Origin of the sequence: Phenylobacterium immobile (ATCC 35973) (genome assembly GCF_001375595.1) — a bacterium.
Classification (GTDB): Bacteria; Pseudomonadota; Alphaproteobacteria; order Caulobacterales; family Caulobacteraceae; genus Phenylobacterium; species Phenylobacterium immobile.
The window spans coordinates 932,642-1,044,758 of the sequence record NZ_CVJQ01000001.1; the positions used below are offsets into that span (position 1 = coordinate 932,642).

General features: G+C 67.2%; 105 protein-coding genes, 1 tRNA gene, 1 other RNA gene and 1 riboswitch (2 of these 108 cut by a window edge). Of the genes, 51 read left to right on the top strand and 56 right to left on the bottom strand.

Going from position 1 to position 112,117, the window contains the following annotated elements; genetic code table 11:
- A protein-coding gene (gene groL, locus BN1313_RS04730) for a chaperonin GroEL (RefSeq protein WP_091737152.1) crosses the window boundary here: on the top strand, positions 1–900 show its 3' portion. It extends 744 nt beyond the left edge of the window; the window shows 900 of its 1,644 coding nt (coding positions 745–1,644); its start codon lies off the left edge, out of view; it ends in the stop codon at positions 898–900.
- A 56-nt stretch (positions 901–956) separates the two neighbouring features.
- On the opposite strand, the gene BN1313_RS04735 is transcribed toward groL, so the two are convergent.
- The 5 genes from BN1313_RS04735 to ssrS form a co-directional block, all read right to left on the bottom strand.
- On the bottom strand, positions 957–1,460 hold the full coding sequence (locus BN1313_RS04735) for a hypothetical protein (protein ID WP_091737155.1): 504 nt from the start codon (positions 1,458–1,460) through the stop codon (positions 957–959).
- Positions 1,460–1,813 (bottom strand): phage holin family protein, encoded by a 354-nt coding sequence (locus tag BN1313_RS04740; RefSeq protein WP_091742336.1) that lies wholly within the window; start codon positions 1,811–1,813, stop codon positions 1,460–1,462. The genes BN1313_RS04735 and BN1313_RS04740 overlap by 1 nt, the downstream gene beginning before the upstream one ends.
- Positions 1,814–1,994: 181 nt before the next feature.
- Complete coding sequence (locus BN1313_RS04745) at positions 1,995–2,825, bottom strand: TIGR00282 family metallophosphoesterase (protein ID WP_091737158.1); 831 nt, start codon at positions 2,823–2,825, stop codon at positions 1,995–1,997.
- Positions 2,826–2,834: 9 nt separating this feature from the next.
- On the bottom strand, positions 2,835–3,398 hold the full coding sequence (locus tag BN1313_RS04750; protein ID WP_245620092.1) for a 5-formyltetrahydrofolate cyclo-ligase: 564 nt from the start codon (positions 3,396–3,398) through the stop codon (positions 2,835–2,837).
- A gap of 25 nt (positions 3,399–3,423) precedes the next feature.
- A non-coding RNA gene (gene ssrS / locus BN1313_RS17065) (6S RNA) lies at positions 3,424–3,585 on the bottom strand.
- A gap of 83 nt (positions 3,586–3,668) precedes the next feature.
- On the opposite strand from ssrS, the gene BN1313_RS04755 reads away from it, so the two are divergent.
- The 3 genes from BN1313_RS04755 to BN1313_RS04765 all read left to right on the top strand — a co-directional run bounded on the left by BN1313_RS04755 (position 3,669) and on the right by BN1313_RS04765 (position 7,378).
- Positions 3,669–4,709: a fatty acid desaturase family protein gene (locus BN1313_RS04755; protein ID WP_245620093.1), complete on the top strand. Its 1,041-nt coding sequence runs from the start codon at positions 3,669–3,671 to the stop codon at positions 4,707–4,709.
- Positions 4,706–5,260, top strand: coding sequence for a sugar O-acetyltransferase (locus BN1313_RS04760; RefSeq protein WP_281176466.1), 555 nt, complete (start codon positions 4,706–4,708; stop codon positions 5,258–5,260). The genes BN1313_RS04755 and BN1313_RS04760 overlap by 4 nt, the downstream gene beginning before the upstream one ends.
- A 69-nt stretch (positions 5,261–5,329) precedes the next feature.
- Positions 5,330–7,378 (top strand): right-handed parallel beta-helix repeat-containing protein, encoded by a 2,049-nt coding sequence (locus BN1313_RS04765; RefSeq protein WP_091737161.1) that lies wholly within the window; start codon positions 5,330–5,332, stop codon positions 7,376–7,378.
- A 28-nt stretch (positions 7,379–7,406) separates the two neighbouring features.
- On the opposite strand, the gene BN1313_RS04770 is transcribed toward BN1313_RS04765, so the two are convergent.
- Positions 7,407–7,637 carry a DUF4287 domain-containing protein gene (locus tag BN1313_RS04770; RefSeq protein ID WP_091737164.1) on the bottom strand — a complete coding sequence of 77 codons (231 nt, stop codon included), beginning with the start codon at positions 7,635–7,637 and terminating at the stop codon, positions 7,407–7,409.
- A 76-nt stretch (positions 7,638–7,713) separates the two neighbouring features.
- Here BN1313_RS04770 and BN1313_RS04775 point away from each other — a divergent pair, with 76 nt between their 5' ends.
- Together BN1313_RS04775 and BN1313_RS04780 are read left to right on the top strand one after the other, a co-directional pair.
- Positions 7,714–8,331 (top strand): peptidylprolyl isomerase, encoded by a 618-nt coding sequence (locus tag BN1313_RS04775; protein WP_091737167.1) that lies wholly within the window; start codon positions 7,714–7,716, stop codon positions 8,329–8,331.
- Entirely contained in the window at positions 8,331–9,020 is a 690-nt protein-coding gene (locus BN1313_RS04780) for a TonB family protein (RefSeq protein WP_141653070.1), read from the top strand. The genes BN1313_RS04775 and BN1313_RS04780 overlap by 1 nt, the downstream gene beginning before the upstream one ends.
- On the opposite strand, the gene BN1313_RS04785 is transcribed toward BN1313_RS04780, so the two are convergent.
- From BN1313_RS04785 to BN1313_RS04795, 3 genes are read right to left on the bottom strand one after another with little or no spacing between them, the layout of a single operon-like run.
- A complete protein-coding gene (locus tag BN1313_RS04785) occupies positions 9,021–9,368 on the bottom strand; it encodes an iron chaperone (protein ID WP_091737173.1) in 348 nt (115 codons plus the stop codon).
- Positions 9,365–9,694, bottom strand: a complete 330-nt coding sequence (locus BN1313_RS04790) for a cell division protein ZapA (RefSeq protein ID WP_091737176.1) — start codon at positions 9,692–9,694, stop codon at positions 9,365–9,367. The genes BN1313_RS04785 and BN1313_RS04790 overlap by 4 nt, the downstream gene beginning before the upstream one ends.
- Positions 9,691–10,113 (bottom strand): DUF4164 family protein, encoded by a 423-nt coding sequence (locus tag BN1313_RS04795; protein WP_091737179.1) that lies wholly within the window; start codon positions 10,111–10,113, stop codon positions 9,691–9,693. The genes BN1313_RS04790 and BN1313_RS04795 overlap by 4 nt, the downstream gene beginning before the upstream one ends.
- A 39-nt stretch (positions 10,114–10,152) precedes the next feature.
- Between BN1313_RS04795 and tkt the strand changes: the two genes are divergently transcribed.
- Complete coding sequence (gene tkt, locus BN1313_RS04800; protein WP_091737182.1) at positions 10,153–12,123, top strand: transketolase; 1,971 nt, start codon at positions 10,153–10,155, stop codon at positions 12,121–12,123.
- Between the two features lie 50 nt (positions 12,124–12,173).
- On the opposite strand, the gene BN1313_RS04805 is transcribed toward tkt, so the two are convergent.
- Entirely contained in the window at positions 12,174–13,163 is a 990-nt protein-coding gene (locus tag BN1313_RS04805; protein ID WP_091737185.1) for a glycosyltransferase family 9 protein, read from the bottom strand.
- A 61-nt stretch (positions 13,164–13,224) separates the two neighbouring features.
- On the opposite strand from BN1313_RS04805, the gene ygfZ reads away from it, so the two are divergent.
- From ygfZ to BN1313_RS04825, 4 genes are all read left to right on the top strand, one after another.
- Positions 13,225–14,058 (top strand): CAF17-like 4Fe-4S cluster assembly/insertion protein YgfZ, encoded by an 834-nt coding sequence (gene ygfZ, locus BN1313_RS04810; RefSeq protein WP_091737188.1) that lies wholly within the window; start codon positions 13,225–13,227, stop codon positions 14,056–14,058.
- A gap of 39 nt (positions 14,059–14,097) precedes the next feature.
- Positions 14,098–14,685 carry a DNA-3-methyladenine glycosylase I gene (locus tag BN1313_RS04815; protein ID WP_091737191.1) on the top strand — a complete coding sequence of 196 codons (588 nt, stop codon included), beginning with the start codon at positions 14,098–14,100 and terminating at the stop codon, positions 14,683–14,685.
- Entirely contained in the window at positions 14,682–15,350 is a 669-nt protein-coding gene (locus BN1313_RS04820; RefSeq protein WP_245620094.1) for a ribonuclease HII, read from the top strand. Before BN1313_RS04815 ends, BN1313_RS04820 begins: the two co-directional genes overlap by 4 nt.
- A 98-nt stretch (positions 15,351–15,448) precedes the next feature.
- Positions 15,449–16,522 (top strand): site-specific DNA-methyltransferase, encoded by a 1,074-nt coding sequence (locus tag BN1313_RS04825; protein ID WP_091737194.1) that lies wholly within the window; start codon positions 15,449–15,451, stop codon positions 16,520–16,522.
- Here BN1313_RS04825 and mutY read toward each other — a convergent pair.
- Positions 16,519–17,565: an A/G-specific adenine glycosylase gene (mutY, locus tag BN1313_RS04830; protein ID WP_091737197.1), complete on the bottom strand. Its 1,047-nt coding sequence runs from the start codon at positions 17,563–17,565 to the stop codon at positions 16,519–16,521. The two genes, BN1313_RS04825 and mutY, sit on opposite strands and share 4 nt — an antisense overlap.
- 49 nt (positions 17,566–17,614) lie before the next feature.
- Between mutY and BN1313_RS04835 the strand changes: the two genes are divergently transcribed.
- The 8 genes from BN1313_RS04835 (at position 17,615) to BN1313_RS04870 (ending at position 25,144) form a co-directional block, all read left to right on the top strand.
- A complete protein-coding gene (locus tag BN1313_RS04835) occupies positions 17,615–18,151 on the top strand; it encodes a DUF721 domain-containing protein (protein WP_091737200.1) in 537 nt (178 codons plus the stop codon).
- An 83-nt stretch (positions 18,152–18,234) separates the two neighbouring features.
- On the top strand, positions 18,235–18,852 hold the full coding sequence (locus BN1313_RS04840) for a DsbA family protein (protein ID WP_091737203.1): 618 nt from the start codon (positions 18,235–18,237) through the stop codon (positions 18,850–18,852).
- Positions 18,853–18,872: 20 nt separating this feature from the next.
- Entirely contained in the window at positions 18,873–22,316 is a 3,444-nt protein-coding gene (gene smc / locus BN1313_RS04845) for a chromosome segregation protein SMC (RefSeq protein ID WP_091737206.1), read from the top strand.
- A 179-nt stretch (positions 22,317–22,495) separates the two neighbouring features.
- The gene (locus BN1313_RS04850; protein ID WP_091737209.1) at positions 22,496–22,855 is read left to right on the top strand and encodes an AtpZ/AtpI family protein; all 360 of its coding nucleotides are present in this window, start codon (positions 22,496–22,498) and stop codon (positions 22,853–22,855) included.
- Positions 22,856–22,860: 5 nt separating this feature from the next.
- Positions 22,861–23,652 carry a F0F1 ATP synthase subunit A gene (locus BN1313_RS04855; protein WP_091737212.1) on the top strand — a complete coding sequence of 264 codons (792 nt, stop codon included), beginning with the start codon at positions 22,861–22,863 and terminating at the stop codon, positions 23,650–23,652.
- A gap of 42 nt (positions 23,653–23,694) precedes the next feature.
- Positions 23,695–23,919 (top strand): F0F1 ATP synthase subunit C, encoded by a 225-nt coding sequence (locus tag BN1313_RS04860; protein ID WP_091737215.1) that lies wholly within the window; start codon positions 23,695–23,697, stop codon positions 23,917–23,919.
- A gap of 94 nt (positions 23,920–24,013) precedes the next feature.
- Positions 24,014–24,625: a F0F1 ATP synthase subunit B family protein gene (locus BN1313_RS04865; protein ID WP_091737218.1), complete on the top strand. Its 612-nt coding sequence runs from the start codon at positions 24,014–24,016 to the stop codon at positions 24,623–24,625.
- Between the two features lie 3 nt (positions 24,626–24,628).
- Positions 24,629–25,144 (top strand): F0F1 ATP synthase subunit B family protein, encoded by a 516-nt coding sequence (locus tag BN1313_RS04870; protein ID WP_091737221.1) that lies wholly within the window; start codon positions 24,629–24,631, stop codon positions 25,142–25,144.
- Between the two features lie 175 nt (positions 25,145–25,319).
- Here BN1313_RS04870 and BN1313_RS04875 read toward each other — a convergent pair whose 3' ends face one another.
- The 7 genes from BN1313_RS04875 to BN1313_RS16485 form a co-directional block, all read right to left on the bottom strand.
- Positions 25,320–25,718, bottom strand: coding sequence for a hypothetical protein (locus BN1313_RS04875; RefSeq protein ID WP_245620095.1), 399 nt, complete (start codon positions 25,716–25,718; stop codon positions 25,320–25,322).
- Between the two features lie 59 nt (positions 25,719–25,777).
- A complete protein-coding gene (gene gcvPB / locus BN1313_RS04880) occupies positions 25,778–27,349 on the bottom strand; it encodes an aminomethyl-transferring glycine dehydrogenase subunit GcvPB (protein WP_091737225.1) in 1,572 nt (523 codons plus the stop codon).
- The gene (gcvPA, locus tag BN1313_RS04885; protein WP_091737229.1) at positions 27,349–28,692 is read right to left on the bottom strand and encodes an aminomethyl-transferring glycine dehydrogenase subunit GcvPA; all 1,344 of its coding nucleotides are present in this window, start codon (positions 28,690–28,692) and stop codon (positions 27,349–27,351) included. Before gcvPA ends, gcvPB begins: the two co-directional genes overlap by 1 nt.
- Positions 28,693–28,703: 11 nt before the next feature.
- A complete protein-coding gene (gene gcvH, locus BN1313_RS04890; RefSeq protein WP_091737232.1) occupies positions 28,704–29,069 on the bottom strand; it encodes a glycine cleavage system protein GcvH in 366 nt (121 codons plus the stop codon).
- Positions 29,070–29,080: 11 nt separating this feature from the next.
- Entirely contained in the window at positions 29,081–30,193 is a 1,113-nt protein-coding gene (gene gcvT / locus BN1313_RS04895; RefSeq protein ID WP_091737235.1) for a glycine cleavage system aminomethyltransferase GcvT, read from the bottom strand.
- Between the two features lie 148 nt (positions 30,194–30,341).
- Positions 30,342–30,429, bottom strand: a riboswitch (glycine riboswitch).
- An 85-nt stretch (positions 30,430–30,514) separates the two neighbouring features.
- On the bottom strand, positions 30,515–30,856 hold the full coding sequence (gene pth2 / locus BN1313_RS04900) for an aminoacyl-tRNA hydrolase (protein ID WP_091737239.1): 342 nt from the start codon (positions 30,854–30,856) through the stop codon (positions 30,515–30,517).
- Complete coding sequence (locus tag BN1313_RS16485) at positions 30,853–31,017, bottom strand: hypothetical protein (protein WP_176695891.1); 165 nt, start codon at positions 31,015–31,017, stop codon at positions 30,853–30,855. Before BN1313_RS16485 ends, pth2 begins: the two co-directional genes overlap by 4 nt.
- A gap of 104 nt (positions 31,018–31,121) precedes the next feature.
- Between BN1313_RS16485 and BN1313_RS04905 the strand changes: the two genes are divergently transcribed.
- On the top strand, positions 31,122–32,120 hold the full coding sequence (locus BN1313_RS04905) for a DUF898 family protein (RefSeq protein WP_091737242.1): 999 nt from the start codon (positions 31,122–31,124) through the stop codon (positions 32,118–32,120).
- Here the strand turns inward: BN1313_RS04905 and argS are convergent, their stop codons facing one another.
- Positions 32,121–33,905, bottom strand: coding sequence for an arginine--tRNA ligase (gene argS, locus BN1313_RS04910; protein ID WP_091737245.1), 1,785 nt, complete (start codon positions 33,903–33,905; stop codon positions 32,121–32,123).
- A complete protein-coding gene (locus BN1313_RS04915; protein ID WP_091737248.1) occupies positions 33,902–34,591 on the bottom strand; it encodes a Tat pathway signal sequence domain protein in 690 nt (229 codons plus the stop codon). Before BN1313_RS04915 ends, argS begins: the two co-directional genes overlap by 4 nt.
- Before the next feature lie 105 nt (positions 34,592–34,696).
- Here BN1313_RS04915 and ispH point away from each other — a divergent pair, with 105 nt between their 5' ends.
- The gene (gene ispH, locus BN1313_RS04920; RefSeq protein ID WP_091737251.1) at positions 34,697–35,650 is read left to right on the top strand and encodes a 4-hydroxy-3-methylbut-2-enyl diphosphate reductase; all 954 of its coding nucleotides are present in this window, start codon (positions 34,697–34,699) and stop codon (positions 35,648–35,650) included.
- 3 nt (positions 35,651–35,653) lie between these two features.
- Here the strand turns inward: ispH and BN1313_RS04925 are convergent, their stop codons facing one another.
- From BN1313_RS04925 to gcrA, 3 genes are all read right to left on the bottom strand, one after another.
- Entirely contained in the window at positions 35,654–35,872 is a 219-nt protein-coding gene (locus tag BN1313_RS04925) for a DUF2093 domain-containing protein (protein ID WP_091737254.1), read from the bottom strand.
- 27 nt (positions 35,873–35,899) lie between these two features.
- Positions 35,900–37,345: an exodeoxyribonuclease VII large subunit gene (gene xseA, locus BN1313_RS04930; protein ID WP_091737260.1), complete on the bottom strand. Its 1,446-nt coding sequence runs from the start codon at positions 37,343–37,345 to the stop codon at positions 35,900–35,902.
- A 90-nt stretch (positions 37,346–37,435) separates the two neighbouring features.
- Positions 37,436–37,942 carry a cell cycle sigma 70 cofactor GcrA gene (gcrA, locus tag BN1313_RS04935; RefSeq protein WP_091742354.1) on the bottom strand — a complete coding sequence of 169 codons (507 nt, stop codon included), beginning with the start codon at positions 37,940–37,942 and terminating at the stop codon, positions 37,436–37,438.
- A gap of 229 nt (positions 37,943–38,171) precedes the next feature.
- On the opposite strand from gcrA, the gene BN1313_RS04940 reads away from it, so the two are divergent.
- The 4 genes from BN1313_RS04940 to BN1313_RS04955 all read left to right on the top strand — a co-directional run bounded on the left by BN1313_RS04940 (position 38,172) and on the right by BN1313_RS04955 (position 42,281).
- Entirely contained in the window at positions 38,172–39,002 is an 831-nt protein-coding gene (locus BN1313_RS04940; RefSeq protein WP_091737262.1) for an ABC transporter permease, read from the top strand.
- 113 nt (positions 39,003–39,115) lie between these two features.
- Entirely contained in the window at positions 39,116–40,345 is a 1,230-nt protein-coding gene (locus BN1313_RS04945; RefSeq protein WP_245620096.1) for an aspartate aminotransferase family protein, read from the top strand.
- Complete coding sequence (gene argF / locus BN1313_RS04950) at positions 40,342–41,289, top strand: ornithine carbamoyltransferase (RefSeq protein ID WP_091737265.1); 948 nt, start codon at positions 40,342–40,344, stop codon at positions 41,287–41,289. Before BN1313_RS04945 ends, argF begins: the two co-directional genes overlap by 4 nt.
- A gap of 38 nt (positions 41,290–41,327) precedes the next feature.
- A complete protein-coding gene (locus BN1313_RS04955) occupies positions 41,328–42,281 on the top strand; it encodes an Hsp33 family molecular chaperone (protein ID WP_091742360.1) in 954 nt (317 codons plus the stop codon).
- Between the two features lie 29 nt (positions 42,282–42,310).
- On the opposite strand, the gene metZ is transcribed toward BN1313_RS04955, so the two are convergent.
- Complete coding sequence (gene metZ / locus BN1313_RS04960) at positions 42,311–43,495, bottom strand: O-succinylhomoserine sulfhydrylase (RefSeq protein WP_091737268.1); 1,185 nt, start codon at positions 43,493–43,495, stop codon at positions 42,311–42,313.
- Between the two features lie 101 nt (positions 43,496–43,596).
- Between metZ and BN1313_RS04965 the strand changes: the two genes are divergently transcribed.
- Positions 43,597–44,628, top strand: coding sequence for a 2'-deoxycytidine 5'-triphosphate deaminase (locus tag BN1313_RS04965; protein ID WP_091737271.1), 1,032 nt, complete (start codon positions 43,597–43,599; stop codon positions 44,626–44,628).
- Here the strand turns inward: BN1313_RS04965 and BN1313_RS04970 are convergent.
- Entirely contained in the window at positions 44,625–45,131 is a 507-nt protein-coding gene (locus BN1313_RS04970; protein WP_091737274.1) for an SRPBCC family protein, read from the bottom strand. The genes BN1313_RS04965 and BN1313_RS04970 overlap by 4 nt on opposite strands.
- Positions 45,128–45,460: an ArsR/SmtB family transcription factor gene (locus BN1313_RS04975; RefSeq protein ID WP_245620097.1), complete on the bottom strand. Its 333-nt coding sequence runs from the start codon at positions 45,458–45,460 to the stop codon at positions 45,128–45,130. The genes BN1313_RS04970 and BN1313_RS04975 overlap by 4 nt, the downstream gene beginning before the upstream one ends.
- 139 nt (positions 45,461–45,599) lie before the next feature.
- Here BN1313_RS04975 and BN1313_RS04980 point away from each other — a divergent pair, with 139 nt between their 5' ends.
- Both BN1313_RS04980 and BN1313_RS04985 read left to right on the top strand, forming a co-directional pair.
- Positions 45,600–46,568 carry a quinone oxidoreductase family protein gene (locus tag BN1313_RS04980; protein WP_091737277.1) on the top strand — a complete coding sequence of 323 codons (969 nt, stop codon included), beginning with the start codon at positions 45,600–45,602 and terminating at the stop codon, positions 46,566–46,568.
- Positions 46,569–46,644: 76 nt separating this feature from the next.
- Entirely contained in the window at positions 46,645–47,484 is an 840-nt protein-coding gene (locus tag BN1313_RS04985; RefSeq protein ID WP_091737279.1) for an alpha/beta fold hydrolase, read from the top strand.
- Positions 47,485–47,557: 73 nt separating this feature from the next.
- Here the strand turns inward: BN1313_RS04985 and BN1313_RS04990 are convergent, their stop codons facing one another.
- The 3 genes from BN1313_RS04990 to arsH form a co-directional block, all read right to left on the bottom strand.
- A complete protein-coding gene (locus tag BN1313_RS04990) occupies positions 47,558–47,911 on the bottom strand; it encodes an ArsR/SmtB family transcription factor (protein ID WP_091737282.1) in 354 nt (117 codons plus the stop codon).
- Between the two features lie 56 nt (positions 47,912–47,967).
- A complete protein-coding gene (locus tag BN1313_RS04995; RefSeq protein ID WP_176695892.1) occupies positions 47,968–48,303 on the bottom strand; it encodes a hypothetical protein in 336 nt (111 codons plus the stop codon).
- A 121-nt stretch (positions 48,304–48,424) separates the two neighbouring features.
- The gene (gene arsH, locus BN1313_RS05000; RefSeq protein ID WP_091737287.1) at positions 48,425–49,153 is read right to left on the bottom strand and encodes an arsenical resistance protein ArsH; all 729 of its coding nucleotides are present in this window, start codon (positions 49,151–49,153) and stop codon (positions 48,425–48,427) included.
- Positions 49,154–49,298: 145 nt separating this feature from the next.
- Between arsH and BN1313_RS05005 the strand changes: the two genes are divergently transcribed.
- The 4 genes from BN1313_RS05005 to BN1313_RS05020 all read left to right on the top strand — a co-directional run bounded on the left by BN1313_RS05005 (position 49,299) and on the right by BN1313_RS05020 (position 51,201).
- A complete protein-coding gene (locus BN1313_RS05005; protein ID WP_091737290.1) occupies positions 49,299–49,811 on the top strand; it encodes an arsenate reductase ArsC in 513 nt (170 codons plus the stop codon).
- The gene (locus tag BN1313_RS05010; protein ID WP_091737293.1) at positions 49,808–50,512 is read left to right on the top strand and encodes an aquaporin; all 705 of its coding nucleotides are present in this window, start codon (positions 49,808–49,810) and stop codon (positions 50,510–50,512) included. The genes BN1313_RS05005 and BN1313_RS05010 overlap by 4 nt, the downstream gene beginning before the upstream one ends.
- Positions 50,509–50,925, top strand: a complete 417-nt coding sequence (gene arsC / locus BN1313_RS05015) for an arsenate reductase (glutaredoxin) (protein WP_091737296.1) — start codon at positions 50,509–50,511, stop codon at positions 50,923–50,925. Before BN1313_RS05010 ends, arsC begins: the two co-directional genes overlap by 4 nt.
- Before the next feature lie 201 nt (positions 50,926–51,126).
- Positions 51,127–51,201, top strand: a tRNA-Gly gene (locus BN1313_RS05020).
- Positions 51,202–51,217: 16 nt separating this feature from the next.
- Here BN1313_RS05020 and BN1313_RS05025 read toward each other — a convergent pair.
- Positions 51,218–51,913, bottom strand: coding sequence for a Crp/Fnr family transcriptional regulator (locus tag BN1313_RS05025; protein ID WP_245620099.1), 696 nt, complete (start codon positions 51,911–51,913; stop codon positions 51,218–51,220).
- Positions 51,914–52,352: 439 nt separating this feature from the next.
- On the opposite strand from BN1313_RS05025, the gene BN1313_RS05030 reads away from it, so the two are divergent.
- Positions 52,353–54,431 carry a prolyl oligopeptidase family serine peptidase gene (locus tag BN1313_RS05030; RefSeq protein ID WP_091737302.1) on the top strand — a complete coding sequence of 693 codons (2,079 nt, stop codon included), beginning with the start codon at positions 52,353–52,355 and terminating at the stop codon, positions 54,429–54,431.
- Here BN1313_RS05030 and putA read toward each other — a convergent pair.
- Positions 54,428–57,511, bottom strand: a complete 3,084-nt coding sequence (gene putA, locus BN1313_RS05035) for a bifunctional proline dehydrogenase/L-glutamate gamma-semialdehyde dehydrogenase PutA (protein ID WP_091737305.1) — start codon at positions 57,509–57,511, stop codon at positions 54,428–54,430. The two genes, BN1313_RS05030 and putA, sit on opposite strands and share 4 nt — an antisense overlap.
- A 91-nt stretch (positions 57,512–57,602) precedes the next feature.
- Between putA and BN1313_RS05040 the strand changes: the two genes are divergently transcribed.
- The gene (locus BN1313_RS05040) at positions 57,603–58,895 is read left to right on the top strand and encodes an MFS transporter (protein WP_176695893.1); all 1,293 of its coding nucleotides are present in this window, start codon (positions 57,603–57,605) and stop codon (positions 58,893–58,895) included.
- Here BN1313_RS05040 and BN1313_RS05045 read toward each other — a convergent pair.
- The gene (locus BN1313_RS05045) at positions 58,888–60,510 is read right to left on the bottom strand and encodes an ATP-binding protein (RefSeq protein WP_091737310.1); all 1,623 of its coding nucleotides are present in this window, start codon (positions 60,508–60,510) and stop codon (positions 58,888–58,890) included. The genes BN1313_RS05040 and BN1313_RS05045 overlap by 8 nt on opposite strands.
- A gap of 189 nt (positions 60,511–60,699) precedes the next feature.
- Here BN1313_RS05045 and BN1313_RS05050 point away from each other — a divergent pair, with 189 nt between their 5' ends.
- Positions 60,700–61,638: an IS481 family transposase gene (locus BN1313_RS05050; protein ID WP_091737313.1), complete on the top strand. Its 939-nt coding sequence runs from the start codon at positions 60,700–60,702 to the stop codon at positions 61,636–61,638.
- Here BN1313_RS05050 and BN1313_RS05055 read toward each other — a convergent pair.
- From BN1313_RS05055 to BN1313_RS05070, 4 genes are read right to left on the bottom strand one after another with little or no spacing between them, the layout of a single operon-like run.
- Positions 61,594–62,913, bottom strand: coding sequence for an adenylate/guanylate cyclase domain-containing protein (locus BN1313_RS05055; RefSeq protein ID WP_176695894.1), 1,320 nt, complete (start codon positions 62,911–62,913; stop codon positions 61,594–61,596). The two genes, BN1313_RS05050 and BN1313_RS05055, sit on opposite strands and share 45 nt — an antisense overlap.
- Complete coding sequence (locus BN1313_RS05060; protein WP_218054309.1) at positions 62,910–64,232, bottom strand: cytochrome P450; 1,323 nt, start codon at positions 64,230–64,232, stop codon at positions 62,910–62,912. Before BN1313_RS05060 ends, BN1313_RS05055 begins: the two co-directional genes overlap by 4 nt.
- 11 nt (positions 64,233–64,243) lie before the next feature.
- Entirely contained in the window at positions 64,244–65,893 is a 1,650-nt protein-coding gene (locus BN1313_RS05065) for a peroxidase family protein (RefSeq protein ID WP_091737319.1), read from the bottom strand.
- A complete protein-coding gene (locus BN1313_RS05070) occupies positions 65,887–66,579 on the bottom strand; it encodes a Crp/Fnr family transcriptional regulator (protein WP_176695895.1) in 693 nt (230 codons plus the stop codon). Before BN1313_RS05070 ends, BN1313_RS05065 begins: the two co-directional genes overlap by 7 nt.
- A 227-nt stretch (positions 66,580–66,806) precedes the next feature.
- Here BN1313_RS05070 and BN1313_RS05075 point away from each other — a divergent pair, with 227 nt between their 5' ends.
- Entirely contained in the window at positions 66,807–67,724 is a 918-nt protein-coding gene (locus BN1313_RS05075) for a C1 family peptidase (RefSeq protein ID WP_091737323.1), read from the top strand.
- A gap of 60 nt (positions 67,725–67,784) precedes the next feature.
- A complete protein-coding gene (locus BN1313_RS05080) occupies positions 67,785–68,204 on the top strand; it encodes a DDE-type integrase/transposase/recombinase (protein WP_091737326.1) in 420 nt (139 codons plus the stop codon).
- A 25-nt stretch (positions 68,205–68,229) separates the two neighbouring features.
- Here the strand turns inward: BN1313_RS05080 and BN1313_RS05085 are convergent, their stop codons facing one another.
- The 8 genes from BN1313_RS05085 to BN1313_RS05120 all read right to left on the bottom strand — a co-directional run bounded on the left by BN1313_RS05085 (position 68,230) and on the right by BN1313_RS05120 (position 79,076).
- Positions 68,230–70,107 (bottom strand): response regulator, encoded by a 1,878-nt coding sequence (locus tag BN1313_RS05085; RefSeq protein WP_091737329.1) that lies wholly within the window; start codon positions 70,105–70,107, stop codon positions 68,230–68,232.
- A complete protein-coding gene (locus BN1313_RS05090) occupies positions 70,104–71,711 on the bottom strand; it encodes a response regulator (protein WP_091737332.1) in 1,608 nt (535 codons plus the stop codon). The genes BN1313_RS05085 and BN1313_RS05090 overlap by 4 nt, the downstream gene beginning before the upstream one ends.
- Positions 71,708–72,784 (bottom strand): chemotaxis-specific protein-glutamate methyltransferase CheB, encoded by a 1,077-nt coding sequence (gene cheB, locus BN1313_RS05095; RefSeq protein WP_091737334.1) that lies wholly within the window; start codon positions 72,782–72,784, stop codon positions 71,708–71,710. The genes BN1313_RS05090 and cheB overlap by 4 nt, the downstream gene beginning before the upstream one ends.
- A 2-nt stretch (positions 72,785–72,786) precedes the next feature.
- Positions 72,787–74,904, bottom strand: coding sequence for a hybrid sensor histidine kinase/response regulator (locus BN1313_RS05100; protein WP_091737338.1), 2,118 nt, complete (start codon positions 74,902–74,904; stop codon positions 72,787–72,789).
- Between the two features lie 7 nt (positions 74,905–74,911).
- Positions 74,912–76,579, bottom strand: a complete 1,668-nt coding sequence (locus BN1313_RS05105; protein ID WP_218054310.1) for a methyl-accepting chemotaxis protein — start codon at positions 76,577–76,579, stop codon at positions 74,912–74,914.
- A 33-nt stretch (positions 76,580–76,612) separates the two neighbouring features.
- On the bottom strand, positions 76,613–77,101 hold the full coding sequence (locus BN1313_RS05110) for a chemotaxis protein CheW (protein WP_091737340.1): 489 nt from the start codon (positions 77,099–77,101) through the stop codon (positions 76,613–76,615).
- Positions 77,102–77,169: 68 nt separating this feature from the next.
- Positions 77,170–78,585, bottom strand: coding sequence for a CheR family methyltransferase (locus BN1313_RS05115; protein ID WP_245620100.1), 1,416 nt, complete (start codon positions 78,583–78,585; stop codon positions 77,170–77,172).
- Positions 78,582–79,076 carry a chemotaxis protein CheW gene (locus BN1313_RS05120; RefSeq protein WP_091737343.1) on the bottom strand — a complete coding sequence of 165 codons (495 nt, stop codon included), beginning with the start codon at positions 79,074–79,076 and terminating at the stop codon, positions 78,582–78,584. The genes BN1313_RS05115 and BN1313_RS05120 overlap by 4 nt, the downstream gene beginning before the upstream one ends.
- Positions 79,077–79,206: 130 nt before the next feature.
- On the opposite strand from BN1313_RS05120, the gene BN1313_RS05125 reads away from it, so the two are divergent.
- The gene (locus tag BN1313_RS05125; protein ID WP_091737347.1) at positions 79,207–79,689 is read left to right on the top strand and encodes a low affinity iron permease family protein; all 483 of its coding nucleotides are present in this window, start codon (positions 79,207–79,209) and stop codon (positions 79,687–79,689) included.
- A gap of 338 nt (positions 79,690–80,027) precedes the next feature.
- Here the strand turns inward: BN1313_RS05125 and BN1313_RS16700 are convergent, their stop codons facing one another.
- The gene (locus BN1313_RS16700) at positions 80,028–80,285 is read right to left on the bottom strand and encodes a thioredoxin domain-containing protein (protein WP_218054311.1); all 258 of its coding nucleotides are present in this window, start codon (positions 80,283–80,285) and stop codon (positions 80,028–80,030) included.
- Positions 80,282–81,034 (bottom strand): IclR family transcriptional regulator, encoded by a 753-nt coding sequence (locus BN1313_RS05135; RefSeq protein WP_091737353.1) that lies wholly within the window; start codon positions 81,032–81,034, stop codon positions 80,282–80,284. The genes BN1313_RS16700 and BN1313_RS05135 overlap by 4 nt, the downstream gene beginning before the upstream one ends.
- Positions 81,035–81,169: 135 nt before the next feature.
- On the opposite strand from BN1313_RS05135, the gene BN1313_RS05140 reads away from it, so the two are divergent.
- The 6 genes from BN1313_RS05140 to BN1313_RS05165 all read left to right on the top strand — a co-directional run bounded on the left by BN1313_RS05140 (position 81,170) and on the right by BN1313_RS05165 (position 89,367).
- Positions 81,170–81,955, top strand: coding sequence for a 2-keto-4-pentenoate hydratase (locus BN1313_RS05140; RefSeq protein ID WP_091737356.1), 786 nt, complete (start codon positions 81,170–81,172; stop codon positions 81,953–81,955).
- 2 nt (positions 81,956–81,957) lie between these two features.
- The gene (locus tag BN1313_RS05145) at positions 81,958–82,902 is read left to right on the top strand and encodes an acetaldehyde dehydrogenase (acetylating) (protein ID WP_091737359.1); all 945 of its coding nucleotides are present in this window, start codon (positions 81,958–81,960) and stop codon (positions 82,900–82,902) included.
- Positions 82,899–83,933 (top strand): 4-hydroxy-2-oxovalerate aldolase, encoded by a 1,035-nt coding sequence (dmpG, locus tag BN1313_RS05150; protein ID WP_091737362.1) that lies wholly within the window; start codon positions 82,899–82,901, stop codon positions 83,931–83,933. Before BN1313_RS05145 ends, dmpG begins: the two co-directional genes overlap by 4 nt.
- Before the next feature lie 279 nt (positions 83,934–84,212).
- The gene (locus BN1313_RS05155) at positions 84,213–87,662 is read left to right on the top strand and encodes a pyruvate carboxylase (protein ID WP_091737365.1); all 3,450 of its coding nucleotides are present in this window, start codon (positions 84,213–84,215) and stop codon (positions 87,660–87,662) included.
- A gap of 91 nt (positions 87,663–87,753) precedes the next feature.
- A complete protein-coding gene (locus BN1313_RS05160) occupies positions 87,754–88,512 on the top strand; it encodes an antibiotic biosynthesis monooxygenase (RefSeq protein WP_141653071.1) in 759 nt (252 codons plus the stop codon).
- An 87-nt stretch (positions 88,513–88,599) separates the two neighbouring features.
- Positions 88,600–89,367, top strand: a complete 768-nt coding sequence (locus tag BN1313_RS05165) for a putative quinol monooxygenase (protein WP_176695896.1) — start codon at positions 88,600–88,602, stop codon at positions 89,365–89,367.
- 4 nt (positions 89,368–89,371) lie between these two features.
- On the opposite strand, the gene BN1313_RS05170 is transcribed toward BN1313_RS05165, so the two are convergent.
- Complete coding sequence (locus BN1313_RS05170) at positions 89,372–90,466, bottom strand: NADH:flavin oxidoreductase/NADH oxidase (protein WP_091737374.1); 1,095 nt, start codon at positions 90,464–90,466, stop codon at positions 89,372–89,374.
- Positions 90,467–90,470: 4 nt separating this feature from the next.
- Positions 90,471–92,324, bottom strand: a complete 1,854-nt coding sequence (gene ilvD, locus BN1313_RS05175; RefSeq protein WP_091737378.1) for a dihydroxy-acid dehydratase — start codon at positions 92,322–92,324, stop codon at positions 90,471–90,473.
- A gap of 97 nt (positions 92,325–92,421) precedes the next feature.
- Here ilvD and BN1313_RS05180 point away from each other — a divergent pair, with 97 nt between their 5' ends.
- Entirely contained in the window at positions 92,422–93,321 is a 900-nt protein-coding gene (locus BN1313_RS05180) for a LysR family transcriptional regulator (protein WP_091737381.1), read from the top strand.
- Here BN1313_RS05180 and BN1313_RS05185 read toward each other — a convergent pair.
- The 3 genes from BN1313_RS05185 to BN1313_RS05195 form a co-directional block, all read right to left on the bottom strand.
- Positions 93,278–94,798 carry an MDR family MFS transporter gene (locus BN1313_RS05185; RefSeq protein ID WP_091737384.1) on the bottom strand — a complete coding sequence of 507 codons (1,521 nt, stop codon included), beginning with the start codon at positions 94,796–94,798 and terminating at the stop codon, positions 93,278–93,280. The two genes, BN1313_RS05180 and BN1313_RS05185, sit on opposite strands and share 44 nt — an antisense overlap.
- A gap of 138 nt (positions 94,799–94,936) precedes the next feature.
- Positions 94,937–95,869, bottom strand: a complete 933-nt coding sequence (locus tag BN1313_RS05190) for an alpha/beta fold hydrolase (protein WP_091737387.1) — start codon at positions 95,867–95,869, stop codon at positions 94,937–94,939.
- Between the two features lie 278 nt (positions 95,870–96,147).
- Positions 96,148–96,723, bottom strand: coding sequence for a TetR/AcrR family transcriptional regulator (locus BN1313_RS05195; RefSeq protein ID WP_091737390.1), 576 nt, complete (start codon positions 96,721–96,723; stop codon positions 96,148–96,150).
- A gap of 681 nt (positions 96,724–97,404) precedes the next feature.
- Here BN1313_RS05195 and BN1313_RS05200 point away from each other — a divergent pair.
- From BN1313_RS05200 to BN1313_RS05220, 5 genes are all read left to right on the top strand, one after another.
- Complete coding sequence (locus BN1313_RS05200) at positions 97,405–100,257, top strand: TonB-dependent receptor domain-containing protein (RefSeq protein ID WP_141653072.1); 2,853 nt, start codon at positions 97,405–97,407, stop codon at positions 100,255–100,257.
- Between the two features lie 236 nt (positions 100,258–100,493).
- Entirely contained in the window at positions 100,494–102,248 is a 1,755-nt protein-coding gene (locus tag BN1313_RS05205; protein ID WP_176695897.1) for a TonB-dependent receptor plug domain-containing protein, read from the top strand.
- The gene (locus BN1313_RS05210; protein ID WP_176695898.1) at positions 102,230–103,093 is read left to right on the top strand and encodes a TonB-dependent receptor domain-containing protein; all 864 of its coding nucleotides are present in this window, start codon (positions 102,230–102,232) and stop codon (positions 103,091–103,093) included. Before BN1313_RS05205 ends, BN1313_RS05210 begins: the two co-directional genes overlap by 19 nt.
- Positions 103,094–103,273: 180 nt before the next feature.
- On the top strand, positions 103,274–104,206 hold the full coding sequence (locus BN1313_RS05215; RefSeq protein ID WP_091737403.1) for a DODA-type extradiol aromatic ring-opening family dioxygenase: 933 nt from the start codon (positions 103,274–103,276) through the stop codon (positions 104,204–104,206).
- A 61-nt stretch (positions 104,207–104,267) separates the two neighbouring features.
- Positions 104,268–105,251, top strand: coding sequence for a DODA-type extradiol aromatic ring-opening family dioxygenase (locus BN1313_RS05220; RefSeq protein WP_091737406.1), 984 nt, complete (start codon positions 104,268–104,270; stop codon positions 105,249–105,251).
- Between the two features lie 63 nt (positions 105,252–105,314).
- On the opposite strand, the gene BN1313_RS05225 is transcribed toward BN1313_RS05220, so the two are convergent.
- From BN1313_RS05225 to BN1313_RS05235, 3 genes are read right to left on the bottom strand one after another with little or no spacing between them, the layout of a single operon-like run.
- Positions 105,315–106,763, bottom strand: coding sequence for an efflux transporter outer membrane subunit (locus BN1313_RS05225; RefSeq protein WP_091737409.1), 1,449 nt, complete (start codon positions 106,761–106,763; stop codon positions 105,315–105,317).
- The gene (locus BN1313_RS05230) at positions 106,747–108,288 is read right to left on the bottom strand and encodes a DHA2 family efflux MFS transporter permease subunit (protein WP_281176469.1); all 1,542 of its coding nucleotides are present in this window, start codon (positions 108,286–108,288) and stop codon (positions 106,747–106,749) included. Before BN1313_RS05230 ends, BN1313_RS05225 begins: the two co-directional genes overlap by 17 nt.
- A 9-nt stretch (positions 108,289–108,297) precedes the next feature.
- Positions 108,298–109,341: an HlyD family secretion protein gene (locus BN1313_RS05235; RefSeq protein ID WP_176695899.1), complete on the bottom strand. Its 1,044-nt coding sequence runs from the start codon at positions 109,339–109,341 to the stop codon at positions 108,298–108,300.
- A gap of 97 nt (positions 109,342–109,438) precedes the next feature.
- Between BN1313_RS05235 and BN1313_RS05240 the strand changes: the two genes are divergently transcribed.
- The gene (locus BN1313_RS05240; RefSeq protein ID WP_176695900.1) at positions 109,439–110,380 is read left to right on the top strand and encodes a LysR family transcriptional regulator; all 942 of its coding nucleotides are present in this window, start codon (positions 109,439–109,441) and stop codon (positions 110,378–110,380) included.
- A gap of 1 nt (position 110,381) precedes the next feature.
- Here the strand turns inward: BN1313_RS05240 and BN1313_RS05245 are convergent, their stop codons facing one another.
- Both BN1313_RS05245 and BN1313_RS05250 read right to left on the bottom strand, forming a co-directional pair.
- Positions 110,382–111,728: an alginate export family protein gene (locus BN1313_RS05245; RefSeq protein WP_218054312.1), complete on the bottom strand. Its 1,347-nt coding sequence runs from the start codon at positions 111,726–111,728 to the stop codon at positions 110,382–110,384.
- Between the two features lie 121 nt (positions 111,729–111,849).
- Positions 111,850–112,117 carry the 3' end of an alginate export family protein gene (locus tag BN1313_RS05250; RefSeq protein WP_176695901.1) on the bottom strand. The gene runs 1,109 nt beyond the window's last position, so only the last 268 of its 1,377 coding nucleotides appear in the window; its start codon lies off the right edge, out of view; its stop codon occupies positions 111,850–111,852.

The window sequence follows — 112,117 nt, forward strand, 5'->3', positions numbered from 1 at the left end:
ATCATCGCTGAAGACGTCGAAGGCGAAGCCCTGGCCACCCTGGTGGTCAACAAGCTGCGCGGCGGCCTGCGGGTCGCGGCTGTCAAGGCGCCGGGCTTCGGTGATCGCCGCAAGGCGATGCTGGAAGACATCGCGATCCTGACCGGCGGTCAGCTGATCAGCGAAGACCTCGGCATCAAGCTTGAGAACGTCAGCCTCGACATGCTCGGCAAGGCCAAGAAGGTCACCATCGACAAGGACAACACCGTCATCGTCGATGGTGCGGGCGACAAGGACGGCATCGAAGGCCGCATTTCGCAGATCAAGCGTCAGATCGAGGACACCACCTCGGACTACGACAAGGAAAAGCTGCAAGAGCGTCTGGCCAAGCTGGCCGGCGGCGTGGCCGTGATCCGCGTCGGCGGCGCGACCGAAGTCGAAGTTAAGGAAAAGAAGGACCGCGTCGACGACGCCCTCAACGCGACCCGCGCGGCCGTCGAGGAAGGCATCGTTCCCGGCGGCGGCGTGGCCCTGCTGAAGGCCTCCAAGGTCCTCGACGGCCTGAAGGGCGACAACGACGACCAGGACGCGGGCATCGCCATCGTCCGTCGCGCGCTGCAGGCTCCGATCCGTCAGATCTCGGAAAACGCAGGCGTCGAAGGTTCGATCGTCGTCAGCAAGGTGCTTGAAAACGCCTCGCCGACCTTCGGCTTCAACGCCCAGACGGAAGAGTATGTCGACCTGATCCAGGCCGGCGTGATCGACCCGGCCAAGGTGGTTCGCACCGCCCTGCAGGACGCCGCCTCTGTGTCTGGCCTGCTGATCACGACGGAAGCGGCCATTGTCGAAGCGCCCAAGAAGGGCGGCGGCGCGGCCGGCGGCATGCCCGACATGGGCGGCATGGGCGGCATGGACTTCTAAGTCCGATCCACTCGAGCGAAATGAAGGGGGCGGGGCCGCGAGGTCCCGCCCTTTTTCTATGGCGCGCGCAGCTGGACGATGACCGCAGGCCAAGTGAGGACACCTTGCAGGGCGCGCAGGTCGCCGGCCTGGCGGGTGAGTTCCAGCGCCTGCTCATCGCGGGCGGCGGCTGCGTTCAAGGCGCACTCCGACGCCCAGGGCGCAAAGCGGCGATGGCCGCTCAGCGCCGCGCGCGCGGCGTGGACAACGGCGGCGAGGGCTGCGTCATAGGCGGTCTCGAAGGCGGGATCGTTGTCGCGCAGGATCCGGTCTGAGACCGCCTGCACGCGCGCCGGACCGAGGCGGTGCGGCTCGCCGACAAGCGAAGCCCAGACATCATCCAGCAGATGGGACGCCTCTGACAGGCTCTCGTGCGGCGCGGCGGCGATCAGGCGTTGGGCGCAGGCCGCGGCGAAGGCCGCCCGCCCCGCGCGGTTGAGCCGCATGGACTGGCCCTGAATGCGCCGCGCCTCGGCCTTGGGCGTCCGGGGCCGCCGGCCAAGCCGAAGAGTCCAGTGCATCAGCGGCGGCCGCCGTCCTTCAGCAGGGCTGCGGCGATCCAGCTCGCGATGCCGGTGACGATGGCGGCGCCGATACCAGCCAGCAGACCATCGACGTAGAAGCCGCTCAGGAGGACGGCGACCAGACCGATCATGGCGGCGTTCACGACCAGCAGGAACAGGCCAAGCGTCAGCAGGGTAAGCGGCAGGGTCAGAAAGAAGACCACGGGCCTCACGAACGCGTTGACCACGCCAAGCAGGAGCGCGGCCGCCGCCAACGATGGGAACGAGGAATAACCCACGCCGGGGACGATCTTGGCGGCGACCCAAAGGCCGACAGCGGCGAAGATCGCGCGAACGAAAAATCTCATCAGCATGACGGCGGGCTCCTGCTCAAGCTTCGCCCCCTTTGTCCTCGCCTATTGTGCCGACTTCAAGCCGCTCGGCGCGCCCGCCGGGCTGACTTGACCCCGGGAAGGGTCGATCTCCGTCGCGGCTGCCGCGTCAATCGAAGCGCGGGCGAAGCGCGGCGTTCGCGGCGCTATGCCGCTGACATCAGGCGCCCTGCGGCAGGGGCACGGTTTGCGAGAGGCGCCCGCCCATGCGGATCGGCTCGACCCGGCGGGCGAGGCCGGTTTTCGGGTCGGTCTCGACATACACGCCGCAAATGGTCGCCGGTCCCTCGGCGGGTCTGTAACGGCCGCCGGAGATGCGGGTGGTGAACCGACGTAGCGGTTCTTCCTTCTGGTTGCCGATGACGCTGTCGTAGTCGGCGCAGGCGCCGGCGTCGGTCTGGTAGGCGGTGCCGCCCGTCAGGATCTGGCAGTCGGCGGTCGGCACATGGGTGTGGGTGCCGACAACCAGACTGGCGCGGCCGTCGCAGAAGTGACCCATGGCCATCTTCTCGGACGTGGCTTCAGCGTGCATGTCGACGATGATCGCGTCGGACACCATGCCCAGCGGCGAGGCCTCAAGCGCCTTGTCCACGGCGGCGAAGGGATCGTCCAGGGCGTCCATGTGCACGCGGCCCAGCAGATTGATGACCACGACGCGATGGCCAGCCTGGGTCTCAAACAGCTGCACGCCGCGGCCGGGCGCCGAGGCCAGGACCGGATAGTTAAGGGGCCGGATCAGACGCGGCTCGCGGACGATGTAGGTCAGGGCTTCCTTCTGGTCCCAGGAGTGGTTGCCGAGCGTTAGGCAATCCGCTCCGGCGTCAAAAAGCTCCCGCGCGGTGGATTCGGTGATGCCGAAACCGGCGGCGGCGTTCTCGGCGTTGACGATCACAAAGTCGAGGCCAAGGTCGCGCTTCAGCCCAGGCAGGTGCTCCGCCACGCCGTCGCGGCCGGACCGGCCAACCACATCACCGAAGAACGCAAATTTCATGAGGCTTCCTTACCCGACGACGATGTAGCCCGTCTCGGTCAGGATGGCGTCGAGGCGCTGGTCGTGGGCCTCCAGCGCAAGTTCCTCGACTTCCTGGCCCGCGTAAGCCAGGCCCAGCACGAAAACAGGGCCCGTCGCGCGCAAGGCCGCCAGGGCTCGATCATAGTGGCCGCCGCCCTGGCCCAACCGCCCGCCTGCGCGGTCGAAAGCGAGGAGCGGGCAGATCACCAGCTGGGGGACGACGAGCGTGGCGTTCTCGAGCGGCGCAGGCACGCCGAAGCTGTCGGGCGCCAAGGCTTCGCCCGGTCGCCAAGCGCGAAAGGCCAGAGGCGCGCCTCGGGTCGCGACGGGCAGGGTGCTGACCGCCCCCGTTTCCAGGAGGCGGGTCATCAGCGGCTGGGGATCCATTTCCGATCCGGCCGCGCGATAGCCGCTGAAAGTGGAATAGGCCGGCAGACGATCGAGGGGCATTCGCTCCGCCGCGCGGTCGCTGGCGCTGGGATCGGCGGCGGCGAGGGCGGCGCGCACCTTGCGCATCCGGGCGCGCAACAAGCGCTTGTCGTCAGGGTTCACCCGTCCGCCCTCAACGGGAAAGGGTGGCGGCGCCGCAGAGACCGTGAAGGACAGTTCAATTCCCTCGACCTGGCTAACCAGGTGGGCGCCGTGTGCCCAAGACCACGGTCCGGGGCAGGGACAGCTCCCTTTGAGTGAATTAAGGTCGCTGGAATTAGTTTGCCTTCGACGTGAGCCGCAGCAGGACCCGCCGACGAAGAAGATAGGGATTGGCGAAGCGCATCTCAACCCGCGCTTTCATCCGACGGCGCGCCAGCCTATCTGTCAGGCGTGCTTTCCGAACCGCCGCTCCCGACCCTGAGCCTTTCGCGCCAGGCCGCCGACCTCGCCGCTGACCTGATGCGGCCAAAGGCGTGGATCTATTGGCTGGACCTCTGTGTCACCGCGACGGTGCTCTACGCCGCCCTTTGGCTGGCGATGACCCTGGCCGCGCCGTTCGCTTGGCCCGCGGGCCTCGTCGCTGCGCTCGCGCTCTACCGCGCGATCAGCTTCATACATGAACTAACCCATCAGCGCCGTGACCAGTTGCCAGGCTTCCACGCCGGCTGGAACCTCCTGATCGGCGTTCCTTTTTTGACGCCGTCGTTTCTTTACGAAGGCGTTCACCAGTTGCACCACGCCAAGGATCGCTACGGCACGGCGCGCGACCCGGAGTACCATCCCTTGGCCCGCCGGCCGCTGGGCGAGTTGGCGGCTTTCCTTGGCGTCGCTCTGCTGGCGCCGCTGGGTGTTTTCCTGCGCTTCGGAGTGCTGGCGCCGCTCGGGTTCGTCATTCCGCCGGTGCGTCGCTTCGCTATCGCCAAGGCCTCTGGCATGGTCATCAACACCGGCTTCGCCCGCGAGGACTTCGATCGAGCCGCCCGAGCGCCCTGGCTTGCCCAGGAGATCGCCTGCTGGCTCTGGAGTTGGACGTTGATCGCGATGGTGGCCGCCGGCGTCATGCCAGTGCGGGCCTTCCTGATCGCGCTCGCGGTCTTCGCGGCCATGACGTTCATCAACCAGCTGCGCACGGCGGTGGCCCACTACTGGGAGAATGACGGAGAGCCTATGAGCTTCGAGGCTCAGTTCGCCGACACGGTGAACGTGCCGCCGCCAGCGCTCTTGCCGGTGATCTGGGCGCCGGTCGGGTTGCGCTACCACGCCCTGCACCACCTGTTGCCGCGGACGCCCTATCACAACCTGGGCGAGGCCCATCGCCGGCTGGTCGCCGCCCTGCCGCCGGGCGGCCTTTACGATCAAGTGGCCCAGCCCGAACTTGCGCCGGCCCTCGGCCGGTTGATCCGACGCGCGCGCGCATCCCAGGGCGCGTGAGCGAGCGCACCGAAAAGCAGAAGATGCTGGCCGGCGAGCTCTACTACGCCGGTGATCCTGAGTTGCAGGCCGATATGGTCGCGACCCACGTTTGGCTCGCGCGCTTCAACGCGAGCCTCGCCCAGTCGGTCGCCGCGCGCCGCGAAATCCTTGCCGAACGGCTCGCCGTTGTGGGCGAGGGAGTCGATCTGCGCCCGCCGTTCCACTGCGACTATGGCTTCAACATCCGCCTGGGCGACGGCGTCTTCATGAACTTCAACTGCGTGATCCTCGATGTGGCGCCGGTGACCATCGGTGATCGCACCGCGGTGGGTCCGGGCGTGCAGATCCTCACCGCCGATCATCCGCGCGATCCGGAGACTCGCCGCATGGGCCTGGAGTTCGGCCGGCCGGTGCGCATTGGCGCCGACGTCTGGATCGGTGGCGGCGCGTTGATCCTGCCTGGCGTGACCATCGGCGACGGAGCAGTGATCGGCGCGGGCGCTGTCGTCACCCGTGATGTGCCCGCGGGCGCGACGGCGGTCGGCAACCCGGCGCGCGTCAAGGCTTGACCGCAACGCCCCCGGGCCAACGAATGGCTGAAGGCGCCGCCAGAGCGCCGCAGAGCCTTGGGGGATGGAATGGGTCGCTTCTTCACCACGCTGGCCATGACGGCTGGCCTTTCAGCGCCGGCTCTGGCCGCCGACGGATTGTCTCTGGGCAAGCTGGCGCTGGAACCGCCGACGCTACGGGCGCTCGCCGTCGAATGGACCATCGAGGGCGACGACAATCGCAACGCCGCCGTCCGTGTGCAGTATCGCGCGAAGGGCGCTTCGGCCTGGAAGGATGGCGCCCCGCTGTTTCGGCTGCAGGGCGAGCGGGTCCTCCCCGAGATGGGCCTGGCGCCGGACCTTGCGCAGTTCGATTACACCGCGCCCAATATGTTTACTGGCAGCATCTTCGACCTGACGCCGGGGCTGGACTACGAAATCCGCCTGACTGCGGGTGATCCGGACGGCGTCGCCGGCGTCGCCATCCAGACGCTGTCGGCGCGCACACGACCCGTGCCCGCGGCCTCGACGGACGGCCGGGTCTTCCACGTCTATCCGGCGGGTTACGCCGGGCCGAAGCAGGAGCCCGCCTTCGAAGGCCTGCTCCGGGCCTATAACACCTGGTCCGAGCACGCCGACTGGAACCACGTCTACAATCCGCGGGTGCGGCCGGGCGACGTGATCCTGGTGCACGCCGGGGTCTATAGGGGCGACCGGCTCGAATATGGCAACTATAGCGTCGGCGGCCTGAAGCCCGGCGTGAAGGGGCCAGGCGTCGGCGGGCCGGGCTATGGAATTCCCTTCGACGGCATGTACCTGCTGCAGGGCAAGGGCACGGCGGAGCGGCCGATCACGATCAAGGCCGCCGGCGACGGCGAGGTCTGGTTCGACGGGGCCGGGGCGCACGAGCTGTTCAATGTCATGGGCGCCGAGTTCAACATCTTCGATGGGATCAACATCAGGAACATCGACATCGCCTATCGCGCCGGGCTGAAGCGGCTTGCCGGCGCCAAGGGCCTGACGATCGTGAATTCCAAGATCGTCGATGTCGGCTCAGCGGTGATCACCGACTACGAGGGCTCGACCGACTTCTACATCGCCGACAACACCATCATCGGCCGCGCCAGCGCCGACCATCTGGTCGGCTGGGACGCGAGCATGATCTGGAAGGACACGCCCGGCTGGCCCGCGCCGCTGACCTCGTTCCGCGCCATCGAGCTCTATGGCCCGGGCCATGTGGTGGAATTCAACCGCATCGAGCGCTTCCACGACGGGATCACGCTGGCCACCTATGGCGAGCCCGACACCCTGGCCGAGATGACCTATCCGGGCGACCGCGCACGGCTTGGCCTGAACCCCACCTATGCGCCGGGGCCGAACGCCGTCGACATCATGAACAACAACATCTCCAACATCGCCGACATCTGCGTTGAGCCGGATGGCGGGGCGCGCAACATCCGGGTGATGCGCAACCGCTGCTTCAACATCGCCGGCAGCCATGGGCTGCGCTCGCAACCGTCCTTCGGCGGGCCGCACTACTTCATCCGCAATGTCGTCTACGGCGCGATCGGCGCCGGCGGCGGGCCAGCCGCCGACGGCTCGGGCGTGGTGTTCTGGAACAACACGGTGTTCGCAGGCTCAGGCTTCGGCGGCGGACGCGGGGCGAACCTGCATCTCGCCAACAACCTGCTGGTGGGGACGTCGGCCAACACACCCGTCCTGAACATGGCGACCTTCACCGCCTATTCGACCAGCGACCACAACGGCTTCGTCGCGGCGGCTGGCGCCGCCAAGCCCTTCGCCTGGACCGCCCCCGCCACAGGCGCCGCCTATGCATCGTCGGCCCTGGTGGCCAGGAACTTCCCCGACCTCGCCGCCTACCAGAAAGCGACCGGCCAGGACCGTCACAGCCGGATGGCGGGGCTGGAAGTCTTCCGCCGCGCGGCGGCGCCCGATCCGGCAGATCCGGGTCGCCTCTATGACCCCGCCGCCCTCGACCTGCGCCTCAGGCCGCGGTCCGCCGCGGTGGACGCCGGCGCCCGCATCCCGGGCGTCACGGACGATGCGACCGGCACGGCGCCGGATCTCGGGGCCTATGAGCTGGGCGTGGAGCCGCCGCACTATGGCCCGCGGCCCTAGAGAGGCGGCTTACCGGGAGATGGAAAGGCTAAGCGTCGCCCACCTGCTTCATGCCCTTCAACAAAGCGTAGATCGCCATGGCGTGGCCGCGGCCGAGATCGAAGTCCTTGGCCATCCAATCGACGATCTGGTCCGCCTTTACGCCCTTGGCGAGGGTCGAACCCTCGGTGAAACCCTTCTCGGCGGCGAGCGCTCGAAAATCGTCCGGCGTTTTGCCCGTCTTGGCTTCGATGTTGTCGAGATAGGCTTGGAAAGACATTGTCTCGTCTCCGGCGGTGGTTCGCTCTGCAAGACGTCCGACGCCGGCCCACGCCGACAGCCGACCACGAGGAATTATGACCCACCGTCCGATCGATCGCCGCCACCTAATGCTGGGCGCGGGCGCTGGCCTTGCGCTGCCGGGAGTCGCCCTGGCGGCCGCCAAGCCGCGCGTCGTGATCCGGACGGCGCTCGGCAGCATCATCTGCGAGCTTGAAAACCAGAGGGCGCCGCTGACCACGGCCAACTTCCTCAAGTACGTCGACGCGAAGTCCTTCGACGGTGGCAGCTTCTATCGCGCGGCGCGCTCCGCCGGTCGCTTGGACAAGGACGGCACCATCGTCGGCCAGCCGCCGCCCAATGTTCGTCCCTTCCCGCCGATCCGCCACGAGAGCACGACCCGGACGGGGCTCAAGCACCTGAACGGGACGATTTCGCTGGGCCGGTTCGCGCCTGGCACAGCGACCAACAATTTCTTCATCTGCGTCGGCGACCAGCCCTATCTCGATGCCCACCCGGAAGACAAAAGCGGCGACGACAACCTGGGTTACGCCGCCTTCGGCCAGGTCGTCTCCGGCATGCCGCTAGTGGAACGCATCCTCGCCATGCCCACCGCCGGCGCCACCAAGTTCAAGGACCAGCGCGGCCAGTGGCTGACCAAGCCGGTGATCTTCACGAGCGTTAGGCGGGGCTGATGAAGGTTTTGGATGAGGGACTGGTCCGCCTCGTCGCGTTGATAACGACATCGGTGCTATTCGCGGGATCTCACCCACCATCGGCGGTCGCGCAATTTCGCTACAACTATAGGACAGTGCCGAGCCGCGGCTCGATCGATGCTGTTTGGCCAATCGAAGCCCGTCGCGCCGGATTAACTGGCTCCGCTGCGATGGTCTGCGACATCGAACGTGATAAGCCGGCAAACTGCAAAATTATTAGCGAGCATCCCGCCGGACAGGGTTTCGGCGACGGACTCCTTCGTCTGGGCGTCGTGATGAGCCTCTGGCCCATGACGCCACGCGGGTGCATGGCTTACTTCAACCACATGGTCTTCTCTGTGGACTGGCCGTTGAATCCCGAGGCGCCCAGGGCGACGCGGTGGCCAAACGAGCGTGAGATGGGCGCCGCCTTTCCCGCTGCGGCGTGGAAAGCGCAGCAAAAGGGCGAGGCCGTCTTGGACTGCGCCGTATCTGAAAGCGGTGCGCTGGCCGACTGTCGCATCGCTCATGAGGCGCCGGAGGGCTACGGCTTTGGCGCCGCGTTACTTTCGCTAACGCCGAAGATGGTGCTCCAACCGGCGAAGCCTGGAGCCGCGTTGCCCAAACGCATGGTTGTCCCCATGAACTTCGTGCCAACGATTGGCCCCTCGTTGAATTGCCGCCGGTGACTAGGCGGGCCTTAGCGCACGCTTGATCTCAGCCTTCGGCAGCGCCTGCTCGAAGCCGATCTGCAGGGTTTGTTTGCCGGTCTTGTAGCCCTTGGCTTTCAACGCCGCGCGATCCTCGGCGCTAAGTGCGCCGAGGGGAAAGCCGAAGGTGACGTGGGCCTTGGCGACGGAGAGGCCGGTGAGTTCGCGACCATCCACCCAGTAGAAGGGCACGCGATACCAGATGCGCTCCTCCGCGTGGGGCAGGGTCGCGCGGATGAAGTCGCGCAGTTCGGCGAGCTTGGCCTGGGCGGCCTGCGGCGCGGCGGCGATGTAGGCGTCCACATTGGCGGGCGCCTTGTCGCTCATTCTTCGCTCGCCAGCTTCTCGATGCGCTTGGCGGCGGTCTCGAGAGCCTGGACGGCGCGCGTCTCGGCGCGGCTGCGGTCGGCCTGGAGGCGGGTGACCTCTGCCTGCAGACTGGCAAGTCGGGCCTTCGCCTCGGCCAGCTCGTCGGCCAACATCAGCGCGCCCATCAGGAAGAGGCGCGTCTCACCGAGTTGACCCATGGCCTCGGAGACGGATCGGACGTGCTTGTCGAGGATGGCCGAGAGTTCGATCAGGTGCTGTTCCTGGCCGTCCTCGCAGCCCACAGCGTAGGGCCGGCCGTTCACACTGACGGTGACCTGGCTCATTCCGACTTCCCTTCGTCGTTCGCCAGCGCGGCGCGAATCTCATCCATGGCGCGCGACAGCGCGGCCGAAGCCTCGGCGCCGGCGGCCTCCAGCTCCTTCTCGCGCGCGCGGGACTGGTCGAGCTCGGCGGCCAGGCGGTTGCGGTCGAAGTCGAACAGGCCGCCGGCCTCAGCTCGGGCTTCGCCGACCCGGTGGGTCAGGCGCTGCTCGAGGCCCAGGACGGCGCGTTCGAGGCGCTTGGCGGCGATCTCAAGGGCGCTTTCGCTGGCTGGCGAAAGGGTGGGCGGGGTGTTGGCGGTGGTCAGGGCGCGGCCTCCTGCGCGGGCTATCGGTGTGGCCGAAAAGCTTTGGCGCCATCTTAGCCCTGCGTCGGCCCGGTTGCGAAGGTCCGAACGCGGTTGACCCCTGCGGCATCGCATGCGAGGCGGGCCTCGACTTTCTGAAAGCTTAAGAAGCCGATGCCCGCGCTCCAGACCACCATGGCCAATGCGATCCGAGTTCTGTCGATGGACGCCGTCGAACAGGCTAATTCCGGTCACCCTGGCATGCCCATGGGCATGGCCGACGTCGCCACCGTGCTCTGGACCAAGTTCCTGAAGTACGACGCCAGCCAGCCCGCCTGGGCTGACCGCGACCGCTTCGTCCTGTCGGCGGGCCACGGCTCGATGCTGCTCTACAGCCTGCTGGCGCTCACCGGCTTCAAGGGCTTCGGCCTGGATGACGTGCGGGCCTTCCGCCAGATGGGCTCCAAGACCCCGGGTCACCCGGAATATGGCCACACCCCCGGTGTCGAGACCACGACGGGCCCGCTGGGTCAGGGCCTGGCTACGGCCGTCGGCATGGCCATGGCCGAGCGCCGCATGGCCGCCCGCTTCGGCAAAGACCTGGTGGATCACCGCACCTGGGTGGTCGCCGGCGACGGCTGCCTGATGGAGGGGATCAGCCAGGAGGCGATCGCGCTCGCCGGCCGCCTGAAGCTCTCGCGCCTGACCGTGCTGTGGGACGACAACGAGATCACGATCGACGGTTCGGTCGCCCTGTCGGACGCCACCAACCAGCTCGCGCGCTTCAAGGCCGCGGGCTGGTCGGTCAAGGCTGTCGATGGCCATGACGTGGGCAAGATCAAGAGCGCGCTGGCCTGGGCGACCCGCCAGTCGCAGCCGACGCTGATCGCCTGCAAGACTAAGATCGGCAAGGGCTCGGCCACGCTCGAGGGCCACCACGACACCCACGGCAAGGCGCTCGGCAAGGCCGAGATCGCCGCCACCCGTGAGAAGCTGGGCTGGCCGCACGAGCCCTTCGTCATCCCTGACGACGTCGCTCGCGCCTGGAAGTCCGCCGGTCGCCGCGGCGTCAAGACCCGCAAGGCCTGGGAGGAGCACCTCGCCGCCTCGCCGGCCCGCGCCGAATTCGAACGCGCCGTCGCCGGCGAACTGCCGCCCCACGCCTTCGCCCAATTGGACGCCTTCATCGCCGAGGCGGAGGAAAAGGCGCCGGCCGCGGCCACCCGCCAGCACTCCGGTTCGGTGCTGGAGCGAATCTTCGGTGATATCGGCGATCTGGTGGGCGGCTCGGCTGACCTCACCGGCTCCAACAACACCTTCGTCAAGAACACCGCCGTGTTCGACGCCCCGGACTACGCCGGCCGTTATGTGAACTACGGCGTGCGTGAATTCGGCATGGCCGCGGCGATGAACGGCATGGCGCTGCACGGCGGGGTCATCCCCTACGGCGGCACCTTCCTGGTGTTCTCCGACTACGCCCGGCCGGCGATCCGCCTGGCGGCCCTGATGGGGATCCGGGTCATCCACGTCGGCACCCATGATTCCATCGGCCTCGGCGAAGACGGCCCGACCCACCAGCCGGTGGAGCACCTGGCCTCGCTGCGGGCCATGCCGAACCTGCACGTCCTGCGCCCGGCCGACGCGGTCGAGACCGCCGAATGCTGGAAGCTGGCCCTGGACGCCAAGACGACGCCATCGGTCCTGGCCCTGTCGCGGCAGAAGACGCCCGCCGTCCGCGTCACCGTGGCCGGCGAGAACCTCTCGGCTCGCGGCGCTTACCAGCTGGCGGGCGCCGGCGCGCCCGCCCAGGTGACGATCTTCGCCACCGGCACTGAAGTCGCCATCGCGCTCGCCGCTCGCGACCTGCTGGAAGCCGATGGCGTCGGAACGCGCGTCGTCTCCGTCCCGTCCTGGTCGCACTTCGCCGCCCAGTCGAGCGATTACCAGGCTCAGGTCATCGGGGAGACCGCCGTCCGCGTAGCGGTGGAAGCCGGCGTACGCATGGGCTGGGATCGCTTCATCGGCCCCGACGGCGTGTTCGTCGGCATGACCGGCTTCGGCGCCAGCGCGCCCGCCGAACAGCTCTACGAACACTTCGGCATCACGCCCGCGGCGGTCGCCGCGGCCGCCAAGGCGAAGCTTTAAGCTTCACTTTCTGATCGTCATTGCCGGGACGAGCCCGGCGATGACGTGATTTACTGAACGCCAGAGGGCGGCGCCTGCGTCGCAGCCAACAACGCCTCGGCGGCGGCGACCACGCGGTCGACGCTCAGGTCCATCATGTGGCACATCGCCTGGTCGAGGCCCGGATCGATGCGCCGGATGTCGTCCAGGCTGCGCGCGCCGCGAACGGCGCGGGCGGCGGCGCCCCAGGGCCCGTATTGACGCTCATCCGACGGGCCGAACAGGCCGAGAGTCGGCGCTCCGGCGGCGGCCGAGAGGTGCATGGCGCCGGAATCGTTGCCGATGAACAGCCGGGCGCGCTTGAGGCAGGCGTAGGAGGTCAAAAGGTCCGCCTCGCCGGCCAGGTTGATGAACCGCGCGCGGGCCGTGATATCGCGGAACGAGGCGGCCAGTTCGCGGTCGCCGGGGCCGCCCAGGATCATCAGCCGGCCGCCTTCCAGCGCCCCGCCTGAACCCAGCAGCCGCATGGCCGTGCGGCTGAACCGCTCGACAGGCCAGGTCTTGCCGATCCAATTCGCCGCCGGGGCGAGCGCCAGGATGGGCGCGGAGCCGGCCGTCAGCTTGGCCGCGCGGGCTTCGGCCTCGGGGCCGGCGAACAACCAGGGCGGCGCCGGATCGTCTTCGATGCGCAGGGTCCGGGCGGCCTCGAGCACCTTGTGGCCCGGCTCGCCGTGCGGCCGGTGGAAGATCGCGCGCCGTCGCGTCGACAGGAACCGCGTGATGGCCGAGCCGCGCATGTCGACCACCAGGCCCCAGCGACGCTTTCGCACCTTGCGCCACAGGTCGAACCAGTGGCCGCCGTCGCGCGACTTGGCGAAGGGGATGAGGGCGTCGAGGTTCGGCAGGTCGGCGAACAGCGGCGCGGCTTCGGGCCCGGCCACCACGGTGAAACGCGCGTGCGGAATCTCATCGCTCAGGCGTTTGATCAGCCCCGACGACAGCACGGCGTCGCCGATCCGCGTGGCGGTGATGAACAGAATGGGGAAGGACCCGGGCGGCATCCCTAGGGTTATAGGCGCCACACGACTGGCGCTCCAACCGCAGACGCCCCAAATTGACGCCATGACCGCAAGCTTCGCCTTCGCATCCCTCGAAAGTCGCGCCCTCATCGCCGTGTCCGGCCCGGATTGGCGCAGCTTCCTGCAAGGCCTCCTGACCCAGGACGTCGAGACGCTTGGGCCGGGCGAGGCCCGCTTCGCCGCGCTTCTGACCCCCCAGGGCCGGCTGCTCTACGACATGTTCGTGGTGGCCTGGCCGGACGGGATGGGCGTCTGGCTCGATGTGGCGGCCGAGCATCGCGCGGCGATCGCCTTCAAGCTCACCCTCTATCGGCTCCGCGCCAAGGTGGAGATCGCGGAGGCGGGAGAACTGGTCGCCGCCGCGCCTGCGCCTGGCGCAGACGGGCTATGGGTCGCCGACCCGCGCCTGCCGTCGCTCGGCTTCCGCGGCTATGGGGCGAGCGTGCCGGCCGAGACGCAAGGCGAGGACGCCTATGAGGCCCACCGCATGGCGCTGGGCGTGCCGGGCCCCGCCGACTGGGGTTCGGACAAGGCCTATCCCATCGAGGCCGATTTCGATCTCCTGAACGGCATCGATTTCAAGAAGGGCTGTTTCGTCGGCCAGGAGACGACCTCGCGGATGAAGCGCCGTGGCACGCTGAAGAACCGCATGGCGCCCCTGGAGTTCGACGGCCCGGCGCCCCGGCCCGGCGCCATGTTGATGGCCGGCGAGCTTCGGGCCGGCGAGGTGTTGTCCGGCCGAGAGGGTCGCGCCATGGCCCTGGTGCGCCTGGATCGCCTCGACGGTGACCTGAGTGTCGAGGGCAGGCCGGTGCGGGTCATTTTCCCCGAATGGCTGGAAGACGCCGCCAAGCTTGTGGAAAAGCCGCAAGGCTGAGCTTGCGCCGGCGGCCCGGCGCGGCCGAAACTGCCGACCATGAGCGACCCGCTTTCCCGCTGCGCCTGGTACGGCATGGCGGGCTCCCCCGTCTACGAGGCCTACCACGACACCGAATGGGGCGTGCCGGAGTACGATTCGCGCGCTCTATGGGAAAAGCTGGTGCTCGACGGCTTCCAAGCCGGACTCTCCTGGATCACTATCCTGAAGAAGCGCGAGGCCTTCCGCGCCGCCTTCGCCGGCTTCGACCCGGAGAAGGTGGCTGCCTTCGACGAAGAGGATCGCGCCCGGCTGATGGCTGACGCGGGCATCGTCCGCTCCGGCGCCAAGATCGACGCGGCCATCAACAGCGCTCGCATCTACCTGGCCATGCGCGACTGCGGCGAGGACTTCTCGGACTTCTGCTGGGGCTTCGTCGGCGGCCAGCCGATCCAGAACAGCTTCCGCGCCGGCGAGGTGCCGGCCCAGACGCCCCTGGCGGTCGAAGTCTCCAAGGCTCTGAAGGCGCGCGGGTTCAAGTTCGTGGGGCCCGTGATCGTCTACGCCTGGATGCAGGCGACGGGCTTGGTCAACGACCATCTCAGCGACTGCTTCCGGCATCAGCCCGTCAAGGCGATGGCGCGATGACCGCTAAGGGCCCGGACATGATGCTGGAGCGCGCCTTCATCGGCGGCCTGGTCTGCGGCGTCGACGAGGCGGGCCGCGGGCCCTGGGCCGGTCCCGTCTCGGCCGCGGCCGTGATCCTGAATCCCCGGAAGATTCCCAAGGGTCTCGACGATTCCAAGAAGCTGACCGCCAAGGCGCGCGAGGCCCTGGAGGTCGAGATCATGGACAAGGCGGCCGCCTTCGCCGTCGCCTTCGCCACGGTCGACGAGATCGCCGAGCTCAACATCCTGCACGCCACCGGCCTGGCCATGCGCCGGGCGGTCGAGGCTCTGACGCCCCAGGCGACCTACGCCCTGGTCGACGGCAACTACGCCTTCAAGCTGCCTTGCGAGGTCAAGACGGTGGTCGGCGGCGACGGCAAGTCCAAGTCCATCGCCGCGGCCTCGATCCTGGCCAAGGTCGCCCGCGACCGGCTGATGGTCGAGATGGACGACCTGCACCCCGGCTATGGCTTCGCCCGCCACAAGGGCTACGGCGCCCCTGTCCACATCGAGGCGCTCAGCCGCCTCGGCCCCTCGCCGATCCACCGGATGGCCTGGGCGCCGGTGAAACTCGCCCTGACGGGCGGGGATCTGACGGGGTTGCTTGTGGAAGCCGATGGTCTGGCCGAGGGCGAGCGGCTTTAAGGCCCTGTTATCCATAGCCGTTAGCGCGCCCTTCATGGCGCAGCGTCCAGATTCCGGCTCCAATCGCGGAGTTCCGAATGAGCCCCCTTGCCGGCAAAATGGCGCTCGATAAAATCATTCACGGCGAATGCCTGGAGGAGCTGCGCAAGCTCCCCGACCGTTCGGTCGACCTGGTCTTCGCCGACCCGCCCTATAATCTGCAGCTGGGCGGCGACCTGCTGCGCCCGGACAACTCCAAGGTCGACGCCGTCGACGACCACTGGGACCAGTTCGAGAGCTTCGCGGCCTATGACGCGTTCACGCGCGCCTGGCTGGGCGAGTGCCGCCGCATCCTGAAGGACGACGGGGCGCTGTGGGTGATCGGCAGCTACCACAACATCTTCCGCGTAGGCTCGGCCCTGCAGGACCTGGGCTTCTGGCTGTTGAACGACATCATCTGGCGCAAGGCCAACCCGATGCCGAACTTCAAGGGCACCCGGTTCACCAATGCACACGAGACTCTGATCTGGGCCGCCAAGTCGCGCGGCGGCCGGCGCTATACGTTCAACTATGACGCCATGAAGATGGCCAACGACGAGCTGCAGATGCGCTCGGACTGGAACCTGCCGCTATGCACGGGCGACGAGCGCCTGAAGAACGACGCGGGGACCAAGGCTCATCCGACCCAAAAGCCCGAGGCCCTGCTGCACCGCCTGATCCTGGCGACGACGCGGCCGGGCGATGTGATCCTCGATCCCTTCTTTGGCACGGGCACGACGGGCGCCGCGGCCAAGCGGTTGGGCCGTCGCTATGTCGGCATCGAGCGCGAGGCCGAGTATGTCGCCCTCGCCGAAAAGCGCTTGGCGCAGGTGATCCCGGCGACCGCCGACGAGGTGGTCGTCACGGGCTCAAAGAAATCCGAGCCGCGCATTCCCTTCGGCCAGATTGTCGAGGCTGGCCTGCTGCGCGCCGGCGACACCCTCTATGACGGCAAGGGCCGCATCGCAGCCCGGGTCCGCGCCGATGGCAGCCTGATGGCTGGCGATCTGACCGGCTCGATCCACAAGGTCGGCGCCATGGTGCAGTCGCAGCCCGCCTGCAACGGCTGGACCTACTGGCACTTCAAGACGGATGCGGGCCTGGCGCCGATCGATGTCCTGCGCGCGAAGGTTCGAGGGCAGCTCGTCTCCTAAAGCCCGAGCGCCGTCAGCCCCGCGCGGGCGGCCTTGAGGAAGACGCTGGGGAGGGCGCTGAGGTCGCGCCTTGGCGACCAGATCACGCCGTTCGCCTCGCCTTCCGCGCGATAGACTGCGAGGCCGAGCGAGAAGTGCGTGAAGACGTGCTCGATCTCGCCGACGCGCCGCCAGTCGGCCGGAGCAGGGGCCGCCGCGATCGCTTCAGCGTCCGAGAAGGGCGCGCTACGCCAATCCGTGGTCGGCAGGGCCAGCATGCCGCCCAGCAATCCCTTGGGCTCGCGCCGCACCAGCGCCACCTGGTCGTCCCGCGTCAGGATGAACGCCACGCCGTGACGATGTGGTCGGGCGGCCTTGGCGGTCTTGCGCGGAAAGGTTTCCGGTGCGCCGGTGGCCAGACCCGCGCAGTGATCCGCGATCGGGCAGAGCTCGCAGAGCGGCGCCTTCGGTCGGCAGACCGTAGCGCCCAGGTCCATCAGCGCCTGGGCCCAGTCGCCGGGGCGGTCATCACGGACAAGGCTGGCGGCCAGGGCCTTGAGCTCGGGCTTTCCGGCCGGCAGCGGGGCTTCGACCGCGAAGAGCCGCGCCATCACCCGCTCGACGTTGCCGTCGACGACATTGGCGGTCTGGCCAAAGGCGATCGCCGAGACCGCCGCTGTCGTATAGTCGCCGAGGCCGGGCAGGGCGCGCAGCGCTGCAGGGTCGTTCGGAAAGACGCCAGCATGGCGGCTGGCGACGGCTCGGGCGCAGGCCAGCAGATTGCGGGCGCGGGCGTAGTAGCCGAGGCCCGCCCAGGCGGCCATCACCTCCTCGTCCGCTGCGGCGGCGAGGTCGGCGACGGTGGGCCAGCGCTCAGTGAACCTCAGGAAGTAGGGCGCCGCATGCGGCACGGTGGTCTGTTGCAGCATCACTTCTGATAGCCAGACCCGGTAGGGATCGGCGACCAGGCCGGCGGCCCGCGCCGCCGGCCTGACCCGCCAGGGCAGGTCGCGGGCGTTGGCGTCGTACCAGGCGAGGAGAAGGCGGCGCAGTTCTTCGGTCACGTTCGCGTCTTAGCTTCGCGCGCGCCGACACGGCAGCTATAAATGCGCCATGTCCCGCCGCCTGCCCACGATGGAGGAGGCCGCCCAGATTCTGGCGGCGCGCCGCACGCGGCCGCCGGCCCGTCCGCCGCCCCCGGCGGGACGCAAGCTGGCCGGCCTTATGCGCGAGCTTGACGCCCGCTTCGGCAAGGGCCCCGGCGCGCTCATCGCCCGCTGGCGTGAGATCGTCGGCCCCGACATCGCCCGGCGTACGGAGCCCGTGAAGCTGACCAAGGGCCGAGGCGATGCGCCGACGATCCTGGAGATCCGTGTCGCCGGTGCGGCGGCCGCGATTATCCAGCACCAGGGCCAGGAGATCCTCGAACGGGTGAACCTGTTCCTGGGCGCGGGTTCGGTGGGGAAGCTGCGCATCGTCCAGGGACCCTTGCGTCGCGCGCCGGAGGCGCGGTCGATCGTCCGCCGCAGCCCGCCCCTCGACGCCGCCGCCGAGGCGGAGCTGGCGGCCAGCCTGGCGAACCAGCCGGATGGTCCCCTCAAGGAAAGGCTGGCCGCACTGGGCCGTGGGGTGCTGCGCCGACAGCGCTGACGAAACGCCCTTGCGGCCGGGGCCTCGTCTGCGGCAGGAATCGCGCTTTACTGCCTCGTTCGTACGAAGAAGGTCGAAACGCCATGTTCAGCCGCCGTCACATCGCCGCCGTCGCCGCCCTCGGCCTGGGTCTTGCGCTCGCAGGCTGCAACCAGGCCGGCGCCAAGGGCGGTCCCGCCGATGGCGACATGACCCTGGGCAATATGAAGGCCAAGGTTCAGCTCGTCGAATACGCCTCGGCCTCTTGCGTCCACTGCGCGACGTTCAACAACGAGGTCTTCCCAGCCTTCAAGGCTAAGTACATCGACACCGGCAAGGTCGGCTACACGATGAAGGAGTTCCTGACGCCACCCGCCGAAGTGGCCGCCGCAGGCTTCCTGATCTCGCGTTGCGCCGGCAAGGACAAGTATTTCACTGTCCTGGACTCCGTCTACAAGAACCAGCAGGAGATGTTCACCACGGGCGACTTCCGCGGCGTGTTGCTGCGCATCGCCCAGTCGGCGGGCATGACCGAGCCGCAGTTCAACGCCTGCGTCTCCGATGAAAAGGCGCTGACCGCCCTGCAGAGCCGCGTCGACCGCGCCGTAAAGCAGGACAAGATCAACTCCACGCCGACCTTTGTGATGAACGGCAAGAAGATCGCCGAGGGCGAGATCAGTATGCAGCAACTGGATGCGGCCTTCGCCGCAGCCTCGAAGTAGGAGGCCCCTGAAGGAGCACCGTGCGCTTCCAGCGACTTCGCCTTTCGGGCTTCAAGTCCTTCGTCGATCCGACCGAGTTCCGGATCGAACCTGGAATCACGGGCATCGTCGGGCCCAACGGCTGCGGCAAGTCGAACCTCCTGGAGGCGCTGCGCTGGGTGATGGGCGCCAATTCCGCTAAGGCCATGCGGGCCGGCGGCATGGACGATGTCATCTTCGCGGGCTCCGGCGACCGGCCGCAGCGCAGCCACGCCGAGGTCACTTTGACCATCGACAACGCCGAGCGACGCGCGCCGCCCGCTTTCAATGACACCGCGATCATCGAGGTGGTCCGCCGCATCGATCGCGGCGAGGGCTCGACCTATCGCGTCAATGGCCGTGAGGTCCGTGCGCGCGACGTGCAGCTGCTGTTCGCCGACGCTTCAACCGGGTCCAACTCGCCGGCCCTTGTCCGCCAGGGCCAGATTTCCGAACTGATCGCGGCGCGGCCGCAGAACCGCCGGATGATTCTCGAGGAGGCGGCCGGCGTGTCCGGCCTGCACACGCGCCGGCACGAGGCGGATTTGCGCCTGCGCGCCGCCGAGCAGAACCTCGAGCGCCTCGACGACGTGGCGCGCGAGCTTGAGAGCCAGCTGGGCAAGCTGCGGCGCGAGGCCCGCTCGGCGGAACGCTATAGGCGCCTATCGGCTGAGATTCGCGCCCTGCAGGGGGCTGTTCTTTATGCGCGCTGGGGGGAGGCCAAGGTCAGCGCCGAGCGGATCGCGAGCGAGGCCGCCGCCGCCGGTCGCGCTGTTGAGGAAACCGCGCGGCAAGCCGCCCACGCCACGACGCAGGCCGCGGCGGCCGACGCGGCCCTTGCCCCTTTGCGCGAAGCCGCCGCGGTGGCGACGGCGATCCTGCATCGCCTGGCTATCGAAAAGGATCGCCTCGACCGTGAGGCCGAGGCGCAGGCCGCCGAGACCGCCCGGCTCGTCGCCGACCTCGGGCGGATCGACGGCGACCGCGCCCGTGAGAGCCAGATGGTGGAGGACGCCGAGGCGGCGCTGTCCGGCCTCGCCGCTGAGCTTGAAGGCCTTGAGGTCGAGGTCGCCGCCGCGCCCGAACGCGCGCCGGAGCTTGAGGCCGCTGTGCTGGCCTCGGACGCGGCGCGTGCTCAGGCCGACGCCGCCGTCGAGATGCTGGCCGGCGAGGCCGCAGCCGAAGAGGCCGGGCGCCGCGCCGCAAGCCAGCGGTTGGAAGACGCCAGGAGCCGGATGTCACGCTCGACCCGGGCCCTCGACCAGGCGCGGCAGGAACGCGCGGCGCTGACGGTCGCGCCCAGCGGCGAGGCGGCCGACGCCGAGGCTGAGGCGATCGCCGCCGAGGTCGGTCTGGCGGCGGCGCGGTCCGCGCTGGAAGTCGCCGAAGAGGCGCGCCACGCGATCCAGGAGCAGGAGCGCGCTACGCGCGCCGCCGCGCGCGGCGCCGACGATGCGCTCAGCCGCCTGACGGCTGAGGCCAGGGCGCTAACCAACCTGGTCGCCCAGGCCAAGCGCGGCGGCTTCTCGCCGGCCTTGGAGGCCGTGCGGCCCGCGCGGGGGTTTGAGACGGCCCTGGCCGCCGCGCTCGGCGACGATCTCGATGCGGCCCTCGACTCCGCCGCGCCGGCCTTCTGGCGTGGGGCGGACGCGCAGTCGCCGCAGTGGCCGGAGGGCGTCACGCCGCTGGGCGACGCCGTCGAGGCGCCGGCCGCGCTCTCCGCGCGCCTGGCGATGACGGGCCTGGTCGCCAGGGCGGATGGCGACCGCCTGCAGTCGGCCCTGGTCCCTGGCATGCGGCTGGTGTCGAAGGAGGGTGATCTCTGGCGCTGGGATGGTTTCACTGCCCGCGCCGATGCGCCCAAGCCGGCGGCCGTGCGACTGGAACAGCGGACACGGTTGGCTGAGCTGGAGGCCGAGATCGCCGCGCAGGAACCGGCCGCCAGGGCTTTGCGCGAGGCTGTGGCTGAGGCGACCCGCGCTTTGGCCTCGGCCGAAGAGGCCGCCCGCGCGGCTCGTCGCGCCCCGCCCGCCGCCGAGCAGCGGTTGGCCCAAGCCCGTGCGGCGCTTGAGCGCTTCGCGCGCGAGGCCGCCCGCCGCGAGGCCCACGCCGCCTCGCTGAACGATGTCATCGCCCGCTTTGATGTTGAGGCCGCCGAACACGCCGCGGCCCTGGCCGACGCGCAGGCGGCCTTTGAGGCTCTGCCGGCAGCGGGTGACCTGGCCCAGCGCCTCGCCGCAGCGCGCGCCGCCGCGGGGCCCGCCCGCGAGGCCGCCGCGGCCACTCGCGCCGCCCGCGACGCCGAGGCTCGCGAGCGGGAAGGGCGCGCCCGTCGCCTCGAGACCTTGCGGCGGGAGGCGGACGACTGGAAGCGCCGTGCGGCGGCGGCGGCGGCCCGGCTGGAGAGCCTGGCGGCTTCGCGCGAGGTTGCGCGGACCGCGCTCTCCATGGCCGAGGCTGCGCCCCTGGCGTTGGAGCAGCGGCGCGTGGCGCACGCCGGCGAGCTTCAGGCGGCCCAGGCGCGGCAAGCCGAAGCCGGTGACGCGCTATCCGGCGCCGAGCGCATTCGCGCCGAGGCCGATCGCGCCGCCCGCGCCGCGGACGCCCGCGCAGGCGAAGCCCGGGAGCTGCGCGCCACCTTCGCCGCCCAGGCCGAGGCCGCGGTCCAACGTCTGGCCGAGACCGCTCAGCAGATTCGCGAGACCGCCCGTGTTGAGCCGGAAGAGCTCGCCCAGAGCCTCGCTGACCAGGCCGTCGCCGTGCCGGTCGACGCCGGCGGGATCGAGTCCCATCTTTACACCCTGGAACGCCAGCGCGAGGCGATCGGCGCGGTTAACCTGCGCGCCGAGGAGGAAGCCGTGGAAACCGCGACGCGGCTGGCGGTCATGGAAGCTGAGCGCGCGGACCTTACCTCCGCCATCGCCCGCCTGCGCCAGGGCATTGACGAACTGAACAGTGAAGGTCGGGAGCGCCTGCTGGCGGCCTTCGACATCATCAACGACCACTTCAAGACACTGTTCCTGGCCCTGTTCCAGGGTGGCGAGGCCGAGCTGCGTCTCGTGGAATCCGACGATCCGTTAGAAGCTGGCCTAGAGATTTTCGCCTGCCCGCCGGGTAAACGGATGGCGGTCATGAGCCTGATGAGCGGCGGCGAGCAGGCCTTGACGGCCGCGGCGCTGATTTTTGCGGTCTTCCTGGCCCAGCCTGCGCCGATCTGCGTGCTCGACGAGGTGGACGCACCGCTGGACGACGCCAACGTCGACCGGTTCTGCAACCTACTGGATGAAATGCGCCGTCGCACCGCGACCCGCTTCATCACCATCACCCACAACCCGGTCACCATGTCGCGCATGGACCGCCTGTTCGGTGTGACCATGGCCGAGCGCGGCGTCTCCCAGCTGGTGAGCGTCGACCTCCATCAGGCCGAAGCGCTCGTCGCGCACTAGCGGCGCGCTGGAGCGTGGTTCCGCGAAGGTCGCCCTCCCGGTCAATTTTCCCATTGAAATCAATGTTCTGACAAGATGCCGCCCAGCCTTGACGCATGGGCCTCGCGTCTATAGTTTCCGCCGCGATCAAGCCGGGGGGCCTATGGTCCCCCAAACTCGTAACGCACGTACATCAATAGATGACCCCAGCTGACGACTCGCGTGAAGAGGCGATCAAACGCCTTGATGAACGGGCCGCGGCTCTCGGGGCCCGGACCCAGCGTCCGGTTGCGTCGCACGCCGGTGAACAGGCCGTAAGCCAGGCCTATCGCATCATCGCCGAATTGCTCGGCGGGGTGTTGGTGGGATTGGCCGCAGGCTTCATCGTCGATCGGGTCTTCAACACCACGCCGTGGGGGTTGATCGGGGGAGTCCTTATTGGCTTCGCCCTTTCGATCTGGATGGCGCGGCGAACGGCCAACCGCTTGATGGCGCTGGCGAAGCAAGGTTCGGAACCGCTCCCTTCGGTTCCGTTCGACGACGACGACGAGGAGTCTTAGGGCCGATGGCGTCCACCGACCCGATCCACCAGTTCCAGATCACCAAACTCGTCGACTTCGGTGAGGTGACGCTGCCGCTGTTCGGCCGCACCGAGCTGGCTTTCACCAATTCGCACCTGGCCATGACCCTCGCCTTCGTCGTGGTCGTGGGCTTCCTGCAGATGACGACGGCGCGCGCGCAAGTCGTGCCGGGCCGCTTCCAGGCGGTCGGCGAGACCCTGTTTGGCATGATCGACAACCTCGCGGAGTCGATCATCGGTCATGACGGCCGCAAGTATTTCCCGTTCGTCTTCACCACCTTCATGTTCATCCTGGCGATGAACGTGCTCGGCCTCTTGCTTACCTTCACTGTGACCTCGCAACTCGCGATCACCGCGACCTTCGGCCTGATGACGATTGCGCTCGTCATCGCCATCGGCTTCGCCAAGCATGGCCTCGGCTTCTTCAAGCTGTTCGTCCCGTCGGGCGTGCCGTGGGTCCTGTTGCCGGTCATCGTGATCATCGAATTCGTGTCGTTCCTCCTGCGGCCTGTCACCCTCGCCCTTCGTCTGTTCGGCAACATGCTGGGCGGCCACGTGGCGCTGAAGGTGTTTGCGGGCTTCGTCGTGGCGCTGGGCGGGATGGCCGCCGCCGGCGGTCTGGGCCTGCTGGGCATTCCCGGCGCGGCGCTTTCGCTCAGCATGGTCGTGGCGCTGACGGCGCTGGAATGCCTCGTGGCTTTCCTGCAGGCCTTCGTCTTCGCCGTGCTGACCTGCATCTATCTCAACGACGTGGTCAATCTCGGCCACGGTCACTGAGCCCAATCAACCTCCACCCTATTTCTCGACTAGGAAGAAACCATGGAACTTGAAGCTGCTAAGCAAATCGGCGCGGGCCTCGCGACCCTCGGCATGATCGGCGCCGGCATCGGCGTGGGCAACATCTTCGGCAGCTTCCTGTCGGGCGCCCTGCGCAACCCGTCGGCCGCCGCCAGCCAGATCGGCAACCTGTTCGTCGGCGCGGCTCTGGCCGAAGCCCTGGGCATCCTGTCCTTCGTGCTCGGCATCCTGCTGAAGTTCGGCTGATCCCGGCGGCTCGCCCTTCGCGGCGGGCGCCTGACGATGCTGACAGGGGCTCGTTCCGACGGGCCCCGCACGATTTGACGACGCGGAGCCCCTAATGGCCGTAGAGACCGACCAAGCGACCACCCATTCCGTCGAGAACGCCGCCGAGGCGTCCGCGGCGAGCGTGGCCACGCCTGGTCATGAGGCTGTTCACGAGGGGACCGAGGCTGCGCATGGCGGCGGCGGTCTGCCCCAGTTCCAGTTCGAGCACTGGGGCGGCCAGATCGCCTACCTGCTGATCCTCTTCGCGATCCTCTACCTGTTGATCGCCAAGGTGTTCGGCCCGCGCATGCGCCGGGTCTTCGATGAGCGTCGCGAGACGATCGACGGCGCCCTGGCGTCCGCACGCTCGGTGCAGGCTCAGGCCGCGGCCCAGGCCGAGGCCGCCAAGCAGGCCCTGGCCGAGGCGCGCTCCAAGGCCCAGAAGACCGCGGCCGACGCCAAGGCCAAGGCCAATGCTGAATCCGCCGCTCGCGAAGCCGAGCTGGAGACCGAGCTTTCGGCCCGGCAGGCGAGCGCGGACGAGCGCATCCGCGCCGCCCGCGAAGCCGCGATGGCCCAGCTGTCGACTGTGGCGACCGATGCGGCCGAGGCGATGATTGAGAAACTGACCGGCGCGCCCGCGTCGCGCGAAGCGGTGGCGAGCGCCGTCAACCAGCAGGGATAGTCGATGCCCGCCTTCTTCACCGCTGAATTCTGGAACCTGGCGAACCCCGAGCTGTGGGTCGGCGTCGGCTTTCTTTCATTCCTGCTGATCGTTTGGTTCGCCGGCGGGTTCAAGATGGCCGCCGCCGCGCTGGACTCCAAGGCTGCTGTCATCCAGACCGACCTGGACGAGGCCGCGCGCATCCGCGCCGAGGCCGAAGCTCTGCTGGCTGATATCCAGCAGCAGCGCGACCAGGCCGAAGCCCAGGCCAAGGCCATGTTGGCCTCGGCCGAAGCGCAGGCCAGGCAGCTGGGCATCGACGCCAAGGTTCGCCTGGAAGAATCCATCGCGATCCGCACGCGCCTGGCGGAACGCAAGATCGCCGCAGCGGAAGCCGAGGCCACCGCCCAGGTCCGCGCCGCCGCCATCGACCTGGCCGCCAAGGCCGCCGAGACGGTGCTCGCCGGCCAACTTGCGGCGAGCAAGTCAGACCCGCTCATCGACCGCGGCATCGCCCAACTGGCCGAGAAGCTGCAGTAGGCGGATTTCTCCCGACGAACACAAACGCCCCGGAATGATCCGGGGCGTTTTCGTTTGGACCTTCAAATTTTCGCGCTCTGCCAATGAGCGTCGGCGCCCAATCTGAGTCCGCGCCGGGGGGGGGGGCAGGCGATCGCCCTATGGCTCCCGATTTTCGCCGCGATGATCGAGGCGGCTAGCGAAATCGCCGCTTCAGGCTGCGGCGGGTGCTGACGCCGACGCGCCAGCGGCTGGGCAGGACGAAACGTTCGACCCGCAGGTACTGCTGCCACATCACCAGGACGATCTCGGGTTTGCGCCGCATCAGCCGCCGGATCGGGAAGACGATCTTGGGGTGGGCCTTTTGCAGGCGCAGGAATCGCCGTTTCGCGCTGAACGACTGGCGCAGCACGATCATCAGGCCGACGACCAGGAGCGGGACGCCGATATGGCCGGGCAAGAGCGCCGTCGCCAGGCCAGCGACGATCACCACGCAGCCTACGGCGAACAGCAGCCAGCGCACGGCAAGGCTCGCCGCCCGATGGGCGGACGCGCGGGCGCGCTCGGCGTGTGAGGTCAGGTTGGCGAGGGACACATCCGCGCATATGCGAACCCGCTGGGCCTGGGTAAAGGGCGGGCGGCGTGAACAATTGGTTATTCCGCGGCCAATGCTCCGGGCGCCACAGGTTTCCACACCAGCTTGGGCTTTCGCGCCGCCAGGGTCTCGTCCAGGCGACCGAGCGGCGCCAGATGCGGGGCGCCGCGGAAGCGCTCGACGTCGCCAGCCTTCGCCGCCTGAGCCAGGGCGCGGAGCGCGCCGCAGAAGCGGTCCAGCTCGGCCTTGGATTCGGTCTCGGTCGGCTCGATCAGCATCGCGCCATGGACCACAAGCGGAAAATACATGGTCATGGGGTGGAAGCCCTCGTCGATCATCGCCTTGGCGAAATCGAGCGTGGTGATCTCCGTGCCCTTCAGCCAGCTGTCGTCGAACAGGGCCTCGTGCATGCAGGGCCCCTCCGGGAAGGCCGGGCTCATGACGTCGCTGAGGCTGGCCTTGATGTAATTGGCGTTCAGCACGGCGTCCTCGGCCACCTGCCGCAGGCCGTCGGCCCCGTGGCTCAACATGTAGGCGTAGGCGCGGACGAACATGCCCATCTGGCCGTGGAAGGCGGTCATCCGGCCAAAGGTCTGGGCCGCCGGCCCTTCCGCCTCCTCGACCAGACGGAATCCGCCCTCGTCGCTCACGACCCAGGGCGTGGGCGCGAAGGCCGCCAGCGCGGCCGACAGAACCACGGGCCCCGCGCCCGGCCCGCCGCCGCCGTGCGGCGTGGAAAAGGTCTTGTGCAGGTTGATGTGCATGGCGTCCACACCCAGGTCGCCCGGCCGCACCCGACCCACAATGGCGTTGAAGTTGGCACCGTCGCAGTAGAAGTAGGCGCCGGCCTCATGGGTCAGCCGGGCGATCTCGATCACGTCGCGTTCGAAGAGGCCGCAGGTGTTGGGATTGGTCACCATGATGGCGGCCACGTCGGGGCCCAGCTTCTCCGCCAGGTCGGCCAGATCCACCCGTCCGTCCGCCGTCTGGGCGATCTCTTGCACCGAATAGCCGACGAAGGCCGCGGTGGCCGGGTTCGTGCCGTGGGCCGAGGTGGGGGTGAGCACCCGCTTGCGATGGCCGTTTCCCGCCGCCTCGTGCGCGGCCTTGATGGCCAGGAGGCCGCACAGTTCGCCGTGGGCCCCGGCCTTGGGCGAGAGCGCCACCGCCGGCATGCCGGTCAGGGTCTTCAGCCAGTGCGCGAGGCCGTCCATCAGCGTCAGCGCGCCCTGGGTGGTCGATTGCGGCTGAAGCGGGTGGAGGTCGGCGAAGCCGGCCAGCCGGGCCAGCTTCTCGTTCAGCCGCGGGTTGTGCTTCATGGTGCACGAGCCCAGCGGATAGAGCGCCAAGTCGATGGCGTGGTTCTTCTGGCTCAGCCGCACATAGTGGCGCACGGCCTCCGGCTCGGAGAGCCCGGGTAGGCCGATAGGCGCTGACCGCACCAGGTCGCCCAGGTCGGAGGCGTCTTCGCTGGCGGGCTCGATGTCGACGCCGGTCTTGTCCCAGCCGTCCAGCTCAAACAGTAGCGGTTCGTCCTGCAGCAGGCCGCGCGCGCCGGTCAGCGAGGTGAAACCCGCCGGGTCGTTGGCGCCTTGAGGTTGGGTGGGGCGGCCCACGGAATTCATGCTCATCAGCCGATCCTTCCGCGGAGCGCGTGGACAAGAGCCGCGATGTCGTCGCGGGTGGTGGTCTCGGTGGCGGCCAGTAGAAGGACGTCGTCCATGCGCGCCGTGGGATCCAGCCTGGAGAACGGCACGCCGGCCATGATCCCGTCGGCGGCCAGGGCCTCGACCAGGGCGGCGGCCTCGCCGGGCACGCGGACGGCCAGTTCGTTGAACATCCGCGGCGTCAGCACCTCGACGCCGTGCACGCCGTCGAGCGCGGTGCGCAGCTCCCGCGCCCGGCTGTGGTTGACAAGGGCCAGTTCGCGCAGGCCCGTCTCGCCCAGCAGGGTCATGTGGATCGTGAAGGCCAGCGCGCAGAGGCCGGAGTTGGTGCAGATGTTCGACGTCGCCTTTTCACGGCGGATGTGCTGCTCGCGGGTCGACAGCGTCAGGACGAAGCCGCGGCGGCCGTCGGCGTCCACCGTCTCGCCCGCGATGCGGCCCGGCATCTGCCGCACCAGCTTCTCGCGCGCGGCGAAGAGGCCGAGATAGGGGCCGCCGAAGTTCAGGCCGTTGCCGATCGACTGGCCCTCGGCCACAGCGATGTCGGCGCCCATTTCACCGGGCGATTTCAAAAGCCCGAACGCCAGCGCCTCGGTGGTCACGGTGACCAGCAGGGCGCCGGCGGCGTGCGCCGCCTGGGCCAGCGGCGAGGCGTCGGAAACGGCCCCGAACACATTGGGCGTCTGGACCACCACGCAGGCGGTGGCCTCGTCGATCGCCGCGGCCACCGCCGCGGCGTCATCAATGGCGGCCGGGAGGCGCACGATCATCATGCCCTCGGCGCGGGCGATGGTCTCGATGACGGCGGCGTAGTGCGGATGCAGGCCGCCCGACAGGATCGCCTTGTCCCGGCGGGTGACGCGCTGGGCCATCATCACCGCCTCCGCCGCGGCGGTGGAGCCATCGTACATCGAGGCGTTGGCGACCTCGAGCCCGGTCAGGGCGGCGACCTGGGTCTGGAATTCGAACAGCGCCTGCAGGGACCCCTGGGTGATCTCCGGCTGGTAGGGGGTGTAGCTGGTCAGGAATTCCGAACGCTGGATCAGATGGTCCACGGTGGCGGGGACGTGGTGGCGATAGGCCCCGGCCCCGCAGAAGAACGGTCCCGCGCCCGCCGGCCGGTTCTGCGCCGCCAGCGCCGCCAGCGCCCGCTCCACCGCCATCTCGCTCTGGTGCAGCGGCAGGTCGAAGAGGTCGCGGGCGCGTGCGGCTTCAGGCACGTCCACAAACAGGGCGTCGATGTCGGGCGCGCCGATGGTCGCCAGCATGGCGGCGCGGTCGTCGGGCGTCAGCGGCAGGTAGCGCATGGTTGTCAGCCTCAGAGGGTCTGGAGGTAGGCTTCGTAGGCGTCGCGATCCATCAGGGCCTCGACCTCGGCGGCGTCGGCGATGCGCACCTTGGCGAACCAGCCGGCCGCTTCCGGCGCGGCGTTCACGGTCTCCGGCGCATCGACCACCTCGGCGTTGGTCTCGACCACCTCGCCGCTGATCGGCGCATAGACATCGGAGGCCGCCTTGACGCTCTCGACCACGGCGAAGGCGTCGCCGGCCTTCACCGTCTTGCCGACGCTCGGGGTCTCGACGAAGACGACGTCGCCCAGCTGTTCGGCGGCGTAGGCGGTGACGCCGATGGTGGCGATGTCGCCAGAGAGTTCGACCCACTCGTGGTCCTTGGTGAAGCGCATGACGGGTCTCCTCAAACCTTGCGGGCGTAGCGATGGGGGACGAAGGGCGGTTCCACGACCTCGCAGGGCTGCGAGCGTCCGCGGACGATGACATTGAGGCGCTGGCCCGCCTGGGCGAGGCCTGGAGGGGCGAAGCCGAGGGCCACGCCTTGCTTCAGGCAGGGAGAATGGCCGCCTGAGGTGATGCGACCCACGACGGCGCCGGTCTCGTCAGCGATCTCGGCGCCTTCCCGTGCCGGCGCGCCTTCCAGCACCTTCAGGGCGACGCGGACGCGGGTGAGGTCGCCGGCCAACTCGCGGGCGATCCGCGCCGCGCCAGGGAAGTCACCCGCCGCCAGGCGCTTCTTCGAGATGGCGAAGCCCAGACCGGCTTCGATGGGGCTGACCGTCTCGTCCAGGTCGTGGCCATAGAGCGGCAGGCCCGCCTCCAGGCGCAGGGAATCGCGTGCGCCCAGGCCGATCGGGCGCACCCGTTGGTCCTCCAGCAAGGTCGCCCAGACGCGCTCAGCCTCTCTGGCCGGCAGGGAAATCTCAAACCCGTCCTCGCCGGTGTAGCCTGAGCGCGAAACGATCAGGTCGCAGCCGAACCCTGACAGCACGGCGGAGTCCATGAAGGCCAGCCGCAGGGCTTCGGGGACGTGGACGGCGAAGGCCTCTGCGGCCCTTGGCCCCTGCAGGGCGATCAGCGCGCGGTCCTCCAGGACCTGCAAAGCGCCTTCCGGACCCAGACCCTTCGCCAGGAGCGCGAAGTCGGCGTCCTTGCAGGCGCCGTTGACCACGACGAACAGGCCGTTGTCGTCCGGCCGCGCGGCCATAAGATCGTCGAGGACGCCGCCCGCCTCATTCAACAGCACCGAATAGCGCTGTCGGCCGACCTTCAGGCCCCGGAAGTCGCCAGGTGTCAGGCGTTCGAAAGCCCGGAAGGGATCGGCGCCCGTAATCCGCGCCTGACCCATGTGGGAGACATCGAAGAGGCCCGCGCTCTCACGGGTCCAGAGATGCTCCTTCAGCACGCCGTCGGCGTACTGCACGGGCATGTCGTAGCCAGCGAAGGCGACCATGCGCGCGCCAGCGGCCAGATGCGCGGCGTGGAGCGGCGTGGTCTTTAAATGGGTTTCGGACAACAGACGGACTCCGGGCTGGCCGCGACGGAAACTCCGCCGCAAGCGCCCCCGCTGTCCTTGGGCCTGAGAGATTCCGGCCGGACCGATGGTGAGGCCCGACCTTGCTCCTTCGGCGAGCGGCCTTGCGGCCGCTGCTTTCCAGCGTGCATCAGCCCTCGCGGTCCTTTTGCCTGAGCGTTTCCGGGGCGGTTGCGCCTTCGGCTCCGGACGAATCCGGTCTCTCCCGCGAGAGTTGTCCAAGGCTGAGTGAAGCGAGAGGCGGAGTCAACGCGCAGAGTTCGGAACAGGCGCGAGTCCCTGAGGGTTCGACCTGCGCCCGATCTAGCGCACCAGCTTGAGCGTCGCGGTGATCGCATCGACCTTGGCGGGAAGATCCGGGCCGATGCCGACGCAGGTCGCCGTGCCGGGCTTCAGCACCGTTCGGCCGGCGTCACGGACCAGCATGGTTGGCACGCCGGCCGCCTCGGCCTGGGCATGCAGGTCCAGAAGCGCGGCCTCATCGACGCAGCGCAACACGATTTTCGGCATGCCCTTCTGCAGCCAGCCGACCTGCTGTTCGCGGTCGGCCTGCAGGAAGCCGCCCACCGCGCCGTGCGCCACCTGCGCCGCCATCTTGCCGGGCGGCAGCTCCAGCGCCTGGTTGACGACGATGACCTGCTTCATTTCTTGGCGAGGTCCGGCCGCGAGGCGAGGAACGCGGCCTTCTCAGCCGCGCTCAGCACCTTCGCCTTCTGCTGCCGCGACACCTTCGGCGTCGGCGGCGCGTAGGTCTTCGTCGGCGTTTTCGGCTTCAGATCGGCGAGGCTTTTGATCGGCGGTTTCATAGCTCCATCATCGCAGAGAACTACGATGGATGCGCGGATAAGCTTGGCTCTCGACGAAGCTTGCTTCTCCTGCCAGCATCGTCGGCGCTGTCGGGGGAGAGCAGATGACGGACGCGACGACGCAGACTGAAGGCTCCATCACATTCGCAGAAGATTTCGACCTGAAATCTTTTTTCAAGCTCAGTCTCATCACGGGTTTTCTCACGGTCATTACCCTGGGAATCTACGCACCCTGGGGATTCACGCGAGTTCTCAAGGCGCTTGCAGCCTCGGTGAGGATTAACGGTGACCCGCTGGCTTACGACGGAAAGGGCTTTCACCTGTTTCTTGGCGGGTGGGCGCTCCTGCTCGTATGTTACGGGCCGATCGTTTTCCTGATCGTCGGTTCAGGCGGGCGGCTCGCCCTTCCATGGGTCCTGCCGTGGATAGTGATCGCAAGTTTTCTGGCGTTCGCCGCTGGCTATGTCCTGCTGCGCTACCTTGCAGGCCACACACTCTGGCGCGGCGCGCGCTTTGCGCTGGCGGGTTCGCCGGTCGCCTTTGCGCTGAAGGCCTGGGTGCTGATGCTGCTCTCGGGGATCTCGCTTCTTTGGTACCTGCCAGCCGCGTACCGGCTGCTGTCTGAGCATGTGATCAGCCGGCTCTCGATCGGCGACCAGCCTTTCGCCTTCGATATGACGCAGGCGAAGAGCGTGCCGGTCTATCCCATGTTCGCCGTCTACTGGGCGGGGATGGTGCTGACCAACGGCTTGCCGATGGCGTTCTCGAACGGGTCTGCGGCCGGCGCCAGCCTGGTCGGCATGATCGTCCTCGTGGCGATGGAGCAGCCCTTCGTCGCCGCGCTCGCCAAGGCCATAGCGCGCGGGACGAGCTTCGACAGCGCGCGCTTCAGCCTCAAAATCGATGTGGTGGAAATGATCGGTATGGCGCTGGCTTGCTTCGCACTCATCATTTTGTCGCTTGGCCTGTTCCTGCCCGTGGCGATGGCGATCGTCTTGCGGTTCTATGTCCGGCGGCTGCACAGCGAAGGCGCTGCGGATCTTGCGTTGATCCGCCCTGGCGGCCCGGCGCCGAACCTCAAGGCGCTGCTTTTCTCGGCCTGACTACATCCGTTCCGGCGTCGCGATGCCGAGCAGGTCCAACGCCAGTTCCAACTGGCGCAGCATCGTCGTCGCCAGGGCCAGGCGTGAAGAGCGGACAGCGGGTTCAGCGCCCATGATCGGGCAGGCGGCGTAGAACTTCGAGAAGGCCTGGGCCAGGCGGAAGGCGTGTTCGGCCAGGGCGTTGGGCGCCTTTTTGTCGTAGGCCTCGGCAAGCGCCGCCTCGAAGGCGTCGAGCGTCAGCGCCAGGTCGCGTTCGGCCGGCTCGCCGATCGTGATCGGGCCCGGTGTCACGCCCTCCGCCTCGGCGCGGCGCAGCAGGGATTTCACCCGCACCGCCTGGTAGAGCAGGTAGGGGCCTGTCTTACCCTCGAAGCTCATGAAGCGGTCGAGGTCGAAGACGTAGGAGGTGCCGCGGTAGTTCTGCAGGTCGGCGAACTTGAGCGCGGCGACGGCGACCTTGGCGGCGATGTCCTCGAAGGCCTCAGGGCTCAGGTCTTCACCCAGCTTGGCCTCGTGCAGCCGCTCGCGCGCCTTCTCCCGCGTCATCTCGATCAGGTCGCCGAGCTTGAGCACGCCGCCCTCGCGGGTCTTGAAGGGCTTGCCGTCGGTCCCGTTCATGGTGCCGAAGCCGACGTGCTCCAGCGCGCCTTCCGGGGCGTAGCCGGCCATGTAGGCGGCGCGGAAGACGATCTCGAAGTGGTCGGTCTGGCGCTGGTCGACGGCGTAGATGGTGAACTGCGGATCGAAGCTTTGCTTGCGGTCCAGGATCGTCGCCAGGTCGGTGGTGCCGTACATGGCCGAGCCTTCGGAGGACACCACCAGCAGGGGCGGCAGCTCGCGCTTGTCGCCCTGGCGGGCCACGCGGATGATCCGCGCGCCCTGGTCGTCGACCAGCAGGCCCTTGGCGTCCAGGTCCTCGACCATCGCCGGGATCAGGGGGTCGGCGTCGCTCTCGCCCTTCCACAGGTCGAAGGTGACGCCCAGGGACGCGAAGTCGCGCTCCAGCGCCACCCGGGTGACGCGGGCGAAACGCCGCCACAGAATGTAGGCGCCGGGCGCCTTGGCCTGCAGCTCGGCGGTCAGCTTGCGGGCGCGGTCGCGGTAGTCCGGGTCGGCCTTCCCCTTCGCCGCAGCCTCGGGATAGAGCCGGTCGAGGTCGGCCAGGGTGACGGTCTCGAAGGTCTCGACGATCTGGTCGAGGTCGGCGTCGGGCGCGGCGTTCAGCCGCGCGACCTCGGCGGCGATGGCGGGGTTCTCGTCGCAGACCGCGCCGATCAGCAGGCCCATCTGGTAGCCCCAGTCGCCGAAATGGGCGTCGCCCAACACCTCGTCGCCGCGGAACCGGTAGAGCCGCTTCAGGCTCTCGCCGAGGATCGAGGAGCGCAGGTGGCCCACGTGCATGGGCTTGGCTACGTTCGGCCCGGCGTAGTCGATCATCACCCGGCGCGGCGCCGCCAGGCGCTCGGCGCCGGTGCGCGGATCGTCAGCGATCGCCTGAGCGCGAGCGGCGATGAAGGCGTCGGCGACCTTCAGATTGATGAAGCCCGGACCCGCGATGTCGACGCCGGCCAGACGCGGATCGCCGGCCAGCCGCTCAACCACCGCCTGGGCGATGTCGCGCGGCGGCTTGCCCAGGGCCTTGGCGGCGGCCATGGCGCCATTGGACTGGAAGTCGGCGAGGTCCGGCCGGTCGGACACGGTGACCCGGCCCACGCCTGCAGGCGCGCCAACGGCGGCGAAGGCGGCCTCGACCGCCTCGCCCAGCTGCCGTTTGAGGTCGGTCATTGCGGTGCGGCGGCGCTCGTCGTGCCGGTCACAGCGCCCGTGCCGGCGGCGGCGCGGAAGCGTTTGCCGAAGCGGTTGAACTCGGCCATTTCCGGCGTGACGTCAAAACCGATCAGGATCTCGAAATTCCCGCCCGAAGTCGTGTCCTTGGCGCGGGGAATGACGATGTTGCTGATCTTCTCTGTGACGTAGATGCGGTCCTTGTCGCCAAACTTCGCCGGCAGGTCGAAGTACTGCTTGGTGATGACCATGGTGTTGCGCTCGGTCACCGCGATCCAATAGCGGTAGGTCTTTGAATTGCTGGTCGCCTGGGGGCCCTTGCCCAGCTGGAACAGCACATCCATCACCACCTTGATCGGCTCATCGCCCCGATAGCTGCAGCCGGCGGAGATGCGCTCGATCTCCCCGGAATAGGCGACCGACGCGGTGGCCTCGCGGTTGTCCTTGAACTCCACGTAGCGCGCGGCGTCGTAAAGGCTCTTCACGAACGGGCAGGGACCTGAGTTGCGCATGCCCGGCAGCGGCGCCTGCACAACATCCCATTCCTTGGAGCGCTGCTTCTTGGCGGCCTCGTCGGCCTGGGCCTGGCCATCGTCGCCGCCTCGCTGCGCATAGGCCGACGGCGCGGCCACGAGGGCGGCGGCGGCCAGGAAAAGGGCGATGGCGGAGCGGGCCAGACGGCGCATGGACGGGGTCCTGGAGGAGATAGAGAAGCCTGCCCGTACTAAAGCCTAAAGAATGCGGCTGCAACGCGGCTGGAAACCGGGGCGTCGCGCGCCTATCCTTGGGCGATGATCAAGCCCGCGCTGACCGTGCTTCTGGCCTCGCCGCGTGGCTTCTGCGCTGGCGTCGACCGGGCCATCCAGATCGTCGAGCGTGCGCTTGAGACCTACGGCGCGCCGGTCTATGTGCGCCACGAGATCGTTCACAACCGCCACGTTGTCGGCCGCCTGCGCGCTTTGGGCGCGGTGTTCGTCGAGGAGCTGGACGAATGCCCGCCGGATCGCCCGGTGGTGTTCTCCGCCCACGGCGTGCCGAAGGCGGTCCCGGCGGAGGCGCGTGAACGCAAGATGCTGTTCCTCGACGCGACCTGCCCGCTGGTGTCCAAGGTCCATGTGGAGGCGCAGCGGCACTTCGAGGAGGGCCGCGAGATCGTCCTGATCGGCCACGCCGGCCATCCGGAGGTGGTGGGCACGCTGGGCCAGTTGCCGGACGGCGCCATCCACCTGATCGAGACCGTTGCGGACGCGCGCGCCTACGCGCCCAAGGATGGTGACAACGTCGCCTACGTCACCCAGACGACCCTGTCGGTGGACGACACTGCGGAGATCATCGAGACGCTGCGGGCGCGCTTCCCGGGGATCGCCGCGCCCTTCAAGGAAGATATCTGCTACGCCACCACCAACCGCCAGGATGGGGTGAAAGCGGTGGCCGCTCGGGCTGAGGTGCTGCTTGTGCTGGGGTCGGCCAATTCATCGAATTCCGTTCGCCTGGCCGAGGTCGCGCGCCGCGCCGGCGTGCGGGCTTCGCACCTGATCGACAGCGCCGACGCCCTGGATTTCGCCTGGCTGGAGGGCGCGCGCGTGGTTGGCGTCACCGCCGGGGCGTCAGCGCCTGAGATTCTGGTGGACGGTCTGATCGCCCGTCTCGCCGAGCGCTATGATGTGACCGTCGAGCACGTCGAGGTCGCCCGAGAGACGGTGAGCTTCAAGCTGCCGCGCGCTCTGGACGTGGCGGTCGGCTAGGCCTCAGCCGTTGAGTTCCTGCCAGCGCTTCAGCGCCTCGGCCGGGCCGGCGTAGGCTTCCTGTTCGGCGGCGCTCCAGTATCGCAGGGCGTCCAGTGGAATCTGCTTGCCGCTGACGGCGCACAGGACGTGGCGACCCGGGCGCAGAATGGCGAACTCGCCGTCGCCATAGTGCAGGACGGCCAGGTCAGAGCTGGAGAGGTTGCGGTCGTGGGCGTTCATGAACGCTATTTAGGCCCTCCCGCGGCGTCAGAACAGATCGCGCTGCGCCGGATTTTTCGGCTTAGGCTTTCCGACGACGCGCGGCGGGCTGGCCGACGCGTCGGACGCGGCGCCATCAATGACCGCGTGGCGGTCGACGCGGTCGGCGAAGGTCAGGGTCACCGCCTCACCGGAAACAAGGCTGGCCCCGGAGCGCACCAGGGCGCCGTCCGCCCGGCTGACGCGGGCGAAGCCGCGAGCCAAGGGCCGATCTGGATCGGCCGAGGCGTGCAGCTTGCCAAGGGACTCCAGGCGTTCCGACAGCCGCTCCAACCTGCGTTCAGCCGCCGGCTGCAGCCGCTCGACCAGGCGCGACAGCCGTTCGCTCTGCACCGCTTGCGGTCGACTGAGCAGGCCCGGCCCTAGACGTGATGAGATGCGAACCAGATCGCGCTCATGCAGCGCTGCGTTGCGCGCCAGCCCGGCCGTCAACCGGCCTGACACCAGCCCGAACCGCTGGGCCGCCAGCTCCACAATATCCTCCACGCGGCGGAGCGCGCGCTCGGCTGCGCCGATCCGGCTGCGCCGATCCTCCACCACACGGCCGCCGCAGCGATGCATCCGGCTGGCGAAGTCGGCCACTGCGGCCTTGAGCTCGGCGAGCACCGGCGTGGCCATCTCCGCCGCCGCTGTCGGCGTTGGCGCGCGGCGGTCCGAGACGAAATCAATCAGGGTGGTGTCGGTCTCGTGCCCGACAGCGCTGATTAATGGGATGGCGGAGGCCGCCGCGGTGCGCGCCAGGGCCTCGTCGTTGAAAGGCCAGAGGTCCTCCACCGAGCCGCCGCCGCGGGCGACGATCAGGATATCGGGGCGGGGCAGGGCGCCGCCCGCCGGCAGGGCGTTGAAGCCATTGATCGCCGCGCCGACCTGGGTCGCGGCGGCGTCGCCCTGGACGACGACCGGCCACACCACCACGCGGCAGGGCCAGCGGTCGCGGATGCGGTGGAGAATGTCGCGGATCACCGCGCCAGTCGGGCTGGTGATGACGCCGATAACCGAGGGCATCGCCGGCAATGGCCGCTTGCGGGCGGACTCGAACAGTCCTTCCGCGGCCAGCTTGGCCTTGAGACGTTCGAGTTGGGCCAGCAGCGCGCCCACGCCCGCGGCCTCCATGGTCTCAATTACGATCTGATAGCGCGAGCCCTGCGGGTAGGATGTGATCTTACCGGTGACCACCACCTCCATGCCCTGCTGGGGGCGGATGGCGAGACGGCCGGCCTGGCCCTTCCAGACGACGCCGTCGATGGCGGCGCGCTCATCCTTGAGCGTCAGATAGACGTGGCCGTTGGCGTGGTGCGTGACCTTGGAGAGCTCTCCGCGTAGTCGGACGAACCCATAGGCGTCTTCGAGCGTGCGCTTAAGGGCGAAAGCGAGTTCGCTGACCGAATAGGGTTGGGTGTTTGACGCTTGGTCTGCCGCCGCGGCTTCGCTCATGCGACCAACCTAGGGGTTCGCGCCAGGAGCGGAAAGGGCGCGCCGTCCGCCGAAGCAACCCGGCGCGCCCCCATCCCCAACGGATTCGGTTCAGATGTAGCGGCGCAGCGAGCGGGCGAGTTCCTTGGGACCCGCCCGCTTCTTCGCCGCGGCAGGCTGGTAGGCGACTTCGCTATGCTCGTGGCAGTAGGGGCCGATCTCGCCGGTCCGGCGGCCGCAGAATGTGAAGCTGTCCTGGGCCGGATCGCCGATTGGCCATTTGCACATGTGGGCGCCGAGCGTCAGCACCGTGGCTGATCCTGGCGCTTCTTCCACATAGCGAGCGACCTGCATGGGCTGGGCGATCACCGCGGGCTCCGGCGCGCGGCGTGGGGCGGCGGCCACGGGTTGCGGCGCGGCGCGGGCGGGTCGGGGCGCCTTGAACACCGGGCGGGCCGGCTTCGACGGCGCGGCGCGCCCCGACAGACCCAGCCTGTGAACCTTGCCGATCACGGCGTTGCGGGTCACCCCGCCTAATTGTTTGGCGATTTGGCTGGCGGACAGCCCGTCCTGCCAAAGCTTCTTCAGCATCTCGACACGTTCGTCGGTCCAGCCCATGTCAGCCTCCTCCAGCGTCCGGCGCTCGGCCGGATCAACATCTTGTGGCGCCGCGATCCTCGCCGCTTCACCAACCACCACTAATCGTAACCAACTCCTTAAGAGCCACAATAGGCGCCCTCTCCTTCGTCCACAGGAACTAGATGTTGAGTGCCGGTTGATCAGCCGCGACCGCACTTGCGCCGTCAGCCTGGCGCGCGCACATGGGCGCTGGGCAGGAGGGCTCGGGATGGACGATTCAGCATCAGCCGCATTGGTCGGTCGCGCAGCGACGCCGCCGCCGGCGAAGGTCTACACCGGCGTCAACTGGCGCGGCATGACCACCCTCTACATGCGTGAGATCCGCCGTTTCTGGAAAGTCGGCGCCCAGACGCTGGCCGCCCCGGTGGTCACGGCTCTGCTCTACATGATGGTTTTCGTCGTCGCCGCTCAGGGCGCTCGGCCGATTCATGGCGTGGAGTATGGGGCCTTCGTCGCGCCTGGCCTGATCATGATGCAGGTGCTCAACAACGCCTTCGCCAACTCCTCATCGAGCCTCATGCAGGCGAAGTTCAGCGGCCTGATGGGCGATTTCCTGACGCCGCCGCTCACGCCCGGCGAGCACGTTTTCGGCTTCGGCATGGGCGCTGCGACCCGGGGCGTCGTGGTGGGTCTGATCACATGGGCGGTGGTCGCGCCCTTCGCCCATGTCGGCGTGGCGCACCTGTGGGCGCTACTCTACTTCGGGGCCGCCGCCTCGGTGATCATGGCGATGATTGGCATCTTCGCCGGTCTGTGGGCGGAGAAATTCGACCACATGTCAGTGGTCACCAACTTTATCGTGATGCCCATGACCTTCCTGTCGGGCACCTTCTATCTGGTGGAGCGGCTGCCGGAGCCCTTCCGCACATTCAGTCATTACAACCCGATGTTCTACCTGATCGACGGCTTCCGCTACGGCATGCTGGGCCACGCGGAAGGCTCGCTGACGGTGGGGGTGCTGATGACCCTGGCGCTGAGCGTGGGCCTGACCATCTGGTGCCACCGCCTCTTCGCCGTAGGCTACAAGATCAAGACCTGACGGTCGCGTCCCGCTTCGGAATTGACAGAGCCGCCCTTGCGGCGGAAAAACCCGACGCCTTGTTGTCCCCGTCGCCCCGCGGCGGGGACGCTTCCGTTTGAAGGGCCCATTCCATGAGCCAAGCCCCCGCGCCTGTTCCCGCCGACCACATCATGGGCGTCTATTCGCGCACGCCCCTGGCGTTCGAGCGAGGCGAGGGCTCCAAGCTCTTCACGACCGACGGAGTCGAGTACCTGGACTGCCTGGCGGGCATCGCGGTGAACGCGCTCGGCCACAACAACCCCAAGCTGGTCCAGGCGCTGAAGGATCAAGCTGACAAGCTCTGGCACGTCTCCAATATCTTCACGATCCCGGGCCAACAGGCGCTCGCGCAAAAGCTCACTGACAAAACCTTCGCCGACATGGTGTTCTTCACCAACTCCGGCACGGAGGCGATCGAGTGCGCCATCAAGACAGCGCGCAAGTACCACTGGGCCAAGGGTCAGCCGGAACGGATCGACATCATCGGCTTCGATGGCTCGTTCCATGGCCGCACGATCGCGGCGGTGAACGCGTCGGGCAATCCGTCCTACCTGGAAGGCTTCGGGCCCAAGCTGCCGGGCTTCCTGCAGGCGCCCTTCGGCGACCTCGACGCGATCAAGGCCCTTATGGGGCCGACCACGGCGGCGATCATCGTCGAGCCTGTGCAGGGCGAGGGCGGCGCGCGGTCGGCGACCGAGGCGCACCTCCAGGCGTTGCGCCAGCTGTGCGACGAAACCGGGACGCTCCTGATCTATGACGAAATCCAGTGCGGCCTGGGCCGGACCGGCAAGCTCTTCGCCTACGAGTGGGCGCAGGACGCCGCGCCCGACATCATGACCATCGCCAAGGCTCTGGGCGGCGGTTTCCCGGTCGGCGCCTGCCTGGCCACCGCCGAGGCAGGCCGCGGGATGAGCGTCGGCTCGCACGGCTCGACCTACGGCGGCAATCCACTGGCCATGGCCGTCGCCGGCGCGGCCATGGAGGAGCTGACGAAGCCCGAGCTGATGGAGCATGTGCAGGAGGTTTCGCGCTACCTGACTCAGCAGATCGCCGGCTTGAAGGCCCGCTTCCCCGACGTCGTCACCGACATCCGGGGCAAGGGCCTGCTCATCGGCATCCAGCTTCTGACCCCCAACCGCGAGTTCATGCAGCACGCCCGCGACCAGCGCCTGCTGATCGCTGGCGGCAGCGACAACTGTGTCCGACTCCTGCCGCCGCTCACGCTCAGCCTCGATGAGGCCCGCCAGGCGATTGAGAAGCTGGAGGGCGCCTGCGAGGCCGCGCGGGCCAAGTCGCAGGCCAAGCTGAAGGCTGAGGCATGACCGTTCAGAGCGCGGCCGCCGTCCGGCACTTCCTCGACATCTGGAAGCTGGAGGCCGCCGACCTCCGCGCCATTCTTGACGACGCCCACGCTCGCAAGGCCGCCCGCCGCGGCTGGCCGAAGGGCATGGTCGATCCTGACCGCCCGGCGGACGGTCGTGTCCTGGCGATGATCTTCGAGAAGAACTCGACACGCACGCGCTTCTCCTTCGACGCGGCCATGCGTCAGCTGGGCGGCTCGGCGATCATCTCGAACAGCGCCGACATGCAGCTGGGCCGCGGTGAGCCGATCGAGGACACCGCGCGCGTGCTCTCGCGCATGGTCGACGCCATCATGATCCGCGCCAACGACCACGAGGATGTCGAGCGGCTGGCGCTCTCCGCCTCGATCCCGGTGGTCAACGGCCTGACCGATCGCAGCCACCCCTGCCAGATCATGGCGGACCTGTTGACCATCGAAGAGCATCGCGGGCCGATCGCAGGTAAGACGATCGCCTGGGTCGGCGACGGCAACAATGTCTGCGCGAGCTTCATCCACGCCGCGCCCAAGCTGGGCTTCACTCTGAAGGTCGCGTCACCGGCGATCTATCACCCGGACCTGGTGGACCTGGCCCGCGCCGCCGAGCAGCAGGGCCGGATCTACACGACCCAGGACCCGCGCGAGGCTGTCGACGGCGCCGATTGCGTCATCACCGACACCTGGGTCTCCATGGGCGACGTCGACCATGACGAACGACTGGACGCGCTGGAGCCCTATCAGGTCGATGAAGCTCTGATGGGCGTGGCGAACAAGGACGCAGTGTTTCTGCACTGCCTGCCCGCGCACCGGGGCGAAGAGGTGACGGACGCGGTGATCGATGGGCCGCAGAGCCTGATCTGGGACGAGGCGGAAAACCGCCTGCACGCCCAGAAGTCGGTCCTGGCCTGGTGCTTCGGCAAGATCTGAGGCTACCAAACCGCGGGATCGCTCCCTATATGGCGCCGATGTCTCGAACGCCCCCCGCCCCGTTTTCCGACGATGAAGTGATCGCCTTCCAGATCGAAGGCGAGTCTGTCCGCGGCCGCCTGGCCAGGCTCGGCCCGGCCATCGACCAGATCCTGACCGGGCATGACTACCCCGAGCCCGTCGCCAACCTGCTGGGCGAGGCCTGCGCGCTGGCCGCGCTTGTCGGTTCGAACCTGAAGTTCGACGGTCGGCTGATTGTCCAGGCGCAAGGCGATGGCGCGGTGCGCTATGTCGTGGCGGACTACGACACCAACGGCGGAATGCGCGGCTATTGCCGCTTTGACGCCGAAGCCTTGGGCAAGCTCGCCGCAGGCTTCGCCCAGCCAGGCGCCAAGTCGCTGCTAGGCCAGGGCGTGTTCATCATGACCGTCGACCAGGGCGCCGACATGGATCGCTACCAGGGTGTCACGGCGATCGAAGGCGAGACCCTGGCCCTGTGCGCCGAGCAGTATTTCGCTCAGTCGGAGCAGACTCCCACCCGCGTACGTCTGGCCGTCGGCCATACCGAGACCGGCTGGCGCGCCGGCGGCGTGCTGATCCAGAACATCGCTGAGGACGAGGCCCGCGCCCCCACGGCCGAGGCCTGGATCCGCACTCAGGCGCTATTCGAAACTCTGGGCGAAGACGAACTGGTCGACGTCGACCTGCCCGGAAATCAGCTCTTGTTCCGGCTGTTTCACGAGGATGGCGTGCGCGTCTTCGGCGCTTCGCCCATGCGCGCCATGTGCCGCTGCAGCGCCGGCCGCATCGACGCCTTGCTGCGCTCCTTCAGCCCTGAGGAACAGGCCGACATGGTCGAGGCCGACGGCAAGATCCATGTGACCTGCGAGTACTGCGGCAAGGTCTATTCCGTTGACCCGTTCGAGGTGCTGGAGTCCGCCGCGCTGGAGCCGCCGACGGAGCCGAAGGCGGACGGCTCGACCCTGCACTAACAACCGCCTTCCGCGCGGAGCGGGAGCCCCTAGGCCGCGTCCAGCGCCCGCGTCACGTCGCGCACCAGATCGCCGGGGCCTTCGAGGCCCACGCTCATGCGAATCCAGCCGGGGGTCAGTCCGATCGCCAGGCGCTCATCTTCCGGCGTCGAGCGGTGGGTCGTCGTCGATGGGTGCGTCGCCATCGACTTGGCGTCGCCCAGGTTGTTGGAAATGTCGACGATCTCCAAAGCGTTCAGGAACCGCCAGGCAGCCTCCTGGCTGCCCAGGTCCAGCGCCACGACATTGCCGCCGCCGCTCATCTGGCGGGCGATGACCTCGGCCTGCGGGTGGTCGGCCCGGCCGCAGTAGGCGACGGCCTTGGCCTTGGCGTGGGCCGCCATGGCGTCGGCGACCTTGGCCGCGTTTTCCGACTGGCGGCGGACGCGGAGGTCCAGCGTCTCCAGGCCCTTCAGCATCACCCAGGCGTTGAACGGCGAAAGCGCCGGGCCGGTGTGGCGGACGATGTCCTTGTAGGCCTCGCTCATCAGCGGCTCATTGCCCAGCACCGCGCCGCCCAGGACGCGACCTTGGCCATCGATGTGCTTTGTCGCCGAATAGACGACAATGTCGGCGCCGAGTTGCAGCGGTTTCTGGAAGATCGGGGTCGCAAAGACGTTGTCGACAACCAGCTTGGCGCCGGCCGCGTGCGCGATCTCGGCGACGGCGGCGATGTCGGTGACTTCCAGTAGCGGGTTGGCCGGGCTTTCCACCAGGAAGGCCTTGGTGTTGGGCCGCACGGCGTTGGCCCAATCGGTCAGGTCAGTGGCGTCGACAAACGTCACCTCGACGCCGAAGCGCGGCAGATACTCCGAACAGATCCAGCGGCAGGACCCGAACAGGGCGCGGCCAGCGACGACATGATCGCCAGCACGCACCAGGCCGGTCAGGGCGAGCGTGATGGCGGCCATGCCCGAAGCCGTGGCCCGGCAGGACTCCGCGCCCTCCAGCAAGGCCAGGCGGTCCTCGAACATCTGCGTCGTTGGATTGCCGAAGCGTTGATAGATGAATCCCGGCGCGTCACCGGCGAAGCGCGCATCGGCGGCTTCGGCGCTGTCGTAGGCGAAGCTTTGAGTTAGGAAGAGGGCTTCGGAAATCTCGCCATAGGGCGAACGGGCCAGCCCGCCGCGCACCAGCCGGGTTTCGACTTCCCAGTCGCGAGGGTCTTCGGACATCGCAGGGCTCCTTCGGTAGAGGGGGCGCTTGAACGCCTGAGCGGCGCCTCCGTCAAGCTTCGCTTGCAAAGCCTGCGTCGCGCCGCAAGTGTGCGCCCCCCATGACTGGCATCAACACGCTCATCAACGCTCCGGGCATCTTGCCCTCCCAATCGATCGAAGCCCTGATCGCGCAGGGCGCGGTGGCGGCCGACACGCCCTTCGAGGCCGACCAGGTCCAGCCGGCGAGCCTGGACTTAAGGCTCGGCGCGCGCGTCTGGCGGGTTCGGGCCTCGTTCCTGCCGGGCGCAGGGCGCAAGGTGATGGATCGTCTGCCCGAAGTCGCCATGCATGAACTCGACCTGACCCGGGGCGCTGTGCTGGAGCGCGGCTGCGTTTACATCGCGGAACTCCAGGAAAGGCTGGCCCTGCCGGCCGGCATATCGGCCCGCGCCAATCCGAAGAGCTCGACCGGCCGCGTCGACGTCTTCGTGCGCCTCCTGAGCGACGGCGGCGCCTTCGACGATGTGGCCGATGGCTATGTGGGCCCGGCCTATATTGAGATCGCGCCACAGACGTTCTCGATCCTGGTGCGCAACGGCACGCGCCTCAACCAGCTGCGCCTCAAGGCCGGCCGGCCCGAGCACCTCGACACTCGCAACGTCGGCGTCGACTTGGGCGTTGGTATCGTCGGTTTCCGTGCGCGCCGTCATTCGGGCGTCATCGACCTCGACAAGGTCGATGGCCACGACCCGCGCGACTATTGGGAGCCGCTCTACGCCCAGCGCGGCCAGCTACTGCTCGACCCCGGGGAGTTCTACATCCTGGCCTCAAAGGAGCCGGTTGAGATCCCGGTCATGCAGGCCGCCGAGATGACCCCCATCGACCCGTCTGTCGGTGAGTTCCGCGTCCACTACGCCGGCTTCTTCGATCCGGGCTTCGGGACCGACGAGGCGGCGGGCAAGGGCTCGCGCGGCGTGCTGGAAGTCCGCAGTCATGAGACGCCCTTCATCCTTGAGGACGGTCAGACGGTGGCGCGACTTGTCTACGAACCCCTCACCGAGCGGCCGCGGCGTCTCTACGGCGACCAGGGCTCCCACTACCAGCGCCAAGGCCTGAAGCTCTCCAAACACTTCCGACCCTGGGAGGGTTAGGAGGGCCGACGGGCCGCCGCCCAGCCGAGCCGCCGGTCGAGTTTGGCCAGTTGGCTGTTGAAGCCTTCGATGGACATCTTGGTCCAGTGCGGGTCGAGGTGCGGATGCAAGGTGACAACCATGTGCGTCTCGTCGCCAGCCGGGATGAAGGCGACATCGATGATGGAATCGTAGGGCGCCACGCCGGGGATGAAGTCGATGATGTGCATGAGGCTCAGCCGCGCGGTGGGTTCGAACACGGTGTAGACCCCGTGGGTCCCGTGGCTGAGGGGTTGGTTCATGGACTCCATGGCGGCGATCGCCTCGGGGGCGTCGGCGATCATGTCATAATCGAGCGCCCCGCCTTCGCGGGCCTCCAACACATGGACTTCGACGCGGAAGCCTTCCGGCCCCCACCAGGATTCAAAGCCCGCCTTGGTGGTCCAGAGCGCCCACAGGTCGTCGGCGGGCGCTTGATAGGTGCGTTCGACGACCACGGCGGCCTGCAGGGTTGCGTCGCTCATCTCGGGGTTTTCTCACTGGATGTCGTTTGTGCTTCGAGCGCCGCGCCGAACCGGTCGAGTCGCGCCTCCCACAGGCGACGGTAGTCGGCGAGCCAAGCCTCAAGTTCGGCGAAGGGCTCCGGTCGCAGCGAATAGAGCCTGCGCTGGCCCTCTGGCCGAGCGGCGACGAAGCCGCGCTGCTCCAGGATCCCCAGGTGCCTCGACACCCCGGACTGCCGTATGCCGGCTTCACGCACAAGGTCGCCCACGGGACGTTCGCCATCGCGGAGCGCGGCCAGGATGCGGCGGCGCGTCGGATCGGCAAGCACATCGAAATTCGTTTCATTCACACACACATATATATTCAATGATGTATATATCCGCAAGCGCCTTGGGGACTCGCGAAAGGGCTTGAGGACTCCGCGTGTCGAGGTGATGGTCGGCCCAGAGCGCAGCATCCACCAGACTTGCGCCGGGGACAGGAAACACATGAAAGCCTATCGCCTGCACGCCTTCGAAGGCCTCGCTGGTCTGCGCTTTGAGGATGTTGAGGTCCCCACGCCGGGGCCCGGCGAAGTTCTGATCCGTCAGACCGCCATCGGTGTTAATTTCTCGGAAGTCTCCCGGCTGGTCGGTCGCTATCCTGGCCCGCCCCTGCCGTCCGGCATCGGTATGGAAGGCGCCGGGGTGGTCGAGGCGCTGGGTGAGGGCGTAACGCGGTTCGCGCTCGGCGACCGGATCGTCGGCCTGGGCGGCCCGTCCTATTCGGAAAAGCGCGTCGCCGCCGCCGACCGGGCGGTGATCATCCCGCCTGAAGTGTCCGATGACGTCGCGGCGGCCGCCTTCGGCAAAGGGCTGACCGCCGCCTATCTCGTTGAAAAGGCCTACGCGATCCGGCCGGGTGACACCGTGCTGGTGCACGCCGCCGCCGGTGGCGTCGGCCAGGTTCTTTGCCAATGGGCCAAGGCTTTAGGTGCTCGAGTCATTGGCACAGCCGGGTCGCCTGAGAAGCTCGACTTCGCTTTGGCTCACGGTTGTGACGCGGCTATCGACTATCGCGAAGACGACTTCGTCGCGCGGGTCAAGGAACTGACCGACGGCCAGGGCGTCGAGGTCGTCTACGACTCAGTCGGGAAGGACACGTTTATGGGTTCGCTCGATTGCCTGAAGTTGCGCGGCACGATGGTCAGCTACGGCTCCGCCTCGGGGCCAGTGCCGCCGCTCGACATCGCCCTGCTCGGGCAGAAGGGCTCGCTCACGGTCAAGCGCGCGAGCCTGCCACACTATCTGGTCACCGGCGCCGACATCCAGGCCGCCGCCGCGGCCTTGATGGCGAGGCTGGTGGACGGCTCGATCACCGTGCGCATAGACAAGGTCTACCCCCTTGCCGAGGCGCCCCAGGCCCTGGCCGACATGGGCGGCCGCACGACCATCGGCTCGCTGGTCCTGCGGCCTTAGGCTCAGTCTGGCGTCATTCACCTGCGCGTCTTAGACTCCTGAAGCGGCGACGCTGAGATCGCCGAGGAGGAAGACAATGGCTTTGACCGCCGAGCATACCAGCCGCTTCGTGCGGGCTGGCGATGTGAAGGTTCACTACCACGAGGCGGGCTCCGGCCCGGCGTTGGTGTGCATCCACGGCGGCGCGCCTGGCGCCTTCGGCTGGGGCAATTTTGGGCGCAACATGGACGCCCTGTCGGCGCATTTCCGGACAATTATTGTCGACCTGCCCGGCTACGGGAAATCCGACAAGCCGCCGATCGAGGGCGGCCAGTACGGATTCTACGCGAAGATCTTTATCGACATGTTGGACGCGCTCGGCATCGACAGGGCGCACATCATGGGCATGGCCACGGGCGGTGGCGCGGCGATCAAGATGGCGATCGACTACGCTGATCGGGTCGACAAGTTGGTCTTGGTGAGCTCCGTCGGCGGGGTGATGCAGTTCGCCCCACAGCCGACTGAGGGCATGAAGACCATCCGCGGCTACTACGGCGGAGATGGTCCATCACCGACCAAGATGCGCCGCTATCTCGAGACGATCATGTACGACGCCAGCCTCATCACAGAAGACCTGGTGATGGAACGCTACGCGGCCAGCATCGACCCGGCGTTCATGAGCCAGGCGCCTGAGGGCCGGCCGGGCAGCGTCGCGGCGCAGGAACCCGTTTGGAAGGACCTCGATCGGATCAAGGCGCCGACCTATGTCCTCTGGGGCCGCGACAATCGCGTCCAGACTTACGAAAACGCACTGTTCATGTTGAGCCGCATCCCCGATGTTCAACTGCACATCTACGGTCAGACCGGCCTATGGGTGCCCTTTGAGCGCGCCGCCGCGTTCAATCGCCAGGTGATCGACTTTCTGACAGAGGACTGAGGCTTAGGTGACGGAAAACCCCTTTACAAGGGGCTGACGTCAAGTTCACCCGCGGGTCGATGTGCTGTGCGCATCACACCGGATCCAGTGCGGCGCATTGGCTGCGCAACACCATTTCGGCTAGCGACCCACAGATTTCCGGAGCCCCCCCGCAGCAATCCTGCATGAGGTATCCAAGAAGATCTGTCATCTTGTCGAACCGCGCAGAGTAGATGATGGACCGGCCATTGCGCCTGCTCTCGACCAGTCCCGCATTGGCGAGAATGGAAAGCGAGGCGGAGAGCGTATTGGCCGGTACGTCCAGTCGCCGAGCCAACGCGCCGGCGGGAAGGCCGTCTTCCCCGGCCTGGATCAATAGGCGAAAAGCTGACAGCCGGCCCTGGTGAGCTAAGGCGGACAGAGCGGTCACCGCGTCTTTCATTTCCATAGTTCCTCCATATCGGAAATGAACGAACCAGCAATGCCCCGCCCCGTGAAGTTGGCCTACCGTCCTTTGGAGATGGGAACTTTGAATGTCCCTCTCGCGCCCGGTGCGGCTACCAGGCTGCAGGCCGCCCCGTCCGGGACAATGGGAAACGGGCAGCTTTCCGCGCCTGAGACGGCGATCGTAAGCGCGGTCTTGGCGTTCACCTTGTAGTCACAGCTCGCGCGCCGGAGTTTTGGATCGTTGTAGGTGGGGATAGCCCGATCCAGCAGGACCATCTTCACCCCTCCGTCGTTGAGCACCTCACATTTCATCGCCCAACGCCCTTCGCCGACGCCTGAGATAACGACTGCTGGCTTGTCTGCCCCAAACGCCGGCGCGGCCAGCAGCGCCACCATTCCCACCCAATGAGCCTTCACGTCGCTTGCCTCTTAAAGTTTCATTATTTCGTGAATACAAGAAATAATGAAACGAAGAAAGGGAATTTCGACTCAAGGCTCAGGTCTTGGCGTGGCTTCAGGTCTGCTCGTGGCTCATGGCTACGGCGGCTAAGGCCGCTGGCTCATTGACCTTGCCCACGGCCTTGCGCTCGCTGTAGCGGTCGACGAGGTAGTCGGCCCGGTCCCGAGTGAGCAGGGTGAATTTCACAAGCTCCTCCATCACATCGACCACGCGGTCATAGTAGCTGGACGGCTTCATGCGACCGTCAGGGTCAAACTCCTGATATGCCCGGGCGACCGAAGACTGATTGGGGATGGTGATCATCCGCATCCAACGTCCTAACAGTCGCAGGGTATTGACGGCGTTGAAGGATTGCGAGCCGCCACTCACCTGCATGACGGCAAGGGTTCGTCCCTGCGTGGGCCGCACGCTGCCCACTTCAAGAGGAATCCAATCGATCTGAGCCTTCATGACGCCTGAGATCGCGCCATGGCGCTCCGGACTGCACCACACCTGACCTTCAGACCAGGCAGAGAGTTCGCGCAGCTCTTGGACTTTTGGATGATCCGGGGGCGTCGCGTCGGGGAGCGGCAGGTCCCGGGGATCAAAAATCCGAACTTCGCAGCCAAGTCTCACGAGAATCCTCGCCGCCTCTTCAGTCAAGAGCCGGCTGTACGACCGCTCTCGCAGCGAGCCGTAGAGCAGCAGGATGCGGGGCGGGTGCAGGGCGCGGCCTTTCGGCTCAAGTGCGGAAGGGTCTGGGGCTTCGAGGAACTCGGATTCAAGCGCGGGGAAATCGACCATGGAGGTGGGAGCTTCACTAAAGGTTTTCACATTGCATCTATTCCAGAAATATCGAATAGACGTGTTTGTCGTCAACCTTCGCCGCCTGACCCGTGTTGGTCGAGTGGCTTAGTCGCCAACAATTCTGACCGCCCCTGAGAGTCGCATGAGCACCAGACTGGCCGCCATTCTCATCCTCTGCACAGGCAACTCCGCGCGTTCCATCCTTGCGGAAGCGATACTCAACAAGAAGGGCGCAGGTCGCTTAGTCGCCTACTCCGCGGGCTCATTTCCGAAGGGTCAGGTTCATCCGCAGGCGTTGGCGCTACTTGCCCGCCTCGGATATTCCACAGAGGGCTTGCGTTCAAAGTCGTGGGATGAGTTCGCAGGCTCGACCGCGCCCAGCCTCGATTACATCATCACGGTTTGTGACAACGCGGCGGGCGAAGTCTGCCCGATATGGCCAGGCGCCCCGATCACGGCCCATTGGGGCGTGCCTGATCCTGCTGGGGCGACAGGCTCTGACACAGAGGTCGCCGCAGCTTTTGCCGAAACCTACAAGCGGCTTGAACGACGCATCGACGCCTTCTTAGCTGCTCCCTTCGAGGGGTCGGATCGTGCGGCGCTAAAGTCGAAACTCGATGAGATTGGCGAGATCGAAGACGGCGATGGCCAATGACGGCTGATCCTGCTGAAGCACCGCCTTGGAGAGAAAGTGGCCTTGCAAGAAAGCTGGTGGCCGAAGGCGTTGGTTCCGCCATGCTCCTCGCCGTCGTTGTTGGGTCTGGCATCATGGGCGAGCGGCTGTCGGGCGGGAACGCAGCCATCGCCCTTCTTGGCAACACAGTTGCGACGGGGGCCGGGCTTGTTGTGCTGATCAGCATCTTCGGCCCCATCTCCGGCGCACACTTCAACCCCATCGTCACCGCCATGTTCGTGGCGAGACGAGGGACGCCATGGGTCGTGGGCCTAGGCTACGCCCTGGTCCAGTTTGTCGGCGCTGTCTTAGGCGTCTTCACCGCCCACGTCATGTTTGCAATGCCGACGGTTCAGGTGTCCGAGAAGGTCCGCGAAGGCCCGCATCAAGCATTCGCAGAGGCTGTCGCGACCTTCGGTCTGATCGCCGTCATCTTGGGCGCTCTGCGGTTTCGGCCCCAGGCCGCGCCGATGTTGATCGGCCTCTACATCACCGCGGCGTACTGGTTCACAGCCTCGACCTCCTTCGCGAACCCTGCTGTCGCGGTCGCCAGAAGCTTCACCAACACTTTCACCGGCATCGCGCCGACATCCGTCCCTGGGTTTATCCTTGGAGAATGCCTCGGGGGCGTCCTTGCCGTGGCGACGTTTGGTTGGCTGTTCGCGCAGGAGCACAAGCCATGAGCGACCCAGAATTTCCCATCGTGATTTTTCACAACCCCGACTGCGGAACCTCCCGCAATGTCCTCGAGATGATCCTGAGCGTCGGCTATGCGCCGGATGTCGTCGAGTACCTCAAGGCTGGATGGACGGAAGATCAGATTATCGACCTCGCCGCCCGAGCTGGCTTGTCTCTGCGCGAGCTGTTGCGCGAGAAGGGAACGCCAGCGGCCGATTTGGGCCTGCTCGATGATGCGGTGGACGACAGGCGGCTGATCGAGGCCATGCTCGCCCATCCGATCCTGGTCAATCGCCCCATCGTCGTTACGCCGAGGGGCGTCGGGCTTTGCCGGCCCTCTGAGACAGTATTCGATCTCCTCGACCGCAAGCCAGCAACCTTCACGAAGGAAGATGGAGCGGTCGTGAGGCTTGAGTAGGCTGTTCTGGAGAGACGAACTATTCACCCGTGCTCTGCGCCAACGTCCGGTGAGCGCGGGTTGCGTCGCCGCACAACCTTGCTTGAGGCGCGCGGGGAGAACGGCTATGGGAACGCGGTCGGAACTTCAGTTTGGCCGGTGATGTAATCCGCACGTGATACGGGCGTCACATCTCACCAAGTGACTGAAATAATTGACAATGCGGGCGTAGTTCAGAGGTAGAACGTCAGCTTCCCAAGCTGAATGTCGTGGGTTCGATTCCCATCGCCCGCTCCAGCGCGCCAGGTTGCGTCTAGCCGTCTTTCACGGGCAGCAAGCGCTCGTAGGTGCCGTGCACCACGCCGTAGCACTCGCAGGTCAGCTGCTGCAGCACTTGACGGTCGAGAATCTCGACGATGCCGCGGCGATAGCGGATCGCACCCTTTTCCTGGAGCGCGCGGGCGACGGCGGTCACGGTGGTGCGCTGAACCCCAAGCATGTCGGCCAGGAACTCCTGGGTGAGCGCAATGGTGTCCGAAGAGATCCGGTCGTGACAGGTGAGCAGCCAGCGGCAGAACCTGGCCTCCACCGAATGCAGCGCATTGCAGGCGACCGACTGAATGGCGTGCCCAAACAGAGCCTCGGCGTGGCGATCGACCAGGTCGCGAATCCTGGCGCTGCGCGTCCAGGCGTCGTGCAAGGCCGAGGCGCTGATGCGGCTGGCGCGCACCGGTGTCTGAATGATCGCGCGGCTGAGCGACTGGCGCGGCGAAATGGCGGCCGACAGGCCCAACGCCCCTTCACGGCCGATGGTGGCGCTCTCGATGGCCGCGCCATTCTCCATCAGCGTCATCAAGGAGACGACGCCATCGTGTGGAAAGTAGACCGTGTCCATCGGGTCGCCGGGGTCATAGAGCAGGCGGCCCCGCTCAAGATCCACCTGCGCCAGCTGGGGGGCGATCAGCCCGTAATCCTCCGCCGGCAGGGCGACAAGCAGTCGGTTTTGCACCTGTAGTGTTCGCCTTATCATCGGTGGAGGAAACGTTGCCGTAGCGCTTGGGTTTCAAGTTATCGATTGGTGCGGCTTAAGACTGTCGAGAACTCGACACACCTTTGCAAAGCCTAACAAAAAATTTCGCGCAGAACCGAGTCCGCGGCAAACTGCAGTTGGTTAACGCCAAGAAAACGAAGCTGGTCAGCGCTCGGATTTATAACTTGGCGGATTCAACCGGGAGTGGCGGCTCGCCTCTATTCATCTGCTCGACCGGCAATGCCCGCATCATCTGTCTTTCACCGTAATTTCGCCACGTCGCCACGGTTCCGCCGCGATATCGCCGGTTGCCATGCGCCCTGCGGCGCTGCTGAATGGGCGTTGCGCAGACGGAGAGGTTGAGATGCATCGAACCGGGCCGAGGGCGGCATGGGCTGGCGTAGTCCTCGGCGCCACAATGCTTTTGGCGGGAGGCTCAGGCTTGGCTCAATCAATCGCCCCGGCGCCCGCCGACCCCTATGTGTGGATGGAAGAAATCGAGGGCGCGCGCGCCCTGGATTGGGCCAAGGGCGAGAATGCGCGATCCTTGCCGAAGCTGCAGAGCGATCCGCGCTATGCGGGGCTTTACGCGGACGCCCTGGCGATCGCCACGGCCAAGGACCGCATCCCGGCTGTCAGCTTCGCCGGCAAGTCGGCCTTGCGCGATTTCTGGCAGGACGCGGAACATGTCCGCGGTATCTGGCGGACCGCCAGTCTGGAGAGCTACCGCGCGGGCGCGCCGGATTGGCGGACGATTCTCGACATGGACGCTCTGGCCAAGACGGAGGACGCAAACTGGGTCTGGGAAGGGGCGATGTGCCTCGCGCCCGAAGAACGCTATTGCCTCGTCAGCCTGTCGAACGGCGGCAAGGACGCGGTCATCGTCCGCGAGTTCGACACCGAGACGCGGCAGTTCGTTGACGGCGGTTTCAATCTGCCGGAAGGCAAGCACAGGTTCGACTGGATCGACCGCGACACCCTGATCGTCGTCACCGACTGGACGCCGGGCGATGTGACCACCTCCAGCTACCCGTTCATCGCCAAGATCGTGAAGCGCGGCCAGCGGCGCGAAGCCGCCGTGGAGGTGTTCCGCGGGACCAAGACCGATGGCGGCTATGGCGTCTCGCCGATCGTGCTGCGCGACGCTGAGGGTCAGGCCCAGGCGGTGATCATCCAGCGCCCGCTCGATACCTACAACGCCGAATATCACCTGCTGCTCGGCGACAAGACGGTAAGGCTGGCGCTGCCCCTGAAGTCCACGATCCAGGGCTATGTGGCGGGACGCGTGCTGGCGACGCTGGAGGACGATTGGAGCGAAAAGGGCCTAAAGGCGGGCGACCTCGTCGACTTTGACATCGCCGCCCTGAAAGCCGCGCCTTCCGCCCTCGCGCCCACCGTGGTCCTGCGCCCGACTGAGAGCCAAAGCGTCGAGCAGGTGGCGACCACCCGCGACCGTCTGGTCGTCGCGCTCCTCGACAATGTGAAGGGCCAGATCCTCAGCTTCGCGCGCGAAGGCGCGGGCTGGAAAAGCGCCCGGCTCGCCTTGCCGACCGACTCGACCATCGTCATCGCCGCTGCGGCCGACGCGGACGACAGCTTGATCCTCAACATTTCCAGCTATCTGCAGCCCAATAGTCAGTGGCTGGCCGACGCCTCGGGCGGCGCGACGGCGACATTGCGCCAGTTGCCGGCCCGCTTTGACGCCGGCCCCTATGTCACCGAGCAGATGTGGGCGACGTCCAAGGACGGCACGCCGGTGCCCTATTCCGTGATCCGGCGGAAGGACATCAAGTACGACGGGACCAACCCCACCGTACTCTACGCCTATGGCGGCTTCCTGGTCAGCATGACCCCGGCCTATTCCGGAACCATCGGCAAACTCTGGCTCGACAAGGGCGGGGTCTACGTCGTGGCCAACATCCGCGGGGGCGGGGAATTTGGTCCGCGCTGGCACAACGCGGGTCTGAAGCTCGACCGCATGCGAGTCTATGACGACTTCTTCGCCGTCTCCCGCGACCTGATCGCCAAGAAGATCACCAGCCCGGCGAAGCTGGGCATCATGGGCGGCTCCAACGGCGGCCTGCTGATGGGCGTGGCGCTCACCAAACATCCTGAGCTCTACAAGGCCGTCGTGATCCAGGTGCCGCTGTTCGACATGATCGCCTATGATCACATCGGCGCAGGTTCGTCCTGGATCGGCGAATATGGCGACCCCAAGGTCCCGGCCGAGCGGGCGATGCTGATGACCTACTCGCCCTATCAGAACCTGAAGCCTGGGCAGCCCTACCCGCAGGTCTTCATTGAGACCTCGACCAAGGACGACCGCGTTCACCCGGCCCACGCCCGCAAGGCGGCGGCCCGCCTCAAGGAATATGGCTACGATTTCCTCTATTATGAGAACATCGACGGCGGTCACGCGGCGGCGGCCAACCTGAACGAACGCGCCATGCGTCAGGCGCTGGAGTTCACCTATCTCGCCCAGCGATTGATGGACTAGAGGTTGAGCAAGGCTGGATCGCCGCCCTGGGCGGCGATGTTGACGCTGACGGCGCGCTCCACGGCGTATCGGAGAAGGGCGTTTGGGCCACCAGCCTTCGGGCCGGTGCCGGACAGGCCTTCTCCGCCGAACGGCTGTACGCCAACAACGGCGCCGATCATGGATCGGTTGACGTAGGCGTTGCCGGCGGGGACGGCGGACTGCACGGCCGCGGCGAAGGCGTCGATGCGACTGTGCACGCCAAGAGTGAGGCCGTATCGGGCGGCGACGAGGGGAGCCGCCGCCGCCTCCAGCCGCGCCGGATCGTAGCGAACCACGTGCAGCACGGGGCCGAACACCTCGCGGGTGAGGAAACCCGCGTCAGGGATCTCCGCCAGCACGGGCCCGAAGAACCAACCGCCGTCCGGCGCCGGCAGGCGGGCGACGACGCGGGCCTCACGTTCCAGGCGTTTCAGGTGCGCAATGAGCGTCGCCTGGGCGTCTTCATCGATCACCGGGCCTAAATCGACGCGCGGGTCTGCAGGATCTCCTAAGGTCAGCTGCGCCATCGCGCCGGCCAATCCCTCGATCAGCAGGTCCGCGGTCTCGTGCGGCAGGAAGAGCATCCGCAGCGCCGAGCAGCGCTGGCCAGTCGAGCCGAAGGCCGAGGCCAGCACGTCGTCGATCACCTGCTCCCGCAGCGCCGTGGTGTCGACGAACATGGCGTTCAACCCACCGGTTTCGGCGATGAAGGGGACGATGGGGCCGTCCCTGCCCGCCAGGCTGCGGTTGATCGCCCACGCGGTTTCGGTCCCCCCAGTGAAAGCGACGCCGTCACATCCGGGATGGCTCACCAGCGCCGCGCCCACCTTGGAGCCATCGCCCGGCAGCAGGTGCAGGACGCCTTCGGGGACGCCGGCGCGGTGAAACAGCCGGATCGCGGCCGATGCGATCAGCGGCGTCTGTTCGGCGGGCTTCGCCAAAACAGCGTTGCCGGCGGCGAGCGCCGCGGCGATCTGGCCGGTGAAGATCGCCAGGGGAAAATTCCAGGGGCTGATGCAGACGAAGGCGCCGCGGCCGTGCAGGGTCAGTTGGTTGGTCTCGCCGACCGGCCCATGGAGGATCTCCGGCGCGCCGAACCGGGTTTCCGCCAACTGGGCGTAGTAGCGGCAGAAGTCGGCGGCCTCGCGCACTTCGGCGACGGCGTCGGCGAGGGTCTTGCCGGCTTCGACGACACAGAGAGCGATCAGGTGGTCGCGCTCTCCTTCCAGCGCCTCGGCCATGGCGCGCAGGATCGCCGCGCGGTCAGCGCCGCCCAGCCGGTCCCACGGCCTCTGCGCCGCTCGGCTGGCAGCGAAGGCGCGGTCGATATCGTGGGCCGTGGAGTCGTGAGTGTCGCCGATCGTCCGGTTGAGCGCGGCAGGGGACACCACCGGCCTCGGCGGCGCTGTCAGGATCTCCCGGCCTGAAACGATCGGCGCCGCGACAAGGCGCGAGAGGCCGCGAGCGGCGTCCGTCAGCCGGTCGCGTTCGGCCGCGATGGTCAGGTCCGCCCCTTCGGAGTTCAGCCGCGCCAGCCCATAGAGGCGGCGAGGCGCGGGGATGCGCGGATGCGGTGCGGCGCCTGCCCGTTCAACCGCGGCGAACGGGTCTCGCACCACCTCTGCCGGCGGGGTGTCTTCGTCCAGCAGGCTGTGGACGAAGGACGTGTTCGCGCCGTTCTCCAACAGCCGGCGCACCAGGTAAGGCAGCAGGTCTTCGTGACTGCCGACGGGCGCATAGACCCGTAAAGGCCACTGATCCTCACCCTCAATCGCCGCATAAAGCGGCTGGCCCATGCCGTGCAGCCGCTGATGTTCGATGGCGATGTCGGCCTTGCGGGCCATCAGCCTGACAGCCGCCAGGGTGTGGGCGTTGTGGGTGGCGAATTGGCCATAGAGCCACGGCGTGGCGGCCAGCAGTGTACGCGCGCAAGCGAGATAGGCCACATCCGTCGCCGCCTTGGTGGTGAACACCGGATAGCCCGGCAGCCCGCCTTGCTGGGCGCGCTTGATCTCGCTGTCCCAGTAGGCGCCCTTGACCAACCGCACCATCAGCCGGCGGCCCGACGTCTCGGCGACCTCCCGAACCGCGCCGATCACCGCGGAGCCTCGGGTCTGATAGGCCTGGACGGCGAGGCCCAGCCCACGCCAAGAGCCAAGGGCCGGCTCGCCCGCCAGCCGGTTGAGCACCTTCAGGGAGATGACCAGCCGGTCGGCTTCCTCGGCGTCCAGGGTCAGGTTGATGTTGGCATCCGCGGCCATCCGCACGAGGCCGAGCAGCCGGGGATACAGCTTGCTGAAGACCCGATCTTCCTGGCGCGCCTCATAGCGCGGCGACAGGGCCGACAGCTTCACCGAGATCCCATGGCCTGCCTCGGGGCCCTGACGCCCGGCGCCGTGGCCCGCGATTGTGCTGATGGCCCGTGCATAGGCCGCCTCATAGCGATCGGCGTCGGCGGCGGTCCGCGCGCCTTCGCCCAGCATGTCGAAGGAGCAGATGAAGCCCTCCGCGGCGGCCCGCGAAATCGCAGCTTCGATGGTCGCGCCCAGCACGAACTGCTCGCCCATGATTTTCACCGCCGCGCCGACGGCCTGGCGGATCACCGGTTCGCCCAGGCGTCCAGCCAGCCTGCGGATGAAGCCCGCGACATCTTTGTGGGCGGTCTCGTCAGGGTCCACCAAGCGGCCGGTCAGCATCAGGCTCCAGGTCGAAGCGTTGACCAGCAGGGAGTCTGACTGGCCGAGGTGGGCGGCCCAATCCGCCGAGGCGATCTTCTCAGCGATCAAACGGTCGCGGGTCTCGGCGTCCGGCGTGCGCAGCAGGGCTTCGGCCAGGCACATCAGGGCCAGGCCCTCGGGCGTCGACAGACTGAACTCCTGCAGGAAGCTTTCGACCACGCCCTGGCGTCGCGCGCGGCGCCGGGCGGCGACGACCAGGGCCTCGGCCTCGGCGGCGACGGCGCGTCGCTCGGCGGCGTCGAGCGCTGGGGTCGCCAACAGGCCGCCGAGGACCGTGCGCTCGTCGGCGAACTTCACAGCGTCCAGCAGATCGAAGTCCATGAGGTCATGTTGCCACGGATCGGCGGTGGGGTCAGGCCCGCCATTGCCCATCGCGGCGTGCGCGCGTAAGGGCCGCTGGCAGGGGGAAATCGTGACCGACCGCACCGCGCGCAAGCGGGCCGGGGACACTGGCGTTGATAGCGGCATTTCCCGCTTTTCGTTCGGCCTCGTCTTCGCCAGCTATTTCATCCTGGCCGTCGGCAACATGGGGCTGATTTCGGTCCTGCCGGGCATCGGCCGCGAGATCGGGCTGCCGGATCCGTTCATCGCCGCGGCTTTCGCGATCTCCGGCATCTTCCTGGCCTCTGTCGCGCCCTTCTGGGCCCGCACCGCCGACCGGATCGGCCGCAAGCCCGTGCTCATCACGGGGCTCGCCGGCTACACGGTCTCCATGGCCCTCGTCGGCGTGGTCGTCGCCTGCGGCCTGCACAAACTGGCGGCCTGGTTCATCATCGCGCCTTGCCTGATCGCCGCCCGCTCGATTTTCGGCCTGGTGGGTAGCGCGATCCTGCCGTCGGGCCAGGCCTACGTGGCTGAGCGCACCCCGCGCGAGACGCGCACCCGGGCGATCTCCAGCCTCGCGGGCGCGCAGGGGCTGGGCACCATCATCGGGCCGCTGATCGCGCCCCTGTTCATCCTTCCCCTCGTCGGACTGTCCGGACCCATGTTCGGTTTCGCGGCGATCGCAGGGATCACCTTGGTGCTCGTGCTCCAGTTTCTGAACGAGGGCCCGAAGATCAACTTCGACGATGAGGTCGAGACCGCGGCCTCTGTCGCCGAGGCGGAGGCCGCGCCAGCGCGCGCCTGGCGCGATGCGCGGATCATGCCCTTTGTTCTGTTCGGCGCCGGCATGGGCGTGGCCCAGGGGGCTCAGGCTCAAATCCTGCCCTTTCTGATCATCGATACCCTTGGCGCGCCTCCCATGCAGGCCCAGGCGTCAGTCACGCTGGCCATGATGCTTGGCGCAGCCTCAGGCCTCGTCGCCCAGTGGGGTCTGATCCGGCTGTTCAAAATGAAGCCGAAGGATCTGATGAAGTGGGGTGCGAGCGTGGCTCTGCTTGGCCATTTGCTGATCCTGACCTCGACCAACATGTGGGGGATCATGGCGGGATACGCCGCCTCCTGCATCGGCTTCAGCTTCGGTCGCCCAGGCTACACGGCCGGTCTGTCGCTATCCGTCACCCAGCGCGAACAGGGCCGGGTCGCGGGCATCATCGCCATGTTGGCGGGGATCAATGTCCTCGCGCCCTTCTTCGTCCTCATCTATCAGCACGATCGCAACGCGCCGTTTGCGCTGAACGCCGCCTTGATCGCAGGGGTCCTAGTCTACGCCGTCGTCCAGCCGCGCTTGAAGCATTCGGGCGTCGCGGCCCGGGTCAGCTGAGCTCGGCGAGGGCGTCGCGGGCCTGCCGTTCGGCCGGCGCAGCGCCCGCCGCCCGGGCAATGGCCTCGGCCACGGCGAAGGCCTCGCGCACCGCTTCACGCTCGCCGTGGAGCGCCGCCAGGGACCGGGCGCGGATCAGCAGGGCCTGCGGCTCGAAGACGCGCTGGCCGGTCTGGTTGACGTCTTCAAGCGCCAGTTCCGCCTCATTGAAAGCCTCCTCGCCGTCGCCCTGGCGGAGCAGCAATTCCGCCAGCACAAGACGGAAAAGGCACAGCCCCAGCTTGTTGCCTGCGGACGCCGCGCCCATGGCCTCGCGCACTTGGGCGACGCGGTCCTTGCGTCCCTCAAGCCGGCCACGGGCCCACAACGCAAACAGCCGACAGTGGGGACGCCAGGAGCCGACATTGTGCTCAATGCAGTAGGCTTCGCCTTCCTCAGCCAGGCCCAGCGCGCCGTGCGGATCGTCCGCGAAATAGCGCACGTAGCAGGCCGCGGCGTAGGCCCAGCCCAGCGAGGCCGGATGCTGCAGGGTGAGCGCGAAGTGAAGGTTCTTTTCGGCCCGCGCGATCGCGCCAGCCGCGTCGCCGGTCACCGCTTGGCTGACAGCATGGAAGCCTTCGCCCGCCACCAGGCAGTCGGCCCCGAAGTGATAGGCCCGGGCGCCGTGGTCCTCCGGATGATAGGTATCGGCGAGCGCTGTGAAACGCCTTCGCGCCTCGGCGTGTTCGCCGCGGAAGAAGGCGACGTAGCCCAACATTCTGTAGCCTTGGCATAGGTCGCCGCGCCGGTTCTCGCGCATCGCCAGTTCCAGCATCAGCCGGGCCGGAGGTTCGGCGAGATCGAGCTTCGAGGCGAAGTGGTAGCCCGAGAAGATGCCGTAGAGGACCCGGCCGCGCAGTTCCGGATCGCCGACCGCTTCGACAAGATCCTGGGCGCGCGCATAGGCCTCCACCGTGCGGGGGTGTGCGGGCCCGTGAAGGACGTAGGCCGCCTGGCCGAGCGCAAGCTGCAGCTGGAATTCCAGCGCTTCGCCATCGGTCCACTCTCGAGCCTGGGCGATGGCCTCGAGGCCTCGGCCGAGGTGAGCGATGGCTTCCAGGTTAGCGGCCCGGCTCTGCGCCCGCTGCCCAGCCATCAGCCAGTAGCGCGCGGCGGTCAGAGGGTCCCCGCCCAATTCATGGTGTTGCGCGAGGATCTCCGGCTCGGCGGCCACCAGGTCAGGGCGCAGGGATTCCAGCGCCAGCGCCGCGCGCGCGTGCAGCGTGCGTCGGGTATTGCGCAGCAGCCCGTCGTAAGCGGCTTCCTGCAAAAGGGCGTGGGTGAAGGCGTATTCGCGTCGGTCGCCGCGATCGACGGGGGCGATCAGATTGGCCGCCTCCAAGGTGGAGAGATCGGCGGTCACGGCGGCGGGATGGCGTTGCGCGATCTCGGCGACGGAGTCGGCGGCGAACGTTCGGCCGAGTACGGCGGCGACCTGGGCGGTCAGCTTGGCGGCGCCAAGCCGGTCGAGCCGTGCGGCTAGCCCGTCGTGCAGGCTGAGCGGAATGCCGCCGGCGGGGCGGGCCTCGCCGTCCGCGGCCACGGCGCGCGACAGCTCCTTCAGATAGAGGGGCACTCCGTCGGATCGCGCGAGAATCTGTTCGATCAGCGGCTGCGCGATATCGCCGCCGGTTTGGCGGATGATGCGGCGGGCCTGGTCGGGCCCGAGGCGGTCTAGGTGTCGAAGCTATGAAGGTTGTTCACCCGGGACAGGGCTGAGAGGCTGGGGTTGCAAAGCTCCAACTCCTAACCCGGAAGGTCCCGGATGAACGTCCACCAGAATGCCCGTCTGACGCCTGGGGGTCGAGCGCTGCTGGCGCGGCGCGTGTCGCAAGGCTGGACGGCGAAGGCGGCGGCGGAGGCGGCAGGGGTGTCGCTGCGGACAGCGCGCAAATGGATCGCCCGGCATCGTCGCGGCGGCGAGCGAAGGCATCACGACCGCAGCTCGGCGCCGCGACGATGTCCGCGCAAGGTGGCTGCGGCTCGTGTGGCTGAGATCGAGCAACTGCGGCGTCAGCGGATGACCGGTCCGGCGATCGCCCGGACGCTGGGCATGGCCCGCTCGACGGTGGGGGCTATCCTGCGCCGGCAGGGGCTGGGCAAGCTGGCCGCGCTCGATCCGAAGCCGCCGGTGATCCGCTACGAGCACAGCCGACCGGGCGCGATGATCCATCTGGATATCAAGAAGCTCGGCCGCTTCGACGTCGCCGGCCACCGCGTCACCGGCGACCGCCAGCTCGGCCGCTCGCGCCGCGCTGGCTGGGACTTCCTGCACGTCTGCGTCGATGACGCTTCGCGCCTGGCCTACACCGAGATCCTGTCTTCGGAAGGCCAACTCGACACCACCGGCTTCCTCGAACGCGCCCTGGCCTGGCTCGGCCGTTGCGGCGTCCGCGTCGAGCGGGTGATGACCGACAACGGCTCGGCCTACCGTTCCAAGCTCTTCGCCAACGCCCTGCAGGCCGCCGGCGCCCGCCACGTCCGCACCCGGCCGTACACGCCCAGGACCAACGGCAAGGCCGAGCGCTTCATCCAGACCAGCCTCAGGGAGTGGGCCTACGCCAAGCCCTACAGCTCATCGGCTGAACGCGCCCAAGCCATCGGACCCTGGATCGACGCCTACAACCTCAGCCGACCTCACGCCGGCATCGGCGGACTCTCACCCTGGACAAGGGTGAACAACCTTCTTGGAAACGACATCTAGGTCGAGGATGGTGATCGGCTTGATCCGCATCCATGCCCGGGCCGCGTCAGGTCGGCTGGACGCCAGCAGCATGACTCGGTCGTGGTCGACCGCGCTCAGGATTTGCCCGAGGAATTCGTGCGTCGATGGGTCGGCCCAGTGGATATCCTCGATCATCACGATCACCGGATTGATCTGGGCGTTGCGTCGCATCAGGTCGATGAGAGCGCTCAAGGTGTCGCGGCGGCGCTGCTGGGCGACCGGGGCCGAAATGGCGCTGTCGCTGGCGCTGGGCGGGGCGACGAACTCGCGCAACAGGGGCGCGGTGTCGGGCAGGCCGCGCCGGTCGACAAAGGCGGCGAGGCGTTCTTCTCGCTCAACTTCGGAGACGCCTTCGACCCACCCCAGGATTCGCTGCATCCGCGTGATCACCGGGTGCAAGGGGCTTTGCACGTGCCGGCTCGAACACTGCATGGCGATCACGGTGAAGTCGGTCTTGATTGCGTCCAGAAAGTCGCTGATCAGCGTCGACTTGCCGATACCGGCCTCGCCGCGCACCAAGACCGCCTGCGGCTTGCCTTGGGTGGTCAAGCGCCAGGCCTCGGCCAGGGCGTCGCGCTCCGCCTCGCGGCCAACCATGGCGGTAAGGCCGTCGCGCGCGGCCTCAAACCGCGTTTCGTGTTGGCGCTCGCCGCCGGCCCGCCACAGTTTGACCGGCTGATCGATGCCCTTGAGGGTTCGTTCCCCCAGATCCTCGAGTTCGAAGGCGGAGAAGGCCAGTTTGCGGGTGGAATCAGCGATGATGACTTCACCCGGACCGGCCTCGGCCTGGACCCGCGCGGCGAGCGTGGCGACCGGTCCCGTGATCGCGGTCTGGCGCGAAGCGCCCGCGCCCAGGACGTCCCCGACGACGGCGAGGCCCGTGGCGATGCCGACCCGCGCGTTCAGCGGGGCGCCATCGGCGATGATCGCGCGGACGGCCTCGATCATTTCGCGCGCGGCGCGCACCGCCTGTTCGGCGGCGTCTTCACGTGCGACGGGATGTCCGAAGTAGGCGACCAGTCCATCGCCAAGATATTGGGCGACGAAGCCGTCGTGCCGGCGCACCGCTTCGACGCAGACGCTCTGATAGGCGCGCAGCACATCTCGGAGGTCTTCCGGGTCGAGGCGAACGGATAGCCGGCTGGAATCCACGAGGTCGCAGAACACCACCGTCACCTGCCGCCGCTCGGCGTCCTGCAGGAAGGCGGCGCCGGTGTCCGATACGCCGCCGCCGTTCCGCGGCGGTTCACTCATGGGATGGCTTCGAAGCTCTCCAGGGCCAAAGCGCCGACCGGGGCGGCTACGTTCAACCCATAATGCTTCCGCGTCCAGTGCGGCGGATCGACCAAACGCCATCGGTAGCCGGTCGCCAGGCGGGCGCAGAACAGCTTGCCGATCAGCACGGCCGGGTCCTTGCCGGGACAAATCTTGTCGTCGGGCCTGACAGCCTGATCGTGCGGCCCACGGGACCAAATCAGGGCCTCGCGCGCCTGCGCCTCGACATAGCGGTTTGCGTCGAACGCGAGGGGATCGGGATAAACGCTCGGATCCTCAAGCGCGAAGGGGATGACCCCCATCACTAGCTCGCCCTTGCGAATGGCGAAGTCGCCGGAGGCTGTGGAAAGCGCCCGATCCTCGGTGGCGCGCCCGAAAATGAAGAACACCGGCGGGTGCAGCCGGAGCACCTCGCGGATCACGCCGTCCAGCAGACTATCGGTGAAGATGGCGCCCAGGTCGCCGGCGACGAGCCGAGCCTGTAGGTCGTCCTGCAAACCGCCTTGGCGGCTCAGCTCGCCGACGATCGATTTCAGCATCGACTGCGTACCGAGGAAACCGTTCATCCCCAGCAGGAAGGCGAGCTGGTGCGGCAGCGCCTCTGCGCTGACTCCGTGGCTGCGGGCGAGCGCCTCGACCTCGCCGTAACGCGGCGAGGTGCGGATGAAGTCCACCAGGCGGCCATAGGCCTTCAACGATCGATTGTAATTGGAGTTGGGGAACGGCCTTTCCGCCCAGGCGGCCATGTGCAGGAAGATGCCGCCATAGATCAGCCGGACGTCGGCGGTGCTGGGCCGGGCGCCCAGAAGCCATTCGAAGATCAGGCTGACCGCCATGTCCTCGATCTCGCCCTGCCAGTCGAACTTTTCGAGCTTGGTCCAGCGGCCGAAGAACTCGTCCGCGACCGCGTCGAACACCCCCGGCAGGGCCGGTCCGCGTGCGGCCATGAGCGCGAGGTAGAAGGCCTTTGGGTCGTCGTGCGCCGGCCCATGTTCGAAGATCGACGGCGTCACGTCGCCGACCAGCGGGCGCGGTGGCACGGCCCAGCTGAAGCCGTAGTCCTGGATCAGGGTCTTGTCGGCGAACAGCGGGGCGATCCCCTGCTGGTCCAGGACCGCGATGGTCGGCTGGAAAAGGTTCACCTTGAAGACCGTAGATTGATGGATATCGCGCCGGCGAGCGAAATACTGCTCCCAGCCGAACAGGAAGAATTCCGCCGTGCCGAACACCTTGCCCAGGAACGGCAGGCCATAGGAGCCCGGCGGAGGGCGAAGCGCTGGTGTCACGGTTTCGCTCACGGCGGCCTCCGTCAGGGGTGGTGGAATGACAGGGTGCGCCCGTTGAGACGCAGATTGCGCTGGCCCACATCGTCGAAGGTGCTGGTGGCCTCAATCGCAGCCATGCCGACCGAGGTGAACGCCTGCTCGCCGAAGACATGGGACGCCAACAGCGGATTGGTCAGCGCTTGGGTGAAGGCGTCGGAGCCGACCATCAGGCGCATCAACTCGCCCAGCGGCGCGCCTGGCGCACGGGCCTCGGCCAGAAGCCCAACCATCATCTCGATGCCATCGACGTCGCCGTAGAGGTTGTCCAACTGCTGGGCGAGGCCCGCGTCGCGGGTCAGCTCCAGGGTGGTCGATAGGCGCGGCAGGCCGAAGGCCTGCCGATAGTCGTTGTAGCCGCGCAGCTTCCATCCGCGCGACTTCTGGATCGCCGCTACATCGGCGTCGACCAGGAAGGGCGGCGTGTTCTTGAGGCCGATCTTGCCCGCCGGCTGGAGCGCGCCGTCCGAAAGCACAGAGGCGACGCCCGCGCGCTGCAAGAACTCGTTGTTGAAGCGGAACTGTTCGCCGCTCAGCGCTTCGCCGTCGACGGTGACGAGATCCGGCGTCAGGGAATGCCAGCGGTAAAGCAGGTTGAACTCGGCGCTGATGCGGTTGGTCCGATACCAATTGCGCTTTTCGGCCTTGCCCACGTCGACGAAGAATTTGATCGGCGCCGCGGACAACAGGTTGATGTAGTCCTCAATGATCAGTTTCAGCAGCACGACCATGGTCGTGTTGCGGGCCGTCTCAAACAGGCGGTCGTCGTCGAAGTTCGGATGGGCTTGGGCGATATCCCGGGCCAGTCGGTTGTGTTCGCGCAGGAAGAGTGTGTTGAGCGCGCTGTAGAAGATCGTCGAATTGGCGCGTTCAAGACCCCCTGCGAACAACTGCTTGCGGCGTTGCGGCGTGTCGAAAACGCCCGTCAGTACGGGGTGCCTGTAGCCTCCGGTAACCGGGTTGACGTAGCTCAGCCCCAGGAAGTCGTCGGCCACGCGAAGCCCGTCCTTGTCGAACAGCCGGCTGGGAAACTCGCCGTCAATCCCAGGCGTGGAACGCAGCTGGCCCCCGCGGCCCAGACGCAGCAGCTGCGTGTCGGCCTCGCTCAGACCATAGATCTGGCAGAGATCGATCTCGTGGTTCGAGGTGTTCTTGCGGTAGTCGTCCGGGTCTGTCCGCAGGAAGCTGTCGGTGAACCACTGGGCGAAGAAGCAGAACAGGGCCGAGCTCTGCGGGCACGGTATCATCTGCGGGCCGCGGATGAACAACGGCCGCACGGCCTCGATCGCCGGCAGGTTGGCGGTGAAGGCCGCATCGGCCTCCGGCAGGTGGCGGCCGGAGTAGCTGCGGTCGACCAGACCGGGCCAGGAGATGTAGTTCGCTGAGACGCCGGCGTCGGGCGAGGCCAGTGGCGGCGCGCCTGGCTGGCCGCGCGGCCCCCAGAGTGAAAAGGGCAACGGTCGGGGGGCGGAGGACGACGACACCATGTTGATGACGAAGTCGTTGATGAAGCGCTTGATCCACGGAACCTTGATCAGGACGCCGAGGATCCATGTCAGCCAGCTCTTGCTGGTGACGGCTGTACGAACAGACTGCCGGCCAAGAGTCGTGTGCGTGCGACCGGTCGGGTTCACCACCAGCCTTCCTCCCCGACCGGCGCGCGGAGGTTGGCGGCGACCACCTCCTCAAGCCCGGCCATATCCAGAAATTCGATCCGTCGCCGGCCGCTCTTGATAATCTTGCGATCCGCCAAGACCTTCAACTCGCGCGTGACGGCCTCGCGGTGCGTGCCGATGCGGTTGGCGAGCTCGGCGTGGGTTGGGGCGGGCTGGTCCTCCGACCCGCGCGATCGGGCGATGCGGATCAACTCGCAGTGCAACCGTGCGCGGACGTTCAGCGCGCTGAGTTCGAAAACCCGGTCGGTCAGACTGCGAACCTGCGAGGTCAGCCGTCGAACCAGCCAGCCGGCTGCGGCCACGTTGTCGCGCACGAGGGCCTGGAAGACGGACTGGGAAATCGCCAGCAGCCGCGCGTCCGTCAGGGCGACGACGCCGACCGAGCGGGTCTCACCGTCGATGGCGGATAGTTCGCCGAACAGCTGGCCCTCGGTGAGCTCCCGCAGAGAGACCTCCCGGCCGTCGCTGGCGTAGAGCAGGACGTTCAGGCGGCCTTCGCGCACCAGGAACACTTCCGTAGAGGTTTCACCGCGCGCCAGGACGAACTGGCCCTTGCGCACGCGCATCGTTCTCGCGCGCGCGATGAGGTCGCGCTGCGCGTCCTGATCAAGCACATCGAGCAGCCCAGGCCGCCCCTTGTCCGACATCTTTAAGCCCGTCCCTCGCATTAACCCCTGGCCGCCGGCTGGCTAAACTGCCGGTTGTCGGCCTGGATGGTCAAGCTTGCCGTAGTATACTCCCGCCGCATCCTGCGGTTGTGTGCGGAATCTCACCCAGGCGGGGTGACACCCGCGACCGATGCGCGCGCGCCATGAGCGCATGGTGCTGTCGTTGGCGCCGTCGCGAAGGCCGCGCGGCGCGGCGGGGTTCCAAGATGCTGCATAGCGATCCAAAGCACTTGCGCGATTGCGTGGGGTTGGCGCCGTGGCTGGCCAAGCGCCTTGCCGGGTTCGGCTTCTTCGATTCGGCCCAGTTGCTGGGCGCCGTCGCCGTCGAAGGGATGGAAGACCGGCTTGCTGAGGGTCTTGGCGTCGATCGGGGGGCGCTGGCCGAAGCGATCGCGGCGACGCGGCGTGAGGCGGATTGGGATGCTTTCAACCCTGCCAATGTCCCCTGCGAGGAACGCAGCTTCGGCGCCCGCGCCCCAACGCCGGCCGCAGAGGCCGAGATCGACGCCCTGCAGACCCCGCTGCAGGCGCCGGCGGTGGTTCCTCCCGCGGTCAATCGAATCGCCGAGTTGCCAGCTCTCTGCGGCCATGCCCAGAACTCTGCGTCGATCGCAGTAGCGGTCTCCACAGTCTACGCGCACCACTGCAGTCGCAACGGCGACGCCGAGCCCCTTTCCGACCAACTGATCCGGCGCCACGCGATGCGCGTCGAAGATGGGGATTCCGGTCAATTGCGGGCGCTGCAGACTCTGGTCGGCGCATCTGCGCGTTGCGCGCCGTTGGTCCTGGCGGCCAACGACGTTCGCGGCGCGAAAAACGCCCTGGCTAGCGGTCGGCTGATGTCGGTCACCATTCCGGTCTATGCAAGCTGGGCTCGGAACGAGGGCGTCCGCCAGACGGGACGGATCACGATGCGCCTGGGCGAGGAGCCGGTGATCGGCGGCCAGGCTCTTTGCATCGTCGGCTACCAGGACAAGGCGGACTATCCGGGCGGGGGCTACTTCGTGGTCCGCAACAGCCTGGGTCCCAATTGGGCTTACGCCTCGCCGTTTGGTCCAGGCTACGGGACCATCCCCTACGCCTACATCGCCCGCGAAGGCTGGGAACTCGCCGGCGTCGCCTGACCGTTCCTCACCACTTTCAAAGATTTGCGGACGCAGGGTCGTCCGACCGGGGCAAAGACCATGTTGCATCAGGACATCACCGCCGAACCGACCACCTTCAAGCGGCACCGCTATCCCGCCGATGTGATCCGCTATGCTGTGGGGCTCTACATAAGGCGCGGCTTCAGCTTGAAGGACGTTGAAGAGCGGATGCGCGAACGCGGTGTCGAAGTCTCTTCCGAAGCGATCCGCGGCTGGACCATCAAGTTCGCCGAGCAGATGGAGCGGGCCAGGCCGGCGCCCCGCAGCTTCGCCTCGTCTGAGCCGCGCTGGCGTTTCGATGAGATGGTCTGCACCGTGGCGGGCCGCCGGATGTACCTCTGGCGTGCGGTCGCCCAGGACGGCCAGGTGTTGGATCTCGTCTTGCAGGTCCGGCGCGACGCCTGGTCGGCGTTGGTGCAGCTGAAGCGGCTTCTGGGTCAGGGGTACATGGACGCCTAAGCCGGCCTCGCGGTCACCAGCGGCGTCAGCCAGCGATGGGATCCGCCAGCGCCTCATCGACGGCGCGGCGCAGGGTCGCCTCGGTGAAAGGTTTGTAGAGGACTGGCATGTCCTTGGGCGCGGCCTCCACATCGAAGTAGCCGGTCAGCAGGATAACCGGCAGGCCAGGGCGAAGGGCGCGCGCACGGAGCGCAAGGTCGACCCCATTCATGCCGGGCATGGCGAAGTCGACCAGCACGAGATCCAGATCGTCACGCGCCTGCAGGATCTCCAGGGCGCGATCGGGCCCTTCAGCCTCCACGACGGCGTGGCCGAGATCGTTCAGGAAAGACGCGGTCACCCCGCGCACCGCCGGCTCGTCATCGACCACGAGGACGCAGGCCCGCGTTGAACCTCTCGCGTCTTGCGCGCCGGTCTCGGCGGCGTCGCCGGCGAGCGGGTCTGCGCATCGGGGCAGATAGAGGGAGATGGTCGAACCGGCGCCCGGCTCGCTGTCGATGGTCAGAGCGCCGCCGGAGCGCTGGGCGAAGCCGTAGACCATGGGCAGGCCAAGGCCGGTGCCCTTGCCGACGGGCTTAGTTGTAAAGAATGGTTCGAGGACGCGGGCCATGACCTCGGGCGTCATGCCCTCGCCGGTGTCGCCGACGCTCAAGACCACATAGTCGCCAGGCGTTACGTCGAGGGGCGGCTGTGGATCGATGAGGGTCAGGTTGCGGGCCGTCAGGGTGATCACGCCGCCGCCAGGCATGGCGTCACGCGCGTTGATCGCCAGGTTCAGCAGGGCGAGCTCAAGCTGGTCGGCCTCGATAGCCGTGGGCCAGAGGTCGTCGTCGATCCGCCAGTCGGTGGCCACCGAGGCGCCCAAGGTGCGCACGACAAGGTCCTGCGCGCCGTCCATCAACTCGCCGATGCGCACCACCGACGGCCGGCTGTCGGTCTGGCGGCTGAACCCTAGCAGGCGCTGGGTCAGCGCTGCGCCCTTCTGGGCGGCGAGGGTCGCGTTATCCAGGTAACGGCGGACGGCCTCTTCATCGTGAAGCTTGCGCGCCGCGAGTTCCAGGCCGCCGAGGATCGCGGTGAGCAGGTTGTTGAAATCGTGGGCGACGCCTCCGGCCAAGGTCCCCAGCGCCCGCAGCTTGTCCGATTGACGCAATTGCTGCTCGGCCAGCCGTTGCTCGGTGATGTCGTGTTCGACGATCGCGACATGGGTCGGCGTGGCCGTCGGCCCGATCGGCACGGCGGTGAACTGGGTCCAGCGCGGCGCCGGGCCCTCGGTCTCGACCACCACCTGGACGGTGCGCCCTTCGCTCAGCGCGATGGTCTCGGCCTCGCCGGGCGCCGCGCCGGTCACCTGCTGTTCGCGCAGGCCAAGCGCCATCTCGCGGACCACGCCCATCGCTTGCGCCTTCGCGTCGTTCAACTGGACGAACCGGCCGTCAGCGTCTTTGAAGGCGACGGCGGCGGGCAGGCTTTCCATCAGGCCCCGTAACAGCGCCTGTTCACGCGCCAGGGCGGCCCGCAAAGTGCGCCGCTCGACCGCCGAGGCGATCATGGCGGTCAGGCCCTTGGGCTCCCACGGCTTGGCGGCGTAGCCGACGATGCCGCCCTGGTTCAGGGCGGCGGTCACTGCGCTCAGGTCTGCGTAGCCCGTCAGCAGGATGGCGTCGGCGTCCGTAAGCGTGCGCGCCTGGGCCAGGAAGACGTCGCCCGTCATTTGCGGCATGCGCTGGTCCGACACGATCACGTCGATCGCCGCGCCGGCGGCCAGGAAGGCCAGGGCCTCTGGCGGCGAGGTGAAGGTCGAGATCTCGTAGGTGTCTTCCAGCAGATCCGTCAGCGCGACCAAGATGTCCGGCTCGTCGTCCACTAACAGAAGATGCGCGCGCTGCGGCGTCCCGGTCATAGGGAACGCCCGACAGGCAGCATCAAGGAGAAGCGCGCGCCGCCCAGCGGGCTGTCGCCGACCAGGATCTCGCCGCCATGCGCCTTGACGACGTTATAGGCGATGGCGAGCCCCAGGCCCGTGCCTGAGCCCACTGGCTTGGTGGTGAAGAAAGGCTCGAAGATCCGTTCACGGACGTCGGCGGGAACTCCGGGACCAGAGTCATCGATGTCGATTCGATAGGTCTCGCCATCGTTCGCCGTGGCGATCCGGATCACGCCTGCGCCGTCCAGGGCGTCGGCGGCGTTGGCGACAATGTTCATCACCACCTGGTTCAACAGCGCCGGTGAGCCATGAAGCAAGCCCTTGGCCGTCATATCGCGCTGAATTTCGATGGCGCCGAGTTTGGGCTTGAGCAGCGCCAGGACGGTTTCAGCCGCATCTGCGACATCGAGGTCCTGTTTCTCGGCGTGATCCAGACGCGAAAACTTCCGCAGGTTCAAGACGAGCTCCTGGATACGCTGCAGGCCGATGCGCATTGAGGCGAGGCGGTCGCGCGCCTTGGTGAGGTCCACGGCCGGCGGCGAATCCGGCGGCAGGGCTTCGAGCGCGTTGGCGCTCAGCCGTTCAATCGTGTCCTGGTGGCCGAGGATGAAGGCCAAGGGATTGTTGATTTCGTGCGCAATGCCGGCGACGAGTTCGCCCAGCGACGCCATCTTGGCGGACTGCACCAACTGGGCCTGGGCCTCACGCAGACGGCCATTGGCGGCGGCCAGTTCATCAGCGACCGCGGCGCGGGCCTCCGCTTCGTCGACGCGTCGGTTTTCGTCGGCCAGCAGCTTGCGGCGCATCAGGGCGCGGATCCGCACCTTCAGCACATCGTCGTCATCGTCGCTGGCCACCACGCCGTCGGCGCCGGCGCCGAAGGTCGCCGCCAAATCGTTAGGCCGATCCGCGCCGGGGCCGATGACCACGATCTGGAAGCCCGCGGCGCGGGTCATGCGCAAGGCGTCCAGTCTTCGGCAAAGCTCCAATTCTGGCAGTCCGAGGCCTGAGAAGGGCGCTACGACGCAGTCGACAGCGTCGGTCGCCAGGGCCACAGCTTCGTCCAGGGTCGAGGCTGAGAGGGTCTCGTAGCCCTCGTGGGCCAACAGATGTGAGAGGCGCAGTCGCTGGGTGGCGCTGTCATGGACCACCAACAGCACGCCGGGGCGGAAAGCGTCGCCGCGTTCGGGCCGGGGCGCGACGAGCGCTGGCCGCAGCAGGGTGCGCAGGCGGGCCACCACGACATCCATGCCCGCGGCCTTCGGCACATAGGCGTCGGCGCCGCTCTCCAGGCCTTGACGCTCCAGGTCAAGCTCCCGGGCGCTGGTCAACATCAGCAGCGGCAGGGCGCGGGTCCTGCCATTGAGCCGAATCTGCCGCGACAGCTCGCGGCCATCCATGCCGGGCAGGTGGAAGTCGGCGACAAGCAGGTCCGGCACCTGCTCGTTCAGCATCTCCAGCGCCCGCTCGGCGCTGGTCGCCGTCTGCACGGTGAAGCCCTCGGCCTCCAAGACCCGCCGCAAGGCCAGCGCCTGGGTCTCGGAATCCTCGACCACAAGGATTTGCGCGCCTTCGCTCATCGCCCTGGGGTCCAGCCGGCCGCGCCGCTGGCGGCAAGGTCGAGGATACGCCCGCCGATGCGATCCAGCGGCAGGATTTCTCGCGCGCCGCCCAGACGCGCAGCGGCGCCTGGCATGCCGTTCACGACGGTGGTCGAGGGATGCTCGACAATGGTGTGACCGCCGGCCATGCGAAGTTCCAGCAAGCCTTGCGCGCCGTCTTCACCCATGCCGGTCAGAATGACGCCGACGGTCTGGGCGCCGGCTGATTTCGCGAGCGATCGCAAAAGGACATTGGCCGACGGTCGCTGGCCGGCGAAGGCCGGTTCACGGTTCAGGCGCATCACGCCGCCGGCCGCCACGGTCAGGTGATGGTCACCCGGCGCCACATAGGCCTGGCCAGCCCGCGCAACCTCGCCCTCGACCGCCAGCCCGACCTTCAGTCGGCTGAGGCCGTCAAGCCATTGGGCGAAGCCCTCCATGAAGGCCGGACCCATGTGCTGCACGATGAACACCGGCGCGGGAAAGTCGGCCGGCAGCGCGTCTAGCACGCGGGCCAGCGCCGGCGGGCCTCCGGTCGACGCGGCGAGCGCTAAGTAACCGAGGCCGGCGAACGGCCGGGCCGCATGGATCGGCAAGGGCGGTGAGGCGGCTGGACGGCCGCCGATCTCGCGGCGGCGGATCACGGGGACGCTGCTCATGATGAAAAGCTGGGTGCAGATATCCTGAGCGACGCGCTCATAATCCCCGCTGCCCAACCCCACCGGCTTTTCAACCACGCTCAGGGCGCCCGCCCGCAGGGCGTTCATGGAGATCTTGAGGGAGGCGTCCTCCACAGCGTCTGCGACCACCACCACGGGCGTCGGGTGCTCGCCCATGATGCGGCGGGTCGTTTCCAGCCCGTCGATCCCGGGAAGGCGGATGTCCATCGAGATCACGTCCGGCCGCACGCGGCCCAACTCGCTCAAAGCCTCCTCGCCCGAGGCGACGGCGGCGGCGACGGTGAAGCGCGAGTCGCGGCCGATGATGTGGGCCAGCAACTGCCGCACCACCGGCGAATCCTCGACGATCATGACGCGTACGCGCGTAGCCATTTTCAGAGCACCCGGCCGATGGTGGCGAGGAGTTCGCGCTGATCGAACTTCTGCTTGGTGATGTAGGCCTCCGCGCCCAGATCCATGCCGCGCCGAATGTCTTCAGGGTCGTTGCGCGAGGTCATGAGGATGACCGGAATGGCGGCCAGGCCAGCGTCGGCCTTGATGGCCTGAAGCAGGGAGAAGCCGTCCATCTTGGGCATTTCGATGTCGGCGACCACCAGATCGACAATTGCTTCGCCTGACCGCAGCGCGCCCAGCGCATCGACCCCGTCCACGGCCAGCAGGACGCGGTAGCCCTGGGCCTCGAGGATGCTTTTTTCGAGGGTTCGGGTGGTGAAAGAATCGTCGACCACCAGCACGGTGCGTACATGGGCGTCGGACGTCGAGGTTTGGGCGACCAGACCGATCCCGGCGCCGGCTTGGGCGCGCTCACGACGCAGCCACGCGTCCATCAAGCCGTCGGGATTGAGGATAATCGTCGCAGCCTCGTCTTCCAGCACCGCAGCGCCCAGGGCCAAGCCGCGGTCGAGGCCAAGCCCGTCGACGGTGCGCACCACGATCTCGCGGACGTCGTGGGCGTGGTCGATCGCGAGCGCGAGGCGCCGGTCGCCGCGCGCCAGCAGGAGCGCGCTAATATGGCCGCCCAACGCATGAATCTCGGTCGCGCCGCCCAGCAGCGCCGACAACGGGGCCAGCGGGGCGATGACCTCGATCTCATCTTCCTGGAGCCGTACGGCCGGCGCGCCGCCAACCGTCTCCACCCGGTCGGCCGACAGGCGAAGCAATCTGCGAACCCCATGGCTGGGCAGGCCGTAGGCGGCGCCGTCGGCCTCGACCAGAACGATGCTATGGCGGGCGGTCGAGAGCGGCGCCGAGAGGACGACCCGCGCGCCGACCGGGCGTCGCCGCTCCAGGCGGACGGACCCGCCCAGCTTTCGCACCGCTTCCTGCACCACGGAGAGGCCCATGCCGCGGCCGGACAGTCGGTCCACGGCTTCGCTGGCCGAGACGCCCGGTTCGAAGGCCGCTGACAGCACCTCCTCCGGCGTCGGCGGCGCGGTGTCGGGCGCGCGGTCGCCGAACAGGCCACGCGCCTCGGCGGCGGCGCGGATACGGGCGATGTCGGGGCCCGGACCATCATCGCGAATCCGTACGATCAGCTGTCCAGCCTGGGCTGTGATCGACAGCCGGATGTGCAGCGCTTCAGGCTTGCCGGCCGCGCGACGCGTCGCCGCGGACTCAGCGCCGTGGCTTAGCGCGTTTCGCAGCAGATGAATGACGGGATCGCGCAGCGCCTGCAGGACACGGCGCTCCGCGCGGGTATCCAGCCCCTCGACGCGGACGTCCACCTCAACCCCTTGGTCGCGGGCTAGATCGCGGATCATGCGGCCGAGGTCGCCGAAGTGGCTTTCGGCCTCGGCGAAGGACACCTGCTCAATGCCTTCGCGCAGGTCGGTGGCGCTGCGCTCAAGCGCCCAACTCGCCCGCACATGGTTCTGGATCAGGCCGGATAGCTCGCGCTCCAGCGTCCGGAGCGCCTGGTCGAGATCGATCCGCTGGGCGCCGCGGCGCTGGACCGCGCGCCCCGCGGGGGCGATCCGCCGCAGATCGGCCCTGAGCCGCCGTAGCGCCGACAGTTCGGTGTCGCGGCCCTGCAGGTCGCCACTCAGTTGCTGCATGGCTCGCGAGAGGTCGAGGACCGCCTCGCTTTCGATGCGCAGGTACTCGTGCGGCCGGTCGGCCTCGCGCGGGCCATCATCATCGTCTTCGTCGCCTGCAGGCTCGGATTCGCCCGGAAGCGGCGACACGCCCGCGACCTCCGCCTCGATGGCGTCGAGACCATCGTGCAGGAGTCGCACGATCGCCGGACTGAGCGCCTCGGCGGAGCTTGCGCCGGAATCGACGAAGCCGGACAGCCGTTCCTCCAACTCGTGCGCGAGACTCTCTACAACGGGCATATCCACGGCGCGGGCGGCGCCCTTCAGGCTGTGCGCGCGCCGGAATATTTCCCGCAGATCCGCGGAGCCGGGCTCCCCCAAGGCGCGCCGGATGGCCTCCAGATGCTCGCGGTGCTCGACCTCAAAGGCCGCCCGCAACTGGGCGCGGATATCGGCCACGGCGCAATCAGATCCGATAGCGGTCGGCCAGCGCCAACAGGTCCTGTGACAGGCTGGTCAGGTTGCCGGCCGCCTCGTCGAGTTGGCGGGTGCCGGCGGCCGTCTGCTGGCTGGCCTGACGTATGTTTTGCAGCGCGCCCATCACCTGCTCGATGCCCAGCTGTTGCTGGTTGGTGGAGGCGACGATCTGCTGGAAAGTCTGCACGCCTTCCTGGACGCGGCCGGTGATCTCGGTGATCGTCCTTTGCGTCACGTCGATCCGCTCGCGGCCGGCGCCCACGCGCTTCACCGCCTCCTCGGTCAGCATCACCGAGGCGTTGATGCCTCGCTGGATGTCGCCGAGGATCGCGCGCACCTGGCTGGTGGCGTCCTTCGCCTGGTCTGCCAGCATCTTCATTTCCGACGCGACGACCGCGAAGCTGCGGCCGTTCTCGCCCGCCGCCGCGGCCTCGATCGCCGCGTTCAGGGCGAGCAGGTGCGAGCGCTCCGAGATGTCGTTGACGGTGGCGATGATGTCGCCGATCGCTTGGGTCTTTTCGCTGAGCGCGACGATGTTCTCGGCCACGGCCTCGGCTTGGTCGCCGATCGAACCCATGGCGCGCGCGGTTTCGTCGACAGCCCGCAGGCCTTCCTGGCTGGTCTGCGCGGCGGCCTGGGCTGAGGCGATGACCTCCTGGGCGCGCTTGCCGATTTGGGCGCCGGAATGGGTGATCTCGTCGACCGTGGCGGCTGTCTCCTGCACGGCGGCCAGCTGTTCCTCGACGCTGGCGGCTTGCTCCTGGGTCGAGGCGCGGATCTCGGCGGCCGCGGCGTTCAGATTCTCGGTGGCCTCGCGGTTGCGGCGCGCCAATTCCTTGAGGCCTTCGACCATGCGGTTGAGGTTGGCGCCCAGCTGGCCGATCTCGTCCTTGCTCACGCGGGCCGGCTGGCCGGACAGGTCGCCCCGGCCGACACGGTCGACGAACGCCATGAACTGCTCGAGCGGCCCGACGATTGAGCGACGGACGAACAGGGCCACGCTCAGCGCCACGATCATCGCCACCAGCAGGCCGCCGAAGGTGGAGTAGCGGCTCACGGCGTAGGCGCGGTCCACCCGGACGCGGCCCAGCGCGATCATCTGGTCCATGGCGGTGCTGACGGCGGCCATGTCGTCGGCGAAGGAATCGCGCGAGCCGGCCAGTTCGCCACGGATACGGGTGGCCTCATCCACGTCGCCGCGCTCCAGCGCCTGGTAGAAGGTCTCGCCGCCTGTGCGCAGGCTTTGCAGGTTGCCCCGGGAGGTCTCCAGCCGCTGGCGGATGCTGGCCCAAAGCCGGCCGCGGTCCGGGTCGATGGCCGACTGTTCGTATTCGGCGGCCAACTGCGCCGTCCGGTCGAGGATCTGCTGGGCCTCCGCGCCCTTGGCTCGCCAGGTCAGGATCAACGGCCGCGGATCGCCCGCACGCCCGGAAGCGCGCAACGCGCCTTGGGTGTAAGCCTGCTCGCCCGCCACCTGCATCTCGAAGCGCGCGACGCGCGCTGAGGCGGCCTGTTTCACAAAGCTGACGTCGCGGGCGACGATGATGTTGGCGTCGTTGCGCACTGAGCCGATCTGCATGAGGCCGAAGAGCCCCAGCGCCACCATCAGGACGGCGGCGGCGGCGAAGCCCGTGAGGATGCGGTTGGCGATGGTCACGGGCTGAAGGCTCCCAATCCTTGAGGCGGATTTTTAGGCGTGGGCGGCGACGAGATCGTCGACGTTGAGGCGGACAATGATCTTTGAAGCGTGCGCGCCATCCAGCACCCGGCCACGGGGGCCGTCGGCGGTGTCCAGCAGCTCAACCTGGCCCGCTTCGGGCAAGGTCATGGTGCGCAGGGCGAGGTCGTGGTGGGCCAGCGTCAGAAGATAGCCGCCATCCGTGGGGGCGGCTTCAGCCAGGCCGAGACGGGCGGCGAGGTCGGCCACGGGGCGGATCCTGCCATCCTCGACGGCGAGGCCGATGACGCCCCCGCGCGCGCCGGGCGCCGCGCCGGCGCGGCGATAGGGCCGGGCACGGGTGACAGCCTCCAGCGGGAGGCCGTAGAGGCCGCCGGCGACGACGCAGATCATCAGGACGGCGGTGGGCGTTTGGTCGGCTTCGGGGACAAGGTCACTGCGCCCGGCCAGGCGTCGGGTGCGTTCCGACAGAACCCGGAAGCCTAGCGGGGTGGGGCCCATGGGCTTGAGCTCCCCCGGTTCAGCGCTTGCGCGGCGTCCTGTCGTCAAAGCCCCGCCCACCCTCAACTTCAAAGCCCGCCGTCGCGGTCTAGGTAAAGGCGTGCAATGTCGCGCAGATCCTGCGCGGTCATCCCTGCCCCCTCAGGTAAAGGCGCGTCGGCTGGAAAAGTTCCCGAAAGCCTGGCCGCAGTCGCCAGCGAGCGGCGGCCGGCGGCGAGCTGACCGCGCTCTATCCGCAATAGGCCGAGCTGCATGTGCGCGAGCGCGAACCCGTCATCCAAATAGAGCGTCTTGCGCAGCGCCGCCTCTGCGGCGTCGGGCAAGTCCAAGCCCTTGGACAGAACGCCCTCGTAATAGCGCAGAACGGGGTCGTCCGGCGCCGCTTTAAGCGCCGCCGCGGTCGCCTTCAGCGCGCCTTCCAGGTCGCCCAAGTCCGCCCTCGCGCGAATCTGGGCGACGCCCTCGTGGCTGGGCGGCTCCGCCGCGGCCGGCGCAGCGGCGGCGGGGGCGGTCGGCCGGCCGGGCATGGGCGCGATGGGCGCGGCCGGCTCCCAGGCCACGGCTTTCTCGGCCAGGCCATGGAAGACGTCCGAAGGCGCAGGCGCCTGTTCGATCGCCTCGATCTGCGGCGCGGTCAGGGGCCGGTAGGCGGTGACGTGGGGCAGGTGGGTCGCCTGGGCGAAGCGGTCGAAGCCCGAGTTTGGCTCGGCGTGGCCGACCAAAAGCCAGCCCTCCGGCGTTAGCCGCTCGGTCAGGGCCTGGGCGATGGCCAGCACCGTGTCCGGGTGGAAATAGATCAGGACGTTGCGGCACAGGATCAGGTCGTAATCCGTCAGCTCCAGCGGCGGCGCCGGACTGAGCAGGTCCATCAGGTTCAGATACTGAAAGCGCGCGGCGATGCGATGCTTGCGTTTCAGGCTCCACTTCTCAGGTCCCGGCCCCGGGGTGAACCAAGCCTCGCGCTCGCCGTCGGTCAGTGTGCGGGTCGCCCAGCGGCCATATTCGGCGCGGCGCGCTGCGGCGAGAAAGGTCTCGTTGATGTCCACGCCGAGGATCGAGACCCGCCAGTCGGCGCGCGCTTCGCCCAACATCTGGTCGATGAGGATCGCCAGGGAATAGGGCTCCGCGCCGGTGGCGCAGCCGGCGCTCAGGATCCGCACCCGCTTCTCGCCTGCGCGGCGCCCGAAAATCTCGGGCAGGATAGTCTCGCGCAGGGCCTCGAACTGCTCGGCGTAGCGGAAGAAGAAGGTCTCACCGATGGTGATCTCGGCCTCGAGAGCGGCCCATTCGCCAGGCTCGGTCTCCAGTCGCCGCAGATAGCCGGGCAGGGTGGTCTCGCCGGTCGCGCGCATCCGTCGACGCGCGCGTTCCCACAGGAGATCGTCCTTGTCGGCGTAGTAGAAGTGGCCCGTGCGGCTGATGACCTGCCGCTTCAGGGTCTCCAACGCATCAGGCGGCGGGGGTGCGGCCTCAGATCGTCTCACGCTTGCGCGGACGCGGCGTCAGCGATGCGGGCGCGCGCGGCCTCCGCCAATTCGGCCAGGCGCAGGCGTTCCTCTTCCAGCAAGAGCCCTTGCGGATCGAGCAGGCTCACCATCCGTCCGCCGATTGTCAGACGCGCCGTGATCAGGCCATTTACGCTCTCCGCGGGCGCCGCCGCTGAGGCGCTGTCGGCGGTCGTGGTGAGGTCGGTGACACGATCGACGAGCAGGCCCAGGCCGCCTTCGGCCAAGTGCAGGATGTGGCGGTAGACGTCCTGCGGGTCGTCCTTCCCGGCCTGGCCCACCAGGGCCCCGAGGTCAGCGACGGCCAGGGGTTCGCCACCCAGGTTGAGAAACCCGGCCAGCACCGCAGGAGACCCGACCGGGCGATCGAGGATCGCCAGCGGCAGGATCTCGGCCACGGCGGCGGCGGGCAGGGCGAACAGCGACTCCTCCAGGCGGAAGATCAGAAACGGTCCGGTCGGCGCGATCATGCGTCTACCAACACCATCCCGTCGCGCGCGCCAAGACCGGCGGGATCGTGGGAAGGTTTGCGCCGGACCCTAAATCGTCGGCTAAGGTCTAGCAGGGCCGCCCAGACGCCCATCGAGCCGAAGGTCCGCCATGGAAAAGTTCTTCACACGGTTCGCCAGCGCGACCGCCAAGGCCACGGGGAGCCCCGCCGCCTTCCTGATCTGCGTCGCCATGGTCCTGCTCTGGGCCGCCACCGGCCCGATCTTTAAGTTCTCCGAGACTTGGCAACTCGTCATCAACACCTCGACGACCATCATCACCTTTCTGATGGTTTTCCTGATCCAGAACACCCAGAACCGCGATAGCGAGGCGGTGCAGACCAAGCTGGACGAACTGATCCTGACCTCCGACGCCGAAAACGAGTTCGTTGGGATCGAGAAGCTTTCGAACAAGGAGCTCGACGCCTTGCACGCCCGTTGCCGGGCCGCCGCGATGGCCAGCCACGCGTTGCTGGCGCGGACCGCTGAGGAAAAGCGTGCGCGCGAAGAGGCGGCCTCCGAAAGGCCCCGCGCGCCGCGGCGGGCCAAGGCGCGTGCCAAGCCCGGGACCCGCAGTCCGTCCGCGAGTAGCTGAGTTTGGGATACCGGTCGGTCCCGCGGCCCTCCGGGGTCAGGTCCAGCAGGTTCCACACCGTGCCCAAGTCGATCGGGCCGCGCGCATCCTGGCCGGGATCGGCCATTTCGCCGCTCATCTCGCCGGCCCAGAAAAACCGCGCGCGCGCCGTCGCGCTTGACGATCACCAGGGCCGGGCATTCTCCGACGCCTTGGGGCGACAGGCTCAGGCCGTTCGGAAAGATGTCGCCGACTGTCTGGACGAAATCGAGGTCGCGCCAGCCGCTTTCGCGGGCGAAGGCCAACTGCTGTTCGACAGGACTGCGGCCCAGGATCTCAGGGCGACGCGTTGCTTGATATCAGCGCCGTCGCCGTTCAGCGCGCCGAGCACGTTTGTGCACATCGGACACGGCCGCTCGCGCTCGGGCCCGTACATCCGAATAGGTGACCAGCGCGCCCTTGTCGCCGAACCGGTCGAGCAGGCCGACGTCCTGGCCGTTGACCTCCTTGAAGCGATAATCCGTCTCGATCACAGGACCATCCGGCAGCGCCTGGCGCTGCTCGGAGACGCGGGTGATATCGCGGCGCAAGGCCGCCTGGGCGATGGTTGCTCTCAAGCTGGCGCAAGTCGCGCCTGAATGGCGCTTGCAGCTTCGGTCAACGCCGCGCGCGCGCGCGCCTCAAAGGCCTCGTCGAAGCGAGCGATGGGAGCGGATACCGAAAGCGCTGCGACAATGCGGCCACCCCAGCCGCGTACGGGGGCGGCGATGCACTTGAGGGTCTCGAAGATCTCGCGGTCGTCGAGGGCGAAACCTTCCTTGCGCACCTGGACCAGCTGGGTCTTCAGAACCTGGGGATCGATGATGGTGTGCGGGGTCAGGCTGACAAAGGGGTCGCCGGAGAGGTAGGCCTGCAGATCCTCCGCAGGCAGTTGGGCTAGCAGGACCTTGCCGATCCCCGAGCAATAGGCCTCCAGCTGCATGCCTTCGCGGGTGAACAGGGGATCGGCGCCGCCGGCCTCCTTGGCGAGGTAGGTGACCATATCGCCGTCCAAGACGCCCAGGTGCGCCGTTTGCCCGCAGGCCTTGGCCAACACCTTCAGCGCAGGCCGTCCCAGGTGCGCCAGCACCGCGCGCTCGTCGAGGCTGCGGCCGAGTTCGATCAGGCGCGCGCCGGGCAGATAGCTGCCCGGCTTCTCGCGCAGCATGTAGCCGGCTTGAACCAGCGTCGTCATCAGCCTGTGCGCCGTGGCGGGAGGCAGGCCCGCCTCTTCAGCGATCTCGTCGATCGCCCGATCACCGCGGTTGACGGCGAGCTCCATAAGCTCAAGCGCCTTAAGCAGGCTTCGGGCGGGGGGTGTCGCCATGGCCGCGCTCCATCTTTCTCACAATGTGAGAATATCAACTTCCTGGGCCGTTGTCCCGCGCCGCATATGGAATAGGTTCCGCATCCATAAGCAGCGGGTCTCGAAAACCCGCGCAGGGAGAGAAAAGGGTCACGGATGTCCAAACCTGACTACAACGCGCTCGCCGAGCGCTTGCGCGGCGCCTACGGCGGAACGCCTGTGCCGCCGATGCGCGATGGCCTGGAGCCAGGCGACGCCGACGGCGCTTACGCCGTGCAGCGCCTGAACACGCAACATTGGGTCAAGCAAGGCCGCCGCATCGTCGGCCGCAAGATCGGCCTCACCGCCAAGGCCGTCCAGACGCAGCTCGGCGTCGACCAGCCGGACTTCGGCGTGCTCTTCGCCGACATGGAAGTGCCGGACGGCGGAACGCTGGCCACCTCGAGCCTGATCAAGGGCCGCGTCGAGGCCGAGGTCGCCCTGGTGCTCGGCCGCGATCTCGACAGCCCTGACGTCGGCTATGGCGAGCTGCTGCGCGCTGTGGAATACGCCGTGCCGGCCCTGGAGATCGTCGACAGCCGCATCGCCGACTGGAAGATCACCTTCGCCGACACCGTCGCCGATAACGGCTCGTCCGCCTATTATGTCCTGGGCCGTGAGCCCAAGTCGCTGAGCGGCCTCGACCTTCTCACCTGCGGCATGATCATGGAGTTCGATGGCTCCGTGGTGTCGATGGGCGTCGGCGCGGCCTGTCTCGGCCATCCCCTGATCTCGGCGGCCTGGCTCGCCAAGACCCTGGCGCAGGCGGGCGAACCGCTCCGCGCCGGCGACGTGGTCCTCACCGGGGCTCTTGGCCCGATGGTCGATCTTAAGCCTGGGATCCATGTCCGCGCACAAGTCGGCGGTTTGGGCTCAGTTGGTTTCAATTTTCGGGAAGCATGACAATGACTGATAAGGTGAAAGTCGCCATTATCGGGTCGGGCAATATCGGCACCGACCTGATGATCAAGGTGATGCGGCTGTCCAAGGTGCTCGAGATGGGCGCCATGGTCGGCGTCGACCCCAACTCCGACGGCCTGGCCCGCGCCGCCCGCATGGGCGTGCCGACCACGCACGAAGGCATCGATGGCTTGGTCAAGATGCCTGAGTTCGCGGACATCCAGATCATCTTCGACGCCACCTCGGCGGGCGCCCATAAGAAGCACGACGCGGTCGCGCGCCAATATGGCAAGCGCATGATCGACCTGACGCCGGCGGCCATCGGGCCCTACACGATCCCGGCGGTGAACGGCGAAGCCAACCTCGACGAGCCGAACGTGAACATGGTCACCTGCGGCGGCCAGGCGACGATCCCGATTGTGGCCGCGGTCAACCGCGTCTCGCCCGTGATCTTCGGCGAGATCGTTGCGTCGATTTCATCCAAGTCGGCGGGCCCGGGCACCCGGGCCAACATCGACGAGTTCACTGAGACCACATCGCTGGCCATTGAAAAGGTCGGCGGCGCGCGTCACGGCAAGGCGATCATCATCCTGAACCCCGCCGAGCCGCCGCTGATCATGCGCGACACCGTCTATTGCCTCTGCGGTCCGGAAGCGGATGAAGCGGCCATCGAGAAGTCGATCCTTGAGATGGTCGAGGAGGTGAAGACCTTCGTTCCAGGCTATCGCCTGAAGCAGAAGGTGCAGTTCGAGCGTTTCAGCGACAACGAGGGACTGTTCATTCCGGAGCTGGACGAAAGCTTCCCAGGCCTGAAGGTCTCGGTGTTCCTCGAAGTCGAGGGCGCCGCCCACTACCTGCCAGCCTACGCCGGCAACCTCGACATCATGACATCGGCCGCGTTGAAGACCGCTGAGCGGATCGTGACGCGCACTAAGGAGTTGGCGGCATGACCGTTCCCACTGGCAAGCTCTACATCCAGGACGTGACCCTGCGCGATGGCATGCACGCCATTCGCCACCAGTACAGCCTCGACCACGTTCGCACGATCGCCAAGGCCCTCGACGAGGCCAAGGTGGACGCCATCGAAGTCGCCCACGGCGACGGCCTGGCCGGCTCCTCGTTCAACTACGGCTTCGGCGCCCATACCGACTGGGAATGGATCGAGGCGGTGGCCGATGTTCTTGAGAACGCCGTCCTCACCACCCTGCTCCTGCCGGGCATCGGCACGGTGCACGACCTGAAGCACGCCTATCAACTGGGCGTCCGTTCGGTCCGCATCGCGACGCACTGCACCGAGGCCGACGTCGCCAAGCAGCACATCGAAGCCGCCCGCGGCCTCGGCATGGACGTCGCAGGCTTCCTGATGATGAGCCACATGAGCCCGCCGGAAGCGCTGGCCCAGCAGGCTCTGCTGATGGAAAGCTATGGCGCCCACTGCGTCTACGTCACCGACTCCGGTGGCGCGATGACCATGGACGACGTTTCCGCGCGCCTCGCCGCCTACGACAAGGTCCTGAAGCCTGAGACCCAGCGCGGCATCCACGCTCACCACAACCTGAGCCTGGGCGTCGCCAACTCCATCGCCGCCGTCCAAGGCGGCGCGGTGCGGGTCGATGCGTCGCTGGCCGGCATGGGGGCGGGCGCGGGCAACGCGCCGCTCGAAGTGTTCATCGCCGCCGCCGACGTCTACGGCTGGAACCATGGCACCGACCTCTTCAAGCTGATGGACGCCGCCGAGGAACTGGTGCGCCCGCTGCAGGACCGTCCGGTCCGGGTGGACCGCGAGACTCTCAGTCTCGGCTACGCCGGTGTCTACTCGAGCTTCCTGCGTCACGCCGAGCGCGCCGCGGAGCGCTACGGCCTCGACACCCGCACGATCCTCATCGAGCTGGGCCGTCGTCGCATGGTCGGCGGTCAGGAAGACATGATCGTCGACGTGGCGCTCGACATGCTAAAGAAGAACGAGACCGAAAGCGCCTAAACCGCGCTTTTCGGGCAGGATTTGCCGCCTGGGCCGGTTTGAGCCGGCCCAGGCGGCTTTTCTTTGCCCCAGCGTGTCGTCCGGTGACTTGCGCAGGCAAGCCGATTGGTGGAGAGCAAGTCCGCCGTCGACCTGCGTATTTCGGGCCGCGCCACTGACGTGAATTTTGACCAACCCAGGCCTGTCGGGGGCCGTGCTGGTTTAGAAACTGAGCGGACGCCAAGAGCCGCCGGTCGAGCCACGCCGATCTGACGGGCGCCTCAAGAACGGCTGCCTGCGATGACTGCTCACTTCCGCCGGATCATGGTCGCCAATCGCTCGGAGATCGCGATCCGCGTCTTTCGCGCCGCGACCGAACTGGGCATCACCACCGTCGCTGTCTACGCCGAGCAGGACAAGCTGTCCCTGCATCGCTTCAAGGCGGACGAGGCCTATGAGATCGGCCACGGCAAGGGCCCGATCGAAGCCTATCTGGCCATTGACGAGCTGATCGCGGTCGCCAAGGCCGCCAAGGTCGACGCCATCCATCCGGGCTATGGCTTCCTGTCGGAGAGCCCGGAGTTCGCCGAGGCCTGCGCCGCCGCCGGCATCGTCTTCATCGGCCCCTCGCCTCAGACTATGCGCGACCTTGGCAACAAGGTCTCGGCCCGCAACCTCGCCATCTCCTGCGGTGCGCCGGTGATGCCGGCCACCGCGCCGCTGCCGGACGATCCGGAGACCATCAAGAACCTGGCTGAGGAGATCGGCTATCCCGTGATGCTGAAGGCGTCGTGGGGCGGCGGTGGCCGTGGCATGCGGCCGATCGAGGACGCCAGCGCCCTGATCGCCACGGTAGAAAGCGCCAAGCGCGAGGCGCGTTCGGCCTTCGGCAAGGACGAGGTCTATTTCGAAAAGCTGGTCCGCCGCGCCCACCACATCGAGGTCCAGATCCTCGGCGACAGCCACGGCAACCTTGTCCACCTTTATGAGCGCGACTGCTCGGTCCAGCGTCGCCGCCAGAAGATCATCGAGCGTGCGCCGGCGCCGTACCTGCCGGTCGAGACCCGCGACGCCCTGTGCGAGGCGGCCCTGAAGATCTGCCGCGCCACCAACTACCGCGGCGCCGGCACCGTCGAGTTCCTGGTCGATCGCGACACGGGCGCCTTCTACTTCATCGAGGTCAATCCGCGCGTCCAGGTCGAGCACACGGTGACCGAGGTCGTCACCGGCCTCGACATCGTCAAGGCGCAGATCCGCATCGCCGAAGGCGGCCGCATCGGCGTGCCCGAAGAAACCGGCATCCCGACGCAGGACAAGATCCGTGTCGATGGCCACGCGCTGCAGTGCCGGATCACCACCGAGAACCCTGAGAACAACTTCATCCCGGACTATGGCCGGATCACCGCCTTCCGCGGCGCCTTCGGCTTCGGCATCCGCGTGGACGGCGGCACCGCCTATTCAGGGGCCGTGGTCACGCGGTTCTACGACCCGCTGCTGGAGAAAATCACCGCCTGGGCGCCGACGCCGGAAGAGACCATCGCCCGCATGGACCGGGCGCTGCGGGAGTATCGTATCCGGGGGGTGGCGACGAACCTGCCGTTCCTTGAGGAGCTGCTGAGCCACCCGAAGTTCAGGTCCGGGGACTACACCACGAGCTTCGTCGACGAGACACCGGAGTTGCTGCAGCTGCGCCGCCGCCGCGACCGGGCCACTCGTCTCCTCACCTACATCGCTGATGTCACCATCAACGGCCATCCGGAGACTCGCGACCGGCCCAAGCCCTCGCCCCGCGCGCGCGCGGCCGTGCCGCCGAAGTTCACGCCTTCGGTCGCGCCGAAGGCCGCGAAGCCGCTGCTGACCGAACTTGGCCCTAAGGGCTTCGCCGATTGGATGTTGGCCCAGACGCGGCCGCTGGTGACCGACACCACCATGCGCGACGCGCACCAGTCGCTGATCGCCACGCGCATGCGCACCCATGACATCGTCGCCGTCGCCGGCGCCTACAACGACGGCTTGCCCAACCTGCTGTCGCTGGAGTGCTGGGGCGGGGCGACCTTCGACGTCGCCATGCGCTTTCTGTCGGAAGACCCCTGGGACCGGCTGGCGAAGCTTCGCGAACGCACCCCGAACCTGCTGCTGCAAATGCTGCTGCGTGGCGCCAATGGCGTTGGCTACACCAACTATCCCGACAATGTGGTCCAGCACTTCATCCGCCAGGCCGCCGAGAACGGCGTCGACCTTTTCCGGATTTTCGACTGCTTCAACTGGGTCGAGAACATGCGCGTCGCCATCGACGCCGTGGTTGAAACCGGCGCGATCGCCGAGGGCGCCATCTGCTACACCGGCGATATCTTCGATCCCAGCCGGACGAAGTACAGCCTGGCCTACTACGTCGACATGGCCAAGCAGCTGGAAGCCGCCGGCTGCCACATCCTGGCGATCAAGGACATGGCGGGCCTTTTGAAGCCCAAGGCCGCGACGGCGCTGATCACAGCGCTGAAGCAGGAGGTCGGCCTGCCGATCCACCTGCACACCCACGACACCTCGGGCCTGTCGGCCGCGACGGTGCTGGCCGCGGTCGAGGCCGGCGTCGACGCCTTCGATGCGGCCATGGACCCGATGTCGGGCGCGACCGCCCAGCCCTGCCTTGGCTCTATCGTCGAGGCCCTGCGCCACAGCGACCGCGACACCGAACTATCGGGCGCTTCGATTCGCGGCATCGCCGACTATTGGGATGCGGTTCGCCCGCAGTACGCCGCCTTTGAAAGCGACCTGCGCTCGGGCGCCTCTGAAGTCTATCTCCACGAAATGCCCGGCGGCCAGTTCACCAACCTGCAGGAGCAGGCGCGCAGCCTGGGCCTCGACAATCGCTGGCCAGAGGTCGCCGTCGCCTATCGCCAGGCGAACGATCTCTTCGGCGACATCGTCAAGGTGACGCCCTCGTCCAAGGTCGTCGGCGACATGGCCCTGATGATGGTCAGCCAGGACCTGACGCCGGCCGACGTGCTCGACCCGGCGAAGGACATCGCCTTCCCGGTCTCGGTCGTCGAGATGCTGCGCGGCGACCTCGGCCAACCTCCCGGCGGCTGGCCCAAGGACCTGCAGAAGAAGGCGCTGAAGGGCGAGACGCCGATCACGGTTCGGCCCGGCGCGCTGCTGGCGCCGCTGGACCTGGAGACCGCCCGAGTCGAGGGCGCCAATCGCGCCGGCAGGGCGATCACCGAACGCGAGTTCGCCGCCTATCTGATGTACCCGCAGGTCTTCACCGCCTTCCGCTCGGCGCTTCGCAAATACGGCCCCGTTCAGGTGTTGCCGACGCCGGTCTTCTTCTACGGCATGACCGTCGGCCAGGAGCTTTCCATCGAGCTGGAGGCCGGCAAGACGCTGGTCGTCCGCCTGCAGGCGATCGGCGACATGGACGCTGAGGGCAATGTCCGGGTCTTCTTCGAGCTGAACGGTCAGCCCCGCACGATCAAGGTGCCGAACCGCGGCGCGGTGACCAAGACACCGACCCGCCGCAAGGCCGACGAGACCAATGACCGCCATGTGCCGGCGCCCATGCCGGGCATCATCTCGACGCTCGCCATCAAGGAAGGCCAGGAGATCGCCGCCGGCGACGTCCTGCTGACCATCGAGGCGATGAAGATGGAGGCCCAGATCTACGCCCCGAACGGCGGCGTGGTGAAAGCGATCCTCGTGCATCCCGGCGACGTCGTCGAGCCAAAGGACCTCTTGATCGAACTGGCTTGATCTGCGTCGAGCGCGGCCTTGCGTCTGACCAGCGCGGCGGTGAAGACTGAGGGGACAGCCCACGCGCGACGCGGCCGGCAGGAGAGCGATGATGGCGGCCCTACGGCAGCTTTTCCAAACCAGCGATGCGGACCACTTGCCGGTCCTGCGGGCGATGAGCGCGCATATGCGCGCGCAGCCCGGTTGCCTGCAGGCGGAGGATTTCCGCAGCATTGAGTTCGACGCTCACCTGACCCACCTCGAGCTCTGGGAAAGCCCCGCCGCCTGGGACGCCGCCTGGAGTTCGCTGCGCAGGTCAGACCTCGGGTCGGAGGCCGTCGCGGTCTGGCAAGCCGTCGAGGCGCCGTTTCAACTTGGTCACCCAGCCTCTCCGCGAGAGACCGGGCAGGATGGGCTCGAACTCTATCGCCATGCGCTATTCGACTTCGCCGATGGCGGCTGGGAGGCGATAGACCCGGCTGATCGGGCCAGTTCGATCCGCTGGCCGGCGTGGAGCGCCGTACGCATCGTCATTCAGGCCAAGAGCGACCCGACCGCCGACATTGGCCCGCGACTGAAAGGCGCCGCCGCGGCCAGGGCCGAGGTCGGCTGCCGCCAGTTCGAGCATTTCCGCAGCCTAGACCACGCCGAGAACACCGTGGTTATCGAGCTTTGGGCTGATCCGCAGATCTTCGATCTGCACTGGATGAACCGCCTGATAACGCGGCGGGCGTCAGGCGTTGGGCCGTTCAGCGCCGCAACCTTCGAGGCGTCGCGGTTCGAGTTCTACAACGCCTGCCGGTACATTCTCCGCGCAGGGGTTTTCACACCGGAGACGCCGGGGCTGCGGGCCGCCACCTTGGCCTACTAAGGTCGGCCGTCCCGAGCGCCGGCGCGCGCCTTGCGCTGCAGGGCGCAGCGACGGACACTCCTCTGAAGAAGAATGGGGAGGGAAGTCATGGCCGTCATACGTGTCGTCTTGCAGACCAACAGCGATAAGGATGTCGCCGTCCTCCAGGCGCTCAGCGCGCATATGCGCGACCAGCCGGGCTGTATCCAGGCGGAGGATCACCGGAGCATCGAATTCAACGACAACCTCCTGCATCTCGAGCGTTGGACAAGTCCGGCGGCCTGGGATGCGGCCTGGGCGTCGGTTCAGCGAACCGATCTTGGTCCCTCCGTGTCCCAGATCCTGGAGGCGTGCCAAGCGCCGCACCACAACGGCTTGGCGGAGAGCCCACGAGCCTACGGGACCAGCGGGTTGGAGTTCTACCGGCACAGTCGCTTCAGCGCTGAGCGCTCATTCTGGCAGGCGATCGACGAGGACGAGCGACCACTGTCGGTTCGTTGGCCGATCTGGAGCAAGATCCGCATCGTGATCCAGATGACCGCAGATACCGAGGCGGATATCTCACCGCGTCTGCAGAACGCGGCCAGAACCCGCGCCGAACGCGGGTGCGAGCATTTCGAGTTTTTTCGCAGCCTCGATTATCCGGAGAATATCGCGCTCATCGAGCTGTGGACCGACGCGGAAACCTACGACCTGCACTGGCTCGACCGCGTCCGCCAGCGCCGCGGCCCCCCGCCCTCGGCCGCGCCCTCGCCGATCGCCCGCCGTTACGGCGACACCGGCTTCGAGTTCTACAATCACACGCGCTACCAGCAGATCGCCGGCGTCTTCCAGCCGGAGCCGCTCGGTTGGCGCGGCTCCATGCTGATGATGTGAGTCCTTAGGCCAGGATCTGATGCCCTGGCCGGGTCTGTGCGCGCAGGTACTGCGGCGGCGCCTTCACAGTGGCGCCGAAGTGGGCGGCGGCATGCCAAGGCCAGTGCGGGTCGTAGAGCATGCCACGGCCGACGCTGACGAAGTCGGCGTCCCCGAGGGCCACGATGGATTCTGCCTGGTCGAAGTCGAGGATCATGCCGACCGCGCCCGTCTTGATGCCCGCCTGGTGGCGCAGCGCCCGGGCGAACGGCACCTGATAGCCTGGCGCGATGGTCATCTTCGCCTGGCCTGGCGCGGCCGAGCCGCCGCTCGAGCAGTCGATGGCGTCGCAGCCGATAGCCTTCAGCCGTTGGGCGAAGACGAGGCTGTCGTCCAGCGTCCAGCCGCCCTCGACCCAGTCCGTCGAGGAGATACGGATCATCACTGGACCGTCAAAGGCCTGGCGGACCGCGTCGAACACCTCCAGCGGGAAGCGCATGCGGCCTTCGATGTCGCCGCCGTACTCATCATTGCGATGATTGGAGATTGGCGAAAGGAAGCTGTGCAGCAGATATCCATGGGCGCCATGCAACTGGATGGCGTCGATGCCGATGCGCTTGGCCCGCTGGGCGGCAAGGACGAACGCGTCGCGCACACGGGTCATCCCATCGCGGTCCAAAGCGTGCGGCGGGTGATGGTCCGGCGTGAAGGCGAGGCTGGAGGGAGCGACGGTCTGCCAGCCATTGGCGTGCGCTGCGGGGATCTGCGCCCCGCCCAGCCACGGCAGGTCAGACGAGGCCTTGCGGCCGGCGTGGGCCAGTTGGATTGCGATCGGCATCTGAGACCAGCGGCGGATCTCCTCGAGCGTCCGGCCCAGCGCCGCCTCATTGGCGTCGGAATAGAGACCAAGGTCCCCATAGGTGATGCGGCCTTCCGCCTCGACCGCGGTCGCTTCGATGGTCAGCATGCCGGCGCCGGAGAGCGCGAGTTGGCCCAGATGGATCATATGCCAACTCGTGGCCGATCCGTCCTCGGCCGAGTACTGGCACATCGGCGGAATGACGATGCGATTGGCAAGGGTCAGGTCGCCGATGGTCAACGGCGTGAAAAGGGCGGCCATAGGTTTAGCGCTCCAGTTGGCTGACGTCGCGGACTGCGCCGCGCGCCGCATTGGTGGTCATGGCGGCGTAGGCGCGCAGCGCGGGCGAGACCTTACGGTCGCGATGGACGGCGGGCTTCCAGGCGGCGGCGCCTTTGGCCTCCATGGCTGCGCGCCGCTCGGCGAAGACCGCGTCCGACACCTCGACGCTGATGATGCGGTTTGGGATGTCGATCAGGATAGGGTCGCCCGTCTCCACAAGGGCGATCAGGCCACCCTCCGCCGCCTCAGGCGAAACGTGGCCGATAGAGAGGCCGGAGGTCCCACCGGAGAAGCGTCCGTCGGTGACCAGGGCGCAGGCCTTTCCCAGGCCCTTCGATTTCAGATAGCTCGTCGGATAGAGCATCTCCTGCATGCCCGGCCCGCCCTTGGGGCCTTCGTAGCGGATCAGCACGACATCGCCTTCGACGACCTCGCCGGTCAGGATGCCGGCGACGGCGGCGTCCTGACTTTCATAGACCCGGGCCTGACCGTTGAAGAGCAGGTTCGAGTCGTCGACCCCCGCGGTCTTCACGATGCAGCCTTCCGGGGCGAGGTTGCCGTAGAGCACCGCCAGGCCGCCATCCTTGGAGAAGGGCGTCTCGACAGAACGGATGACGCCGCCCACGCGGTCGGTGTCCAGCTCTTCCCAGCGCGAGGCCTGGCTGAAGGCGACCTGGGTCGGCACGCCGCCGGGCGCGGCGCGGAAGAATTGACGCACTTCCTCGCTGTTGGTCCGGCTGATGTCCCAGCGGGCCAGCGCGTCCGCCATGGTCGCCGCATGGACCGTGGGTAGGGTGGTGTCGATGAGGCCGCCCCGCTCAAGCTGCCCCAGGATCGACATGACGCCCCCGGCGCGGTGGACGTCCTCCATGTGGACGTCGTTCTTGGCCGGGGCGACCTTGCATAGGCAGGGCACCTGGCGCGACAGCCGGTCGATGTCCGACATGGCGAAGTCGACGCCGCCCTCCTGGGCCGCGGCCAACAGGTGCAGAACCGTGTTGGTCGAGCCGCCCATGGCGATGTCCAGGCTCATGGCGTTCTCGAAGGCCTCGCGCGTTGCGATGCCGCGCGGCGTGGCGCTGACGTCGTCCTGCTCGTACCAGCGATGCGCCAGGTCGACGATCAAATGGCCGGCTTCCTTGAACAGGCGCTCGCGGTCGGCGTGGGTGGCGAGCGTCGAACCATTGCCCGGCAGCGACAGACCGAGCGCCTCGGTCAGGCAGTTCATCGAATTGGCGGTGAACATGCCCGAGCAGGAGCCGCAGGTCGGGCAGGCCGAACGCTCGATCGAGGCGACCTCAGCGTCGGAATAGCTGTCGTCCGCGGCGACGATCATCGCGTCGATCAGGTCAACCTTGCGCACGGCGCCCTTCACCAGGACCTTGCCGGCCTCCATAGGCCCGCCGGAGACAAAGACGACCGGGATGTTGATCCGCATGGCCGCCATCAGCATCCCCGGCGTGATCTTGTCGCAGTTGGAGATGCAGACCATGGCGTCGGCGCAGTGGGCGTTGACCATGTATTCGACGCTGTCGGCGATCAGTTCGCGGCTGGGCAGGGAATAGAGCATCCCGTCGTGGCCCATGGCGATGCCGTCGTCGACGGCGATGGTGTTGAACTCCTTGGCCACGCCCCCGGCCGCTTCGATCTCGCGAGCGACCAGTTGGCCCAGATCCTTCAGGTGGACGTGACCCGGCACGAACTGGGTGAAGCTGTTGACCACCGCAATGATGGGTTTGCCGAAATCGGAGTCCTTCATGCCGGTGGCGCGCCAGAGGCCACGGGCGCCGGCCATGTTGCGGCCGTGGGTGGTCGTGCGGGAGCGATAGGCAGGCATGGTCTTGGTCTCCGGAAGGCTTCGGTTGCTACCGCGCTTCAGCCGACGAGAGAAATATATTATTGAGGGTTGATTAGGTCGCTGAAGATATATCTCCATGGACGTTCGCCAACTCCGCCATTTCGTAGCGGTCGCTGACACGCTGCATTTCGGCCGCGCCGCACAGACGCTCGGCATGACTCAGCCGCCGCTAAGCCAATCGATCCAAGCGCTTGAGCGCGAGTTGGGCGCGGACCTCTTCGCCCGCACCCGCCGCAGCGTGGCGCTCACGGCCTTTGGCGCAGACTGGCTTCCGCAGGTGCGCGCCGCTCTGGAGGCCGTCGAGCGGCTGCCCGACGGCGCGCGACGCCTGCGCGACGGCGAAGCGGGTCGGCTCGACCTGTCCTTCGTCTCGACCGCCGATTACAGCGTCCTGCCCGATCTCGTGCGCCGTTACGCCGCCCTTTACCCGGAGGTCGAAATCGCGCTGACGGAGGCCACCAGCGACGTGCAGATCGCGGCGCTCACCCGCGGCGAGGGGATGGCTGGTGTGATCATCCCCCCTGCCGGCGGTCCGCCCGCCACCCTCGACTATCGTCGCTTGCTGGTCGAACCGCTTGTCGCCGCAGCGCCCGAGGTCTGGATTGAAGACGGACGCTTGCCCGCCGCAGAAGGACGTCTGCCGGTCGCGTCCATGCTGGCGGCGCCCTTGATTATTTTTCCCTGGCGCAGCGCGCCGGGCTTCCACGACCTGGTCACGGGCTACTACGCCGCGCATGGGGCGCAGGTGCGGATCGCGCAGGAGGCGATCCAGATGCAGACGATCATCGCCCTGGTCTCCGCCGGCATGGGCGTCGCCTTCGTCCCGGCCTCGATGCGCAATCTGGCGCGCGCGGGCGTCGTTTACCTGCCGTTGGAAGGCCAGGCTCCGATGCTGGAGACCGGGCTGGTCTCGCGCAGGGCGGACACGACCCCTACGCTGCGACGGTTCCTCGAACTGGCCTCGGCGCCAGGGTGACCTTCAGGGACGACACCAGGCAGAAGGCGATGAACATCACGAACGCCCCGCTGATGAAGCAGCCGGCGATCGCGTGGCGGTACGCCTCCGACACCTGGGCGTGAACCTCAGGCGGCAGATCGCCGAGACGGGTGGCGCCGCCCTCCATGATTGCCTGCACATCGACAACGCCGGACAGATGCGACAGACCCGACTTCAGGCGCATGCCGATCAGGCCGCCCGACACGGCCACGCCGCTCACAGCGCCTAGCGAGCGGATGAACGCCAGGCTGGCGGTGGCTACGCCCATGGACTCCCGCGGCGCGGCGTTCTGGACGACGACGGTGGCGTTCGGCATGGCGACGCCCATTCCCAGTCCCAACACGCCTAGAGCGCCGAGAAACGTCCAGGCCGGCGCGCCGGCGTTGGCGAATAGGCCGATGCCAGCGAGGCCCACGACCTCCAGGAGGACGCCGCCGACCAGGAACGGCTTGATCTTGCCGAAGCGGGAGGTGAGCTGGCCGCCGATCACCGAGCTAATCAACATCATGCCGATCTGCGGCAACAGCATCAGGCCGGTGGCCGCCGGCTGCATGCCCAACACCAGCTGGAAGTAGAGGGGCAGGAAGGTCACGGCGCCCATCATCGCAAAGCCCATGCAGCCGGTGGCGAAGACGCCGATGGCGAAGCTCCGGATCTTAAACAGCGACAACTGGATGATCGGCTCACGGGCGCGGGCTTCCTGGCGCAGGAACAGGGCGCCGCCAACGATGGCCGTCGCCGCCAGCGCCAGCGCCTGGGGCGATCTCCAGGGAATGGTCGAACCCGCGAGGCTGAACAGCAGCAGGGCCGAAGTCGCGGTGATCGCCAGCAACACGGCGCCGGCGACATCGATCACGTGGGACACCTGGGCCCCGACGCGCTTGGGCACGCCGGCCATGATCAGCGCCAGCGCCAGCAGGCCCAGCGGCAGGTTGACGTAAAACACCCAGCGCCAGGATAGAGCCTGAGTCAGACCGCCGCCGATCAGGGGCCCGGAGACGCTGGCCACCGCCATGGCGCCGGTGAAGAGCCCCTGGTAGCGGCCGCGTTCGCGTGGGCTGACCATGTCGGCGATCACGGTCTGGGACAGGACCATGAGGCCGCCGGCGCCCAAGCCTTGGAGGGCGCGGAAGCCGATGAGTTGGGGCATCGTCTGGGCCAGGCCGCAGAGCATTGAGCCGGCCAGGAACACCAGAATGCTGATGCCGAACAGCCGGCGGCGGCCGAACATGTCGCTGAACTTGCCGTAGAGCGGCGTCACGACCGTCGAGACGAGCATGAAGGCTGTGACCACCCACGACAGGTGGTTAAGGCCGCCCAGGTCGGCCGCCATGCGGGGCAGGGCCGTGTTGACGATGCTTTGGTCCAGCGCCGCTAGCACCATCGCCAGGATCAACCCCGCCAGGACGGTCCGGAGTTTGGCGGGCGTGGGTGTGGGCGCGTCGGCGATAGACATGCAATAGGTCTCTTAAGATATATCTTAGAATAGAACTGTCGCCGCGGCGGTCAAGCGATGGCCTGGTTGATCGCAGCAAAAAGGGCGGCTCTTTCGAGCCGCCCTTCCGCTGAGGTGCTAGCTAGGTTTGGCTAAGGCTTAGCCGCCCCACGCCTTTTCCTTGGAGCCGGTCACCGGCGCGCCGACCGAGCCAGCGCCGCCCGAGGGCGTCACGCCGTTGGCTTGCAGGAAGCCGTCGATCAGGGCGTTGAAGGCTTCGGCGTGTTCGATCTGAGCCCAGTGGCCGCACTTGTTGAAGATGTGCAGCGCCGAGTTCTCGACAAGGCTGACCAGACGCATGGAGCCTTCCATCGGCACGACGCGGTCGTCGCGGCCATGGACGAACAGCGACGGGCCCTTGTAGGCGGCCAGACGCGCTTGCAGTTCGTGCGTCGGCATGCCGGGGGCGAACTTCGGGCCGAAGCTCTTCAGCCAGTTGTCGAGGTTGGCCTGGCTCTTCAGCGCGTTGTCCGAACGCATCTTGCACAGTTCGTCAGTCACGAAGGCCGAGTCATAGACCATGATCGAAACCAGGCGGCGGAAGTTCTCCGGCGTCGGGTTCTTGTAGGTTTCGACGATAATGCGGATGCCTTCAGTCAGGCCGCCCGGCACGAAGATGTTCGGCGAAGGCGAGAAGCCGGCGCCCATGGTGATCATGTGCGACAGGCGTTCCGGATAGGAGGCGCAGAACTGCAGGGTGGCGGCGCCGCCCATCGAGTTGCCGACCAGGGCCGCCTTTTCGAGGCCGAGTTCGTCCATCAGCAGCTTCACCGCTTCCGCGTTGATCATAAAACGGTTTTCGAAAGTGCCGTCGACGATGTCCGAACCGCCCCAGCCCGGGCTGTCCAGGGCGATCATGCGGTACTTGCCCGACAGGCCTTCGACGTTGCGGCTGAAGTTCGACCAGCCGGTCGCGCCCGGACCCGTGCCGTGCAGCATGATCACCGGATAACCTTCGCCGGCTTCGTTGTAGTGCAGCTTCCAGCGCTTCGTCTGGATGTCCTTGCCCGTGGATTGTTCAGTCAACGCCATGACGGCCTCCCTTTGAAATGTCGTGGATCGCTCCAGCGGATCCGAGGTTCGGTCCCTAGGCGTCCACCTTATCTTCTCGTGTCCCGGCGGCTCCCCGAGGCTGACTTCGACCGCTGGACTTGTCCGCGCGCGAAAGTCGTGGAGACACGAGCCATCGCAGTAGCGTCAGACCAGCCGCCCGCGCAAGTGAGATTCACTCTTATTGAGCGGCGTCGTCAGGCGAGCCGGACTGAAAGCCGTCTGTCGTGCGTCAGTCTATTCGCCGCAGTGATGAATACCTATTGGCCAGGCCGCTGATGGGCCCGCACGCGCAGGCCTTCGATCATGATGTCCAGCCCGTAGGCGAAGGCGGCGCGGCGCGAAGGTCCGCCTAGCCGCAGCTGGTGGATCGAGCCGATGACGAAGCCGACGAGCGATTGCAGCGCCTTGGCCGCATCCTCGCCGAGCACGGTTTCTAGCGCCGCAAGGTCATTGGCGCGACGTTCAAGCCTCGCCGGGGCAGCCGCGTAGAGCAGATCCACGATGCAGGGGTGGCGTTCGGCCTGGCTGTAGAAGGCGACCATGACGTGGCGGATGCCGTCTAGCGGGTGCAGGGACGGATCGGGGTCGCTGATCTGGCTGAACAGCATGTCGCCGGCCGCGGTGATCAGAGAGTCCTTGTTCGGAAAGTAACCATAGAGCGACATCGCCTGCACGGACAGCGTCGCGCCCAGGCGGCGCATCGACAGGGCGGCAAGGCCCTCCTGATCCATCATCTCGACCGCCGCCGCGACAATGCGCTCGTGCGAGAGCGGCGTACGTGTCGCGCGCGCCGCAGAGTCCGCCACAGCGGTCGCGGCAGGGGTCTTGGCCATCGAATCCTCATGCACCTGCGCCGAACCCAGGCGCTCACGATGAAGTGACCCCGCCGGTTGTGGCCGTCAATAGCTGGCCACGATGCAGATGCGGCCTGCCGCCTGCCCGCGACAATTTTTTACGGCGGCGACTGTTTTTTGCCAGACTCCGTAGCATCCGCCGCCCTGCGCGGCTTGCCGGATTCCGATCCGTGTTCTGTTCGGCCAAGCTCTACTTCTGTCCGTGAAAAGACTTCCTCTTGTCCAGTGTCGAGCACCTCTGAATCCCGGGGGGACGGACGTTTCGGATCTGTGTGCATGTGACCTCTCTCACAGCCAACGCGCGTGAGGGCCGGAGGTTCGGACCGCGATCGTCCGTGGGCTCAAAGGTGCGGTCAAATGGCCCATTTTTGAAGATTTCTTCAATTCGACGATGATATAAAATATCTTTTAGATACTGATGTTTGGCGAAAAAAAATGAGTTAAATACGAGATTTTTGGCCCAAATTGCGTCTTTCTCGCCACAGTCGAGCAGCTTCGACCTTACGCCGTATGGAAAACTGATTGACGCTGTAAGTCAGCTCGCTGAGACCCGCCCCACTTCAAAGGCCGTCGGATAAGCGGCGGCCGAGTCCAGGGGGATACAAACCAGTGAACAGGAAGACTCCATTGCGACCTACAGTCTTGGCAGGCGCTAGTCTGTTGACCTTGGCGATAACGCTCGGCGCTCCCACTTTCGCCGCTGCGCAAACCGCTGAGGAAGCCGCTCCGGCGGAAGCCGAACTCGAAAGCGTCGTTGTCACCGCCTCGCGGATCGTCCGTGACGGCTATGAAGCGCCGACGCCCACCACCGTGGTCGGTGTCGCCGAACTGCAGAAGCAGTCGGTCCCGAACATCGCCAACTATGTGAACATGCTGCCCCAACTCGGCTCGGGCGCCGGCGCCTCCCCGCGCACGACGAACTTCGCCGCCGGCAACCTGGGCGGCGTGAACGCCTTCAATATGCGCAACCTGACGACGGTGCGCACCCTCACCCTGCTCGACGGGCACCGTGTCGTCGGCGCCAATCTCGCGCAGATCGTCGACACCAACCTGCTGCCGACCAACCTGGTCAGCCGGGTCGATGTGGTGACCGGCGGCGCCTCGGCGGCCTGGGGCTCCGACGCCGTCGCCGGCGTCGTCAACTTCGTCCTCGACAAGACCTTCACCGGCGTCAAGGGTCAGATGAGCGGCGGCCAGTCCTGGAAGCAGGATGGCACGAACCTCAACGCCGACCTGGCGGCGGGCTTCCGCTTTGCCGAAGGTCGCGGCCATGTGCTGCTGTCGGGTCGGGTCGAAACCGAGCAGGGCATCACCGGCAACGGCTCGCGCGACTGGTTCACCGGCTATAAAGCCGTGCCGAACAAGCGCCGCACCGCCACCAACGGCCAGCCGGGCTTCATCGCCTACAACAACGCCGGCCTGCTGCAAGCGACGACCGGCGGCGTGATCGTTTCCGGTCCGCTGGCGGGCGTGCAGTTCGGCCCCGGCGGTTCGGTTCTTCCCTATCGCCCGGGCACTGAAGGCTCCGGCCTGATTGGTTGGGGCGGCGACGTCGAGGATATCGCTGATGACTTCGCCATAACCCCGGACACCCGCAACGCCTCGCTCTTCGGTCGTGTCAGCTACGACCTGACCGACGACGTCAATATGTACCTGGAGGTCAGCAAGGGCTGGTCCTACGGTATGAACCTCACCTCGCCGTTCATTCGTCACGGCGACATGCTGATCAGTGCTGACAACCCGTTTATTCCTGCGGGCCTGAACCTGCGCGGTGAAACTCAGTTCCGCATTGGCCGGGTGATGAACGAAGAGGGCCTGGGCCTGCTGCGTGTCAAGAACACGCGCAACCAGACGCGCGGCCTACTGGGCCTGGAAGGCAAGACCGACTGGTTCGACTCTTCCTTCAAGTGGAACGCCTACTACCAGCACGGCGAGACCCACCAGTACCAGGAGTTCTCGCACAACACGATCCTGGGCAACTTCAACCGTGCGATCGACGTGGTCCGTAACCCTGCGGTCGGCGGCGTCGCCGGCGTGGCCGTCGGCGCCCCGGTCTGCCGCTCGACGATCACCAATCCGACCAATCGTTGCCAGCCGTTCAATGTGTTCGGCGCAGGCTCGCCGTCGCAGGCCGCGATCGATTACGTGACGGAGATCAACTCCTTCCAGGACGTCTATATCAAGCAGGACGTGGCCCAGGCCGGCTTCCAATTCGAGCCGTTCTCACTGCCTGCCGGCGCAGTGTCCCTGGCGGCGGGCGCGGAGTATCGCCGCGAAAGCTATTACAACACCGTCGATGCGTTGGATGCGGCCACGCCGCTGGGTCAGGCGGCCTTCTGGTTCGGCAATTTCCGGGCCGGCCGCGGCGTCTACAACGTCAAGGAAGCCTTCGCCGAAGTCATCGTTCCGGTCCTGAAGGACGTGAGCTTCGTCAAGTCGCTGGATTTGAACGGCGCGCTTCGTGTGACGGACTATTCGACCAGCGGCCGGGTTGAAACCTGGAAGGTCGGCGGCACCTGGGACGTCAATGACGACCTGCGCTTCCGCGGCACCCGTTCGCGCGACATCCGTGCGCCGAACCTCAACGACCTGTTCCTCGCCGGCGCCGGCGCCGGCATCGGCGTCCTCGTCCCGGGCACCAACACTCAGGTCTATGCGCTGAGCCAGGCCAGCGGAAATCCGACGCTCACGCCGGAAATCGCTGACACCACGGCGTTCGGCGTCGTCTATCGACCGAGCTGGCTGTCGGGGTTCTCCGTCTCGGCCGACCGCTACACGATCAAGATCAACGATGCGATCATTACCCAGACGCCGCAACAGGTGGTCAACTTCTGCTACGGCGTTGGCGGGGCCCCGGATCCGGCCGCCTGCCGCCTGATCATCCTCAACCCCAATCCGACGTCGCCGGGTCTCGCCGGTCAGCTGACCGACGCGATCATCAACAACGGCGGCGCCAACATCGCCGAGCAGCAGGTCGCGGGCTGGGACTTTGAGATCGGCTACCGCAAGACCCTGGCCGACTTCAACGAGTCGCTGCCGGGCTCTATCGATCTGCGCGCGGTGGGGTCGTACCTGACCAAGTTCACCCTGACGTCGCTGGGCACGACCCAGAACCTTCGCGGCATGGTCTTCCCGGGCGTCATGCCCGTGGCGGGCGGCCCGAAGTGGCGCTGGCTGGTGACGGGCAGCTACGCTTTGGGGCCGAGCACCACGACGTTGACCGTGCGCTACATCGGCAAGGCGGTCGTGAACAACGAGCCCTTGGGCGCCCAGTTCTCGGTCCTGCAGAACGACATCCGCTCGCAGGCCTACCTGGACATCAACCAATCGTGGAACCTCAAGGTCCGGGGCGTGGAATCGACGATCTTCGCCAAAATCGAAAACGTGTTTGACGCCGATCCGCCGAAGGTGGCTTCGACCCAGGGCACCGCCTACGCCGCTTCTGGCTCGACCGGTGAATATTATGATCTGATCGGCCGCTACTGGCGGGTCGGGATCCGCTTTAAGTACTAGGTTGAATTTAAAGTTGGGCGCGGGGTTCAAAACCCGCTCCCAGCGAACGCGTTTTTTGACGGAAACGACATTAGTGTGTTGTTTTGGTTACGTATTCTAGTAAGCGGACTCTGGAAGTCATGCGGCCGCTTGACGGTGCGCGCTAAACTCCCTCATCCCCGCCCCACCGCATATCAGCGGAAATAGAGGGCGCGTCGCCGCACACTGGCGGCCGCCACATGGGGAGGTTAGAGGCAATGCTACCTACGTCCAAATTGCGACCTGTCGCCCTTGCCGGCGCAAGTCTCCTGACCCTCGCGATCACGCTCGGCGCTCCCACCTTCGCCGCTGCGCAAACCGCTGAGGAAGCCGCTCCGGCGGAAGCCGAACTTGAAAGCGTCGTCGTCACCGCCTCGCGGATCGTCCGTGATGGTTATGAAGCGCCGACGCCCACGACCGTGGTCGGCGTCGCCGAACTGCAGAAGCAGTCGGCTCCGAACATCGCCAACGTCATCAACCAACTGCCGCAACTCGGCGGCGGCGGCGGCACCGCCACCCGTAGCGTCAACTTCGCTTCGGGCGTGAACGGCGGCGTGAACGCCTTCAACATGCGCAACCTGACGGCCGTGCGCACCCTGACCCTGCTTGATGGTCACCGCGTCGTCGGCGCCAGCCTGCAGCAGATCACCGACGTCAACTCCCTGCCGACCAATCTGGTTAGCCGCGTCGACATCGTGACCGGCGGCGCCTCGGCCGCCTGGGGTTCGGACGCCGTCGCCGGCGTCGTCAACTTCGTGCTCGACAAGACCTTCACCGGCGTGAAGGGCCAGGCCAGCTACGGTCAGTCCTATCGCGGCGACGGCGCCAACATCAACGGCGACCTGGCCTTCGGCACGTCGTTCATGGGCGGCCGCGGCCACCTGCTGCTATCCGGTCGTTACGAGAAGGAAGACGGCATCTTCTCGAACGCCAGCCGCGATTGGTACATCGGCTACAAGGCCGTGCCGAACACCGCGCGCACGGCGACCAACGGCCAGCCGGGCTTCATCGCCTATGACAATGCGGGTCTGCGTCTCGCCACCTCAGGCGGCGTGATCACCAGTGGTCCGCTGGCCGGCACGCAGTTCGGCCCCGGCGGCACGGTGCTGCCCTATCGCCCGTCCACGGCCGGTTCGGGCCTGATCGGTGTTGGCGGCGACGTCGAAGACATCGGCGGCCAGTACGCCATCACGCCAAACATCAAGAACGGCTCGCTGTTTGGCCGCGTCAGCTTCGACCTGACGGACGACATCAACACCTACGTCGAGCTGTCGAAGGGCTGGGCTTCGGGCTTCAACCTGACGTCGCACTACATCCGTCACGGCGACATCGTCATCCGTTCGGATAACCCCTTCATTCCGAGTGCGCTCAACCTGAACGGCGCGACGTCGTTCAACATGGGTCGCGTGCAGAACGAAGAAGAGCTTGGCCCGCTCCACATCATCAACAAGCGCAACATTACGCGCATGCTGATGGGCGTTGACGGCAAGACCGACTGGTTCAACGACTCCTTCAAATGGAACGCCTACTACCAACGCGGTAAGACCCACCTGTTCACGCGAAACGCGCACAACGCGATCCTGGCCAACTTCGCCCGCGCCGTGGACGTGGTTCGCAACCCGGCGACGGGCGGCGTGCCAGGAATCTCCGTCGGCGCCCCCGTCTGCCGTTCTACCATCACCGATCCGACCAACCGCTGCCAGCCGTTCAACGTCTTCGGCCAGGGCTCGCCATCGGCGCAGTCCATCGCCTATGTGACCGAGAGCGACTCTTACATGGACCTGTACGTCAAACAGGATGTCGCCCAAGCCGGCTTCCAGTTCGAGCCCTTCTCGCTTCCGGCCGGACCGGTCTCCATCGCCGCGGGCGCAGAGTGGCGCAAGGAACGCTATACGAACGAGGTCGATCCGCTCGACGCCGCAAACCCCAGCACCGTCTTCTGGTTCGCAGCCAAGTGTTCATCAACACCCTGAGCTCTGGCAACCCGAACCTCACTCCGGAAATCGCCAAAACGACGGCCTTCGGGGTTGTCTACCGCCCCTCCTGGCTGCCGGGCTTCTCCGCGTCGGCCGACCGCTACAAAATCGACATTCGCGACGCGATCATCGCCCTCAACGCCCAGTCGATCATTAACAACTGCTATGGCGTCGGCGTGCCCGCGATCCCTGCCGCCTGCACCGCGATTTCCCTCAACCCGAGTCCAGCGCAGCCGGGCCTCGCCGGCCAGCTTGCCCAGGCGGTCATCCGCACAGGCGGGGCGAACATCGCCGCCCAGTCGACAGCTGGCTGGGACTTCGAGTTCGGCTATCGCCGCGATCTCTCCGAATTTCGCGACAGTTGGGTCGGCGCCATCGACTTGAGAGCCGTCGGCACGATGCAGACGAAGTTCACCTACACCGCCAACGGTGTGACGCAGAACTTCAACAATATGGTATGGCCCGGCATCCTCCCGGTCGCCGGTGGGCCCAAGTGGCGATGGCTGTTCACGGGCACCTACACCCTGGGCCCCAGCGCCACGACGCTGACGGTTCGCACGGTCGGCCGCGCGGTCATCAACAACGAGCCGCGCAACAGCTCGCTGGCGGTTCTGCAGAACTCGGTCACGCCAAGGCAGTACCTGGACTTCAACACCTCCTGGAACCTGGATGTCATGGGCGCGGAATCGCAGATCTTCTTCAAGGTGGAGAACGTCTTCGACACCGATCCGCCCCGTGTCGCCTCAACCGCCGGCACGGCCTACGCCTCCAACGGGACCGAGGGCGGCTACTACGATCTGATCGGCCGCTACTTCCGTTTGGGCTTCCGCTTCAAGTACTAGCCCAAGCAACGCAATTCGCGCCTCGCCCGGCGGGCCCTTGCGGTCCGCCGGGCGAATGCGTTTGCGAGTCCCCGCAATTGCTTGACATGACAATCCGCACCGCTAAGGTGGCGGCCTAAGCTCGCCAAAAGAGCTCAAGTCTCGATAACGGGACATCGAACGTCGGGGAGAGACGCACCTATGCTGAAACTGGCCCTCGCCACCTCGAACGCGCCGGCGCTCTACCGCCCACGCTCGGCTTGGCAGACCGTCTATGACGCCTGGACCAATCCAGAGGTCCCGCCGCCCAACGAGCTGGAGGGCGAAACCGACGAGGTCGTCGACGGCTATATCGAGCGGATTAAGGCGGCCCAGAAGACGATGCGCGACAAGCTGGTCGCCGCGAAGCCCGACGTCATCCTGATGATCGGCTACGACGACGGCGTGGCGTTCAGCAACGTCCAGGTGCCGCAGTTCTGCACCTTCGTCGGCGAGGACCTGACCGGTTCGGCCTCCATCCCGGAACTCGGCGAAAAGCCGGAAGACAACCGGGTGACCCTCAAGAACGACACCGACTTCGCCTGGGAGCTCCAGCGCTCGCTGGTCGATGAGGAGATCGACGTCAACTATATGGGCGTGCAAAACCCCATGGGTAAGCCGGAGTGGGGGACGAGCTCGGCCTTCACCCTGCCGGCGGCCAATCTGCTGGCCGGCCTCGATATCCCGGTCACGCCTTTCTTTATCAATTGCACGCTCGAGCCGACGCTTCCGGGCCGTCGTATTTACGCCTTCGGCCAGAAACTCGGTAAGGTCTTGGCGGGCATGGATCAGAACGTCGCCATTCTGGCGGTCGGCGGCCTCAGCCATGATCCTCGCGGCGCCCGCGCCGGCTGGATCGATGATCGTCTCGATCGCTGGGTGCTGAATTGCTTCAAGAAAGGCGACACCCAGCGCCTGAAGACTCTGTTTGATCTGGACTCCGACACGCTTTCGGGCGGCACTGGTCAGATCCGCACCTGGCTCGCTGCGGCCGCCGCGGCGGAGAGCCAGGGCGGCAAGGCTGCGATTATCGACTATATTCCGGCGCTCCGGGCCATGACTGGCCTTGGTTTCGCCGCTTGGGATTTCGCTTAACGACTTTTCACCACGGACGCGGCGTCACGCGCCCGCAATCTTTGATCTAAAGGAGACAAAGATGCCTGTTGGATTGGGAATCGGCGTTTCACACGCGCCGGGCATGTACCTGAAGACCCAGGAAGAATGGGACAACCTGTGGGAACGGCTTTCGACGGGCCGCGGGATCCCGCAACCGGGCTACGTCGCCCGCGAGACTGGCGAAAAGCTGCAGGAGATGATCGCCCGCATCCAAGCCGGTCACGACGCGCTCAAGAAGGCCTACGACGAGTATGATCCGGAGATCCTGATTATCATCGGCGGCGACCAGAGCGAAGTGTTCGACCGCTCAAACGTGCCTCAGCTGATGATGTTCATGGCCGAAAGCGGCCAAGGTCGCGCGCCCGGCCAGCCCATGGCTCAGCCCGGCGTGCCGGACAAGTTCCCGCCGATCAAGTTCGACATTGACGTCGAGTTCTCCAAGAACCTGCTGAACAAGCTCGTGAAGCAGAAGGACTTCGACGTCGCCTTCTCGACGGAGCTGAAGCCGCTCGGCCGCGCCCATGGCCTGCCGCACGCCTTCAACAACCCGGCGTCCTACATCTTGGACGACAACCACCGGACGCCGACGGTGATCTTCTACCAGAACACCTACGATCCGCCCTCGCTCAGCGCCAAGCGCTGCTATGACCTCGGCGTGGCGATCGCCGAGATCTGCAAGAACGATCCGCGGCGCATCGCCATCCTGGGCTCGGGCGGCCTGGCTCATGATCCGGGCGGCAAGCGTTCGGGTTGGCTCGACCAGCCCCTGGACAAGTGGTTCCTCGAGCAGATCGCCAACGGCGACGGCCGCAAGACCGAAGCGCTGTTCTCCTTTGACTCCGACACCATGGTCGCCGGCACGGGTGAAATCCGCGCCTGGATCACGGTGGCGGGTGCGATGGAGACCATGGGCGCCAAGGCCAACGTCGTCGACTATGTGGAAGCCGCCAAGACCGTCACCGGCCTGGGCTTCGCCTACTGGCTGGCTGAAGAGCCGCAAAGCCAACTGCTCGCCGCCGAATAGGCCTTGAGCTCTGGAATGACGACTGCGCCGCCGGCTCGCAAGGGCCGGCGGCGTTTTCGTGTCCTAGGCCGCCCCCCGCCAATCTGCGCCGGCGGCGGCGAAGAGATCCACGAAATCCGAGAGCTTGCGCGCACGCGCCTCGGCGAGCGCTCTGGCCGCGCGACTTTCGCGGCGGTGCGCATCCACAAGCTGCAGCAGCGAGCCGCCCCCCAGGCGGTAGGCCGCGTCGGCATTGTGGACATCGGCGGCCGCCGTTTGCGCCACCCGTTCAAGGGCGATGATGTGATCCGCGTCGGTCGCCAGCGCCGCCAGGGCGTCGGCGACCTGGACAAAGGCCCGTAAGACGGTCGCCTGGTAACGCGCGGCGGAAATGCGCGCATCAGCCTCGGCCGCTTGGCGCCGTGCGCGCAGCGCCCCGCCGTGGAAGAGGGGCGCCGTTGCGCCGGCCAAGACATTCCAGCCGCTGGCGTCGTAGCCAAAGAGCTCCGACGGCTTGAGCGCGCTCTGGGTGAAGTTCGCCGACAGCCGCAGGTTTGGATAGAGATCGGCCGTTGCAACCCCCACTGCGGCGGTCGCCGCATGCAGATCGGCTTCCGCCGCCAGAATGTCCGGGCGTGTCCGGACGAGCGCCGAGGGCAGGGCCACGGGAACCTCTGCGGGCGAAGCGAAGCCATCGAGGTCGAAATCCGGTGCGGTCCAGTCAGCGGGCGAGCGGCCGACCAGGAGCGCCAGCTGGTGACGTGCGGCCTCATATTCGCGGCGGATCGGCGGCAACAGGGCCTGGTCTTCAGCCAACTGCGCCTGGGCGCTGTTGACGGCGGCGGGCGCCTCGCCTCCCGCATCCTTGGCGCGACGCACCATCTCGGCGGTTCGCATGTCGGCTTCGATAACGGCCTCCAGCGCCGCCATCTGGCCGCGCAATCCGGCGATCAGCATCGCCTGCCGCGCGACATTGGCCGTGAGGCTCAGGTAGGCCGCGTCAGCTTGACGACCCGCTGCGTTGAGCCGGGCCTGCGCCTGTTCTTCCCGGCGCCGGGCGCCGCCGAACAGATCGAGATCGTAACTGACGGTCGCGCCCACGGAGAACAGGCTGATGGTCGGGTTCGGGAAGTCGAAGCCGAAGGCGCGCGTATTGATCCGCTCTCGTTGGCCGCTGGCGTCAGCGTCGACCTGCGGCTGGCGGTCGCCGCGCACGGCGCGCGCATCGGCCTGGTAGCGCTCCAGCGTCGCCTGGGCTTCGGCAAGGTTCGGGCTGCCTTGCAGAGCGACAGCGATCGTCCGGTCGAGCGCAGGCGAGGCGAAGGTCCGCCACCAAGGCCCGGCTTGTCGGATCGCCGGGTCGAGGCGAACCCCCGACGGCGTCGGATCTCCCGCCATGGCGAAGCCATCCGCCGCGGCGCCGGTCGGCCCAGCCGGCGCGTTGAAGTCGGGACCGACGGTCGTGCAGCCGGCCAGCAGCACCCCGGCGACAGCGGCCGTCGAGGCCAGGCGCAACCTATTCAACCTCGGCATGGGCCGGGACTCCCTCGCCGCGCCGAGGCGGGCGCATGAACATGAGCAGGGGCATGCAGACGACGGCCATCCAGAACATCAGGGTGAAGGCGTCGATGTAGGCGACCATGGTCGCCTGGCGGGTGAGTTCACCGTTCAGCGCCATCAGACCCTCGACGCTCTCCAGGTTGAAGAGCGGGGCGAGGCCAGAGCGCATCACAGGGTCGGTCGGGATCACCTTGCCCGCCAGGGCCTCGTGCATCGCCTGGGTGTTGGAGACCACCAGGGCCTGCATGATCGATATGCCGATCGCCGAACCCAAGTTGCGGATCAGTGTGTAGACCGCAGAGCCTTCGGAGCGGATGGACGCCGGGATGGTGGCGAAGGCGAGCGCCGATAGCGGCACGAAGACAAGGCCTGTGCCCAAGCCCTGGATCAATCCGGAGACGAGGAACGGGGTCTCGGTCATCGACAGGTCGAAGCGTTGCATCTGCCACAGCGCCACGGCGTTGCAGGCGATGCCGATGAAAACCAGGATCCGTGTATCGACCCGGCCGATCAGTCGGCCGACGATGAACATCGACAGGAGCGAGCCGATCCCGCGTGGCATGCTGACAATGCCGGAGGTCAGCACCGGATAGCCCATCAACACCTGCATGAGCGGCGGCAGCAGGGCCATGGTGGTGAAGAGCAGGATGCCGACGAAGAAATTGAACACCGTCGCCGTGACGAAATTGCCGTCGCGCGCAAGTCTTCGGTCAAAAAATGGATGCTGCGCGGTGATGGTGTGGGCGACGAACACCCACAGGCCGATGGCCGCCAGGACAGCCTCCACCCAGACTTCGGGCGAGGAGAACCAGTCCTCGCCGGGGCCGCGATCCAGCATCAATTGGAAGGCGCCGATGAACAGGGTCAGCATGCCGAAGCCCAGGAAATCGAAGGCCCGGCCCGGCGTGGGCTTGTCGGCGCGGATAAAGAACATCACGCCGAGGAGCGCGAGAATGCCCACCGGGAGGTTGATATAGAAACACCATCGCCAGGACAGGTTCTCGGTCAGATAGCCGCCCAGCGCCGGCCCGAGGATCGGGCCAAGCACGGCGCCCGCCGCCCAGGTCGCCATGGCCTGGCCGTGCCGTTCCGGCGGGTTGATGTCGAGGAGGACCGACTGCGACAGCGGCACCAGGGCCGCGCCGAACACGCCCTGCAACAGGCGGAACATGACCAGTTCCGGCAGGCTGGTCGCCAGACCGCACAGCATCGAGGCTACGACGAAGCCGGCGATCGACAGCTGGAACAGCCGCTTTCGGCCGAAGCGCCCCGACAACCAGCCGGTGAGCGGCGTCATGATCGCGGCCGCCACGATATAGGAGGTCAGCACCCAGCCGATCTGCTCCGGCGCCGCCGAGACACTGCCCTGGATGTGGGGCAAGGCGACATTGGCGATGGTCGAGTCCAGTGAGCTCATCACCGTCGCTAACATGATGGAAACGGTGATCGGCCCGCGGTTGGCCGCGTCGCGTGGGTCTATGACGTGGCCGTCTGACACCGCCGGCGTCTAACTCTTGCCGCTGACGTCGACCCGCACCTTGGCCGACAGGCCGGCGCGCGCCGCCATGTCCGGCGGGGCCTTGTCGAATTCAATCCGCACGGGCAGGCGCTGGGTCACCTTCACCCAGTTGCCCGTGGCGTTCTGCGCCGGCAGGGCCGAGAAGGCCGAGCCTGTGCCGGGCGCAAAGCTGGCCACATGGCCGTGCAGCTTGTCCTTGCGATAGGCGTCGATGTCGATATCGACCGGCTGGCCGACCCTCATCCTCGCCAACTGGTCTTCCTTGAAATTGGCCTCGACCCACGGCTGCCCCGACAACAGCCAGAAGGCTGTCTGCGAACCGTTCAGATAGGCCCCGACCGGCATCTGATCGACGCGGGCGACAACGCCGTCGGCGGGGGCGACAACAGTCGCGTAGGAGGCGTCCAGCCTGGCGCGTTCGAGTTGCGCCGCCGCTTGGCGCACAGCCGGCGCATTGGACGACACCTGCGGATCGCCGCCGAGCGCGGCGAGCGCCTGGGCCTGGCCTTCGCGGGCCGCGGCCAGCTGTTCACGGGACTGCCGCACGGCGTGGCGGGCGCTGTCCAGTTGCTGGTGCGAGGTGACGCCCGCCGCCGACAGCGCCTGCTGCCGAACCGCCTCCTGCTGGGCGTAGGCGTAGGCCTCCTCCGCGGCTCCCGCGTTGGCGACCTGCTGACGATAGGCCGCGCGCAACTGGTCCACCTGCAGCTGGGCGCCGGCCAGGTTGGCCTCAGCGACCAGCATGCCGGCTTGCAGGTCGCGCGGATCCAGACGGAACAGCACCTGACCTTTGCGAACCGACTGGTTCTCTTTCACGTAGATCTCGACCACTCGGCCGGAGATCGAGGGCGCCACCGGCGTCTTGGCGATCTGCACATAGGCGTTGTCGGTGCCGACGCTGCCTGCGCCCACCAGCCAGAAGGCGCCCACGCCGGCCAGGATGGCCAGGGGGCCGCCAATGATCAGCGGCCAGCGCCAGCGCTTCAGTGCGCTCTCTCGCGGCGCGGCGGCGCTCGCCTGTGTATCGCTCACCTTGTCCCGGCTCCCGTCGATCAAGGGCCTGACTTATGTGTCAAAGTGTGATGAGCAAAATGGTATCTGATCACGGTTCACATGAACGAGTTGCATGATGTTGCCTGACCTCAACCTCCTGCGCGTCTTCGACGTCCTGTTGCAGGAGCGCAGCGTCACGCGGACCGGAGCGCGACTTGGGCTGTCACAATCGGCCGTCAGCCACGCCCTCAACCGACTGCGCCTCAGCTTGGGAGACGAACTCTTCGTCCGCGGTCCCTCGGGCATGAAGCTGACGCCACGGGCCATTGAGATCGGCGCGCGACTGCACGAGCCTCTGGCCCAACTGCAGGCCGCCTTCGGCGCGAGGGCCTTTGATCCCGCCAACAGCCGTCGGCGGTTCAATCTGGTGGCTGGCTCCTACGCCTCACTCATCTTCCTGCCGCCGTTGGCCCGAATGGTTTCCGAACGCGCGCCGCACATCGACCTGAACATCATGGCCTTCGGTCCGGACTTCGTGGACCGATTGGACAACCGCGAGGCCGACGTCGTCATCGCCTCCTTCATCGCCACGCCGGACCACTATCTGCGCGAGCCGTTGATCCGCGAGGACCTGATCTGGGCCGTCTCCCCCAACTCGCGCCTGGCCGCCAAGGACTATGTCACCCTGGCCGACATCGCCGCGACGCCACACGTGACTGTCGACGCTCGCGAGGCGGTGGAGGGCGCGTCGCAGCGTGGCTTCCACATGCGAGCGACCTGGGAGGACGCCGGCGCGCTGGAACTGGCCCTCGGCGCCGCCGGCCTAAGTCGGCGGATTGCGGTGACCGCGCCCGACACCTATGCGGCTCTGGCGGTGGTCAGCCGCTCTGAATTCGCGACCCTCGCCCCGCAACGTCTGGTCAAGGCTTGGGCCAACGCCGGCCGGATCAAGACGATCGAACCGCCCTATCCGTCCGCGCCGGCCGAGATCACCCTCGTCCAGCGCCGCGACTCAGCCGAGGAGACGCCCACCGCCTGGCTGCGATCCCTCATCCACGAAGCCGCTCTGGAGCTCTGAGTCAGAAGCTCCAGGTCGCGTTCAGCGACAGGTAGTGGGTGTCGCCGCCCGCCGGCGCGTTAGGCGCGTCGCGCAGGAAGCGGCCCTTTGCGATGAAGGCGTAATCCGCCTCCAGGCGCATCACCTTCGGGACCAGCCAGTAACGCACCCGGCTGTCGAACAGATCGCCCGCATGGCGGCCGGAGCCGCCGAAAGCGTCTCTCACGCCGCTGGTTGAGAAGCTGTCCGTGCGGGATGCAAGCAACATTCGTCTGGCGGCGATGAAGCCGTCGAGGCGAGCGTTCGGCGCGATCTCCAGCCTGAGCCCTGGCGACAAGATGTTGGTGCGGCCGATGGCCGCCAAAATTCCTGAGGGCGCAAATTCCGCGCGACGCATGCCGAACAGCGTGTCGAAGCGGCCGTACTTGACGCCGGAACCGTCGCCTGACGCCCAATCAAGCTCAAAAGAGAACCGGCTCTTCAACGGATCGTCGAACTGATAGCCCGCGTCGGCGTGCAGGAAGCCGGCCTCGACTTCGAGCTTCCGGGCATTGGCCGCGAGCCCGTCGCTCACGGTCCCCGTCTGGGCGATGAGCTCAATGTCGTAGTCGAACTCGTGGGCTGCCGGGTCGCGTAGCAGGCGAAGGGCGACGGTGGAGAGTTTGCGGTCGCGGGTCGCCCGGCGTGCGGAATCACGCTCCCGCAGGCCGAAGTAAGAGATCTCTACGGTCGCACCGCCCGGCAGAGGGGTCGGCGCGGACGCTAGTCCGCCCCAGAGCAGGAGGTCGGAGGTCTCGTCATCGAGGTTCCAGCGGTTATCGCGCACCGCCGCCGGGCTTTCCGGCGACCGAAACTGCGGCGCGACGACGATCGCTGTCGCGGTCAGGCCAGTCTTCAGAGCGATGTCGGCGCGCACGCCGGTGTAGCCAGTGGTCGTGTTGCGATAGTCGTCCGCCGCCACCAGCCGTCGCGAGCCCAGGTTAAGCATCATCCGCCCAACCTCGACAGAAGCCTTCCCGGCGCGGCCGAACGGCCGGTCGATGTCATACCCAATATAGGCTTGGACGGGTTCGAAGACGTTGACTTCATTGGCGCTGACGGCTGAGCCGACCTTCGCGCCATAGGCCCTGCTGTCGTAGATTTCGCCAAACAGCCGCCAGGGGCCGCGCCGATAGTCCGCCGAAAGCGTCGTGCGGATGCTGGTGATCGACTCGTCTCTCAGAAAGGAGGTGCGAGGCTGGTTTTCAAGAACCTCTTGGCGGAGCCTGACCGTTCCGGCGAAGTTCAGTTCATCGCAAGCGGCGGCTGAAGCAGGTCCAGCGAAACTGGTCGCAATCAGCACCGCGCCGGCCATCCCTACGCCGGACATTCTTGGGCCAGACGGGCCCAACGATCTTATCCGTGTACTGATGAACGCCATGCCGCCCCCGGCGTCGTCGCCGCGGCGGGTCTATAGGGCCGTGGCGCTGCCGTCCACGCTCACGATGACCTCAGAACGAGTACGTCAGGTTCATTGAGAGATAGTGAGTGTCGCCCGTCGAGCCCGTGTTGGGCGCTTCCCGCAGAAACCGACCCTTGGCCAGCAGCACATAATCGGCCTCAAAGCGCAGCTTGTTGGGGCGCAGCCAATAGCGGACGCGGCTATCGAACTGGTCACCGGCGAGGCGACCCGATTGGCCGAGCGGATCCTGCACGCGCGTGCTCGCGAACAGGTCGGTGGGCGAGTCGAGATAAAAGCGGTGATAATTCAGCAGCACA

Excerpts from the sequence above, each read along its gene's own strand:
- BN1313_RS05090 (WP_091737332.1), bottom strand. The coding sequence starts at position 71,711 with ATGAGCGAAGGCGCGCAAATCCTTGTGGTCGAGGATTCCGAGACCCAG.
- BN1313_RS05125 (WP_091737347.1), top strand. The coding sequence starts at position 79,207 with ATGGAAAAGTTCTTCACACGGTTCGCCAGCGCGACCGCCAAGGCCACG.
- BN1313_RS04765 (WP_091737161.1), top strand. The coding sequence starts at position 5,330 with ATGGGTCGCTTCTTCACCACGCTGGCCATGACGGCTGGCCTTTCAGCG.
- BN1313_RS04825 (WP_091737194.1), top strand. The coding sequence starts at position 15,449 with ATGGCGCTCGATAAAATCATTCACGGCGAATGCCTGGAGGAGCTGCGC.
- BN1313_RS04850 (WP_091737209.1), top strand. The coding sequence starts at position 22,496 with ATGACCCCAGCTGACGACTCGCGTGAAGAGGCGATCAAACGCCTTGAT.
- BN1313_RS04785 (WP_091737173.1), bottom strand. The coding sequence starts at position 9,368 with ATGAGCGACAAGGCGCCCGCCAATGTGGACGCCTACATCGCCGCCGCG.
- BN1313_RS05240 (WP_176695900.1), top strand. The coding sequence starts at position 109,439 with ATGTTGCCTGACCTCAACCTCCTGCGCGTCTTCGACGTCCTGTTGCAG.
- BN1313_RS05030 (WP_091737302.1), top strand. The coding sequence starts at position 52,353 with ATGCTTTTGGCGGGAGGCTCAGGCTTGGCTCAATCAATCGCCCCGGCG.
- BN1313_RS05185 (WP_091737384.1), bottom strand. The coding sequence starts at position 94,798 with ATGTCTATCGCCGACGCGCCCACACCCACGCCCGCCAAACTCCGGACC.
- BN1313_RS04780 (WP_141653070.1), top strand. The coding sequence starts at position 8,331 with ATGAAGGTTTTGGATGAGGGACTGGTCCGCCTCGTCGCGTTGATAACG.
- BN1313_RS04835 (WP_091737200.1), top strand. The coding sequence starts at position 17,615 with ATGTCCCGCCGCCTGCCCACGATGGAGGAGGCCGCCCAGATTCTGGCG.
- ispH (WP_091737251.1), top strand. The coding sequence starts at position 34,697 with ATGATCAAGCCCGCGCTGACCGTGCTTCTGGCCTCGCCGCGTGGCTTC.
- metZ (WP_091737268.1), bottom strand. The coding sequence starts at position 43,495 with ATGTCCGAAGACCCTCGCGACTGGGAAGTCGAAACCCGGCTGGTGCGC.
- arsC (WP_091737296.1), top strand. The coding sequence starts at position 50,509 with ATGAGCGACCCAGAATTTCCCATCGTGATTTTTCACAACCCCGACTGC.
- BN1313_RS05220 (WP_091737406.1), top strand. The coding sequence starts at position 104,268 with ATGCCTGTTGGATTGGGAATCGGCGTTTCACACGCGCCGGGCATGTAC.
- BN1313_RS05145 (WP_091737359.1), top strand. The coding sequence starts at position 81,958 with ATGACTGATAAGGTGAAAGTCGCCATTATCGGGTCGGGCAATATCGGC.
- BN1313_RS04905 (WP_091737242.1), top strand. The coding sequence starts at position 31,122 with ATGACGGACGCGACGACGCAGACTGAAGGCTCCATCACATTCGCAGAA.
- BN1313_RS05070 (WP_176695895.1), bottom strand. The coding sequence starts at position 66,579 with ATGTCGGACAAGGGGCGGCCTGGGCTGCTCGATGTGCTTGATCAGGAC.
- cheB (WP_091737334.1), bottom strand. The coding sequence starts at position 72,784 with ATGGCTACGCGCGTACGCGTCATGATCGTCGAGGATTCGCCGGTGGTG.
- BN1313_RS04915 (WP_091737248.1), bottom strand. The coding sequence starts at position 34,591 with ATGCGCCGTCTGGCCCGCTCCGCCATCGCCCTTTTCCTGGCCGCCGCC.
- BN1313_RS04790 (WP_091737176.1), bottom strand. The coding sequence starts at position 9,694 with ATGAGCCAGGTCACCGTCAGTGTGAACGGCCGGCCCTACGCTGTGGGC.
- BN1313_RS05215 (WP_091737403.1), top strand. The coding sequence starts at position 103,274 with ATGCTGAAACTGGCCCTCGCCACCTCGAACGCGCCGGCGCTCTACCGC.
- ygfZ (WP_091737188.1), top strand. The coding sequence starts at position 13,225 with ATGACCGCAAGCTTCGCCTTCGCATCCCTCGAAAGTCGCGCCCTCATC.
- BN1313_RS05110 (WP_091737340.1), bottom strand. The coding sequence starts at position 77,101 with ATGGGCCCCACCCCGCTAGGCTTCCGGGTTCTGTCGGAACGCACCCGA.
- BN1313_RS05190 (WP_091737387.1), bottom strand. The coding sequence starts at position 95,869 with ATGGCGTTGACTGAACAATCCACGGGCAAGGACATCCAGACGAAGCGC.
- xseA (WP_091737260.1), bottom strand. The coding sequence starts at position 37,345 with ATGAGCGAAGCCGCGGCGGCAGACCAAGCGTCAAACACCCAACCCTAT.
- BN1313_RS04855 (WP_091737212.1), top strand. The coding sequence starts at position 22,861 with ATGGCGTCCACCGACCCGATCCACCAGTTCCAGATCACCAAACTCGTC.
- BN1313_RS05005 (WP_091737290.1), top strand. The coding sequence starts at position 49,299 with ATGAGCACCAGACTGGCCGCCATTCTCATCCTCTGCACAGGCAACTCC.
- BN1313_RS04805 (WP_091737185.1), bottom strand. The coding sequence starts at position 13,163 with ATGCCGCCCGGGTCCTTCCCCATTCTGTTCATCACCGCCACGCGGATC.
- BN1313_RS05085 (WP_091737329.1), bottom strand. The coding sequence starts at position 70,107 with ATGACCGGGACGCCGCAGCGCGCGCATCTTCTGTTAGTGGACGACGAG.
- BN1313_RS04860 (WP_091737215.1), top strand. The coding sequence starts at position 23,695 with ATGGAACTTGAAGCTGCTAAGCAAATCGGCGCGGGCCTCGCGACCCTC.
- BN1313_RS04775 (WP_091737167.1), top strand. The coding sequence starts at position 7,714 with ATGACCCACCGTCCGATCGATCGCCGCCACCTAATGCTGGGCGCGGGC.
- BN1313_RS04745 (WP_091737158.1), bottom strand. The coding sequence starts at position 2,825 with ATGAAATTTGCGTTCTTCGGTGATGTGGTTGGCCGGTCCGGCCGCGAC.
- BN1313_RS05140 (WP_091737356.1), top strand. The coding sequence starts at position 81,170 with ATGTCCAAACCTGACTACAACGCGCTCGCCGAGCGCTTGCGCGGCGCC.
- gcvPA (WP_091737229.1), bottom strand. The coding sequence starts at position 28,692 with ATGCGCTACCTGCCGCTGACGCCCGACGACCGCGCCGCCATGCTGGCG.
- gcvPB (WP_091737225.1), bottom strand. The coding sequence starts at position 27,349 with ATGAGCATGAATTCCGTGGGCCGCCCCACCCAACCTCAAGGCGCCAAC.
- BN1313_RS04955 (WP_091742360.1), top strand. The coding sequence starts at position 41,328 with ATGTCTCGAACGCCCCCCGCCCCGTTTTCCGACGATGAAGTGATCGCC.
- BN1313_RS04795 (WP_091737179.1), bottom strand. The coding sequence starts at position 10,113 with ATGCGATGCCGCAGGGGTCAACCGCGTTCGGACCTTCGCAACCGGGCC.
- gcvH (WP_091737232.1), bottom strand. The coding sequence starts at position 29,069 with ATGCGCTTCACCAAGGACCACGAGTGGGTCGAACTCTCTGGCGACATC.
- BN1313_RS04940 (WP_091737262.1), top strand. The coding sequence starts at position 38,172 with ATGGACGATTCAGCATCAGCCGCATTGGTCGGTCGCGCAGCGACGCCG.
- BN1313_RS04970 (WP_091737274.1), bottom strand. The coding sequence starts at position 45,131 with ATGAGCGACGCAACCCTGCAGGCCGCCGTGGTCGTCGAACGCACCTAT.
- ilvD (WP_091737378.1), bottom strand. The coding sequence starts at position 92,324 with ATGCCTGCCTATCGCTCCCGCACGACCACCCACGGCCGCAACATGGCC.
- BN1313_RS04990 (WP_091737282.1), bottom strand. The coding sequence starts at position 47,911 with ATGGAAATGAAAGACGCGGTGACCGCTCTGTCCGCCTTAGCTCACCAG.
- BN1313_RS05050 (WP_091737313.1), top strand. The coding sequence starts at position 60,700 with ATGAACGTCCACCAGAATGCCCGTCTGACGCCTGGGGGTCGAGCGCTG.
- argS (WP_091737245.1), bottom strand. The coding sequence starts at position 33,905 with ATGACCGACCTCAAACGGCAGCTGGGCGAGGCGGTCGAGGCCGCCTTC.
- putA (WP_091737305.1), bottom strand. The coding sequence starts at position 57,511 with ATGGACTTCGATCTGCTGGACGCTGTGAAGTTCGCCGACGAGCGCACG.
- BN1313_RS04815 (WP_091737191.1), top strand. The coding sequence starts at position 14,098 with ATGAGCGACCCGCTTTCCCGCTGCGCCTGGTACGGCATGGCGGGCTCC.
- BN1313_RS05120 (WP_091737343.1), bottom strand. The coding sequence starts at position 79,076 with ATGATCGCGCCGACCGGACCGTTTCTGATCTTCCGCCTGGAGGAGTCG.
- BN1313_RS05180 (WP_091737381.1), top strand. The coding sequence starts at position 92,422 with ATGGACGTTCGCCAACTCCGCCATTTCGTAGCGGTCGCTGACACGCTG.
- BN1313_RS04870 (WP_091737221.1), top strand. The coding sequence starts at position 24,629 with ATGCCCGCCTTCTTCACCGCTGAATTCTGGAACCTGGCGAACCCCGAG.
- BN1313_RS04965 (WP_091737271.1), top strand. The coding sequence starts at position 43,597 with ATGACTGGCATCAACACGCTCATCAACGCTCCGGGCATCTTGCCCTCC.
- BN1313_RS16485 (WP_176695891.1), bottom strand. The coding sequence starts at position 31,017 with ATGAAACCGCCGATCAAAAGCCTCGCCGATCTGAAGCCGAAAACGCCG.
- BN1313_RS05205 (WP_176695897.1), top strand. The coding sequence starts at position 100,494 with ATGCTACCTACGTCCAAATTGCGACCTGTCGCCCTTGCCGGCGCAAGT.
- BN1313_RS04770 (WP_091737164.1), bottom strand. The coding sequence starts at position 7,637 with ATGTCTTTCCAAGCCTATCTCGACAACATCGAAGCCAAGACGGGCAAA.
- BN1313_RS05195 (WP_091737390.1), bottom strand. The coding sequence starts at position 96,723 with ATGGCCAAGACCCCTGCCGCGACCGCTGTGGCGGACTCTGCGGCGCGC.
- BN1313_RS05225 (WP_091737409.1), bottom strand. The coding sequence starts at position 106,763 with ATGCCGAGGTTGAATAGGTTGCGCCTGGCCTCGACGGCCGCTGTCGCC.
- BN1313_RS05135 (WP_091737353.1), bottom strand. The coding sequence starts at position 81,034 with ATGGCGACACCCCCCGCCCGAAGCCTGCTTAAGGCGCTTGAGCTTATG.
- BN1313_RS04735 (WP_091737155.1), bottom strand. The coding sequence starts at position 1,460 with ATGCACTGGACTCTTCGGCTTGGCCGGCGGCCCCGGACGCCCAAGGCC.
- BN1313_RS05075 (WP_091737323.1), top strand. The coding sequence starts at position 66,807 with ATGCTGCATAGCGATCCAAAGCACTTGCGCGATTGCGTGGGGTTGGCG.
- BN1313_RS04820 (WP_245620094.1), top strand. The coding sequence starts at position 14,682 with ATGACCGCTAAGGGCCCGGACATGATGCTGGAGCGCGCCTTCATCGGC.
- dmpG (WP_091737362.1), top strand. The coding sequence starts at position 82,899 with ATGACCGTTCCCACTGGCAAGCTCTACATCCAGGACGTGACCCTGCGC.
- BN1313_RS05155 (WP_091737365.1), top strand. The coding sequence starts at position 84,213 with ATGACTGCTCACTTCCGCCGGATCATGGTCGCCAATCGCTCGGAGATC.
- BN1313_RS05245 (WP_218054312.1), bottom strand. The coding sequence starts at position 111,728 with ATGTCCGGCGTAGGGATGGCCGGCGCGGTGCTGATTGCGACCAGTTTC.
- gcrA (WP_091742354.1), bottom strand. The coding sequence starts at position 37,942 with ATGGGCTGGACCGACGAACGTGTCGAGATGCTGAAGAAGCTTTGGCAG.
- BN1313_RS05165 (WP_176695896.1), top strand. The coding sequence starts at position 88,600 with ATGGCCGTCATACGTGTCGTCTTGCAGACCAACAGCGATAAGGATGTC.
- BN1313_RS05170 (WP_091737374.1), bottom strand. The coding sequence starts at position 90,466 with ATGGCCGCCCTTTTCACGCCGTTGACCATCGGCGACCTGACCCTTGCC.
- arsH (WP_091737287.1), bottom strand. The coding sequence starts at position 49,153 with ATGGTCGATTTCCCCGCGCTTGAATCCGAGTTCCTCGAAGCCCCAGAC.
- BN1313_RS04985 (WP_091737279.1), top strand. The coding sequence starts at position 46,645 with ATGGCTTTGACCGCCGAGCATACCAGCCGCTTCGTGCGGGCTGGCGAT.
- BN1313_RS05080 (WP_091737326.1), top strand. The coding sequence starts at position 67,785 with ATGTTGCATCAGGACATCACCGCCGAACCGACCACCTTCAAGCGGCAC.
- tkt (WP_091737182.1), top strand. The coding sequence starts at position 10,153 with ATGCCCGCGCTCCAGACCACCATGGCCAATGCGATCCGAGTTCTGTCG.
- BN1313_RS05010 (WP_091737293.1), top strand. The coding sequence starts at position 49,808 with ATGACGGCTGATCCTGCTGAAGCACCGCCTTGGAGAGAAAGTGGCCTT.
- BN1313_RS04945 (WP_245620096.1), top strand. The coding sequence starts at position 39,116 with ATGAGCCAAGCCCCCGCGCCTGTTCCCGCCGACCACATCATGGGCGTC.
- BN1313_RS05160 (WP_141653071.1), top strand. The coding sequence starts at position 87,754 with ATGGCGGCCCTACGGCAGCTTTTCCAAACCAGCGATGCGGACCACTTG.
- BN1313_RS04865 (WP_091737218.1), top strand. The coding sequence starts at position 24,014 with ATGGCCGTAGAGACCGACCAAGCGACCACCCATTCCGTCGAGAACGCC.
- BN1313_RS04980 (WP_091737277.1), top strand. The coding sequence starts at position 45,600 with ATGAAAGCCTATCGCCTGCACGCCTTCGAAGGCCTCGCTGGTCTGCGC.
- BN1313_RS05055 (WP_176695894.1), bottom strand. The coding sequence starts at position 62,913 with ATGAGTGAACCGCCGCGGAACGGCGGCGGCGTATCGGACACCGGCGCC.
- BN1313_RS04840 (WP_091737203.1), top strand. The coding sequence starts at position 18,235 with ATGTTCAGCCGCCGTCACATCGCCGCCGTCGCCGCCCTCGGCCTGGGT.
- BN1313_RS04925 (WP_091737254.1), bottom strand. The coding sequence starts at position 35,872 with ATGAACGCCCACGACCGCAACCTCTCCAGCTCTGACCTGGCCGTCCTG.
- argF (WP_091737265.1), top strand. The coding sequence starts at position 40,342 with ATGACCGTTCAGAGCGCGGCCGCCGTCCGGCACTTCCTCGACATCTGG.
- pth2 (WP_091737239.1), bottom strand. The coding sequence starts at position 30,856 with ATGAAGCAGGTCATCGTCGTCAACCAGGCGCTGGAGCTGCCGCCCGGC.